Below are 115,343 nucleotides of genomic sequence, written 5' to 3'. Positions count from 1 at the left end.
CGGCCTGACCGGAGCGCACGCGCATGCTGATCCTCGAATGTCCCTGTTGCGGCGTGAAGGCCGAGGAGACCGAACTGAGCCCGGGTCATGAAGCGCATCTGAAGCGCTTCGGACCCGGCTCGTCGGACGAGGAGTTCGAATCCTACATGTTCGCCCGGAAGAACCCCAAGGGGGTCCATTTCGAGCGGTGGCGTCACAGCTACGGCTGCGGCAAGTGGTTCCTCGCCGCCCGCTGCACCGCGACGCTCGAGGTGTTCGGCACCTATCCCGCCCAGACCTCCGAGCCGCCCCCCGACATCGTGGCCCGAATCAAGGCCCGCCGCCCGGAATGGGAGGGCTGCAAATGAGCACGCGTCTGGCCCGGGGCGGGCGGCTGATCGACCGCAATCACCCTCTGGATTTCACCTTCAACGGCAAGCGGATGCGCGGCTTTGCCGGGGATACGCTTGCGGCGGCCCTGCTGGCCAACGACCAGATGCTGGTCGGGCGCAGCTTCAAGTATCACCGCCCGCGCGGCATCGTGGCGGCGGGCGCCGAAGAGCCGAACGCGCTTGTCCAGCTTGGCACCGGCGGCCGGTCGGAACCCAACCAGCGCACCACCACGACCGAGCTGTTCGCGGGCCTCTCGGCCGCGAGCCAGAACCACTGGCCGAGCCTCGAGTTCGACGTGGGCGCGGTCAATGCGGCCGCGTCGCGCTTCCTGCCCGCGGGCTTCTACTACAAGACCTTCCTTCAGCCCCGGCTGGCGTGGAAGCACCTGTTCGAGCCGGTGATCCGCCGCTCGGCGGGCCTCGGGCGGCCGCCGGAAGAGCCCGATGCCGACCGTTACGAGCAGGCCTACGCCTTCTGCGACCTCCTCGTGGTGGGCGGCGGCATAGCGGGCCTTCAGGCGGCACTGAGTGCCTCGGCCTCGGGGCAAATGGTGATGCTGCTCGAGCAGACGCCGCACTGGGGCGGGCGCGCCCCGGTCGATGACGTGCTGATCGAGGGCCGGCCGGCGGCGGACTGGGTGGCGGCCACGGTGGCTTCGCTCGAGGCTGCGCCGAACGTCACGCTGCGAACCCGCTGCATGGCGGCCGGGGTGCACGACCACGGCTATGTGCTGGCCGAAGAGCGGGTGGCCGATCATACGCCGGGCGACGGGCGGCCGAAGAAGCGGCTCTGGCGCATCCGCGCGGGCAAGGTGGTGACGGCGACGGGCGCCATCGAACGGCCGCTGCCCTTCGCGGGCAACGACATTCCGGGCGTGATGCTCGCCTCGGCGGTGCGCGACTATCTGGTGAACTGGGCCGTCTCGCCCGGTGACCGGGTGGTGATCGTGACGAACAACGACGACGCCTACCGCACCGCCATCGCCGTTCACCGCGCGGGACTTACGGTGCCGGCCGTGCTCGATGCGCGGGCCGAGGCCGACGGCGCGCTGCCCGAAGAGGTGCGCAGCCTCGGCATCCCGGTCCTGACCAACCGCGCGGTGGCGAAGATCAAGGGCGGCAAGCGCGTGACCGGCGTCGCCGTCTGCGCCCAGGCGGGCGAGGGGGCGGTGCTCGACGAGTTTGCCTGCGATGCGGTCGCCATGTCGGGCGGCTGGTCCCCGGTCGTCCATCTCTGGAGCCACTGCGGCGGCAAGCTGATCTGGGACGAGGCGCAATCCGCCTTCCGGCCCGACCCCGCCCGCCCGCCGATCACCCACGACGGCTCGGCGATGGTGGCGGCCGCGGGTTCGGCCAACGGTGAGCTGCTCTCGGCCGATGTGCTGGCCGACGCCATCCGCGCCGTGGGCGGCGAGGGCCCGGCCCCTCGGGCGCAGAGCCCCGAGGAGGCTCCGACCGAGCCGGTCTGGATCATGCCGCAGGGCGCCACGCCCGCGCTGCGCTCGAAGATGTGGCTCGACTACCAGAACGACGTGAAGGTGTCGGACGTGCAGCTTGCCGCCCGCGAGGGCTACGAGTCGGTCGAGCATACCAAGCGCTACACGACGCTCGGCATGGCCACCGATCAGGGCAAGCTCAGCAACATCAACGGGCTGGCCGTGCTGGCGGGATCGCTCAACGCGCCGATCCCGGCCGTTGGCACCACCACCTTCCGCCCGCCCTACACGCCCGTCACCTTCGGCGCGCTGGTGGGCGAGGCGCGGGGCGAGATCTTCCAGCCGCTGCGCCGCACGCCGATGCACGACTGGCACGAGGCCCACGGCGCCTACTGGGAGCCGGTGGGCCTCTGGCGCCGGCCCTACTGCTACAGCCGCCCGGGTGAGAGTCACGGCGACGCGGTGGCCCGCGAGGTCACCAACGCGCGCACGAAGCTCGGGCTGCTCGACGCCTCCACGCTGGGCAAGATCCTCGTGAAGGGGCCCGACGCGGGCCGCTTCCTCGACATGATCTACACCAACGTCATGTCGAGCCTGCCCGTGGGCCGCTGCCGCTACGGCCTCATGTGCAACGAGAACGGCTTCCTGATGGATGACGGCGTGGTGGTCCGGCTCTCCGAGGACAGCTGGCTCTGCCACACGACCTCGGGCGGGGCCGACCGGATCCACGCTCATATGGAGGATTGGCTCCAGTGCGAGTGGTGGGACTGGCAGGTCTATACCGCCAATCTCACCGAGCAGTTCGCGCAGGTGGCCATCGTCGGCCCGAACGCGCGCAAGCTGCTGGAAAAGCTCGGCGGCATGGATGTCTCGAAGGAGGCGCTGCCCTTCATGCACTGGGCGGACGGCACCATCGCGGGCGTTCCCGCGCGGGTGTTCCGCATCAGCTTCTCAGGCGAGCTGTCCTACGAGGTGGCCGTGCCCGCGGGGCAGGGGCTGGCCTTCTGGCAGGCCTGCCTTGAGGCGGGGACCGAGTTCGGCGTCCTGCCCTACGGTACCGAGGCGCTGCATGTGATGCGGGCCGAGAAGGGCTTCATCATGATCGGCGACGAGACCGACGGGACGGTGATCCCGCAGGACCTGAACCTCGGCTGGGCCATCTCGAAGAAGAAGGCCGACTTCATCGGCAAGCGCGGGATGGAGCGGACCTTCCTCGCCAGCCCCGACCGCTGGAAGCTCGTGGGGCTCGAGACGCTGGACGGGTCGGTGCTGCCGGATGGCGCCATCGCGCCCGCGCCCGGCTCGAACGCGAACGGCCAGCGCAACACGCAAGGCCGCGTGACCTCGACCTACTGGTCGCCGACGCTGAAGAAGGGGATCGCCATGGGCCTCGTTCATCGCGGCCCCGAACGGATGGGCGAGGTGATCGAGTTCCCGAAGATCTGGGGCGGCGTGGTGCAGGCGCGGATCGTGGATCCGGTGTTCTACGACAAGGCGGGAGAGAAGCAGGATGTCTGAGGCGGTGAGCGCGCTGGGGAACGCCAGCTTCGAGGGCTTTGCGACGATCCGGGAACTGGGCCCCGTGGGGATGATCACGCTCCGGGCGAAGCACGATCTGCCGGCGCTGCCGAAGGCGCTGAAGACGGTGCTGACGGCGGAACTGCCCGAGCGGCGCCGCATCATCTCGGCGGGCGAGGTGCGGGTGGGCTGGATGTCGCCCGACGAGCTTCTGATCCTGCTGCCCTATGCCGAGGTCGCGGACCGTGTGGTCGCGCTGACCGAGGCACTGGGGACGGCGCATGCGCTGGTGGCGGATGTCTCCGACGCCCGCTGCCTCTTTGCCATCGAGGGCGAGAAGGCCGCGCAGGTGCTGATGAAGCTCTGCCCGGTGGACATGGCGGCGCTGGAACGCGGCGAACTGCGCCGGACCCGGGCCGCGCAGGTGCCCGCGGCCTTCTGGGCCGAGGAGGGCGGCTTGCGCCTCGTCGCCTTCCGCTCGGTCGCGGCCTATGTGATGGGCATCCTGACCCACTCCGCCCGACCGGGAAGCGAGCTGTTCCCCGCCTGATACCGGCGATGGACGGAGGCCGAGAGGAAGGTCGCAGGTTCCCCTTGGGCCGCGGCCTCTTTCACTTCCTCTGTGCGCCCCCTCAGTTGGCCACCGTTGCCGCGATCACCGGAACCTGCCTCGCCAGCGGGAAATAGGTCCTGACCGCGTGACGGCTGCCGAAGTCGGTGAAATGTCCGGCATCGTAGAACAGCAGCTGCCCCTGCGTGCGGTAAGGGCAGGGCCCGTCGCCGCAAAGCGCCGCAATCGGATGGACAAAGCTCGCGCCGCCGCTTGCCGCCGCAAGCTCGTCGTTCAGATGAGGCTCGACGACCACAGGCCAGGCGGCTTCGGCCGCGCCGCGCGACTTGGCGTAGGAGATGATCGGCACATCCGTCACGAAAAGGGGCGACTGGCCGATGACATGCACTTCCATCCCCCGGTCGATCAGGTCCTGCACCGTTCCGGCCAGCGTCCCGATCCCGCGCGAGCGAAGGTCCATCCAGCGCGCCGACAGCACCACCGTGTCGATGTCGAGCGCCTCGATCAGCTCCAGCGCGTGGGCGTTGAAGGCCTGGCAGCTCGGCCGCGCGAAGGAATAGTAGGACAGGACGGGCGGGCAGCCGGCCTGGGTGTATTGCCAGATCCGGTGCGGGATGGCTTTGGCCTGCGCCTCCAGCCCCGGCGCATAATGGGCCGCGTAGGAATCGCCCCACAGCAACACCCGCTTGCCCTCGTTCCTCACGAGCTCGCAGGCCTCGGCGTCCCAGTTGCCGAACTGCCAGTCATGCTCGAAGAAGCAGGTGCCATTGTGCCACGAGTTGCGCGTCCCCTCGCGCGTCTCGGCCTGTGCCGTGGCGATCCAATCCGAATGCCGCGCCGGCAGGCCGCCGCTCTGAACGAGCGTCATGCCTGCGACGGCGAAGGCCGCAAGCCCGACGAGTGACGCTCCGAAGAGCGCAGGCCGCCCGGAGAGGGTGGCGCGGTTGCGGAACGGCTGCTCGACCCAGCGATAGGAGACGAGCGCGAGGGCGAAGCTCAGCGCCACGATCAGCACCACCTGCGCGGGACCGGGCTTCTGGAGCGTGGTGTAGAGCAGGAAGACGCAGATCGGCCAGTGGACGAGATAGAGCGAGTAGGAGATCTTGCCGATCCCCACCAGAGGCCGCAGCGACAGGACGCGCGCGACAAGCGTGGGCGAGGCCCGCCCGGTCCAGATCATCAGGGCTGTCCCGAGGCAGGGCGGAAGGGCAGCCACGCCGGGGAAGGGGGTCGACTCGGTGTAAAGCACCACCGGCACCAGCGTGAGCCCGAGGCCCGCGAGCGCCGCCGCCTCGTTCGCGACGCCCCGGAGCGCCATGCGGGCAGGCAGGATCGCCACCAGCGAGCCCAGCAGCAGCTCCCAGGCGCGGGTGGGCAGCAGGAAGAAGTTTGCGGTCGGCCCCCTCTCGGTCATGTAGACCGAGAGCGCGAAGGAGGCGATCAGCGCGATCAGGAGCACCGCCATCTCGGCCCGGTGCACGAAGCGCCAGACGGCCCAGATCGCCACCGGAACGATGAGGTAGAACTGCTCCTCGACCGCCAGGGACCAGGTGTGCAGGAGGGGGCGCAGATGCGCGCTGGCCTCGAAATAGCCGGAATTCTTCCAGAAGTAGAAGTTTGCGGTGAAGGTGGCTGTCCCGAACAGCGATTTGGCATAATCGATGAGCTGTGCGGGCAGGAACAGGATCAGCGCCGCCAGCGTCGTCAGAGCCAGCGTGAAGAAGAGCGCGGGCAGGATGCGGCGCGCGCGCCGCTCGTAGAAGGTCACGATCGAGAAGCGCCCGGCGGCGAGATCGTCGCGAATGATCGTCGTGATCAGAAAGCCCGAGATCACGAAGAAGATGTCGACCCCGACATATCCGCCCGAGAAGAGCGTCACACCCGCGTGAAAGAGCAGGATCGGAACGATCGCAAGCGAGCGGAGGCCATCCACATCGGGCCGGTAGCGCATGAAATGAAGTCCTGCAGAGAAGTGGTTCAAGAAAAGGCGCCGCGAGCGGCTGAAGCATGCATTCAGGATGGGGCGGGCGAAATGACCCGCTTCCTCTTCCTGATGATGTCGGGCGATTCGCGGTATTTCAAGCCCTGGCGTCAGGTTCTTTGCCGCGCGCCCTGAAGATGCCTCCCTGCGGCATCCCGTCGCCGCGGCCCCTTGACCTTGCCGTGACCTGCGCTCTTATTGACCGCGAACGCACGGATTGCGAAAGCAAAGGAGAGACCGATGGCCTTCACCCTTCCCGACCTTCCCTATGCCCACGACGCGCTGGCAGCCCTCGGCATGTCGAAGGAGACGATGGAGTATCACCACGACATCCACCACAAGGCCTATGTCGACAATGGCAACAAGCTGATCGCCGGCACCGAGTGGGAGGGCAAGTCGGTCGAGGAGATCGTCAAGGGCACCTACCAGCCCGGCGCCGTGGCGCAGAACGGCATCTTCAACAACGCCAGCCAGCACTGGAACCACTGCCAGTTCTGGGAGATGATGGGTCCGGCCGAGACGAAGATGCCGGGCGCACTCGAGAAGGCCCTGGTCGAGAGCTTCGGGTCGGTCGAGAAGTTCATGGAAGAGTTCTCGGCGGCGGGCGCGGGCCAGTTCGGCTCGGGCTGGGCCTGGCTCGTGAAGGACACCGACGGCAGCCTGAAGGTGACCAAGACCGAGAACGGCGTGAACCCGCTCTGCTTCGGCCAGACCGCGCTTCTGGGCTGCGACGTGTGGGAGCACAGCTACTACATCGACTTCCGCAACAAGCGCCCGGCCTACCTCTCCAACTTCCTCGAAAAGCTGGTGAACTGGGAGAACGTGGCATCCCGGATGTGACCCTCGCGGGTCACTCCCTTCATTCTGGCCCAAATATCCCGGGGGTGCGGGGGCAGCGCCCCCGCCTCACCGGCCGGCCATCACGACAGGGCGGTGCGCAGCCGGGCCACCAGCGTTTCCACGTCGCTCGCCGCAACATAATAGTCCCGCAGCGTCGCCTCGGCGAACCCGTGGCGGATGACATGATCCATCAGCCCGATCAGCGGCTGCCAGTAGCCCTCCGTATCGAGCAGGAAGATCGGCTTTTCATGCAGCCCGATCTGGCGCCAGGTCAGCACCTCGAAGAACTCGTCGAGCGATCCCGCGCCGCCCGGCAGCACCACGATCGCGTCGGAGTTCATGAACATGACCTTCTTGCGCTCGTGCATGTTCTCGGTGATCACCATCTGGCCCAGGTCCCGCCGCCCCTGTTCGCGGACGAGCAGATGGGTCGGGATCACGCCCATGGTGCGCCCGCCCTCGGCCAGCGCCGCCCGCGCGACTTCGCCCATCAGTCCGACGTCGCCCGCTCCATAGACGAGCCGCCAGCCGGCCGAAGCGATGGCCCGCCCGAGGTCGCGCGCGTCCCGTGCGAAGGCGGGCCGAAGCCCTGCGCGAGAGCCGCAGAAGACGCAGACGGAGCGAAGCTGGGACATGACCGACCTGTGGATAAGGGCTTGCGTCCGGCCTTGATATCCGCGTTCCTGTGAGGGACACAAGTCAGGCGCGGTCGACCGCGCCGGGAGTGGAAGGACGATGGCCCTGATTGGCAGGATGGGATCGGTTGCCTGGGCAGCCGTTGCGGCGGGAACCGCCGCCGCGGTGGGGGGGGCCGGTTACTATGGCTGGACCCTGCGTCCGATGCCCGCTCCGCCCGCGGCGCTCGTAGGGCCGGCCGAGCCGCAGCTGTCCGCAGTCTCTCCGCCACCTGCCCAGGGGTCCGGGACCCCGGCGGCCGCTCCGCCGGCAACTGCCGAGCCCGAAACCGCAGGGTCCGCGATGTCCGCGGCAGCGCCGGCCTCCGGTGCCGCCGCGCCCGAGGCGCAGGGCTCCGAAGCCCCGCCGCTCGTGGTGCAGCCCGCATTCGACGTGGTCCGCATCGAGAGCGACGGCTCGGCGCTGGTGGCCGGGCGCGCGCAACGCGGCGCCGAGGTCACTGTGCTGGTCGAGGGGGAAGAGGCCGCCTCGACCACCGCGGATGCGGCCAACCGCTTTGCCGTCATGTTCACCCTTCCGGCGGATGAGCAGCCCCGGCGGCTCTCTCTGCGCATGCTGCTCGAGGACGGCACCGAGCACCAGTCCCGGGGCAGCGTGATCGTCGCGCCCATCCTGGCACCGCGTGACAGGCTGGCCGGGGCCGATGATCCGGCCGCAACAGCCGCCCCCGTCGCCGAGCCGCGGGCTCCGGCGGCGCTCCTGCTCGGCGAGGGCGAGGTCAAGGTCCTGCAGTCCGCCGGCGAGTCGCTCGACGATCTGGCGGGCGTGTCTGTGGACACGATCTCCTACGCGTCGGACGGGGCGGTGCTCCTCTCGGGTCGTGGCGGCGTGGGCGACTTCGTGCGGCTCTATCTCGACAACCGCGAGGTCGCGACGGTCGCCATCGCACCTGATGGCACCTGGGCGGTCAGCCTCACCGGCATCGAGCCGGGCCGCTACCAGCTGCGGGCCGATCGCATCGGCGAGGACGGCGAGGTGGTGGCCCGGTTCGAGACCCCGTTCGCCCGAGAGACACACGAGACCGTGGCTGCCGCACTCGAGGCGCAGAACGGCCGCCCGCCCGCGGCCGCAGGCTCTGCGCCCGCCGCGCCCGACGGCGCCGGATCGGCCGACGGGTCCTCGCCTCCCATGCCGGGCGCCGATGCCACGACTCCCTCGACCGTGCCCGGCAGCCTCATTGCGGCCGGACCCGAGGCCGAACCTCCGACGGGGGCGCCCGTCACCGTGACAGTGCAGCCCGGCTTTTCGCTCTGGCGCATCGCGCAGGACAATTTCGGCGCGGGCATGCTCTATGTGAAGGTCTATGAGGCGAACCGCACCGCGATCCGCGACCCTGACCTCATCTATCCGGGGCAGGTCTTCACCCTGCCGGCCGCGACCGACTGATCCCGCCGCCTCGACCCTGCCGGAAGTGGGGCGGCTACCGATCCGCAGGGTTCTTCTGGCGGACATGCTTCCTGTTCCGCCTCTGGTGTTTCGATGGCCGCAGGCTTAGGTAGGGCTCTCCGAGGAGATCCCCGATGAGCGAAGCGAGACAGAGGCCGGGTCCGACACCCGCCGACCCGCCGGAATTGAGCGGCTGGGCCACGATGAAGCGCATGGCGCCCTACCTCTGGCCAAAGGGTCAGACCTGGGTGAAGCGCCGCGTGATCATCGCCATGGTCATGCTGGTGCTGGCCAAGGTGATCTCGGTCTCGACCCCCTTCTTCTACAAGGCGGCGGTGGACGCGCTGGCGGGCGATGCCCCGTCTCCGGCCTTCATGCTGGGCCTCGGCGCGGTCGGCATGACGGTGGCCTATGGGCTTGCGCGGCTGGGCGCGGTGGCCTTCGGCGAGCTTCGCGATGCGATCTTCGTCCGCGTGGGCCAGCGCGCCCTGCGCCAGCTTGCGCTCGAGACCTTCACCCACATCCACCGCCTCTCGCTGCGCTACCACATCAGCCGCAAGACCGGCGGGCTCAGCCGCATCATCGAGCGGGGGGTGAAGGGCGTCGATTTCCTGCTGCGCTTCATGCTCTTCTCGATCGGGCCGCTCATCCTCGAACTGACGCTGGTCGCGATCATCTTTGCGGTGGTGTTCGGCTTGTCCTACATGGCGGTGGTGGTGGCGACCATCGCGCTTTACGTGGCCTTCACCTTCAAGGTCACCGAATGGCGGGTGCAGATCCGCCGGCAGATGAATGAACAGGACACCGACGCCAATCAGAAGGCGATCGACTCGCTGCTGAACTTCGAGACGATGAAGTATTTCGGCGCCGAGCAGCGCGAGGCCGAGCGCTATGATGTGGCCATGGCGGGCTACGAGAAGGCCGCGGTCAAGACCGGCCAGTCGCTCGCGTTCCTGAACGCAGGCCAGAGCATTCTCATCACCGCGGGCCTTGTCGCGGTCATGGTCATGGCCGCCTATGGCGTGCAGGCGGGCCAGTTGACGGTGGGCGATTTCGTCATGGTCAACGCCTACATGATCCAGATCACCCTGCCGCTGGGGTTCCTCGGCACGGTCTATCGCGAGATCCGGCAGGCGCTGGTGGACATGGGCCAGATGTTCGGCCTTCTGGGCCAGCCGGCCGAGGTGACGGATGCGCCGGACGCGAAGCCGCTCGCCGTGGCGGGCGGTACGGTCGAGCTGGAGAACGTCCATTTCGGCTACGATCCCGGGCGGATCATCCTCAAGGGTATCTCGCTGCGGGTCGAGGCCGGCGAGACCGTGGCGCTGGTCGGGCCCTCGGGGTCGGGCAAGTCCACCATCGGGCGGCTTCTGTTCCGTTTCTACGACGTGAACGAGGGTGCGATCCGCATCGACGGGCAGGACCTGCGGTCGGTCACGCAGGATTCGCTGCACGCCCGCATCGGAGTGGTGCCGCAGGATACGGTGCTTTTCAACGACACGATCTTCTACAACATCGCCTACGGCCGTCCCGATGCCACCCCCGAGGAGGTCGAGGCGGCGGCGCGGGCGGCGAAGATTCATGACTTCATCCTGCGCCTGCCCGAAGGCTACCGGACCATGGTGGGCGAGCGGGGCCTCAAGCTCTCGGGCGGCGAGAAGCAGCGCGTGGGTATCGCCCGGACCCTGCTGAAAAACCCGCCGATCCTGCTGCTGGACGAGGCGACCTCGGCGCTCGACACGCAGACCGAGCGCGACATCCAGGACTCTTTGCGCGAGATGGGCGAGGGGCGGACGGTGATCACGATCGCGCACCGGCTCTCGACCATTGCCGATGCGGACCGGATCGTGGTGCTCGAAGAGGGCCGGATCATCGAGGAGGGGCGGCACGAGCAGCTGCTCGCGCGCGGGGGCCGCTACGCCGCCATGTGGTTGCGCCAGTCGGCCGAGGAGGAAGAGGCCGCCTGAGGCCTCTTCGCGCGTCACGAGGCAGACGCCGTCAGATGGCGGCGAAGGGCGGCGGGAAGGCTCCCGCCGCGTCCGTCATTCCCACTCGATCGTGCCCGGCGGCTTCGAGGTGATGTCGTAGGTCACCCGGTTGATGCCCTGCACCTCGTTGATGATCCGCGTTGCGGTCTCGCCGAGGAACTCGTGGGTGAAGGGGTAGTAGTCGGCCGTCATGCCGTCCACGCTCGTCACCGCGCGCAGCGCGCAGGCATAGTCGTAAGTCCGCCCGTCGCCCATCACGCCCACCGTGCGCACCGGCAGCAGCGCCACGAAGGCTTGCCAGATCTCGTCGTAAAGCCCGTGGCGGCGGATCTGGTCGATATAGACCGCATCCGCCTGCCGCAGGATCTCGAGCTTTTCGCGGGTGATCTCGCCGGGGCAGCGGATGGCGAGGCCGGGGCCGGGGAAGGGGTGACGGCCGATGAAGCTGTCGGGCAGGCCTAGTTCGCGGCCGAGCGCGCGGACCTCGTCCTTGAACAGCTCGCGCAGCGGCTCGACCAGCTTCAGGCCCATCTTCTCGGGCAGGCCGCCCACGTTGTGGTGCGACTTGATCGTGACCGAGGGACCGCCCGAGAAACTGACCGACTCGATCACATCCGGGTAAAGCGTGCCCTGCGCGAGGAAGGTGGCGCCGCCCACGTCGGCCGCGTGCTTCTGGAACACGTCGATGAAGAGCCGGCCGATGGTCTTGCGCTTCACCTCGGGGTCGCTGACGCCCTCGAGCGCGCCGAGGAACAGGTCGCTCTCGTCCGCGTGGATCAGCGGCATGTTGTAATGGTCGCGGAACATGGTGACCACCTGCTCGGCCTCGCCCAGCCGCAGAAGGCCGTGATCGACGAAGACGCAGGTCAGCTGGTCGCCGATGGCCTCGTGGATCAGCACCGCCGCCACCGAGGAATCGACCCCGCCCGACAGGCCGCAGATCACCTTTTGATCGCCCACTTGCGCGCGGATCTTCGCGATCGCCTCTTCGCGGTAGGCGCCCATGGTCCAGTCGCCATTGAAGCCCGCGAGCTTCACGAAATTCTCGTAGAGCTTCGCGCCCTTCGGCGTGTGGTGCACCTCGGGGTGGAACTGCACGGCGTAGAAGTGGCGCGCGGGGTCGGCGGTGATGGCGAAGGGCGCATTCGGCGAGGTGCCGAAGACCTGGAACCCCGGCGCGATCTGCGAGACATGGTCGCCGTGGCTCATCCAGACCTGCTCGCGCCCGTCCTCGAACCAGCCGTCGAGGATGGCGAGGCGGCCTTCCGCGGGCGTCACGAAGGCACGGCCGAACTCGGCGGTGCCGTGGCCGCGCTCCACCTTGCCGCCGAGGCAGTGCATCATCACCTGCTGGCCGTAGCAGATGCCGAGGATCGGCACCCCCATCTCGAAGACGCAGGCAGGCGGCATCGGCGCGCCCTCGGCAAAGACCGAGGAGGGGCCGCCCGAGAAGATCACGGCCTTGGGTGCGAAGCCCTTCAGGAAGGCTTCGGTCACGTTCTGATAGGGGTGGATCTCGCAATAGACGTTCAGCTCGCGCAGGCGGCGCGCGATGAGCTGGGTCACCTGCGACCCGAAGTCGATGATGAGAAGGCGGTCGTGCTGGGTCATGGCTTGCCATAGGCGGCAGAGGGTGACTCTGCAAGGGGGTGCGGCCGGTTTGGGGCGGGTGCGGGGCAGGGCGGCGGCGCTCGGACAGAGACTTTCGCATTTTTCGGCGCGGGGGCGCTTGACGCCGCCCGAGAGGCTGCGTAATACCCGCCTCACGTTCGGCGGCGACCGGACGGCGCACGCGGTTGTAGCTCAGTCGGTTAGAGTACCGGCCTGTCACGCCGGGGGTCGCGGGTTCGAGCCCCGTCAACCGCGCCACCGTCCGCCGCCGCCCGAACGTGAAAGAGATCGCGCGGTTGTAGCTCAGTCGGTTAGAGTACCGGCCTGTCACGCCGGGGGTCGCGGGTTCGAGCCCCGTCAACCGCGCCACTTCTTCCCACACACCAGTTCGCTTCCAAAGCACCTTGAAACGGCAGCGGCCGGTTCACTGTGCGGTCAGGCCGGCACTTGCCGAACCGACTGCGCCCGCGAGCCGAAGTCGTCCCGTGTCCTGGCCCGCGGCCTTGATGGCGCAGGTCCAAGGCGGGCGGGGGCCGGGGCGCCCCGCCTGCCGTGCCGCAGCTCAGAGCATCAGGCGGTAGCGCACATGGCCGTCGGTCGGGGTGAAGCTGTCATAGAGTTTGCGCGCCGTCGTGTTGCTCTCGTTGGTGTGCCAGTAGAGCCGGTGCCAGCCGCTCGCGCGTCCGATCCCGATCAGATCCTCGATCAGGGCGCGGCCGAGGCCAAGGCCCCGCGCCTCGGGCTCGAGATAGAGATCCTCGAGATAGCCGTCCGGGTGGATGCCCCAGGTCGAGATATGCGTGTGGTGCAGCGCGAAGCCGCGCACGCGCCCCTCGGTCACCGCAAGCCGCGCGGTCAGGGGCGAGGCGGGGTCCAGGATGCGCGCCCAGGTCGTGTTTATGACCTCGGGGGGGAGGGTCATCTGGTAGAAGGCCAGATAATCCCCCCAGAGGGCGCGGAAGGCGGCCTCGTCGGCCGCCGTGGCGGTGCGGATCGAGACGCTCACCCGGCGACCCGTGCGAGGACGCGGGCCCAGGAACGGATTCCCTTGTGGAAGCTCTCGAGGTCGTATTTCTCGTTCGGCGAGTGGATCTGGTCGTCGTCCTTGCCGAAACCGACCAGCATGGCGTCCATCCCGAGGATCGTCTGGAAATAGCCCGCGATCGGGATCGAGCCGCCGCAGCCGACGTAGGCGGCCGAGCGGCCCCATTCCTCGGTCAGGGCGGCGCGGGCCTGTTCGAAGGCGGGCGAGTCGGTGCGCATGTGGCCCGCGCGCGAATTGCCGTGGCCGTGGAACTCGACGCTGCAATCGGGCGGCAGCTTCGCGCGGACATGGGCGCGGAACGCCTCGCGGATCGCGTTGGGGTCCTGATCGCCCACAAGGCGGAAGCTGACCTTGGCATGGGCCTCGGCCGGCAGGACCGTCTTGAACCCCTCGCCGGTGTAGCCGCCCCAGATCCCGTTGATCTCGCAGGTCGGGCGCGACCAGATCATCTCGAGGGGCGTGCGGTCCTGCTCTCCGGCGGGTTGCGACAGGCCCACATCGCCGAGGAACCGCGCGTGGTCGAAGGCCAGGCCCTGCCACTGGGCGCGAATCGCCTCGGGCAACTCGGTCACGCCGTCGTAGAAGCCCGGCAGAGTCACGCGGCCGGTCTCGTCATGCAGGCCCGCAAGCACCTTCGTCAGCACCCGGATCGGGTTGATGGCGACGCCGCCATACATGCCGGAATGAAGGTCCTTCGAGGGCCCGCGCACCACCATCTCTTCGCCGAGCAGGCCCCTCAGCATGGTCACGATGGCGGGGGTGCGCGATTCGAACAGGCCCGTGTCGCAGATCAGCGCGAGGTCGGCCGTCAGCTCGTCCGCATTCTCCTTCATGAAGGGCACGAGAGAGGGAGAGCCCGATTCCTCCTCGCCCTCGAGGAAGATCGTCAACCGGCAGGGCAGGCGGCCGTGCTCGGCCTTCCAGGCGCGGCAGGCCTCGAGGAAGGTCATCAGCTGGCCCTTGTCGTCCGATGCGCCGCGGGCGCGGATGACCTGACCGGCCGGCGTCTCCTCGAGCGCCGGATCGAACGGGTCGCGATCCCAGAGCGACAGCGGATCGACGGGCTGCACGTCGTAGTGGCCGTAGAACAGCAGGTGCGGGCCGTCTCCAGGGGCGTGGGCCACCACCATCGGATGTCCGGGCGTCGCGCGCTTCGAGGCCTCGAACCCCAGCGAGGCGAGATCCGCCACCAGCCAGTCGGCCGCCGCGTCGCACTGGGCGGCATAGGCGGGATCCGTCGAGATCGAGGGAATCCGCAACAGCGCCATCAGCCGGTCCAGAGCCTCGGGGAGGCTGTTGTCGATCCGGGCGAGCACCGCGTCGAGCGTCATCTTGGGTCCTTCCTCATCGGGTTTGCCGCCCTCGGGCGGCCTTGCGGGCCTCATCGGGCCTTCCGGGCTGGCCCTGCCGGTGCGGCAGAGCGTCCCGCCCCCGTGTATGCGGCCGCACCGTCGGGGAAGTCAATTTCGAGGAAAGACCTCCGATCACAAGCTGCGGAGGCCCTGTGCAGCGGGGCCGGGGTGCGCTAAGAGGGCGGCCAACGATGAGGTGGCGGAGTCGAGGATGCGTCTGGCGATCATGGCAGCCCTCAGCCTTTCGGCGGCCGGGGCCGCCCTGGCCGAGCCGGTGACGGGCAGGCAGGCGGAGCGGATGCTCTTCGCGCCTCTCAAGGCCGAGGTCGAGATCCTGACCGTGGACTTCCTGTCCGCCAATGACGCAAGGCTGCTGCGGATGGTGGTGAGCGAACAGCCCTACTACGGCGCCGTCGCCCTGTCGCCCGAGGAGGGTCTCGCCTCCGAGGCGACCATCGCCGCCGCCAACCACCATTCGACCGAGGCTGCGGCCAAGGCGGCCCTCGCCGCCTGCGAGGAAAAACGCAAGGGGCGCCGGTCCTGCGAGATTGCGGCCTACATACGGCCCGCGGGCTGGAAGGCCCGCGCCCTCAGCCTATCCTCTGACGCAACCCGGGGGTTTGGGGCCGACTACGGGGCGCGCGGCCCGCGCGCCCTGGCGATCTCGCCCGCCACCGGCCGCTGGGGCCTCGGGCAGGGCGGGGCCGCGCAGCAGCAGGCGCTTCAGGCCTGCGCCAGCACCGGGGGCGCGCGGGACTGCGCGGTCGTGGTGGCCGATTGACGCAGGGACCAATGAACGGGTTTCAAATTGGCCGGTTCCAGACTTAGGATTTGATCCTCATCAAGGCCGCGGCGCGCCGAATTTTCATTATACACCCAGCTTGCCCGGCAGCCCGGGCGTCAGGGAGACGAAGATGGACTACAACCAGGCACTCGATACCGCTCTGAATCGGCTCCACACCGAGGGCCGGTACCGGACCTTCATCGACATCGAGCGGCGCAAGGGTGCCTTCCCGAAAGCCATGTGGCGCAAGCCCGACGGGAGCGAGAAGGAAATCACCGTCTGGTGCGGCAACGACTATCTCGGCATGGGCCAGCATCCGGTGGTGCTGGGCGCGATGCACGAAGCGCTCGAGAACACGGGCGCGGGCTCGGGCGGTACGCGCAACATCTCGGGCACGACGCTCTATCACAAGCGGCTCGAGGCCGAGCTGGCCGACCTGCACGGCAAGGAAGCCGCGCTGGTCTTCTCGTCGGCCTACATCGCCAACGACGCGACCCTCTCGACGCTTCCGCAGCTGATCCCGGGCCTCGTCATCGTCTCGGACAAGCTGAACCACGCCTCGATGATCGAGGGCATCCGCCGTTCGGGCACCGAGAAGCACATCTTCAAGCACAATGACCTCGACGACCTGCGCCGCATCCTCAGCTCGATCGGCAAGGGCCGGCCGATCCTCGTGGCCTTCGAGTCGGTCTATTCGATGGACGGCGACTTCGGCCAAATCAAGGAAATCTGCGACATCGCCGACGAGTTTGGCGCGCTGAAATACATCGACGAGGTGCACGCCGTCGGCATGTACGGCCCCCGCGGTGGCGGCGTGGCCGAGCGCGACGGGCTGATGGACCGGATCGACATCATCAACGGCACGCTGGGCAAGGCCTATGGCGTGTTCGGCGGCTATATCGCCGCTTCGGCGAAAATGTGTGACGCCGTGCGCTCTTACGCGCCGGGCTTCATCTTCTCGACCTCGCTGCCGCCGGTGGTGGCCGCCGGTGCGGCGGCTTCGGTGCGTCACCTCAAGGGCGACGTGGAGTTGCGCGAGAAGCACCAGACGGCTGCGAAGATCCTGAAGATGCGCCTGAAGGGCCTCGGCCTGCCGATCATCGACCACGGCTCGCACATCGTGCCGGTCCATGTCGGCGACCCGGTGCACTGCAAGATGATCTCGGACATGCTGCTCGAACATTTCGGCATCTACGTCCAGCCGATCAACTTCCCGACCGTGCCTCGCGGGACCGAGCGGCTGCGCTTCACGCCCTCGCCGGTGCATGATTCGGGGATGATCGATCACCTTGTGAAGGCCATGGATGTGCTCTGGCAGCACTGTGCGCTGAATCGCGCCGAGGTGGTTGCCTGACCGCTTCTGCGGATGCAAAGGTCTCTGCCCTGTGCTACTTCTGTCGGTACAGGATACCCTTGAGTCGGCGAGGAACCGGCCGGGGTGAAACGGGGCAGGGACGGGCAAACGCATGATCTGGCGGAGGAATCAACCTTCGACGGCCGAAGTCGACAAGCCGAAGGGTTTTGACGACTTCGAATTGCGGCTGGGCGATATCATGCGCGGTGAGCGCGCCACGCTCGGCAAGAGCCTGCTGGATGTTCAGCGCGAGCTCAAGATCAAGGCCACCTACATCGCCGCCATCGAGAACGCGGACATCTCGGCCTTCGAGACGCAGGGGTTCGTGGCCGGCTATGTGCGCTCCTACGCGCGCTATCTCGGGATGGACCCGGACGAGTCCTTCGCGCGCTTCTGCAAGGAAGCCAATTTCACCACCATGCACGGGATGGCGATCTCGGTGTCCGGCGCGCGCCGGGATGCGCAGTCGCGGACCCGCGCTGGTGGGGAGGTGCGCGATCCGCTGGCCGACCCGAACGCGCTCTTCGTGCCGCGGGGCGAGAGCGTCCTGGCGCGCATCGAGCCGGGCGCCGTGGGGTCGGTCTTCGTGCTGCTCGCGCTGATCGGCGGCATCGGCTATGGCGGCTGGTCCGTGCTGCAACAGGTGCAGCGCGTGCAGGTGGCCCCCGTTGATCATGCGCCGCAGGTCGTGGCCGAGGTCGATCCGCTGGGCAGCGTGAGCACGGTCGCGCCGCTGGTGCGGAGCGAGCCTGTGACGGATCTCGCCTCGGCCGATCCGGTGCAGCCCGACCTGATGGGCCGGCTCTATCGCCCGCAGGCGCAGGCGCTCGACGTGCCCGTGCTGGTGTCGCGGGATGGTCCGATCGCCGCGATCAATCCGCGGATGAGCGACAATGTGCAGCGGGCCTCGCTCGAGGTGGCGCCCGAGCCGGTTGCGGCCGCTCCGGTCGAGGAAGAGGTGCAGGTTGCCGAAGCGGCTCCGCCGACGGTGGAGCTTCTGGCCGTGCGGCCCTCCTGGGTGCGGGTGCAGGCCGCGGATGGCACCGTCCTGTTCGAGAAGATCCTCGACGCTGGCGAGCGGTTCGTCGTGCCGCAGATGGAGCAGCCGCCGGTCCTGCGGGCCGGAAACTCGGGCTCTCTCTACTTTGCCGTGAACGGCAAGACCTACGGTCCGTCGGCTCCGGGGGCGCAGGTCGTCAAGAATGTGGCGCTGTCGGCCGAGGCGCTGGTCGGCAAATATGCCATGGCCGACCTGACCGGGGACGCGGATCTGGCCCGTTACGCCACCGTCGCCCAGAACGAGACCCGCTGACGACCGGACCCGCTTGAACCGGCCGCCCTGTCTCGCCGCAGGTCGAGGCAGGGCATTTAAGCGCAGCCGGTTGTGCCGCTGCCTCGCCGGGTTTAAGTTGTCGGCGACCATCACCCGAGGTTTCCGCCCATGTCGCTGAATCATGTCCGCCCCTGGCGCAACATCCACCGCCGCAAGTCGCGGCAGATCATGGTGGGGAACGTTCCGGTGGGCGGCGATGCGCCGATCTCGGTGCAGACCATGACGAACACGATCACGGCCGACGCGCCGGCGACCATCGCGCAGGTGCTGCGCGCCGCCGAAGCCGGGGCCGACATCGTCCGCGTCTCGGTGCCCGACGAGGCCTCGACCCGCGCCCTCAAGGAGATCGTGGCGGCGAGCCCGGTCCCGATCGTGGCCGACATCCATTTCCACTACAAGCGTGCCATCGAGGCGGCCGAGGCGGGGGCGGCCTGTCTCAGGATCAACCCGGGCAACATCGGCGACGCCAGCCGGGTGCGCGAGGTCATCAAGGCCGCCCGTGACCACGGCTGCTCGATGCGGATCGGGGTGAACGCGGGCTCGCTCGAGAAGCATCTGCTCGACAAATACGGCGAGCCTTGCCCCGAGGCGATGGTCGAGTCGGGTCTCGACCATATCAAGATCCTCGAGGACAACGATTTCCACGAGTTCAAGATCTCGGTGAAGGCCTCCGATGTCTTCCTCGCCGCCGCGGCCTATCAGGCGCTGGCCGATGCGACGGACGCGCCGATCCATCTCGGGATCACCGAGGCAGGCGGGCTGACGGCGGGAACGGTGAAGTCGGCGGTGGGGCTCGGCAACCTCCTCTGGTCGGGGATCGGCGACACGCTGCGCGTCTCTCTCTCGGCCGATCCGGTCGAGGAGGTCAAGGTCGGCTACGAGATCCTCAAGTCGCTGGGCCTGCGCCACCGGGGCGTGACGATCATCTCCTGCCCCTCCTGCGCGCGGCAGGGGTTCGACGTGATCAAGACCGTGTCCGAACTCGAGGACCGCCTGGCGCATGTGACCACCTCGATGAGCCTCTCGATCATCGGCTGCGTGGTCAATGGTCCGGGCGAGGCGCTGATGACCGACATCGGCTTCACCGGCGGCGGCAATGGCTCGGGCATGGTCTATCTGGCCGGCAAGCAGAGCCACAAGCTCGGCAACGAGCGCATGATCGACGAGATCGTGAGCATGGTCGAGCGCCGGGCCGCCGAGATCGAGGCCGAGAAGAGCGCGGCGGCCGAGGCCGCCGAATAGGCGAGGCATTCACGCTTCGCGAAAAATGACCGGCATGAAAAAGGCGCCCTCTCAGGCGCCTTTCCTCATCGGGGCGGGGCTCAGCCCTTGCGCTGGCCCTCGACGATCTGGCGCATCCCGTCGAGCGGCACATAGCCGCGCACCATCGTCCGGTCGATGACAAAGGTCGGGGTCCCCGAGATCTCGAGCGTTTCGGCGAGCCGGTGGTTGGCCGCGATCACCGCCGTCACCTCCTCGTGATCCATCCGCTCGAGGATGGCGGCGCGGTCGAGCTTCATGTCGTCGGCGAGGCGGCCGAGCGCCTCCTTCGTCATGTCGCCGCGGAAGGAGATCAGCCGATCATGCGCCTGCTTGTAGGCCTCGTCGCCGGCGATCTGCCGCACCGCGATGGCGAACCGCGAGGCAAGCACGGATTCCTCGCCCAGGATCGGATATTCCTTCAGCACGAAGCGGATGTTGCCGTCGGACGTCACCAGCTCCTCGACCTCGGCGTTGGCCTTGCGGCAATAGCCGCAGCGGTAGTCGATGAACTCGACCACCGTCACATCGCCCTCGAGATTGCCGCCGGCCCAGCTGGCGGGATCGCGGTAGATCTCGTCCGAATGTTCCTCGAGGCGGGCGAGGTCGGCGTTGATCTGGTCAAGCTGCTGGCGCTGTTCGAGGGCGGCGAAGGCCTCCATCAGCACTTCGGGATTCTCGAGCAGATAGGCCCGGACCTCGGCGCGGAAGGCCTCGCGCTCGGCGGCGCTCATCTCGGCCTGTGCGGCAGGGGCAAGGGCGAGGGCGGCCGTCAGGGCAGCGGCACCGAGGGGGATCAGTCTCATCATGGGCTCCGGTTGGCGCGGGTCGCGGGGGCGGGTTGCGGATCAGGACAGGAACACCGATCCGGCCGCCTTGGCAACCGGATAAGCGCGAGGGTGGCGGCGGCCTGCCATTGACCTTCGCGCCCCGGTGTCTCAGGAACGGCAGGAAAAGTCTAAGAGGCGGAAGATGCGGGTTTCAAGGCGAGGGGCGGTCGATCCCTTTATCGTGATGGACGTGATGGAACAGGCCCGAACGCTGGAGGCCGCGGGCCGGTCGATCATCCACATGGAGGTGGGCCAGCCCGGAACGCCCGCGCCCGCGGGCGCGCGGGCGGCGCTGGCCCGGGCGATGGAAGCGGGGCCGCTCGGCTACACCGTGGCGCTTGGCCTGCCCGAACTGCGCAAGGGGATCGCGGACCTTTACCGCCGCTGGTACGGGGTGGAGCTGGACCCCAACCGCGTGGTGGTGACGGCGGGCTCGTCCTCGGCCTTCCTTCTGGCCTTCACCGCCCTCTTCGAGGCGGGCGACCGGGTGGCGCTCGGCGAGCCCGGCTATCCGAGCTACCGCCAGATCCTGCGCGCCCTGTCGCTGGAGCCGGTGGGCATCCCCACGCGGGACGAGAACCGCCTGCAGCCCGTGCCGGAGGATCTGGCAGGGGTGGCCGATCTTGCGGGGCTGATCGTGGCCTCGCCGGGCAACCCGTCGGGGACGATGCTCTCGCAGGAGGCGCTGGCGGCGCTGACGGGCCATTGCGCGGAACGCGCCATCGCCTTCATCTCGGACGAGATCTACCACGGGCTTGACTATGGCACGCGCGCGGTCTCGGCGCTCGAGATCACGGACGATGTCTATGTGATCAACTCCTTCTCCAAATATTTCTCGATGACCGGCTGGCGGCTGGGCTGGCTGGTGGTGCCCGAGGCGCATGTGCGCCCGATCGAGCGGCTGGCGCAGAACATGTTCATCTGTCCGCCCCACGCGAGCCAGATCGCGGCGCTGACGGCGCTGGACTGCATGGAGGAGCTTGAGGCCAACCGCATCGTCTATGCCGAGAACCGCCGCCTGATGCTGGAGGGGCTGCCGAAGGCCGGCTTCACCCGCTTCGCTCCGCCGGACGGGGCCTTCTATGTCTATGCCGACGTGTCGGACCTGACGGACGACAGCCTGGCCTTCGCGGCCGAGATCCTGCGCGAGGCGGGGGTGGCGGTGACGCCCGGCCTCGATTTCGACCCGGTGCGCGGGGCGCGGACGCTGCGCTTTTCCTACGCGCGGGCGACGGAGGACATCGTCGAGGGATTGCGGCGGCTCGAGGCCTTCATGGCGGCGCGCCGGGGCTGACCGTCGGAGCCTCCGGCGGGGATATTTGGACCAGCGTGAAAGGACGCGGATGGAGATCCTGAGACTGGTGCGCGGCCGGCTGGCGCTGCTCGTCGTGGTGCTGGCGACGTTGGTCGGGCCAACGGGTGCGGCGCAGGAGCTGACGGGGCTCGCCCGGCTCGATGCCGGCGCGTCGCGGATCGCCGGAAGCGGCTGGAGCGGCGTCTCGGTCGAGCTGCGGCTGAGCCAGCCGGTGCCGTGGCGCGTGCGGGTGATGGACGGGCCGCCGCGGCTGGTGATGGATTTCCGCGAGGTCGAGTTCGGCCCCGTCGAGGCACTGGCGAAGACCACGGATCGGGTCAGGGAGGTGCGGGCCGGCGCGTTCCGGCCCGGCTGGTCGCGACTGGTGATGGAGCTGGCGGGGCCGATGGTGGTGGAGACGGCCGGAATGCGCACGGGGGAGGGCGCGCGCATCGCGGTCACGCTGCGCAAGGCGGATGCGGCGGAGTTCGCGGCGCGGGCGGGCGCGGCCGAGCCGCCGGGCTGGGCGTTGCCGCGCGCGGCGGACCTGCCCCGGAGGGCGCAGGGGTCTGGCCCTCTGACGGTCGTCCTCGATCCCGGCCATGGTGGCATCGATCCCGGCGCCGAGCGCGGGGGCATCAGCGAGGCGAGCCTGATGCTGACGCTGGCGCGCGAGCTGAAGGAGGCGTTGCTGCGCGACGGCACGTTCCGCGTGGCGATGACGCGGGAGGAGGATGTGTTCGTGCCGCTCGAGGCGCGCATCACGCGGGCGCGGGCGGCGGGCGGGCAGGTGTTCGTCTCGCTTCATGCCGATGCGATTGCGGAGGGCGAGGCGGTGGGGGCCACGCTCTACACGCTGGCCGAGGAGGCTTCGGACGCGGCGGCCGCGGCGCTGGCCGAGCGGCACGACCGCGACGATCTGCTGGCGGGGATCGACCTGACCGGCCACGACGATCTGGTGGCGGGCGTGCTGATGGATCTGGCCCGCACCGAGACCGGGCCGCGCAACGAGCGGCTGGCGCTGGCGCTCGAGGCCGCCATCAAGGGTCAGGGCCTGGCCATGCACCGCCATCCCCGGCAGGCCGCCAGCTTCTCGGTGCTGAAGTCGCCGGACATGCCCTCGATCCTCGTCGAGACCGGCTTCATGTCGAGCGACGCCGATCTTGCACGGCTGCGCGATCCCGCCTGGAGGGCGCGGATGATCGCGGCGCTGGTGGACGGACTGAAAGGCTGGGCGCGCGAGGATGCCGCGCTGAAGGAGATGCTGCGGCGCTGATCGCGAAAACGCGAAGCGGCGGCCGAGGGCAGGTTTTGCCCTTCCGGTCGCCGGCGTGTATAAGGGCGCCAACCAGAGGGGGCACCGCCATTGTTCAGGTTCGTAGGCTCGGTCTTCGGGGCCATCTTCACCGCGATCACGCTGGGCCTGCTGGCGCTGGCGCTGACCCTGGGTGCGGTGTTCTGGATGTATTCCCGCGACCTGCCGAGCCATGAGAGTCTTGCGCAATACAGCCCTCCCACGATCAGCCGGATCTATTCGGGCGAAGGGCGGATCATCGACGAATTCGCGCAGGAGAGGCGGATCTTCGCGCCGATCGAGGAGATCCCGGATCTGGTCAAGAACGCCTTCATCTCGGCCGAGGACAAGAACTTCTACAGCCACCACGGCTATGACGCCCGCGGGATCGCCGTGGCCGCCTTCGAGGCGGTGCGCTCGCGCGGGCAGAACGTGCGCGGCGCCTCGACCATCACCCAGCAGGTGATGAAGAACTTCCTGCTGTCGGGAGACCGGACGGGCGAGCGCAAGATCAAGGAGATCATCCTCGCGACCCGGATCGAGGAGACGCTGCCCAAGGACAAGATCCTCGAACTCTATCTGAACGAGATCTTCCTCGGCCAGAACAGCTACGGGGTGGCGGCGGCGGCCCAGACCTATTTCAACAAGACGCTCTCGCAACTGACCCCGGCCGAGGCCGCGACACTGGCCTCGATGCCGCAGGCGCCCAGCCAGTATCATCCGGTGCGGGCGAAGGAGCGGCTGACCCAGCGGCGCAATTACGTCCTGCGCGAGATGTTCGAGAACGGCTACATCGACGAGGCGACGCTGACCTCGTCTCTGAACGAGCCGCTGCGCTCGGTGCAGAACGGCGATTATCCCGCCTTCCGCGAGGCGCTGCCCCCGCGCGACTATTTCACCGACGAGATCCGTCGGCAGCTCTCGTCCGAGTTCGGCGAGCAGGAGTTCTTTGGCGGTGGCCTGACGATCCGCGCCACCATTGACCGCGAGCTTCAGGAGCAGGCGGCGGCGGCGCTGCGCGAGGGCCTCGAGAAGTATGACCGCAGCCTCGGGATCTGGCGCGGCACCCGGCAGGTGATCCCGGCCGAGCGGCTCGGCTCGGAGGCCGACTGGCGCGCGGCGCTGGCCGAGACGCCTGTGCCGCGCGACGTGCCGGGCTGGCATCCGGCCGTGGTGCTCGAGGTGGGCGACAGCTCCGCCCGGATCGGCATCGAGGGCGTCGAGGAGGACGAGGACGGCCACTACATCCCCGCCGAGGACGTGACGTGGGCGCGCAAGCGGCAGGCGGATGGCCGGCTCGGCCGCAAGGCGCAGTCGGCGGGCGATCTGGTCGCGGTCGGGGATGTCGTTCTGGTGCGCGGGCTCAAGGCCGAGGACGGCAGCGTGCGCCGCTGGTCGCTGCGGCAGGTGCCCGAGGTTCAGGGCGCCTTCATGGCGATGGATGTGAACTCGGGCCGGGTGCTCGCGATGCAGGGCGGCTTCAGCTACCAGTATTCCGTCTTCAACCGCGCCACGCAGGCCACGCGCCAGCCGGGTTCGAGCTTCAAGCCCTTCGTCTATGCGACGGCGCTGGATTCAGGGTTCACCCCGGCCACCATCGTCATCGACGCCCCCATCGAGGTGCAGACCGCACAGGGTCTCTGGACGCCCAAGAACGCCTCGGGGAAATACTACGGGCCGACGCCGCTGCGCACGGGGGTCGAGCAGTCGCGGAACCTGATGACCGTCCGCATCGCTCAGGAGATCGGCATGGACACCGTGGCCTCCTATGCCGAGCGTTTCGGGGTCTATGACCGGATGGGGCAGTTCCTCGCCAACGCTCTCGGTGCGGAAGAGACGACGCTGTTCAAGATGGTGGCGGCCTACGCCATGTTCGCCAATGGCGGCGAGCGGGTGCAGCCCACCCTCGTGGACCGGGTGCAGGACCGCTTCGGGCGCACGATCTATCGCCATGACCAGCGGATCTGCGAGGATTGCGCCCAGCCGCTGCTGCCTGATGGCCGCGCGCCGCGCATCACCTCCAAGCGCGAGCGGGTGATGGATGCGATCACCGCCTATCAGCTCACCTCGATGATGGAAGGCGTGGTCAAGCGCGGCACGGGGCGGGGGATCAACCTGCCGGTGCCGGTGGCGGGCAAGACCGGCACCACGAACGACGCCAAGGATGTCTGGTTCATTGGCTACACCTCGAACATCGTGGCGGGCTGCTACATCGGCTACGACCAGCCGCGGTCGATGGGCTCGGCCTCGGGCGGTGGTTTCTGCGGCCCGGTGTTCCAGAGCTTCATGAGCAAGGCGGTGCAGAAATACGGCGGCTCCGAATTCCGCGTGCCGCCGGGCGGCTATTTCATCAAGATCGACCGCTTCACCGGGGCCCGGCTGCCCGACGACGCGACCGGCGACAACGTGGTGGCCGAGTATTTCCGCCAGGGCGAGGATCCGGTTTTCGGCATGGGCGCCTGGGTCGACGGCGGCTTTGCCATGGGATCGAACCTGCCGCTCTTCGCCTATGGTGAGGATGAAACCGAGCAGGGCTCGACCGTCACGACCGCCACGGGCGAGCGGAAGGTCATCCCCAGGAAAGCCGATTTCGGCACGCTCAGTTCGGGCGGTCTCTACTGACCCGGCCCCTCCTTGCAGGCGCGGCCCGGCCTTGCCCGGTCCGCGCCTTCGCGCTATCACCCCCGCCTGAACCGATCGAGGACATCCGCCCATGCGCACCGAGACCCAGAACCATGTCGAGGCCATCAAGCGCTCGCTCGAGCTTCTGGGCCAGCGCATGGATCTCGAGACCGCGCCGCATCGTCTGGAAGAGTTCGACGCGATGATCGAGGACGGCAACCTCTGGAACGACCCGGCACGGGCGCAGAAGCTGATGCGCGAGCGGCAGCAGCTGATGGACCAGCTCTCGACCTATCGGCTGATCGACACCGGCCTGCGCGACAATGTCGAGCTGATCGAACTGGGCGAGGCCGAGGGCGACACCGAGATCGTGACCGAGGCCGAGGCCGCGATCCGCACCCTGGTCGAGACCGCGCGCGCCAAGGAGCTTGAGGCGCTGCTCGACGGCGAGGCGGACGGCAACGACACGTTCCTCGAGATCAACGCGGGCGCGGGCGGCACCGAAAGCTGCGACTGGGCCTCGATGCTGGCGCGGATGTATGTCCGCTGGGCCGAGCGCAAGGGCTACAAGGTGGAGCTGCAGTCGGAATCGGCGGGCGAAGAGGCGGGGATCAAGTCGGCCGCCTACAAGATCTCGGGGCCGAACGCCTATGGCTGGCTGAAATCGGAAAGCGGGGTGCACCGGCTGGTGCGGATCTCGCCTTACGACTCGGCGGCGCGGCGGCACACCTCCTTCTCGTCCGTCTGGGTCTATCCGGTGGTGGACGACAACATCGAGATCGAGATCCCGGCGAACGAGATCCGCATCGACACCTATCGCTCGTCCGGCGCGGGCGGGCAGCACGTCAACACCACCGACTCGGCGGTGCGGATCACCCACCTGCCGACGAACATCGTCGTGACCTCGTCGATGAAGTCGCAGCACCAGAACCGCGAGGCCGCGATGAACGCGCTGAAGGCGCGGCTCTACCAGATGGAGCTGGACAAGCGGAACGCCGCGATCAACGCCCAGCACGAGGCCAAGGGCGAGGCGGGCTGGGGCAACCAGATCCGCTCCTATGTGCTGCAGCCCTACCAGATGGTGAAGGACCTGCGCACCGGCGTCGAAACCTCGGACACGCAGGGCGTGCTCGACGGCGACCTCGACCGCTTCATGCAGGCGACGCTGGCGCAGGACGTGGCCGGCAAGAGCCGCGCCGAGGCGAACGCCGAGGGCTGAGGCGGGGAATCTCCTGCCGCCAGCCGCGGACATCTTCTCATCATGTCATACGAAAAGCTGAGGTGCAGAATCATCTTGGCGCTGAACGGCACCTGAGCTTACGCTTCTCCCTACGAGATGGAGGAGCCTCGGAATGTCGCAAAGCTACTTGGAACCCGCTTCGGCGGTCCCGGAGGTGCGTGTGCTCACCCCCGAAGATCTGCGGACTGCGCTCTTTGCCGGGATGCGGGACTTCCGCCGCGCCCCGGCCTTTGGCCTGTTCTTCTCGGCCGTCTATGTGATCTGCGGCTGGATCATCCTCATCGCCCTCACGACGAGCGGCAACTTCTGGTGGATCCTGCCTGCGGCCGCGGGCTTTCCGATCCTTGGCCCGTTCATCGCCTGCGGCCTCTATGAGGTGAGCCGCCGGCTGGAACTTGACCTGCCGCTTCGGTGGGGGCAGGTGCTCGGCGTGGTCGTGGCGCAGAAGGACCGCCAGATCCCCTCGATGGCGGCCGTGGTGGTGATCTTCTTCCTGTTCTGGAACTTCCTGTCGCACATGGTCTTCGCGCTGTTCATGGGGATGCAGCCCATCGTGAACATCTCGAGTTCCCTCGACAGTTTCATGACCGCAAACGGGCTGACCCTGCTGGCGGTCGAGATGCTGATCGGGGCCGTCTTTGCCAGCATCCTGTTCTCGATCACGGTGGTCAGCCTACCCCTGCTGCTCGACCGGGAGATGGATTTCGTGACGGCCATGATCACGAGCGTTCAGGTGGTGCAGGCCAATCCGGTGCTGATGCTGTCCTGGGGTGTCACCATTGGCGGCATCCTGTTCTTCGCCATGCTGCCCGGGTTCCTGGGGCTTCTGGTGGCGCTACCGGTGCTGGGCCACGCCACCTGGCATCTCTATCGGCTGGCGCTCGACTGACAGGCACCCGGCCGCCCTGTCGGCGGCCGGGGCCGTTCATCCGGCAACGCAGGAACGCGGCGCAACCGGTTGAAACGAAGAAGGGCGCCGCGTGGGCGCCCTTGGTCTATAGGTCCGACGGCGAAGACGGATCAGTGGTCGGCGGGTTTCGCGGCCTGCGGAGCCGGAGCCGCCGCCGCCGGAGCGCCGGGCTTGCCGCTCTGGAGCGGGTCTTCCTGGCGCTGGACCGACCCTTCGAAATGGGCGCCGGATTCGATGGCGATGGTCTTGTGAATGATGTCGCCCTCGACGCGGGCGGTCGAGGTGAGGCGCACCTTCAGGCCGCGCACGCGGCCGATCACGCGGCCGTTCACCACGATGTCATCGGCCATGATCTCGCCGCGGATCGTGGCGCTTTCGCCCACGGTCAGAAGATGGGCGCGAATGTCACCCTCCACCGTGCCTTCCACCTGGATGTCGCCGGTGGTGCGGAGGTTTCCGACCACCGTCAGGTCCGAGGACAGGACCGAGGCGGAGGGCTTGGGCTTGGGCGCACCGGGCGCGAAGTCGGTCGAGGATTTCTGCACGGGAGCTTCCTGATTCTTCGGCCTGTCGGCCTCGCCCTGCTTGGGTCCGGGCTCGTTGATTCTGCTCTTAGAAAACATCTTTCGCCGCCTTGATGAAGGTCATCGGGTTGACGGGAGTCCCGTCCACGCGGACCTCATAGTGGAGATGGGTGCCGGTGGACCGGCCTGTAGAGCCCATATCACCGATCCGGTCCCCGCGCGATACCCTTTGTCCCTTGTCGACCCGGATTTGGGACAGGTGGCCATAGACGGTCTGGATGCCGAAGTCGTGGCGGATCTTGATCACCCGGCCGTAGCCGCTGGCCCAGCCGGCCTGAATCACCACGCCGTCGGCGGTCGCGTAGATCGGGCTGCCGCTGGCGCCGGCCATGTCGATCCCCTCGTGGCGGCGCTTGCCGCGCCCGAACGGGTCGTCGCGCCCGCCAAAGCCCGAGGTGTAGCGGAAGGCGGTCTTGACCGGCATCGCGAAGGGCGCCTTGGTGGCGGCCAGCCGGTAGAGGTTCATCCGGTCGAGGCCGTTCAGGATCTCGTTGGCCCGGCGCTCCTCGGGCGTGAGGTCGCCGCCCATCGTCGAGACGGTCAGCTTCGACAGCGGCCCGCCCTGACCCGAATAGCCGCGGCGGACCTGGTTCAGAAGCGACTCGGTCGAGAGGCCCGCGGCGCGGAACATCTTGTCCAGCGGCTCCATCGAGACGGTCACCGCCTCTTCGAGGCGGGCGAAGATCAGGTCGTTGCGCGCCTGCAGTTCGGCCTTCTGCTGAAGGACCTATTCGGTCTCTTCCTTGGCGAGCAGCACGGCATTGGCCATGTCGTCGCGCTGGCGGGCGAGGGCGGCGAGCGCCGACGACACCTGTTCGAGCGTCGCCTCGGCATCGGCCATCCGCGAGCCGTCGGTGCGCGCCGAGCCGGTCTGCTCGGCCAGCGCAAGCGTCATGCGCTCGGTCTGGGCGCGGGCCTCGTCGCGTTCGTCGATGGTGCGGATCAGCGTGTCCTGCAACACCTCGATCCCGGTCTCGAGTTCCTTGCGCCGATCCTCGGTGGCGAGGAGCGCGGTCTGCATCTTCGAGACCTCGGCCAGGGCGAGGTTGAACCGCTCCTGCGCGCGCACGGCCTCATCGGCGCGGCGGTCCCGGTCGGCGGACAGGGCATTGAGGCGGGATTCATAGAGCGCCTGCCGGCGCTGGGTCTGGTCGCGGGTGTTTCCGGCGGCGACCGAATCCATCAGCACGATGGAGGTGGCCAGAATCGTCCAGCTTACGAGGAGGGTGCCGCCCGCCAGCGCGGCGAGCTGGGTCACGGGTCGGAGGCGGATGAAGCGCGTATCGCTATCGGATTTCAGGAAGAGCCGCTTCTCCGGCAGGATACGCTCAAGGCTCGAATGGATCCGATAATGAAGTCGCGTCAGCACCGGTCAGTCCCGTTTGTTGTTTCGCGGTGACGAACCTTGGCCGGCTCTGGGGCCGGCTTCCTGTCCCCGCAGACTGACTAGCCAGCGGGGGGCAGGGGTGCAACCGATTTGACCAATAGGGGGATGCTGAAGGCGGAACCTTGCCTGAATGGGCGAAAACTCGCCGATAGCGGGAAAGTTCCGTCGCTTGTGGAAAAAGATCGGCGAAAGGCCGCGCATGGGCGGGTTGCGCCGGCGGCCTCCGGTGCGCCCGGCCGCGGCCGGGATGAAGGCTGCCCTGTGCGCGCTGCGAGGTCAGAGTTCGCGTGCGGCGGCCAGCACCTCGGCCGCATGGCCGCGGGCCGAGACCTTGCGCCAGACGCGGGCGATCCGGCCCTCGCCGTCGATCAGGAAGGTCGAACGCTCGATCCCCATGTAGGTCTTGCCGTACATGTTCTTCTCCTTCCACACGCCGTAGTCCTCGGCGGTGGAGGCGCCCTCGTCCGAGGCGAGGATGATTCCCAGCCCGTGCTTGGCGCAGAACCGGTCGTGCGACTTGACGCTGTCCTTCGAGATGCCGATCACGGTCGCGCCGATCTCGGCGAACTGGGCGGCGAGGGCGGTGAACTCCTGCGCCTCGAGCGTGCAGCCGGACGTGTCATCCTTGGGGTAGAAATAGACGACCGCCTTGCCCGGCTTCAGGGCCGAGAGAGAGACGGTGCTGCCGCCATCGCGCGGCAGGGTGAAATCGGGGGCGGGCTGGCCTGCGTCGATCATGGGCGGCTCCTTGCTGAGGGATGGGTCACGGCAGTTTTAGTTGTCCGACAGTGTCGGTAAAGGCAAGCCTGTGACAGGGAAATGGAACGGATGACCGTGGGCGGCGACCAGCAGGAGCCGGGGCGGAGCGGACGGTCGCGGCGCGGCCGGGTCTCGCTGTGGCTCCTGCTGAGCCTTGCGCTTCTGGCCGGGGTGGCAGGCTTTGCCACGCTCGCCCTGACGGGCCGCCCGCTGCCCCTGCCGGTCTGGGCCGTCAGCGAGGCCGAGGCGCGCATCAACAGGGCGCTGTCGCCGGCGCTGTCGGTCTCGGTCGGCGGGATCGTCCTGACGGTCGAGCCGAACTGGATCCCTCGGCTCCGGCTGGATGATGTGCGGCTCTTGCAGGCGGACGGGCGGGTGCTGGTCAGCCTGCCCGAGGCGCGCGTGGCCTTTGATCGCGGTGCGGCCCTGCGGGGGGCGCTTCATCCGAAGGTGATCACGCTGTCGGGCGCGCGGATCGCGCTGCGCCGGATGAGGGACGGGCGCTTCGACCTGGCGATGGGCGAGCAGGGCGGAGGCCTGCGCATCGCGAGCTACGCCGAGGCGCGGGAGGCGGTGGACCGGATGTTCGCGCTTCCGCTGCTGGCCGACCTTGCGCGGATCGAGGCCGAGGGCACGACGCTCACGCTGGACGATCGCCGCGCGGGGCGGACGTGGCAGGCGGGCGACGGGCGGCTTGCGCTGGTGAACAGGCCGGACCGGCGCGCGCTGGAGCTGGGGCTGTCGCTGCTCGATCCGGGCGGCGGTGCCCCGGCGCAGGCGGTGATGACCTTTGTCACCACGCCCGGCAGCCCCGAGGCGCGGATCTCGGCCACGGTCGATCAGGTGGCCGCGTCCGACATAGCCGCGCAGGCCGCGCCGGTGGCCTGGCTCGAGGTGCTGGACACGGCGCTTTCGGGCGGCTTCTCGGCCGCGCTCGACGGCGAGGGGCGGCTCACGCGGTTCGAGGCCACGCTCGACAGCGGCGAGGGCGCGCTGCAGCCGCGCCCCGAGACGAAGCCGATCGCCTTCGATCGGGCCGGGATGGCCTTTTCCTACGATCCCGCGCGCGAGCGGCTGAACCTCACGCGGCTCGAGGTTCAGGGGCGGTCGCTGCGGCTGTCGGCGCAGGGGCATGCCTATCTCCCGGGCGTGTCCGAGGGGTTGCCGCGCGAGATCCTGGCCCAGATCCGGTTCGAGGATGCCAGCGCCGATCCCGACGGCCTGTTCGAGACCCCGGTGCATTTTTCCGAAGGGGCCCTGGATCTGAGGATGCGGCTCGATCCGTTCCGGGTCGAGATCGGCCAGTTGGCGCTGGTCGAGCAGGGCCGGCGGCTGATCGGCCGCGGTCGCGCCTCGGCCGAGGAGGGCGGCTGGCGCGTGGCCTTCGATCTGGGGTTGAACGAAATCTCGCACAGCGACCTTCTCGCGCTCTGGCCGCTGGCGCTGGTGCCCAAGACACGGAGCTGGCTCGCCGAGAACGTGCAGGAGGGCCGGCTGTTCGAGGTCGAGGCCGGGCTGCGGACGAGTCCGGACGCAGAGACCCGGCTCTCGCTCGGCTACGAGTTCCGCGATGGCGACGTGCGGTATCTGAAGACCCTGCCACCCATCGAAAAGGGCTCGGGCTACGCGGTGATCGAGGATCGCCGATACCTGATGGTGCTGGAGGAGGGCCGTGTCACCCCGCCCACCGGCGGGCCCATCCGCGTCACGCGCTCGGTTTTCGAGGTGCCGGACGTAAGCCAGAGGCCCGCCCGCGCCCGCATCTCGCTCAACAGCGAGAGCGGGGTGACGGCCGCGCTCTCGCTGCTCGACCAGCCGCCGTTCCGCTTTCTGGAGAAGGCGGGGCGCTCGGTCGATCTGGGCGAGGGACGCGCGGTCATGGAGACCGTGCTGGACCTGCCGTTGAAGCAGAAGGTGAGGCCCGACGAGGTGGATTTCTCGGTCCGGGGCACGATCAGCGACTTCCGCTCGGAGACGCTCGTGCCGGGGCGGACGATCACCGCGCCGAGCCTTGCGCTCGAGGCCATGCCCGAGGGTCTTCGCGTCAGCGGCGCGGGCCGTTTCGGGCGCGTGCCGTTCGATGGGGCCTACCGGCTCGCCTTCGGGCCCGAGACGGGGGGGCGCGCCACGGTCGAGGGGACGGCCACCCTGACCCCCCCCGCCGCCGAGGAATTCAACCTGAACCTGCCGCCGGGCACGCTGGAGGGCGCCGCGCCCGGACGCTTCCGCATCGAGATGGCGAAGGGGGCCGAGCCCCGCCTCACGCTGTCGTCGGATCTGGACGGCTTGCGGATGGGGCTGGCCGCGATCGGCTGGTCCAAGCCCGCCGGGCGGAGCGGCCGGCTGGAACTGGCGGCCACGCTGGGCAAGCCCGTGACGGTGGAAAAGCTGGTTCTCGAAGGGGGCGGGCTCTCGGCCACGGGTCGGGTGACCCTGCGCGCCGACGGCGGCCTTGATGCGGTGCGGTTCGACAGGGTGCGGCTCAACGGCTGGCTCGACGCGCCGGTGACGCTGGCCGGGCGGGGGACGGGCCAGCCGATCGAGGTGCAGGTGCGGGGCGGGTCCGTGGATCTCACGAGGCTCGGTGCCGCGGGAGGTGGAGGGGCTGGCGGAAGCGGAGGGGGGACGCCGCTGCCCATCCTCGTGGCGCTCGACCGGTTGCAGGTGACCTCGGGCATCGCGCTGACGGATGTGGAGGGCCGCTTCGGCACGCGGGGCGGCTTCAACGGCGGCTTCCGCGGACGGGTGAACGGGCGCGCCGCCGTCGAGGGCACGGTGGTGCCGATGAACGGACGCAGCGCCGTCCGGCTGCGTTCGCGCGATGCGGGCGGGGTGATCGCCTCGGCCGGCATCTTCCCCGATGCCCGCGGCGGCGATCTCGATCTGCATCTGGTGCCCGAGGGGCGCGAGGGCTACCGCGGCCGGGCGGTCGTCTCGAACTTCCGCGTGACGAACGCGCCGGTCCTTGCGGCGCTTCTGAATGCGGTGTCGGTCGTGGGTCTTCTCGAGCAACTGAACGGCGACGGGCTGCTCTTTGCCGAGGGCGATGCCGAGTTTCGCATCCAGCCGGGCGCGGTCGAGATCTCGCAGGCCTCGGCCGTGGGGGCCTCGATGGGGGTCACGCTTGCGGGGCTCTACCGGGCCGGCGACCGCAGGCTCGACCTTCAGGGCGTGATCTCGCCCATCTATCTGCTGAACGGCATCGGCTCGCTTCTGACCCGGCGCGGCGAGGGGCTCTTCGGCTTCAACTATTCGGTGACGGGCTCGGCCGACCGGCCCGCGGTGACGGTCAACCCGCTCTCGATCCTCACCCCCGGCATGTTCCGCGAGATCTTTCGCCGCCCGGTGCCGGTCCTGCCCTGATCGCCCTTGCCTTCGGCGCCCTTTCGCCCCAAGTCCCCGGCCGGGGCCCGCCTCCTGCCGACCTCCTGCCACCGAGCGCCTGTTGCCTGCCATGAAACTGTCCGATTTCGATTTCGACCTGCCCGAGCGGCTGATCGCCACGCGCCCGGCGCGTCCGCGGACGGCCGCGCGCCTCCTGCTGGCCGAAGGGGACCGGATCGAGGACCGTCATGTGCGCGACCTCGTGGGCATCTTCCGCCCCGGAGACCGGCTGGTGCTGAACAACACGCGCGTGATCCCCGCGCGGCTTGTCGGCACGCGGACGCGGGGCGAGGCCTGCGCGAAGATCGAGATCACGCTGATGGAGCCCGCCGCGGCGGGTGGCTGGCGCGCTCTGGCCAAACCCCTGCGGAAGCTGAAGGAGGGCGAGACAATCCGCTTCTCCGACGCCCTGTCGGCCGAGGTGGCCGAGAAGGGCGAGACCGACCTGCGCCTCGTCTTCGACCGCGCGGGAGAGGATTTCGACGCCGCCCTCGCCGAGGCGGGCGCGATGCCGCTGCCGCCCTACATCGCCGCCCGCCGCGCGCCCGATGCGCAGGATCGCGAGGATTACCAGACGGTCTTTGCCCGCCACGCGGGCGCGGTGGCCGCCCCCACGGCCTCGCTGCACTTCGACCGCCCGCTGCTCGAGGCGCTGGCCGCGAACGGCGTGGCCTTCACCGAAGTCACGCTGCATGTGGGGGCGGGCACCTTTCTGCCCGTGAAGGTCGAGGATGTGACCACGCACCGGATGCATGCCGAATGGGGCGAGGTGACCGAGGCCGCGGCGGCCGAGATCGCGGCGACGAAGGCCGCGGGTGGGCGGGTGATCCCGGTGGGAACCACCGCGCTCCGGCTGATCGAGAGCGCCTCGGCCGCGGGCACGATCCGGCCCTGGCGGGGCGAGACGGACATCTTCATCTATCCGGGCTACAGGTTCCGGGTGACGGATGCTCTGATGACCAATTTCCACCTGCCGAAATCGACGCTTCTGATGCTGGTGTCGGCGCTGATGGGCGAGGCGCGGATCCGTGCGATCTATGACCATGCGGTGCGCCACGACTATCGCTTCTTCTCGTACGGCGACGCCTCCCTCCTGATCCCCGGCGGTTGAAACCGCTGTCGGATGTCGCCTTCCGGCGGTGCCCCCGGGCATCCCATGCCAGCCTGTCCGCCAAGTCACGGAGCTCCGAATGTTCAAGGTCCTTGCCGCCACCTGGCCGCTTCTGCTGGGCGTCATGCTGCTGATGGTCGGCAACGGGGTCCAGGCCTCGCTGCTGGGCATCCGCGGCGCGATCGAGGGATTCTCGACCACACAGCTGGCCGTCGTGACCTCGGCCTATTTCGCGGGATTCCTCGTGGGCTCGCAGGTCGTGCCCGACCTGATCCGCCGGGTGGGCCATGTGCGGGTCTTTGCGGCGCTCGGGTCGATGATCTCGGCGGTGCTGGTGGTCTATCCGGTGATGCCCGATTGGGCGGTCTGGACGCTGCTGCGGGTGCTGATCGGCTTCAGCTTCTCGGGCGTCTACATCACCGCCGAGAGCTGGCTGAACAACACCGCGACGAACGAGACGCGGGGACAGGCGATGTCGGCCTACATGATGGTGCAGATGGTGGGCATCATCACGAGTCAGGCGCTGCTGAACGCGGCCGATCCGTCGGGCTTCACCCTCTTCGTGATCCCCTCGGTGCTCGTGTCGCTGGCCTTCATGCCGATCCTTCTGACCGTGACGCCCACGCCGACCTTCGAGAGCACCCGGAGGCTCTCGGTGCGCGAGCTGTTTCGCGTGTCGCCGCTGGGCATCGTGGGGATGCTGATGACCGGCGGGATCTTCTCGGCCATGTTCGGCATGGCCTCGGTCTGGGGCACGCTCGAGGGACTCTCGGTGCAGGAGATCTCGATCTTCATCGGCTCGATCTATGTCGGAGGCCTTGTGCTGCAATATCCGATCGGCTGGGCCTCGGACCGGATGGACCGGCGTCAGCTGATCCTCGGGCTTGCCGTGGTGGCGGGGCTGCTGATGGGGGTGACCGTCCTGTTCCAGCCGCCCTTCTGGGGGCTGATCGCGGTCGCGCTGCTGCTCGGCGGGATCACCAACCCGGTCTATTCGCTGCTGATCGCCTATACCAACGATTTCCTCGGCAAGGAGGACATGGCGGCCGCCTCGGCGGGGCTCTTGTTCATGAACGGGCTGGGGGCGGTCTGCGGGCCGCTCGTGACCGGCTGGATCATGGAACAGGCGGGGCCGCGCGGCTTCTTTCTCTTCATCGGCCTGCTGTACGGGGCGATGGCGATCTATGCGGGCTGGCGGATGACGCGGCGTGCGGCGCCCGCGGTGGCCGACACGGGCTCCTTCGCATCCGTCGCGCCGACCGCCTCGTCGGTGGCCGTCGGCGCCGTCATGGAAGTGGTCACCGAGGCGCAGGAGGCGCAGCAGGCGGCCGAGTGAGGCCCCGACGGCCGGCGGAGGGCGGGGGCTTCGCGCCCCCGTCCGGCCCCTGGCCGGACTCCCCCGCGGGATATTTGGGCAGAGTGAAAGGGCGGGTTGCCGCTCCGGGCCCGACCTGTCAGGCTCGTGAGGCAGGCGCAGGAGGCAGGAATGGCGGACGATCCGGTGGCGGTGCTCGACTTCTGGTTGGGCGAGGTGGGCCCCGAGGGCTGGTATGCGGTCGATCCCGAGGTGGACGAGACGATCCGCGAGCGGTTCGGCGATCTGTGGCAGGCGGCGCGCGGCGGCGGTCTCGATCACTGGACCGAGGGCACCGTCGGCTGCCTTGCGTTCCTCATCCTGACCGACCAGTTCCCGCGCAACCTGTTCCGGGGCAGCGCCGAGGCGTTTGCGACCGATCCGATGGCGCGGGATTGCGCGCGCAAGGCCATCGCGGCCGACTGGGATCTCGGCGCCCCCGAGCCGGAGCGGCAGTTCTTCTACCTGCCGCTGGAACATTCGGAGGATGCGGCCGACCAGGCGGAAGCGGTACGGCTCTTTCAGGAGCGGATGCCCGAGACGGGCGCCGAGGGGCTGCTCCATGCCCATGCCCACGCGGCGATCATCGCGCGCTTTGGCCGGTTCCCCTTCCGCAACGCCGCCCTCGGGCGCGCATCGACGCCGGAGGAGGAGGAGTTTCTGGCCACGGGTGCCTATGCGGCCGAGGTGCGGCGTCTGCGGACGTGAGGCGCGGACCGCGAACCCCGCGCTGCGGCCGGAGGGTGGGCGCCGTTGCGCCTTGGCGGGAAATGGTTTAAGGCCAAACTACTTTTTTCAGGGAGGCGAGGATGGCCGCGAGAAGCTTCGACATGATCGTGATCGGCGCCGGCCCCGGCGGGTATGTCTGCGCGATCCGGGCGGCTCAGCTGGGCCTGAACGTCGCCATCGTCGAGCGCGAGAACCTCGGCGGGATCTGTCTGAACTGGGGCTGCATCCCGACCAAGGCGCTGCTGCGCTCGGCCGAGGTCTTTCACCTGATGCACCGCGCGAAGGAGTTCGGGCTGAAGGCCAACGGGATCGGCTATGACCTCGATGCCGTCGTGAAGCGTTCGCGGGGGGTGGCCAGGCAGCTTTCATCGGGCGTGGCGCATCTGATGAAGAAGAACAAGGTCACGGTCGTGATGGGTGAGGCGAAACTGGCCGGTCCGGGCCGCGTTTCGGTGACCTCCGATAAGGGGGCCGAAGAGCTTGAGGCCAGGGCCATCGTGGTGGCCACCGGTGCGCGGGCGCGCGAGTTGCCGGGGCTCGAGGCCGATGGCGATCTGGTCTGGACCTACCGCCACGCGCTGCAGCCCAGGCGGATGCCGAAGAAGCTGCTGGTGATCGGCTCGGGCGCCATCGGGATCGAATTTGCCAGCTTCTTCAACACGCTGGGCGCCGACACGACGGTGGTCGAGGTGATGGAGCGCATCCTGCCGGTCGAGGATGCCGAAGTGTCCGCCTTTGCGAAGAAGCAGTTCCTCAAGCAGGGGATGAAGATCCTCGAGCAAGCCACTGTGAAGAAACTGGATCGTGCGGGCGGCAAGGTCACGGCGCATGTCGAGACCGGCGGCAGGACCGAGACGATGGAGTTCGACACGGTGATCTCGGCCGTGGGGATCGTCGGCAATGTCGAGGGGCTGGGGCTGGAAGACGCGGGCGTGAAGATCGACCGCAGCCATGTGGTGACCGACGCGTTCTGCCGCACCGGCGTCGAGGGGCTTTTCGCCATCGGCGACGTCGCCGGGGCGCCCTGGCTGGCGCACAAGGCCAGCCACGAGGGGGTGATGGTGGCCGAGTTGATCGCCGGCGGCCATCCGCATCCGATCAAGCCGGGCTCGATCGCGGGCTGCACCTATTGCCAGCCGCAGGTGGCGAGCGTCGGGCTGACCGAGGCCAGGGCGAAGGAAAAGGGCTACGAGGTCAAGGTCGGCCGCTTCCCCTTCATCGGCAACGGCAAGGCCATCGCGCTCGGCGAGGCCGAGGGCTTCGTCAAGACCGTCTTCGACGCGAAGACCGGCGAGCTTCTGGGCGCTCACATGGTCGGTGCCGAGGTGACGGAACTCATCCAGGGCTATGTTGTCGGCCGCACGCTGGAGACGACCGAGGCGGAGCTGATGGAGACCGTCTTCCCGCATCCGACGCTGTCCGAGATGATGCACGAGTCGGTCCTCGACGCCTACGGCCGCGCCATCCACTTCTGACACCGGACCCCCTGAGCAGGCGGCCGTGACGGCGCTCGCCGATTGGGCGGGCACGCTCTGGCCTCGGCGCAGGCGGCGGAGTAGAAGGGCGCATGATCCGCTCGCCCATGGTTCAGGTCTTCGTGCTCTGGTTCGCCGGACTGGGCGCGGCCGCGCAATTTTCCAAGGTGGGCGTGATCTTCGGGCCGATCTCGGACCTCTATGGCGGGGCGTCGGAGGTCACGCTGGGGCTTGTCGTGTCGGTCGTGGGCTTTGCCGGTCTGATCTTCGGCACCACCGCCGGATTGCTTGTGGCCCGGCTCGGCTATCGGCGGGTGCTGGTGACGGCGCTGGTGGCGGGAGCGGTCCTGTCTCTGGCCGAGGCGATGCTGCCGGCCCTGCCCCAGATGCTGGTCCTGCGGGCGCTGGAAGGGGTGAGCCATCTCGCCATCGTGGTGGCCGCGCCCGTCCTCATCGCGCAGATCGCGCCGCCGTCGCGGCAGGGCTTTGCCATGACGCTCTGGTCTTCGTTCTTCGCGGTCGCCTTTGCCTTCACGGCATGGATCGGGCGGCCGCTGGTGGCGGCCTGGGGCATCCCGCCGCTGTTTCTGGTCCACGCGCTCTATATGGCGGGCTGCGCGATGCTGGTCCTGGCCGTGTTGCCCGCCGATCCGAAGGACCGTGGCGCCGCGCGGGCGCCGGCGCCGCTGTTGCGGCAGCATGTCGAGATCTATGCCTCGGCCCGTGTCGCGGCTCCGGCCATCGGCTTCTTCTGCTACACGCTGGTCTATGTCGCGCTGCTGACCCTGCTGCCGCCCGAGACGGACCATCCGGCGTTCCTCGCCTCGGCCATGCCGCTGGCTTCGATCCTGCTGTCGCTGACGCTGGGGGTCTGGATGCTCGGGCACCTGTCGGCCGTCACGATGGTGCAGGGCGGGTTCGGCCTGGCGATCCTCGCCGTCCTCGGCCTCTGGGCCGGGTGGGGGCAGGATCTGCCGATGCAGGCTGCGGCGCTGGCGCTGGCGGCGGCGCTCGGGCTGGTGCAGGGCGCCTCGTTCGCGGCCATCCCGCAGCTCAACCCGACGGGCGAGGATCGTGCCCGCGCGGCCGGGGCGGTGGCGCAGCTTGGCAACCTCGGCACCACGAGCGGAACGCCGCTTCTCGCCGCGCTGATGGCCGGGCAGGGCCCGCGGGGGCTGATCCTTTTCGTGCTGCTGCCATGCCTCGCCGGCATCCTGCTTCATCAGTGGCTTTCCGCCCGCCGCAGGGCGACCGCGTGAAATAATCCCTGCCATCGAGCAAAAGTTCATATTATGTTCACGACTGGCGGTTGGAGACTCGGGCTTCGTCCGCTATATCCGCCGTTCTGGACAGTCGGGGACCTGGGCGATGGCCGAACAGAAGTTCATCTCGGTGCGCGGTGCGCGCGAGCACAATCTCAAGGGCATCGACATCGACATCCCGCGGGATCAGCTGGTGGTGATCACCGGCCTCTCGGGTTCGGGCAAGTCGAGCCTCGCCTTCGACACGATCTACGCCGAGGGCCAGCGCCGCTATGTCGAGAGCCTCTCGGCCTATGCGCGGCAGTTCCTCGACATGATGGGCAAACCGGACGTGGACCATATCTCGGGCCTGTCGCCGGCGATCTCGATCGAGCAGAAGACCACGTCGAAGAACCCGCGCTCGACCGTGGGGACCGTGACCGAGATCTACGACTACATGCGCCTTCTCTGGGCGCGGGTCGGCACACCCTATTCGCCCGCCACCGGCCTGCCCATCGCGGCGCAGCAGGTGCAGGACATGGTGGATGCGGTGATGGCGATGCCCGAGGGCACGCGCGGCTACCTGCTCGCGCCCATCGTCCGGGACCGCAAGGGCGAGTACAAGAAGGAATTTCTCGAGCTTCGCAAGCAGGGCTTCCAGCGGGTGAAGGTGAACGGCACCTTCCACGAACTGGAAGAGCCGCCGGTGCTGGACAAGAAGTTCCGCCACGACATCGACGTGGTGGTGGACCGGATCGTGGTGCGCGAGGGGATCGAGACGCGGCTGGCCGACAGCTTCCGCACCGCGCTGAACCTCGCCGACGGGATCGCGATCTTCGAGAGCGCCCCCGCCGAGGGCGAGCCCGTGCGCACGACCTTTTCCGAGAAGTTCGCCTGCCCGGTCTCGGGCTTCACCATCCCCGAGATCGAGCCGCGGCTGTTTTCCTTCAACGCGCCCTTCGGCGCCTGCCCGGACTGCGACGGGCTGGGGGTGGAGCTGTTCTTCGACGAGCGCCTCGTGGTGCCCGATCAGGGGCTGACGCTGAAGCAGGGCGCCATTGCACCCTGGGCCAAGTCGAAGTCGCCCTATTACACCCAGACCGTCGAGGCGCTGGCGCGGCACTACGGCTTCGATCCGAAGAAGAAATGGAAGGACCTGCCCGACAAGGTGCGGGAGGTCTTCCTGCGCGGGTCGGGCGAGGAGGAGATCACCTTCCGCTATGACGAGGGCGGGCGGATCTATCAGGTCAGCCGCAGCTTCGAGGGCGTGATCCCCAACATGGAGCGACGCTACCGCGAGACCGACTCGGCCTGGGTGCGCGAAGAGTTCGAGCGCTACCAGAACAACCGCCCCTGCCATGCCTGCGGCGGCTACCGGCTGAAGCCCGAGGCGCTGGCGGTGAAGATCGGCGGCCTGCACATCGGGCAGGTGGTGCAGATGTCGATCAAGGAGGCCTTCGCCTGGGTCGAAACGGTGCCGGGCAGCCTGACCGCGCAGAAGAACGAGATCGCCCGCGCAATCCTGAAGGAAATCCGAGAACGTCTTGGTTTCCTTGTCAATGTCGGGCTCGACTATCTCTCGATGAGCCGGGCCGCGGGCACCCTGTCGGGCGGGGAAAGCCAGCGGATCCGGCTGGCGAGCCAGATCGGCTCGGGGCTGACCGGGGTGCTCTATGTGCTCGACGAACCCTCGATCGGGCTGCACCAGCGCGACAACGACCGGCTGCTGACCACGCTGAAGAACCTGCGCGATCAGGGCAATTCGGTGCTGGTGGTGGAGCATGACGAGGATGCGATCCGCGAGGCGGATTATGTCTTCGACATCGGCCCCGGCGCAGGCGTGCACGGTGGGCAGGTGGTGGCGCATGGCACGCCGGCCGAGATCGCTGCCGATCCGGCGAGCCTCACCGGCCAGTATCTGTCCGGCACGCGCGCGATCCCCGTTTCGGCCGAGCGGCGGAAGGGCAACGGCAAGACCCTCACCGTGGTCAAGGCCAGCGGCAACAACCTGCGCGACGTGACGGTGGACTTTCCGCTGGGCCGGTTCGTCTGCGTGACGGGCGTCTCGGGGGGCGGGAAATCGACGCTGACCATCGAGACGCTCTACAAGACCGCGGCGATGCGGCTGAACGGGGCGCGCGAGACGCCGGCGCCCTGCGAGACGATCAAGGGGTTCGAGCATCTCGACAAGGTGATCGACATCGACCAGCGGCCGATCGGACGGACGCCGCGCTCGAACCCGGCGACCTATACCGGCGCCTTCACCCCGATCCGCGACTGGTTCGCGGGCCTGCCCGAGTCCAAGGCGCGCGGCTACCAGCCGGGTCGGTTCAGCTTCAACGTCAAGGGGGGGCGCTGCGAGGCCTGTCAGGGCGACGGTGTCATCAAGATCGAGATGCACTTCCTGCCCGACGTCTATGTGACCTGCGAGACCTGCAAGGGCCACCGCTACAACCGCGAGACGCTGGAAATCCGCTTCAAGGGCAAGAGTATCGCCGACGTTCTTGAGATGACGGTCGAGGATGCGCAGGAGTTCTTCCAGGCGGTGCCCTCGATCCGCGAGAAGATGGACGCGCTGATGCGGGTAGGGCTGGGCTACATCAAGGTGGGCCAGCAGGCGACGACGCTCTCGGGCGGCGAGGCGCAGCGGGTGAAGCTGTCGAAGGAGCTGAGCCGCCGGGCCACGGGCCGCACGCTCTACATCCTCGACGAGCCGACGACCGGGCTGCATTTCGAGGATGTGAAGAAGCTGCTGGAGGTGCTGCACGAGCTGGTCGAGCAGGGCAACACGGTCGTGGTGATCGAGCATAATCTCGACGTGGTGAAGACCGCCGACTGGATCATCGACATCGGTCCCGAGGGCGGCGATGGCGGCGGGACGGTGGTGGCGGAAGGTACGCCGGAGGAGGTGGCGAAGGTCGAGGCCTCGCACACCGGGCGCTACCTGCGCGACATGCTGAAGCCGAAGCGGCTGGCGGCGGAATAGCGGCGGGGGAGCGGCGCTCGGGGGCATCGAGCCCCGCTCGCGCCGCGCTGCCGCGGATCGACCCTCGGCCGGTCTCGCCGGGATCCGCTGTGGTGGGGCGTTCCGCGAAGAAAGTGGCAGGCGCCACGGTCCGCCGCGGCGCCCGGAGGGCTCAGCTCCTGGCGGGGCAGGTGTTGATGCCGAGGATCGAGTAGAGCGGGCAGGTCGAGAAGAGGCCCGTCAGCAGCGGCACGATGCCGATGAGCAGGAACATGCGGTAGCCGGCCTCGGGCAGCAGGAAGAAGGCGGCGAGCAGCGCGAGGCCGACAAGGATGCGAAGGACGCGGTCGATGCCGCCGACATTGGTCTTGAACATGGGTCACCCTTTCCGATGGATCCACCCCGGTCTGCGGGGCATGGCGCCATCCTAGGCGAGGTGCGTGGCCCGGTCTGTGACCTGATCACCGAGCCTCAGCCCGCGCCATCCACGGCTGCGATCCGGCGCAGGGCCCCAGGATCGAGGAGCCGCACCCGTCCGCGGTCGGTCCGCACCCAGCCGCGCCGGGCGAACTGGTCGAGGCGCCGCGAGACGACCTCGCGGGCGGAGCCGATGCGGGTGGCCAGATCGGCCTGAGTCGCGGTGACCTCGTTCGCCTCGGCCATGGCGAGGAGCGTGCTGGCCAGCCGGCTTTCGACGCGCTGGAAGGCCACCCGTTCCAGCACATGCATCATGGTCTGCATCCGCGTGGCGAAGGCGGTGAACACGAAGCCGCGGAAGGCGGCGCTCTCGTCCATCAGGCGCAGGAACAGCGGGCGCGGGATCACCACCGCGCTCACCTCTGTCGCGGCCATCGCCTCGCCGGTGTAATCCTCGCCGCCCATCAGGCCGAGCGTGGTCTGAACGCAGCTTTGCCCCGGCTCGACCGCATAGAGCAGGATCTCGCGGCCGGTGGGGCCGGTCAGGAAGACCTCGACCCGCCCCTCGAGGACGACGACGAAGCCCTGCGCCGCATCGCCGGGCCGGAACATCAACGTGCCGCGGGGCAGGCGGACGGGGCGCAGGGCCTCGAGGCGGCTGCGGCAATCCTGCGGGAGACCGGAGAGATCGGGTGCCTGGTCGAGCCATGTCATCATCTTGTCCTTTCGGATCGTCGTGATGGTCAAGAAGACCGAAGCGGGAGCGAGGTCAAGCACGGCGTCACCCCAAGCCCGCGACTCGAACGTCCGCCGTGAGCTGTCCGGCTGGCGCGGCGGCGGCCGTCCGACCGTGGGGCCAGACCTGCAGAGGCCGCCCGATGCCGGACTGTGCGCGTCAGGATAGCAGATGGATGGGCCGGTGGTCTGCCGTGCTGCGTCCATTGGCAGAATGTGGCAGCAATGCGGTATGAAGTTGAAGGATTGCCGAAAAAGTGTTATAGATAAGTTAGTTATCATTCCGAGGTTTCAGATGTTCTTCCTACGATATTTCGCACGGGCGCTTCCCGCCGTTGCCGTGACAGCCTTCCTGGCCGGCGCGGGAAGCGTCTCGGCCGCGACGGTGGTCTCCTGCCCGGGAACGGCAATCACCACCGATCGGGATTTCACGGTCGGGACAGACAGCGGTTCAGCCAGCTGTCTGGCCTACGGTCCCGGCAACGTCAGCCTTCCGGGCGGGAACTTGTTGGACAAGACCGACGACAGGGACGCTCCGGGCAGCGTGATACTCTCGGTCAGCGGCCTTGGCGGAACCTCCGGTTTCTGGAGCATCCTCGTGCCGACGGGCTACACGCTGACGAATGCGATCCTCGCCTTCAAGACCGGCGTGGCGATGTACAATCCTGACTGGGCCGCGTTCTCGTTGACGGATGGCGCCTTGAGCGGTTCGTGGAGTGTCGACAAGAAGCACGGCCTGTCGCACGCCGACCTTTACGGCCGACTGGAGGTTTCCGAGGTTCCGCTGCCGGCTACGGGCCTTCTGCTTCTGGCCGGCCTCGGCGGCCTTGCCGTGTTAAGGCGCCGGCGCAAGCCGGCCTGAGGCGCCACCTGGTATCTCGAGGTTCGGCCCCCGCGGCCGGGCCTCTGACATGCGCGGCCCCTCGGCGACCGTGCACCGGCCGCTGGCAGCCTTCTCCATGGACCCGTCCGCAAGGCCGCGCCGCTTGCGTTCAGCCACGGCTTCCGGCACCAACGGGGCCTCTTCGGGAGGCATGGATGTTCCAGACCGTCACGATCCTGCTCGACTGGTTCGGCCTCGGCATCTTCGCCATGACCGGCGCCCTTGTCGCCTCGCGCAAGGAAATGGACATCACGGGCTTTGCGCTGCTCGGGTTCGTGACCGGGGTGGGCGGGGGCACGATCCGCGATCTGGTGCTGGGCCGCACCCCGGTCTTCTGGGTGCAGGAGCCGGCCTATGTGCTCGTCTGCCTCGGCGTTGCGGTGCTGACCTTCTTCTTCGCCCATATCCCGCAGTCGCGCTATCGCTTCCTTCTGTGGCTCGACGCGGTGGGACTGTCGCTCTTCGCCGTGACGGGGGCCGAGCGCGCGCTCGAAGCCGGGGCGGGGCCGGTGATCGCGGTGACGATGGGGGTGGCGACCGCGACCTTCGGCGGCATCCTGCGCGACCTGCTGGGCGGGGAAAGCCCGGTGATCCTGCGGCGCGAGATCTACATCACCGCGGCACTTCTGGGGGCTGCGACCTTCGTGGCGCTCGGCGCTCTTGGCACCCCGCGCGAGGTGGCGCTGGGGTCGGGGTTCGGCGCGGCGTTCCTGCTGCGCGCGGCGGGGCTCGTCTGGGGGCTCTCGCTGCCGCGCTACCGGGCGCGGCCGGGGCGGACGCCCGAGGGGCGGGACTGAGGGCGTGTGCCCGGCTGTGTGATCCGGTCACAGACGCGGCCGTCCCGGCCGTGCTCTCAAGAGCCTGCCTGCCCCGAAGTCGGAGCGGCGTGCCATTCCTGCGCAACACGGAGGTCCGCCCGATCCGCGGCGGGCCTCCAATCCCGAAGGTGGTGTCCCTGTGCGTTCGCTTCTTGCCCTTCTGATTGCTCTCGCCCTTCCGGGGGCGGCCGGGGCGCAGATCCTTTTCTCGCCCGAGCCGGTCGCGGCCTGCTTGGAGACCGCCCGCACCGCCGGGGACCGCGCCGCCTGCATCGGGCGTGCGGCCGAGGCTTGCCGGGCGGCGATCCGGGGCGCGACCGAAGTCGATGCCGCCACCTGCCTCAACGGCGAGACCGAATGGTGGCTGCTGCGGCTCGAGGAGGCCCATGCGCGGATGAAGACCCGCGCGGCGCTGCTGGACGTGGAACATGCCCGCTCGATCTCGCAGGGGGCGCCGAAGCTGACCGACGATCTGGCGCTGTTCCAGGCGGCCTGGAGGGACTGGTCCGAGCGGCGCTGCTTCTTCGAGGCTATGCTGCTGCGTGGCCGGCCCGACCGCATGGTCAAGGCCTCGGACTGCATGTTGCGGGTGACGGCGGAGCAGGCGCTTCTGCTTGACGAGGCGGCCGAGCGCCGCTGATCCTTGAAAGGTTTCCTGATGCGTATTGCGGTGGCCAGCCAGAACTTCCGTACCGTGACGCCGCACGCGGGCAAGACCCGCCGCTTCCTGATCTTCGAGGTGGCCACGGGGGCGCCGGCCCGTGAGGCGGGGCGCCTCGACCTGCCCAAGGAGCTGTCGATCCACGAGTTCCGGGGCGAGGGGCCGCATCCGCTCGACGAGGTGGAAGCGGTGATCGCCGGCAGCGCGGGCGCGGGCTTCGTGCGCCGCATGGCCGCGCGCGGTTCCGGGCGGTGGCGACCGCCGAGACCGATCCGGCCGAGGCGGCCGCGGCGCTGGCCGCGGGCCGGCTGCGCCCGGCGGCCCCGCATGATCATGACGACGAGGACGGCTGCTGCCACTGATCCGGCGGGAAGATCGGGGGCCGGCTCAGGCCGCACCGTCAGTACATGGTTCAGCAGGTCGGCGGCCACCAGGATCATGGTGACGCCCACCAGCAGGTCAAGCATGCGCGAGGCGAGTGGCGCGGGCCGGCGGTCGTCGTGTTCGCGCCGTACGGCGCGACCCAGATTGGTAGCGGGTAGGAGGCCGTCGCGAACACAGGCGCTGACCGCGCGCAGCCGCGTAAGCATCCGGGCAAGGCCGTGGCCCAGGCGGTAGCTCAGAGCGGCCTCCTGGCGGCTTTGTGTGTTTCGGCTTGCAAATCCGATGTGGTGGACCGCCCCTGTCCCCGGCCGCGGCCCTGTCGCACAAATCGGCTGATGGCCAAGGCTACACTCTTCCTGAACATACTTATCCCACGGCGTGCGTGATGGGGGTGGTTCCGGGTCTTCCAGGATGGGGTCGGTCTGCTCATGCGCCGGGTCCGGCTCCTTGCAGAGCTTCGAGACGGTGCTCTTCGAGATGCCGTTCAGGCCCAGAAGCTCGGACAGGTCCATGTTCATCGGCGTTTCCGTAAGGTCCGTGGTTAAAGTCGCCAAACTCCACCTCGATCCTGCAGCTCGATGGCCACCCGGCATCATGCCGCCGGCGGCGATGAAACTACACCAGCTCCTCGGAGGCTAGCCATCGTGAGACACGATCAGGGGCTCCCTTGGGGCATGTGCCTGATCTGCGTGCATTCGGTACGTGCGCTGCCAGAGTGTAAGGACAGTTCTTGGCAGGCGACAAGGCCGGACGACGTGTCAGGCTTCGTCCGAAAGGAGCGGCGAGGATCCGGCACGTGATGACCTTGATGCCGGATGCGGTTACCCTGCGAATCGAGTTTCGCGGGTTGGAAAGGAGCTGCCATGCGCCTTTGGCTTTCTCTCTCTTTGACAGTCGCGGCAACGTCCGCCGCAGCGCAAGCCAGTTTTGACTGCTCGCGCGCCGGCACGATGGTGGAACATGCCATCTGCAGCGATCCCGCTCTCGCCGCGCTCGACCGCGATGTCGCCGAGGCCTACGGGGCTGCGCGTGCCGGACAGCCCCCAGCCGTCCGCGATCAGTTCCTGGCCGAGCAGCGGGCTTGGCTCGCCGCCCGCGATGGCTGTGGCAGCGACCGCACCTGTCTGAGCGCCGCGATGCAGAACCGCCTTGCCGCCCTCCATGCGAGCGGCAAGGCGGCAGCGCCGCCGTCGGACGGCTTCACCGGCCTTTACTGCTCGGAGGGGGCGGTGATGGGCATGCAACTCGTGGGAAGCTCGCTGCGCTTCGATTTCATGGTCTTTTCCGGCATGCACTCCTGCGGAACGCCCATCCTGACCGGTCAGCGCATCGGAGCGGGCTGGACCGCCGTGGACGGGGCCTGCCGGCTTCATGTCACGGTCGAGGGCCCGGACATCGTCGTGCGCACCGACACGCCGGCCGCCTGCAAGGAAGCCTATTGCGGCGCCCGGGCAACCATCGACGAGTTCCACATGCCCTATTCAGCCCGGCGCCCGGTCGCCGATCCGTTTATCGGAGGTGCCGGCGAGCGGTCGTGCTGATCCTGCGTATGGCCAGAAGGGCGGTGCAGGCGGCGTGACACATCTCGCCCTGATCGCGGACCTGTTGCCGTCAGGCGGCAGGTCGGCAGGACGAGGCCCCGGCGTGCGGTCGGCGCCGGCAATGTGCAGCAGGACGGCGTGATGGAGGCAAGTCACGTCTTCTGCAGCGAGATCGGCTGGCCCTGACCGGGTGCCCATGGAAGCCGGCGGTCGGGTCTTGATCGCCCGATACGGTAGTGATCAGGCTTCAGCATCGACCGGGGGTAACCAGGGTTCCGGGCGATCTCGGGCAGGGCGAAGCTGTCGCGGCCGACAAGGAGAGCGAGATCGACAGGCTCCATGCCAGGATCGGCCAGCTTGTGGTGGAGCGGGATTTCCTGCGCAAAGCCACCGGACGAGTGACGCGTCGACCGGAGGCGGGACAGATCGATCCGCGACACGCCATGCTGTCGATCGGCCGACAGTGCCAGCTCGTCGGCATCGGCCGGTCGGCCCATTGTCGTCCGCGGAAGGGTGAGAGTGCGCTGAAGCTGATGCGGCTGATCGACGAGCAGTTCCTCGAGACGCCCTGGTACGGCAGCCGCCAGATGGCCCGCCATCTGCGCCGCCTGGGCCATGTCGTCGGCTGCAAGAGGATCCGGCGGCTGATGGCCAGGATGGGGCTGGCGGCGGTCTGCCAGCGCCCGAAAACGACGGTGCCCCACTCCGAGCACAAGATCTGGCCCTGCTTGCTCCGCGACCTGACCATCACCCGGCCGAACCACGTCGGGTGGGCCGACATCACCGTTCGTCGGGAAAACGGTCCATCGGACCCTTTTCTGATCCTCCTCACTCCGGATGAGAAAGGGCTTCCTCTGCCTCGTCGCGGTCATGGACTGGGCGATCCGAAGGGGCCTGGCCTGGCGCCTGTCGAACACCATGGAGGTCGACTATTGCATCGAGGCCCTCGAGGAGGCCATCGGACGGCAAGGCCGCCCGGAGATCTTCAACACCGACCAGGGCTGTCAGTTCACCAGCCCGCGCTTCACGGGGATGCTGATGGAGGCCGCCGTAAGGATCTCGGTGGACGGCCGCGGCCGCTGGATGGACAATGTCATCATCGAGCGCCTGTAGCGGTCGCTGAAATACGAGTGCATCCACCGGCACGCCTTCGAGACCGGGTGTCCGAGACCCGGGCCGGGATCGGCCGGCGGGTCACCTCCTGCAACACTGTCAACGCCGGCCCAAACCTGGCCCACTTGGTCGAAGCAAAGCTGACCCACCCGGGCGATGAGCAGGCCAGAGCGCGACCACAGCTTCTCGCATCTCGACATTCCTTTCCAGCAGGAGCGGCTGCTGAAGATGCGGGCGCCAGCCGTGGGACGCGCGCACGCCCTCGACATCCTCGCGCGGCCGCTCGAGACCGGGACTGAACCTCTTGTCGAGACGCTGGCCAGGCTTGTCGTCGATGAGATCTGCGCGCCCGATCGCCGGGGCGCAGCGGTAGCCGCGCAGGCGCCGCCCCATCCGCGAGGGAACGGGCAGAACTCGCCGGAGTGCCGGGGAGGCCCGGCGGATCAGATCCGGAAGACGGCGCCTGGATGCGGCGATCGCGTCCTGGAAGCGGCCGCGCTGCCTGGTGAGGCGCTGCAGGGCGTGGCTCTTGGGCACCGGGAGGGTGAGCGGATCGAGCTCTGGTCCCCCGAAGCCTGGAATGGCGGCCAGCGCATGCGCATCCGCGAGATCGGTCTAGGCGTGTTCGGAGAGATAGCGGCGCAACGCCCTGACGCGCTTGCCCTTGACGCGGGTTACCACAATGCCGCTATCGGCAAGCCTGTGCGCGACGGGGAACCAGCTCATCCCGGTGGGTTCCATGACGGCGAGGCCATGACGGCGAGGACGGTGTCGCCGGTTCGGAGCCCCGTGGTCGCCTGCGCCATGAAGGCATCAAGCGAGCCCGTGTCGTGGCGGAAGCGGATGGGGCGACCGACCGGTCGGCCGTCATCGTGGATCTGCGCGACATGATCACCCCGGATGGCGAGGTCGATGCCGATGGTTCTGTTGATCATGGTGAGGATCCTTGCTGGTGAAGAACCGCACGCCGCAGGCACAGTCAGGTATGTCATCCGTGGCCGTGCTTCCCGTGGGAAGCCACGCCGCAATCGTGTTACTCTTGCCCCGTCGACGCGGCCGGGTCGGGCAATGACGTCACGGTCACGAGACGATCCGCGGATCTCTCAGGGTCTTCGACCGGAACCGGCCTGGTTCGCGGCGACACCTTGACCCGGTTCCCGGCGCGCCGGGAACCGGGTCCGATCCGCGATCACCTCCGCGAAGCCGTGTGCTTCTGCGACGTCCCCGTCGCATCGGACCCGGCTCGCTATAGATATACCTGCGACTGGCCCAGGCCCGACGGGCCGAGGAACACCACGTTCTCCTTGCGGGCGACGAAGGCGAGCGCGACCGGCTGCTCGATCTGGCGCTTCGGCGCCGATGTGGCGAACTTGAAGTCGTAGCTTTCCAGCGTCTTCACCGCCGGGAAGCCCGCCATGCGCACCATCGTCGCGGCGACCGCGCCCGGCGGAAGTCCCGCTCCGCCTGGAGGACGGCCTCAAGGTAATCGGTAAAGCTCCGGCCTTGCTCTGCGGCCGCGGCGGCCAAGGCGGCGTAGCCATCGGCGACGCCGTGAAGCTTCAGGTCTTCGCAGAGCTGGACGAGACGATCATGGGCCAGGTCCATCATGCCAGCCTCCCGATGGCGTCATAGATCGTCAGGTCATGCTGGGCGACATGGATGTCGTGCAGGATCGCGGGCACCGTGGGTGCAATGCCGGTCCAGGCCGGACCGCGGGGCAGGAGCTGCGCCTTCTCCATGTCGAAGCGGTCGACCGGGCGTTCCTTCGTCTCGGCATGGATGCGCAGGTTGGCCACGTCGCGCAGCCACGCGCCGACACGCGCGTTGGCCGTCGCGGCGTCAAGGATCAGCCCTTGGCCCGTCAGCCTGCTCTCCAGCGGCCAGACAAAGCTCTCCTTGAGATAGCGGTTGAACCGCTCGACCTTGCCTTTCGTCTGCGCCCGATACGGGGCGCACATCCGCGGGCCGAAGCCGTGGTGCTTGGCGAAGTCCCGGAAACCTTCGTTGAACCGGTGCTGGCCGGGGCCATAGGCGTCGCGGTCGATCAGCACCGTCTTCATGTTGTCGTAGAGGATCGTGTGCGGCACCCCGCCGAGCGCGTCGAAGAACCGCTCGTGCGCCTCGATCAGCGTGTCGAACCTTTCGTTGTCGGCGAACCAGACGAACGACAGCCGACTGAAGCCCAGCGTGCCGACATGGGAGGCCGACAACTTGTTCCGGCCGCGCCGGATCGCCGTCCAGTCCGCCTGCGCCTGCCGCCCGGGCGGGGTCTCGAACTGCACGATCGGCGGCGCGGGAACGGCCGGATGCTGCTCCGCCAGCCAGTCCTTCAGGATCCGGATCCCGCCCTCATAGCCGCGTTCGCGAAGCTCGCGCAGATACACCGTCGCCGGCAGCCGCCGCGGGGCCGCCTCCGCAATCCGCATCTTCAGATAAGGCTTGAACGGGTCCAGCTTCGACTGGAGTGAACCCCGCGGGCTGGACCACGGGGGCTGTCCAAACTAAGCCGCCTTGCGGGCGAATAGGGTTTCGAATTCCTCGGGGGTTCGGTAGCGGAGGGCGGAGTGCAGTCGCTTCGAATTGTACAACTCGATCACACAACACCCACGGGACGGAGGAGCGGACGCTTCTCTATCCCTGGCATCCATGGGCAGGCTGTCGGGTCTATGTTCACGAGGCCGTCGAGAAGGCGGGCGAGGCGAGATTTCGCTGCAGTCTGACGGGTGTTGCCTCCGCTCGCGCTCTTGAGGTTCCGGCCTGGATGTTCGACCGGGCAGCCAGTCACCACTGGGTGCTGAAGACGGCCCCGATCGCATCGATCGGGGCTTTGGCGAGCTTGGCAGCTCTGCTGAACGATACGGCGGACGCGGGCGGCGGGCCATCTGGATCGCGGGATTCGGGCGCAGGATCGACCTCCTTGAATGCGATTCCGGGAGATGCCCATGCCGCGCCGAACGATACCGCAGCAACTCGACCTCTTCGATCCGCCCTGCGCCGCCGGATCGCTTCCATTGCCGGACTGGAGGAGCCTGCCCGACGAGACGCAGGCGACGCTGACCGGGCTGATGGTCCGCCTGATCCTCGACCATGCCGACGGCGCGGACGGGCAGCGGAAGGAGGCGGGACATGATGCATGAGAAGATCGGGCCGCATCACCTGGAGCGCAAGGCCATCCTCTATGTGCGGCAGTCCTCGGCCCATCAGGTTCTGCACAACCGCGAGAGCAGCACCCTGCAATATGCGATGCGCGACCGGCTGGTGGCGTTCGGCTGGAGTTCCATCGAGACCATCGACGAGGATCTCGGCCGCTCGGCCGCGGGCGGTGTCGCGCGGGCCGGCTTCGACCGGATGGTGGCCGAGGTCTGCTTGGGCAAGGTCGGTGCGGTCGCGGCGCGCGAGGTGTCGCGCTTCGCCCGCAACAGCCGCGACTGGCAGCAGCTGATCGAGATGTGCCGCGTGGTCGACACCGTGCTCGTCGACCAGGAGACGGTCTATGCTCCGCGCCAGGGCAACGACCGCCTGCTTCTCGGCCTGAAGGGCAGCCTCAACGAGTACGAACTCGATCTGCTGCGACAGCGCTCGCTCTCGGCGCGGTACGAGAAGGCCCGCCGCGGCGAGCTGATCGTCGCCGCCCCGGTCGGCTTCGTGAAGGCCGGCGACCGGCTGGAGAAGGATCCCGATCGTCGCGTGCAGGAGGCCATCAGCCTCGTCTTCGACAAAGTGGCGGAACTCGGCAGCGCCCGGCAGGCTCTGCTCTGGTTTCTCGAACATAGTCTGGAGTTGCCGGCCAGGCGCGCCAACGGCGACGTCTTCTGGCGCAGGCCGACCTACGCCTCCATCCACCGGATGATAGCTAACCCGGCCTACGGCGGCGCCTACGCCTATGGCAAAACCCGCGTGGCGCCGAGGCACGGTGCCGCCATCGCGCGCTCCGGCAGCCGCCGCAAGCCGCGCGGCGACTGGCTTGCGCTGAAGCCCGGTGCGCATGAAGGTTATGTCGGTTGGGAGCGGGCAGAGGCGATCCGCACGATGGTCAGCGACAACATCCCCGCAAGCCGTCACCATGGCGCGCCCAAGCACGGCGATGCCCTCCTCGCGGGCCTGTTGCGCTGCCGGCGCTGCGGTCGCAAGCTGACGATCCGCTACACCGGAGCCAGGCACGACATCCCGCGCTATTCCTGCTGGCGCGGGCTGCTCGACAACGGCGAGCCACGCTGCATCGCCTTCGGCGGCCTGCGAGTCGACGATGCCATCGAGGAAGCCCTGCTGCAGGTAGTCGAACCCGGCGCCATCGCTGCCGCCGCCGAGGCAGAGGCGCAGGCTGCCGACCGATGCGACCAGGTTCGCGAAGCTCTTCTGCGCGATCTCGAAGCGGCCCGCTATCATGCCGATCGGGCGTTCCGGCAGTACGATGCCGCCGATCCAGCGAACCGGCTGGTGGCGGCGGAACTGGAGACGCGCTGGAACCGCGCCCTGAAGCAGGCGGCCGACGTCGAGGCCAGAATCGCGATGCATGATGACACAGCGCCCGGACCTTCCTCGCTGGCGGTGCTCGACGCCACCAGGCTGGCCGGGAACCTTCGAGCGATATGGGCCGCCCCCACAACGGATGCACGGCTGAAGAAGCGTATCGTCCGTGCCGTCATTCATGAAGTGGTTGCCGACGTTGATAACGGCGCGTCCGAGATCGTCCTGCTGATCCATTGGATCGGCGGCGCGCACACGGAGCTTCGATTGCCGAAGCGGCGGCGGGGACAGCGCAACAGCACCGCCCCCGAGATCATCGTCGCGGTGCGCCACCTAGCGCTCATCGCCTCCGATGATCTGATTGCCAGCATCCTCAATCGAAACGGTCTGCTGACCGGCCATGGCAATCGCTGGACGCGTGAGCGCGTCACCGCATTGCGCTCGCATCACAGGATCCCGGTGTTCCGCCTGGCCCCTGACGGCATCGAGCCGTGGCTCAACCTGACCGACGCAGCGCGCTTGCTCGGTGTATCGCCGAAGACCCTGAGGATTGCGGCCGAAGCCGGAGTGGTAGAGGGGAACCACCCCCTGTCCGACGGCCCGTGGCTCTTCCGGCGGTCCGAACTCGCCACACCACAGGCACAGCAAGTCGCGGAGCAAGCCAAGCGGAAGGCAAAACACCCCGCAGGACCGCATCATGACCAGAAAAACCTATTCCCCTCAACGACATAGAGAGATGGGTGTTATGCAACAGCGTTGTAATGCTGGCGCCAGGACCCGATCACGATCCGGGCTTCGGCGAGGCTGTAGAAGATCTCTCCGTTCAAGAGCTCGTCTCGGAGCTTCGAGTTGAAGCTCTCGCAGTAGCCGTTCTCCCAGGGGCTGCCGGGCTCGATGAAGGCGCGTCGGGCGCCGACCGCGGCGATCCAGGTTCTGACCGCAGTCGCGATGAACTCCGGCCCGTTGTCGGACCGTATGTGGCCGGGCACACCGCGGAGGATGGCCGCGGCCAGCGCCACCTCACTCGCCATCGGCCTCGAACCGATGGCGCCGCGATGGCTCGTTCTTCGAACGCCAGGGCATGTTGTTCGGCGGCAGCATCTTCGTAAGAACCGCCGCCTTTCGTTCCGGTGAGTAAGCCAAACCCCTCGTCCTGTCCCGCCCGCCTCAGGATACACTTCCAGATCCAGAACCGGTCACAACTACCCTGACGGAGGGGGGTCCGGCTTTCGACGAAGTCGTAAGACCAGACGTGGTTGGGGCGCTCGGGCCGCAGGCGGATGCACGATCCGTCGTTGAGCCACAGGCGCCCCTTCTTCGGCTGCTTTTGCGGGACCTTCAGCCCTTCGCGCCGCCAGATCCGCTCGACCCGCTTCACGTTCACCTCCAGCCCGCTTCGCGAAGCAGGGCCGTGATCCGGCGATAGCCGTAGCGGCCGTACTGGCTGGCCAGCGCGACGATGTCGGCCGTCAGCGCCTCTTCGTCGGGCCGGCCCTGTGGCACCTTCCGCTGCGTCGAGCGATGCTGCCCCAGCACGCGGCAGGCGACCCGTTCGGACACGCCGAGCTTCTGGCGGACGTGATCGATGCAGGCCCGCCGGCGGGCGGGTGATGAGCGACAACCAAGTTGGCCGAAACCGTCAGGCAAGTTGGCCGCTGGGTTCAGCCGGAGGACGGGCGTAGCCCGTCCCGGAGGCTGAACCCAGCGGCTGGCCCTCGTTTCGGGGGAGAAGGGTAGGTGCTGGCCGCTGCGGGCCGGTAGGGTCGAGGTCTCTGCTACCAAACGGAGATCCGACCGTGCCGGGCAAACCCGTCACCGACCAGCAAGTGAGAGTCTACATGACCGACCGTCTCCAGCACAGCCAGCGTGTCGCCGCCGCCCGCGCCGGCTTCAGCGAACGCACCGCCCGCCGCATCGATGCCGATCCGCGCCTTCCATCGCAACGTCCGGCCCCCCGGGGCCGCACCGTGCCCGACCCGCTCGAGGCGGTGTGGGAACCGGTGCTGCTGCCGATCCTCGCGCGTGATCCAGCCGTTCAGGCCGTCACCCTGTTGCGGCACCTTCAGACGAGCGATCCGGAGGCCTTCCCCGACGACCGCGTGCGCCGGACGCTCGAGCGGCGCGTCCGCGACTGGCGTGCCCTGAACGGACCCGAGCGCGACGTGATCTTCCGCCAGACGCCGGAACCCGGCCGGATGGCGCTGTCGGACTTCACCGATGCGAACGAACTCTGCGTGACGATCGCGGGGCAGCCGCTTGAGCAGCGCCTCTACCACTTCGTCCTGGCCTACAGCGGCTGGGAACATGCCGCCGTGGTGCTGGGCGGCGAGAGCTTCCCGGCGCTGGCCGAGAACCTCCAGAACGCGCTCTGGACCCTTGGCGGAGTGCCTGGCGAGCATCGCACCGACAGCCTGTCCGCAGCTTATCGGAACCTCGATGCCGAGGCCGCGGCGGACGTCACCAAGCGCTATGACGCCTTCTGCGCCCACTACGGCATGCTCGCCAGCCGCAACAATCCGGGCGAGGCGCACGAGAATGGATCTGTCGAGGCCCACAACAACCACCTGAAGGTCGCCCTTGATCAGGCCCTGATCCTGCGCGGCTCCCGCGACTTCGCCGATCTCGCCAGCTGGCGCCGCTTCGTCGATGAACTGGTTGCTCGACGCAACCGCCGGCGCGAGTCCGCGGTGCGCATTGAGATGGCGGCGCTCAGGCCGCTGCCGGCCCGGCGCACCACCGACTTCACCGAGGTGGTCGCGCGGGTCACGAAGACCGGGGGCTTCCTGGTCCACCAGGTCTTCTACTCGGCGCCCTCCCAACTGATCGGCAAGCGGTCGAACCGGAGGTTCGCCTCCGGCGAAACGGGTCCATGTCTACGACGACCGGATCGAGGCCTTTCTCGGAGCGACCCCTGTCGTCACGCACCCCCGCCGTCGCGGCCGCGATGACGGCACCCGCGTCCACTGCGTCAACTATCGCCATGTCATCCACGCCCTGCGCCGCAAGCCGCAGGCGCTGGCCGGTTCCGTTTACCGCGACGGCCTGTTCCCGCGATCGGAATACGCCGAGGCCTGGGTCGCGTTGTCCGCCGCCTTGCCGCGTCGCGACGCCTGCCGTCGCATGGTCGATCTGCTGTGGCTCGCCCATGAGGAGGGCTGTGAGGCTGAACTGGCCGCGCTGATTGCCCAGACCCTCGGTCATGGCGAATTGCCCGAAGCCCATGCGCTAAGGAGTAAGCTGGAGCCGCGCCGGCGCGAGCTGCCCGACGACACGCCCGTCAACCTCACCGATCTCGCCCGCTTCGACGAACTGCTGGAGGCGCGCGCATGACCGCCGCTGCCCCGCGCCCCGTCGATGTGCATGCGTTGCCCGCCATGCTCACGGCTCTCCGCCTGCCCAGCATCCAGCGCCACTGGACGATGCTCGCAGACCGCGCCGACGCCGAGGGCTGGCCCGCGTCGCGCTTCCTCGCAGCTTTGGCCGAGGTCGAGCTCGCCGATCGCGATGCCCGCCGCATCCAGCGCCATCTGCAGCAGTCCGAACTCCCCGGCGGCAAGACGCTGGCAACGCTCGACTTCAAGGCACTGCCCGGCGTGACCCGGGCCCGCATCGAGGCGCTGGCCGCCGGGGATTGGGTTGAGACCGGCGCCAATCTCATCGCCATCGGCAACTCGGGCGCCGGCAAGAGCCACGTTCTCTGTGCCATCGGCCATGCTCTCGTCGAGGCCGGCAAGCGCGTCCTCTACACCCCCACCACCGACATCGTGCAGAGGCTGCAGGCCGCCCGCCGCGATCTGGTCCTCGAGGCCGCACTCGCGAAGCTCGACAAGTTCGACCTGATCATTCTCGACGACATCACCTACGCCCAGAAGGACCAGGCCGAGAGCTCGGTGCTCTTCGAGCTCATCGCCCGGCGCTACGAGACGCGAAGCCTCGCCATCGCCGCCAACCAGCCGTTCAGCGCCTGGAACCGCGTCTTCCCCGATCAGGCCATGACCGTCGCCGCCATCGACCGGCTGGTTCACCACGCCACCATCCTCGAGATGAACGGCGAGAGCTTCCGCCGCCGCGCCGCCGCACGACGCCGATCCTCCGAGCCTGTCGCTGCGCCGACAGCCTCCAGCGACAACATCGGCGTCGAAGCCACCGACAACATCAACGACAAGCTTAGGGAGATCAGCGCCGAGTAACACCAACGACCGCAGCGGTCAAAACCGGCCATCCTGGTTGTCGGTCACGGCCAAGAAGGTTGACGCTCTACAGGCGGGGCTCAATAGTTTCGCTGACGCGGACCTTCGGTTCCCGAGGCGGCCTCCTTCAGGATCAGCTTCTCGAGTGTCAGATCCGAAACAGCCTTCCGCAGCCGCTCGTTCTCCTTCTCCAGCTCCAGCCGCTTCACCTGATCAGTCTTCAGGCCGCCAAACTCCTTGCGCCAGCGGTAGTAGGTGAACTGGGTTACGCCGATCGACCGAACCGCCTCGGCCACCGAGCGGCCTTGCGACACCAACACGTCGACCTGCCGAAGCTTGGCGACGATCTCCTCCGGTCTATGCTTCTTCTGTCCCATTCCTGCGTCCTCCATCGGGCCCGAAAGCCTACCTCAGGGAGGACCACTTTTCTGGGGGCAGACCAGCCTTTGTGGCTACACCAGCCCAAGTCAGGAGGCAGCCTTTAGGAGCCCGCCCCGAGCCACCCTAACTCACCGTGTGCGGCACCGTGTGGCGGCACCGTGTGTGGGCAAGACTCTCCTGCCCGCCGTAAGTATCTGATTTGCTAGTACTACCTCGCGTGAGGTGGCGGAGCGAGAGGGATTCGAACCCTCGAGACGGTTCCCCGCCTACACACTTTCCAGGCGTGCGCCTTCGACCACTCGGCCACCGCTCCATCTGATTCTTCTTAGCTCGGCTGTTCTGCAAGGGCAAGTTGAACTGATACGTTGGATGCCCCAACCCGACAGCATCACGCATGCCATGATGTTGCATGGCAACAGCGAAGAGCGCTTACGTGACGAAAAAGACCAGCATGCTCGCTTTCGACTTGGCGAAGGGCGGCTTTTGGATCTGTACGCCTTGGCTGATCAACCCAGCGGAATCTGATGTGGCTGCCCGCTTGCCCGTGTTCATCGAGCAGGTCTACAATTCGAAGCGACTGCACTCCGCCCTCGGCTACCGAACCTCCGAGGAATTCGAAACACTATTCGCCCGCAAGGCAGCTTAGTTTGAACAGCCCCCGTGGTCCAGCCCGCGGGGTTCACTCCAAGGTCATTTCACAATTCGAGGTCTTCGCGGCGGGCGAGCTTGGCCGCCGCCGGACCTGGTTAGACGCGGAGAAGATCCGCATCGTCGAAGAGAGCTATCTCGGTCACCGGCAGGGCTCGGTGGTCGCACGCCGGCACGGGATCTCGCGCGCGCTGCTGACGCAATGGCGGCGCGCCTGGCACAAGGGGCTGCTGGACGGCGGACGCCCGGTTTTCACGCCGGTGGAGATCGGCCCAGATCTTCGTGACCGACAGCGGGAGGCACCGGCCATGCAAGGAGCGGATGCCCACGCGCGGATCGAAATCACGCTGGCGAACGGCCGACGCCCCGCCGTGTCGGCAGACATCGAGGCGGTGGCGCTGACGCGCCTCGTGCAGGTGCTCGAACGCGCATGATCGCCTTTCCAGCGGGAACGCGGGTCTGGATCGCAGGCGGGGTTGGGTAATCCTCCCGGTTTTAGCGGGATCCGGCCGTAGAATTCACGCGGCCATCTTCAGCTTCATGGCAGGTGTGACCCCGCCGATGCCCATGTTGGGGCGTTCGTTGTTGTAGTTCCAGAGCCATTCGGTGGCGATCTGCTGCACTTCCTCGATGGTTTCAAAGATGTAGAGGTCCAGCCATTCATGCCGGACCGTCCGGTTGTAGCGCTCGACGTAAGCGTTCTGCTGCGGCTTGCCGGGCTGGATGTAGGTCAGGGCGATGCCCTGCTTCGAAGCCCAGGTCATCAGCGTGGAACTGACGTATTCCGGGCCGTTGTCCACCCTGATCGCCAAGGGCTTGCCGCGCCACTCGATGATCTGGTTCAGCGACCGGACGACCCGCTCGGCGGGCAGCGAGAAGTCGACCTCGATACCCAGACCTTCGCGGTTGAAGTCGTCCAGCACGTTCAACAGCCGGAACTGCCGCCCATCCGCCAGCCGATCGGCCATGAAATCCATCGACCAGACCAGGTTCGGCGCCTCGGGCACGGCCAGTTCCTCGGGCTTCTCCCGCTTCAGCCGTCGCCGCGGCTTGATGCGCAGGTTCAGTTCCAGTTCGCAGTAGATCCGATGGACCCGCTTGTGGTTCCAGACGTGCCCTTTGACGTTCCGCAGGTGCAGGAAACACAGCCCGAACCCCCAGGTCTTGTGGACATTGGTCAGCCCGACCAGCAGGTCTGCGATCATCTCGTTCTCTTCGTCGCGCTTCGGGCTGTAGCGGAAACAGGTCTCGCTGACGCCAAACGCCCGGCAGGCCAGCGCGATGCTCACACCCTTCGTCGCCACCGCCTTCTCGGCCAGCTCGCGGCGCTGAGCTGGCCGCGTCACTTTTTTCCAAGGGCCTCGCGAAGCAGGTCGGCCTGCATACTCAGGTCGGCGAACATGCGCTTCAGCCGCCGGTTCTCGTCCTCGAGGGCCTTCATCTGGCTCATCATGGACGCGTCCATGCCGCCATACTTCGCCCGCCACTTGTAGAACGTCGCAGTGCTGATCCCATGCTCGCGGCACAGTTCGGCCACGGCCAAACCGCCCTCCGCCTGACGCAGCACGCCCATGATCTGGGCTTCGGTGAAACGGCTCTTCTTCATCGGAATCTCCTCGTCCATCCTGCCGAGAAAATTCTACTTCCGCATCCCTCTAACCTTGGGGAGGATTACCCAACAACGCCCATGCGACGGGCCGAAATTGCACGGTTCTGGGCCCAATTCTATGAAATCCTGCAGGCCATGGCGACTGAAACCTCGGGTTCTCCCTGCCAGTCAACCACTTCGAGGTTGTTCAGGCAGGGCCATCGCATTTGGATCAGGTCTCGGGCAACTGCTTGAGAAGGCTGAGAAGGAATTCGTCATCCCACCCCGCCCGCTTCAGCTTGATCGACAGCGAACTCTTGGACCCGTCTCGCCGGGCCACGTCCAGCGCGCGGCGTCGAAGGACGGCGATGTTGTCCGGCCCGTTATCCTTGCGGTTGCGCGCGGCGTCCTCGCGGAACGACACGTCCAGTTGCCAGTGCAGCGCGTTCTCGATGGCCCAGTGGGCGCGCACGGTGGCCAGCAGGACCTCGGGCGTGGGCAGCCACGAGAGGGCGAACCAGCGGGTATCGGACTGGATCTTGCCCTCGCTCTCGCGGGTGGCCTCGATCCGGCCGAACGCCTTCAGCCGAGGAAAATCATGATGCTCCGCCAATCCCTTGGCCGAGACCACCGTCGCCGTCCGCGTCTCGCGGCGGCCGTGCCCCGTCTCCTCCTGGCGGGCCACCGAATGGTCGGGCGCCAGCTTGCCGAAGCACGAGCGGGCGTCGGACAAAAGTGAGTCCTGGTTGGCCTTCAGCGAGAGGCACCAGTCGCCGCCCCGGGCGTTGATCGCTGCAACCGTGCGGCGATTGCAGTGCAGCGCATCGGCCGTCACCACCTTGCCCTTCAGCGCGATCAGTCCCAGCACCTCGAGCGCCGCCTCCAGTTCGCCGCCCTTCTCGGTCGGCACCGAGGCGAGCGTCAGGCGCAGCCGCGCGGCGTAGGCCGAGACCATCATCCGCGTCCGTCCGCCATCGCCCCGGTCGCGCGAGCCGCGCAGGACCTTTCCGTCGATGGCAATCACGTCGCCCTTGCCGAGGAGGCCCGCGATCTCGGCGAGCACCCGCCCGAAGGCCGCGTCGAGCGCCTTCGGGTCGATCACCCGAAACACGGCCGAGAATGTGTCGTGCGAGGGGATGGCGTGGCGGAGCTTCAGGAAATCCCTGAAAATACGCTCCTTTGCGCGGCCGAAGGCGGCCATCTCGGCGCAAGAGGTCGCTCCGCAGAGCACGGCTACAAAGGCCACCACGAGCAGCTCCGCAAGGTCGTGGCGGGCGTTGTCGGCGCGCGGATCAGGGATGTCGTCGAAGGCGGAGAGGAAGATCTGCATCGGGCGCGGGCCTCCGGAGCGGGTTGTCTCCGCCCGAGAATCCATATCACGCCCGAGCGCAAGCGCCTTCGATCAAGCCTCGGACAAACGCGATTCCCCTGGTTGTTCAGGCCGGACTCGTTCAGAAGAAATCTGCAATTCCGGAATCCACGTCGTCGTGTTCTATGTCTGTCAACGTCCCCAAAAGGCTGCGCTGTTGTACCACTTTTTTCGCGTCGCGGGTATCGATAACCTGATGTGCATCGACTCTGTCGGCTAACGCTGCTGCGTAAGCCCCTAAACCTGCCAAAGACTGTACAAGATCGTCCAGTTTCTGGAGGGTCTCTGCATCGCGGCCTAGCGCCCCTGCTCGCGCGATGTTGCGACCGACGGCGTCCTCGATCGCAAGGCTTACTGCCGCGAGGCGATCGAGTCGAGTTGCAAGACGCATGAGGACCTCCCGCAAGGCCATTTCGTCCTGGGCCGTCATAGCGCACCTACCACGGCCTGGATGGCTCTGCGCATCCCGTCTGTCGTGAACGGTTTCTTGATGAAATTGTTCATGCCGAGTGATTGACCTTTCTCGACGATGTCGCGACTTGCAGTCCCGCTGACCAGTATGAAGCCCATGCGCTGCGTCGTCTTGTTCTCCCGGATTCCCTTGAGGAGGCCGAGTCCGTCAAGTCCCGGCATGTTGAAGTCGGAGATTACCAGATGAACGGGATTGGCGGCCAGTTGTCGCAGGGCAGTGGCGCCGTCCTTGCAGAAATCGATTCTCTTGATGCCGATCTCCTCCAACGCCTGAATGATCAGACCCCTGCTTGTGGACATGTCGTCCACGACCATGATCCTGATACTGTCCCTGAGTGCCAAACGTAGTCTCCTATACTGTGCCGCTGGGCGATTGCGGTGCACGCAGGCGGAATGATGTCATGCCAATGGTTTCAAATTCGTGTCTGACCGAACGCGAAAGCCGCTCGGAGTGACCTATGAAGAGGTGACCGCCCGGCCTCAGTGTTGCAGCAAAACTTTTCCAGATGCGGTCTTGTGTGTCGCTGTCGAAATAGATCGCCACATTGCGGCAGAAAATCACGTCGAACGGCCCAGTCATCGGCCAGGGCCGGACGAGGTTCATAATCTTGAAAGAAACCAGCGCCCGAAGATCCGACGCCACTTGCCGTCCGCCCTCGGGATCCGGCTGGCCAAAGTGGGCCTTCAGGGTCGATTCCGGCAGGCATGCAAGGGAGGCCGCGGAGAAGTTGCCGGTCCGAGCCGTGGTGAGGACTTCGTGGTCAATATCGGTGGCGAGGATCTTGAGGTCGAGTGTCGGCGCCTCTGGACAGATGCTCAGGACCGTGATCGCGATGCTGAAAGGCTCTTCGCCGGAGGAGCAACCAGCCGACCAGAGGCGGACACGGGCGCCGCGACGGGCGGCCGCGATCAACGGAGCCAGCACACGATCCGCCAGGAGGTCGAAATGATGCTGTTCCCGGAAGAAGCGCGTCGTGTTCGTTGTCATGGCAGACACGAACAGAGCGCGCTCTTCTGCAGCTTCCGTGCACGTGAGAAGATCGACATAGGCGCCGAAGCTGGGCAGGGATAGCTCGCGCAAGCGCCTCACGAGCCGGGCATAGACCAGGGGCTCCTTCGCCCAAGGAACTGCAATCCCTGCCTCGGCATAGGCCAAGTCTGCTAAGCGCCGGAAGTCCTCGGGCGAGAGGTGCAGGTCACGTTCGACCGAAGACAGATGTCGCGGCGCGCCTGTCATGTCGCAGGTCTGGGAGAGGGACGCACGCCCGCAAGGTCCAGAAGCCGCAGCATTCGCGCGTCTATCATGATCACGCCCCGGACGAAGGCCTGCGTTGCCTCGGATGCAACCTGCGGTGTCGGCTGAACCGCGGATGGCGAAACCGTCAGGATGTCGGACACCGCATCGACCAGCAGGCCAATCAATTGATCGTCCACAACCGTGATGATGACAACATGCCGGGCGTCAGGTTCGGGGGCGCCAACCGCAAGCCGCGCTGCCAGATTGATGATCGGAACAACCAGTCCCCGGAGGTTGATCACCCCGATGACATAGGCGGGCGCATGAGGCAGAATCGTCGTCGGCGTCCAGCCGCGAATCTCCCGGACCGCCCGGATGTCGATGCAGAACTCCTGGCTTCCGATGCGGAAGGCCACAACTTCGCGAAGATCGGCTTCTGTCGCACTCGCCTGCATGTCAGAGCTCCGAGCCGGGACCATGGGGGGAGGCGCCGAGTTCAACGAGCCCCTCCGGGTCGATGATCAGGGCTATTCGCCCGTCTCCGAGGATCGTCGCCGCGGCGATGCCGGGAATGTCGCCGTAGCCGGTTTCCAACCCCTTGATGACCACCTGACGCTGATCGTGTATGGCGTCTACCACCAGAGCGCACAGTTTCTGGCGTCCGGTCTCGACCAGCAGAAGCACGCTTTTGTCGTAGGTGTGAACGGGATCGCGGTAGCCGAAGACGGCGCCGCAATCCACGATCGGGACAAAGCTGCCGCGTATCCCCACCACCTGACCTCCCGAACCGAGGCCATGCACGTCGGCCGGGCACGGCCGAAGGGTTTCGATGATCGTTGAGACGGGGATGACCATGGTCTGCCCGCTTACGTCCACCACCATCCCGTCCAGAACTGCAAGCGTAAGGGGCAGGCTGATCGAAAAGCGCGTACCGTGGCCGGGCACCGACGTGATACCGACGCGCCCGCCGAGCGACTCGATGGTGCTCCTGACCACGTCCATGCCGACGCCGCGACCGGACAGGTCAGAGAGGACCGATGCGGTCGAAAAGCCCGGCATGAAGAGAAGCTCGTCCGTCTCTTCGTCCGACAGAACCGCATTCTCGGGCACAAGGCCCTTGCTGCGAGCGATCTCCAGAACGCGCGGGCGGTTGATGCCACCGCCGTCATCCTGAACCTCGATCAGGACCCGCCCGGAACGATGAGCCGCCGAGAGCGTGATCATCCCCGTTTCAGATTTGCCAGCCGACGCCCGAAGCTCTGGCGTCTCGATCCCATGATCCACTGCGTTGCGAATCATGTGGGTCAGGGGATCGGCAAGACGCTCGATGACGGTCTTGTCCACTTCCGTGCCTTCGCCCTCGGTGACAAGCCGGACCTGCTTGCCCGCGCTTGTCGCCGCCTCCCGTGCAATGCGAGCCATTCGCTGGAACAATGGCTTGATGGCTTGCGCCCGGATTGCCATGACGCTGGCTTGTATCTCGCGCGCAAGACTGCGAAAATCGTCGAGCCGGCCGCGCATGGGCGACCGTTGAGGCACGCCTTCGTCCTGAACGCACTGCGACAGCATCGCCTGATTGATCACAAGCTCACCCACGATGTTGATGAGCCGGTCGACACGATCGAGGTCCACCCGGACGGTCGCCCTTGGTGCTGAGCCACGCCCCTCATCAGCCGGTTTCTTCAACGGCCCTGCTACCGTGGAAGCGGGTGGTTCGGGCGCATGTCCGACTTCTGTCTCCTCCAGCGTCATGTCCTCTGGAAGGGGACTCACCTCCAGGCGGCAGAGATCCTCGACGAACTCGAATATCTCGTCGATCTGATGCTCTGGTTCGTCCGTCTCAAGGATGATCTGCCAGTCGAGCCAACTCTCCTGCCAGTCCAGCGCATCAAAATCCGGCAGGCGTGAACGGTCGAGCCGCACCTCCATTCGGCCGAGATCCGACAGCACCCGCAAGAGGACGCTCGTGTCGTTACCACAGGCATACAAGGCACGGGTGGGGCTGAACGCGATGGCATAGCGTCCGCCGTTCGATCCGCTGGTCAGGTCGGACCCGCCAAGATCGAGATCAAGGCTCAGCGGAGAAAACCCGAAGTCCTCGGCATCTGAATCTCCGTTGTCCTCATCTTCCCCGGCGGCGGCGGCAAGTTCGTGCGTGAGGCACAAGAGATTCGGGCAAGCCGCGTCATTCCCGGCGCGAGCGACTTGCACAAGATCGGAAAGCTGGTCAGCCGACCGATGCAAGAGGCCCATCAGGGCCGGATCAGCGACGATCCTGCCCGCGCGAAGCGCATCAAGCGTGGTTTCGAACTGATGAGCAAATCGTACGAGCTGGTCCAACTTGAAGGCGCCGGCACCGCCCTTGATGGAGTGAACGGCCCGGAAGACAGTGTTGACCGTCTCGGCGTCCATGCCGATGCAGAGCGTGTACTCAATGCGGGCCAGGCCATCATGAAGCGCTTCCAGGAGGTCCTCGCATTCCGTGAAGAAGGTCTCGCGAATATCGGCGTGATCCATGACGCCCTCACGCAGCCGTAACACGTCGCAGTGCGGACACGAGCTTTGCCTCGTCGAACGGCTTGACGATCCAGGCCGTCGCTCCGGCCTCCCGAGCGCGGCTCTTGAGTTCGGCAGCGCTTTCCGTTGTGAGGACGATGATCGGAAGTGCGGACTGCTCGGGTTGCGCGCGTACGGCCCGAATGAACCCAAACCCATCCATTCGCGGCATATTGATGTCCGTTATGACGGCATTCGGCCTAACGGCGTCCAGCTTTTCAAGCCCGTCAACCCCGTCAATTGCGAGATGAACCTGAAAGCCCGCCCGCACCAACGCCTCCCGCAGGAGTTCGCGAATGGTTCGGGAATCATCAATGGCAAGAATAGTCAGCGGCATGACTGCCAATCTCCCGAAGCTCCTTGGGATCAACTCCCATCCGTGCAATATCATCGGTGAACGCCGGGGACATGGTTAAGCAGTCGAACCGAAACCCCCGGCTCCGCCACTGTGCTGCCGCCGACAAGAGCACCTGCAACGCGAGCCCCCCGACAAAGGTGACACCGCCTGCGTTGAGCGTCGTATCGCCGGGCGGCATGCCGAGGAGCGCAGCGTAAAGATGACGCGCTCCCTGATGATTGAGGCGTTCCGGAAGATCGAAGTGGTTGTTCATCGCATTTCCTTCCCGAATGCTGCTGGATCCGAGTTTGCGTCGCAATCAAAGTAAATTAGCTCGCCGGCACCGCGTTGAAGACGGACGCGAGGACTCTCCGGTGGCAATTGCTCGATATCTGTCAGAAACATCTGCTGCACCCGGCCTGACGTCGGATGAAACCTTATCTTGCGCGCCCTCGTCCCGCCGAGACTTCTTGCCACGCAGTTTATGCTTTCGTCCCGCAAGTACTGCTGTGCAAAAGCCGCATTGGCTGGCCCCACCGCGCCCAGTTGCAGCGTCATGCTGCCTCCTCCAAAAAGCTTCGCCTCCAGTCTGTGACGGTTTGCCCCGAGTTTGAGCAGAGAATTGATCAAGATTTCTATTGCATGGTAGCCGTAGCGAAGATTTTCGACCTTAGTGACGCCGGCATAGGGCAGAAGAAAGTGATTTATCCCTCCAACTCTCGCAATCGGATCGCACATGCATGTGCATACGCAGGAACCCAGGATTGTGGTGTAGACGATGTTTGGAGCGTCGGATGCAACATATGCTCCTTGCATTACATGAATTGTCTGCACGGCCACATCATCTCTCGATGTCTCCCGATCAAACATTCGCCGATCCTATTTTGTGACGAGTTCACGCCGCTCGGCTGAAACGGCTCATGCCGATCTAGAAATCTTCCCAGCCATTCTTCGCATCCATGGATCGCGCTAGCGCACCCGCTGCGCGGGGGGGCGGGCGGCGCGTTAGTGCCCCTGTCTGCACACTTGTTGTGTTTGATGTTTCAGTCGTGAACCGGCGCATGGCATCGAGGAGCAATACGGCACTGTGCGTCAGCGACTCGCTCGCTGCAGTCGCCTCCTCAAGCCGGGCCGCGTTTTGTTGTGTTGATTGGTCAAGATTGTTCACAGCCGAGTTTATCTCGGCCAGCGAGGCCGATTGGCGTCTGGAAGAAACGGCTATATCGGATACAAGATCTGATATTTCCGATACTGATGACACGATCTCTTGGAGAGCTTGTCCCGTTTTTCCGACGAGATCGACGCCCCGCTTCACTTGGCTGCCGCTCTTGAGAATGAGGTCAGTGATCTCGCGGGCAGCTTCGGAGGAACGCTGTGCGAGAGCCCGCACCTCTGAAGCGACCACGGCGAAACCGCGTCCAGCATCTCCCGCTCTTGCAGCTTCGACGCCGGCATTCAGAGCGAGAAGGTTCGTCTGGAAAGCGATGTCATCAATCACCTTGACGATGGACGTGATCTTGTCAGACGAGGTGGCAATGGCATCCATCGCAGCGACTGTCTCTATGACAACATGCCCACTCTGCTCCGCGTTGGCTTTTGCGTCAGAGACAACACGATCAGCTTCCGCGGCACCTTCCGCCGCGGCACGTACGGAAAGGGTCAGGCTGTCCAGCGCGGCGGCTGTCTGTTCCAGTGTCGCTGCCGTGCTTTCGGTCCGTTGCGCCAACGACTGGGCGGCCGAACTGATGTCGTGAGCCTCGTCTCGAATACTCTCTGCAGAGGAGACTGCATCATCAATCAAGGACGCCAACCCACCTATGGCTCCGTTCAGATAGGGGCGCAGCCTGTCGAGGGGCACTGGCAGGGGCTCCTTGAACCGGCAGGAAAGGTTCCCTTCCGCAAGCTGCGAAAATACCAATTGCAGGAACTCCACCAGGTTCGATAGATCAATTGGTCTGGCCTCTTTCACGAGGGTGATTGAATCTGCAAAAACAAGAAGACCGCCGTCCGGGATGCTGATCATGTTTAGAGTTATGTCCTTTGTGTCTCCATCGGTCATATCCTGTTCAAACTTGTGTCTCGTGGATTTCTCAAGATGCACCCGCTCGATCAAGTGCGAAGCGGTCACAGAGTCCCCGACAAGCGAGGCAATGCTTGAGGTCGATGACCCGAATAGCTGCTTGAAATCTGTGCTGGCATTTACGAGCATGTCATTGTCATCATACTCAGCACATGTCATGCTGGTTTTTATGGCTTTCAGGAGGTATTCGAGATGGGCGGAGCGGCTTTGATCGATAAGCACGACGATCTTGTAACCTGTGTCTGCAACCGATCTGAAGTGTGCAGCGGTAGGTCGACCTGAAATGTGCAGGAGAGTCGATTTGGATTTCTCACTGGCCGTAAGCTCCAGTAGCCTGGCATCAACAACAGAGAGCGTCTGGCCGACTAACGTTTCTGCGTCGCGCTCAGCCAGCTGACTGGCTGCGGCATTACATGCCGAAATTGTGTTTTCCTGGTCTGCAAGAAGCCATGGAACATCCAAGGCCTCAAACGCGGAAGCGTGAAGTTGCAAGGAAGCCATTCGCTCCCGGGTATTCTGGATGCTCGCTGAGAGCGCGAGGAGGTGCTCCCCTTGAAGGGGATGCTCTTGACCGAGGCGGCGGAGCATGGCCGGATCGTTTCCACTGGCGCAGGCCTGCTTCAGGAGATTTTCAAGAGCGACGTGCCTGGCCCTGAGCCGCTGCCAGACGAAAGTGAGGGTCCCGGTAAAGATAACGAGACTGCAGAGAAGAATGATAAGCGATGGATAAAAATCCCGCCAGTCTACGGAGGGAGGGAGAGAAAGGGCGATCACGCCGATTGGCGAGCCGTCGCCATCGCGTTGCGCCGGTATCGCAACGACTGATCCGTCAGTGATCATGCGCTGACTGGCCATCGCTTCTGTGGCAAGATCGTGCAAGACATCAGGTATCTCGCTCGACGAATGAACTATCGGGCGGCCTTCTGAATCCATGGCAATCCCGATCAGCCCCGGTTTGGCGATTGCATTGGCAGTGGTTTCGAACAGCATTGTCAGGCGACGCCCGTCGCGGAAGGCCAGGGCCGCTCGTCCTTCGTTGGCAACTACCTGGGCGATGGTTTCTGCATTTCGAGCAGAAAGGAGGGACACTTGCTTGTCGGCAAGGTGGAATGCGATAGCTCCTCCCATAGCCAGCGGCAACACCGCCCCCAGAAGCAGGACGACACTGGGGCTCATACGTTCGCGGTGGAGCATGTCAGTCGATTTCATGTTGGTGTCCTGTCAGTCTCAGCCCCAAGGCTGGCGCCTGTGCCTGCGCGTGTCTCCTTCACGAACCTATGGGGCGGGTCTTTCCGAATGATGAAGTTCAGCGGGACTAGAGCAGAAAATCGGACAGGTCGGCGGCGGCAGGACCCGACGACTTTCCCGGCTCTTCCTCTGCGACGGCAAGACCAAGGTCCCTGAGAAGCGTGTCATGGACCAGGCGTTCGGCAGCCATGGTGTAGGTCGACCGAATTCTCGCCAGCGCCTCGCTCTGCATTTCGTCCGGCGGACAGTTGGGGAAGAAGCGGGACCATCGATCGAGCGCAGGCACCATGCTATGCAGTTCGGCAAACGAGGCGAAATGGCCATCCAAGGCGCCGATTCCCGCCGCTATGTCACGTTCGGCGAGGCGACGCTCGCGATCGACGGCAGCTCCGGTTTCGGCAATTCCGGATTCGATCTTGGTCAGGAGCGAGAAGACGTTATCACCGGTCGACGTCAGTTCGTCGAGATCCTCATGAAAGCGCCCTTCGAGTTCCGCGGCGGTGGCGACAGCATCGGACCCCATGTCGGAGAGCCTTCGTGCCACATGACCCAGGCGCTCTGCCGATGCAGATGCAAGCTCGCGCAGCTGAAGCGAGATCTCGCGGAGTGCCAGCGCTTCCTGGCCAAGTTGGGCGCAAGCAATGACGGCATTCAGGCCGATCATGCTCATGCGTTCCTCGACGCCGGACATGCATTCCAGAAGGCGCAGAAGGCGATCCAGCCCGTCAGAAAGGTCTTGTGCAACCCGGACGAGTCGCGCCTGCGCCGCGCGGCACGCACCAAGGATGATCTGGAGCCGCTGAAGGTGGTGCTTCAGATTGTGCCGTGGCGACATGCCGACGCTGCCGCTGATACGCCCGATGTCGCTGGTGGCCTGGCCGGCGTCCCGCAGGGCGGCGCGTGCGGTGACGATTGCGGCCGCGTGACGCTCATGCGCGTCCCTAAGATGAGCCGCCGCCAGCGCGAGCGACAGACGCGCCAAACAGGGCGCGTCGGGTTGTCCGGCGGCATCCCTCAGGATGATGGCGACATGTTCCAGCCGCTGGCGTGTCGTGTCTCCGATCTGGAGCGAGAGAACCGCTGCCGTCACTGCGCGGCGGAACTCGTGGCCCTGTGTCATCAGGATGCTTCCGGCGGCGGTCGCACGCTCCAATTCCTTCTCGAAGGCGGCCATGTCCTGTCGCAGGCCCAGCAGGGCAGGACCGAGCTGGCGCCGGAGGAGATGGGAGAGGTTTGCGGCCTCGCCAGCTGCCTGCTCCAGCCTGCGGCCCATCTGCTCGACGGCTTCCGCAATCTGTTCGGTGATCTCGGCCGCTTCACTCACCTGACCCGTTGCGGCCGTGGTGAAGACCTCGAGTTCCGCCTTCTGGTCCGAGAGAGAAGCCACGGTGACGCGCGCGTTCAGTGCGACGATGGACATCGTGCGGATCAACTGGCGCATGGAGCCGAGGTCCGCGCCCAGGCTTTCGGCAGCGACAGAGAGCGAGGTGATGCGGTCCAGCAGCGGTTGGCTGATCTCGGCGAAGACGGTCGCGCGTTCCGAGAGCCATTCGGCGGCCATCGTGGCCTGAGAAAACTCGCCGGAGCCCGCCACCGCGGCAAGCCCCGACAGGGGCGCCGACAGACGATCGAAGCGTGAGATCGCCAGTTCGAGACTCGTGCCGGCCCGCAGGAACACCTGCTCGGTCGTACTCGCGAGGACCGTGACGCGGTGCGACGCCCGGTGGAGCGAACTCGCGGATGGAGCGCGGCGGATGCTGCTCGCATCGCGCTCCGTCAGGATTGGCCCCGGATTGACGGCCGACACAGGGGCGATACTGGCCGTGCCGTCTGCTGCCGAGGGCGGATCGGCCGGTTCGGGAAGCGGCTGGAGAACGGGCATTCGGTATCCTGTTCGCATGGGGGCACGGGACGTGCGGTTTCTTTGCGTCGGGAGGCGCTGGGGGAGGGCGGGTGCGGGTGGTCGGCAAGCGCCTCAGGCACATCGGGCCATGGGCTCTGCCGGATCGCGGGAGACGTCGCTGCTGTATCCACGGGCCGCTTCCATGTCGGGTGCGGCTGCATCAGACAGCGACCGGCCGCAGCGGGCTGCCTCTGTCGCAACGCCGGAACGTGAGTCATCCCGGTGGGTGTCGAAGAACGCGATCGCGGCCTGAAGCTGCACGGCTTGCTCGGCGAGGTGCCCTGCGGTGGCAGACAGCTGTTCGGAGGCCGAGCTGTTCACCTGCGTGACCTTGTCGAGCTGCTGGAGGGCAAGATTGACCTGTGCCACACCGGCTGATTGCTCTTGAGCCGAAGTCGAGATGCCGAGCACCAGACGCGCCGTCTCCTCGATGACCGGAATCAGGTGAGACAGCCGCGCCCCGGCGGCCTGTGCGACATCGACGGTGGAGGCCAAAAGCACGGAGATCTCGGCTGCCGCGGCCCGACTGCGTTCGGCGAACCTGCGCACCTCACCCGCCACCACGGCAAAGCCGCGCCCGTGTTCGCCAGCCCGCGCCGCTTCCACCGCCGCATTGAGGGCAAGCAGATCCGTCTGGCGCGAGATCTCCTGGACCACGGCAATCCTCTGCGAGATGACGCGAACGGCTTCGACGGCCTCAAGCACGCATGACCCGCTGTCGCGCGCTTCCTGCGCGGCCCTGCGAGCCATCGTCTCGGTATCCGCCGCATGGCGGGCTGACTGGCGGATGGTTGCGGCCATTTCTTCCATCGAGGAGGAGGCCTGCAGGGTCGATCCAGCCTGTTCGGACGCGGCTTGACTGAGCTGCCCCGCGGTGGAGGACATCTCTTCGGCCCCCTCGGCCACATGGCGCGAGGATATGGCCACATCGGCCACCACACCGCGCAACTTGTCCACCATCCGGTTGAGCGAACCGACCAGATCCGAGATTTCGTCATTGCCCCTCAGCGGCTCGGTGTGGCTGAGATCGCCGGCCGCCACCCGTTCGGACAGGTCGGTTGCGCGGCGCAGACCCCTTGAGAGGGCGACGAGGATCCAGCCTGCGCACAGGGCGACAAGACCGACATTCGCCGCGAGCGTGATGAGGATCGCGGCGCGACCTTCGTCCTGCTGGCGCCGCGCCTCGGCCGACGCAGCGGCAAGCTGGTTGGATTGCCGCACCAGCAGCTTGGCGAGCAGACTTTCTATCTTCAGCCAGTCATCGCGTCCTTCGGACATGACGAGCTTGAAGGCTTCGTAGCCAAGGCCCATCCGCGCCATGTCCATCGCCTTGCCCTCGATCTCGCGGAGCTGGATTTCGGCCGCCTGCAGCTCGGCCAGCCTGGCGGTTGTGGCGTCATCGGCGATGGCGGAAAGGCTGGCCAGCGCGTCCTTGATGCGTTCGGATGCCTGCGCCATTCGCGCCTCGATCGAGGTGCGCTCGTCCCGGGTGCGGGACAGAAGAAAGTTCCGGATCTCGCGCTGCACCTTCAGCTGGTTCTCGATGATCCGATGGGCAAGCTCGACCTGAGCCGCCTTCTGATGGACGATGTCGTCGAGCGACGCGCGCATTTGCGCGACGTCCCGCAGGGCGATCATCTGCCCGCCACCCGACACGAGCAGGACCGCGACAAAGGACGCGACGAGCTTCAGCTTGATGGAGAGTCTCATGAGTCACGTCCTGTGGGTGCGCCCTTGCCCCGGGAGGCGGAGGTCGATGCGGGCCGACCGCGCCCGGCGGCGGCTGTCGCGGGCGGGTTCAGGCGCCGGCGACCTTCTTCACGACGGCAAGAAGTTGCGCCTGATCGAAGGGCTTGATCATCCAGCCGATGGCGCCGGCCTCCTTGGCCTGCGCCCTCAGCGTGTCCTGCGACTCGGTCGAGAGGAACACGATCGGCACGCCCTTGCCTTCGGGGAGCGTGCGGAGCTTCCGGATGAAGCCGATCCCGTCGAGACGGGGCATGTTCTGGTCGGTCAGGATGGCGTCGAAGCGTTGGGAGCCGGCCTTTTCCAGCGCATCCTGCCCATCGACGGCCTCGACAACCGTGTAGCCCGCCCCGATGAGCGTGAGGCGCACCATCTGGCGAACCGAGGGTGAATCATCCACCGCGAGGATCGTCTTGCTCATGGCCGCGCCTCCGCGGCAGAGGCCGCTGTCCAGAGCCCGCTGTCGATGACGATGCCGCTGTCTTGCCCGAGCGCATGGAGCGCAAGCGCCTCAGCCACGGCCGATCCGGGTGCGGCCGACACTTCGAGCCGTGCACCCGCGGCGGCCGCCTGACGGTGAGCGGCCACGAGCACCTGCAGGATCGCAAGGCTCACGTCCTGCGCACCCTCCGTCGCGATCCTGACGGTGCGGGGCGGGGAGAGGCTGCGCAGAAGATCCGCCAGGAGCCCTCCGGCATCGGCGAGGCTGGCGCGCTCGGGAAGCGCAAGGACAACGGGGGAAGCGGGCATGGGAGGAAGCCTCAGGTCTAGGGGTCCGTTGTTCCCCTTCTGGCGCTCAACCCATAAGCAATTCCTAATGCGCGGCCTTGAATGTCTAAAATCCTCATCGGTCGCTCGGGCTCTCAACCGGAGAGGGAACCAAACCTCCATGCGCCTGTTGACCCCCCACACTGGACGAGAATGGGGATCAGGCGTGACGGACAGGGATGGCGAGGGCGGCCGCAAGCGGGCCGCCCGTGCCTTGCGCGCTCCGAGGGGACCGGAGGCCGAGGTCAAGCGGCCGACAGTGGCGGATGCAAAGGAACAGAGGCGCGCTCCGGTGCAGAGGGGCTCGGCTGCGCCGAGCCGTGCCGGCGCGGACGATCGGCTCATGCTGCTGGCAAATGCGCGCCTGGCCATTGAGGGCGTGAACCTCGAGATCGACGGCGGGCGTTTTCCGGCGAAGGTGGTGGCGGGTCGGCCGGTGGCGGTCGAGGCTGACATCTTCTGCGATGGCCATGACAGCATCGACGCGGCGGTCCTGCACCGGCGGCGCGGGGCCGACGACTGGGCCGAGGTGCCGATGGAGTTTCTCGCGAACGATCGCTGGCGCGCGCGCGTCACCTTTCCCGAGAATGACGCGCACGAGCTGACGTTCCTCGCCTGGCGCGACCTCTTCACGACCTGGCGGAAGGAGGTGGCCAAGAAGCTCGCCGCCGGTCAGAACATCGGGCTGGAGCTGGAGGAGGGGCGGCGGCTCTTGCAGGCGGTCGAGGAGGGAGAGCCGGATGATCGGGCGGTGATCGACCGGACCTTGGCCGAAGATGACGAGGCCGAGGAGCAGGGTCACCGCTTTGCCCGTCTGAACGCGCCGGAGGTGGCCGCGGCGGTGCGCCGCTCCGGCCCACGCACGAACCTGACCTGCTACAAGATCCTGCCGGTTTTTGCCGACCGCGAGGCTGCGGCCTTCTCGGCCTGGTACGAGATGATGCCGCGCTCGCAGTCCGGCGACCCCGAGCGGCACGGCACGTTCGATGACGTGATCCGCAAGCTCGCCTATGTGCGGGATCTGGGCTTCGACGTGCTCTATTTCACGCCAATCCATCCGATCGGGCGGGTCAATCGCAAGGGACGCAACAATTCCCTGACGCCCGAGCCCCACGATCCCGGCTCGCCCTACGCCATCGGGGCGGACGAGGGCGGGCATGATGCAATCCATCCCGAACTCGGCGATTTCGAGAGCTTTGCGCGGCTGGTCGAGGCGGCGCGCGCGCATGATCTCGAGATTGCGCTGGATTTCGCAATCCAGTGCGCGCCGGATCATCCCTGGATCCGGGAACATCCCGAGTGGTTCGACTGGCGACCCGACGGGACAATCAAGTTTGCCGAGAATCCGCCGAAGAAGTACGAGGACATCGTCAACGTCCACTTCTACCGCGGCGCCATCCCGGATCTCTGGCATGCGTTGCGCGACGTGGTTCTGTTCTGGGTGGGCAAGGGCGTCAAGATCTTCCGGGTGGACAATCCACACACCAAGCCCTTTCCGTTCTGGGAGTGGATGATCGAGGAGGTGCGCGCCGAGCATCCCGACGTCATCTTCCTCGCCGAGGCCTTCACGCGGCCGAAGGTGATGAAGCGGCTGGCCAAGGTCGGCTACTCGCAGAGCTACTCCTACTTCACCTGGCGCAACACCAAGGCGGAGCTGATCGAGTATCTGACCGAACTCACGACCGGGGAATGCCGGCACTACATGCGGCCGAACTTCTTCGCCAACACGCCGGACATCAATCCGGTCTATCTCCAGCATTCGGGGCGGCCGGGGTTCCGGGTGCGGCTGGCGCTCGCGGCGACGCTCGGCGGCAATTACGGCATCTACAACGGCTACGAGATCTGCGAGGCGACGCCGGTGCCGGGCAAGGAGGAATATTTCAATTCCGAGAAATACCAGCTTCGCGCGTGGGATTTCGATCAGCCGGGTCACATCCAGGATGACATCCGGCTGATGAACCATATCCGCCGGACCCATCCCGCGATGCGCGACTTCACGCGGCTGCGCTTCTACGATGCCCACAACGACGCGGTGCTCGCCTATGGCAAGAGCACCGAGGACCGATCGGACTTCCTGTTGTTCCACGTCAATCTCGATCCGCACCATGCGCAGACCTTCCAGTTCGAGGTCCCCCTGTGGGAGTTCGGGCTGCCCGATGACGCCTCGGTCGAGGTCGAGGATCTGCTGAACGGAAACCGCTTCACCTGGCACGGCAAGTGGCAGGGGCTGGAGCTTGACCCCCAGACGCGCCCCTACGCGATCTGGCGGCTCTACGCGCCGGGAATGCCCAGATGAACCAGAACGTTCCCCCCGCAACCGTCGCCGTGCGCCGGACCGACCGGATCGATCGCAGCCAGAGCGACTGGTACAAGGATGCGATCATCTATCAGTTGCACATCAAGGCCTTCCAGGACGCGAACGGCGACGGGATCGGCGATTTTGCCGGCCTGATGCAGCGGCTCGACTATGTGCAGGCGCTGGGCGTGACGGCGATCTGGCTCTTGCCCTTCTATCCCTCGCCGCTGCGCGATGACGGCTACGACATCTCGGACTACCGCTCGATCAACCCGTCCTACGGCACGATGCGGGACTTCAAGCTCTTCGTGCAGGAGGCGCACAAGCGCGGGCTGCGCGTCATCACCGAGCTGGTCATCAACCACACCTCGGACCAGCATCCCTGGTTCCAGCGGGCGCGCCGGGCGAAGAAGGGCTCGGCCGCGCGCGACTGGTATGTCTGGAGCGACACCGACCAGAAGTTCCCCGAGACGCGGATCATCTTCCTCGATACGGAAAAGTCCAACTGGACCTGGGACCCTGTGGCCGGGGCCTATTACTGGCACCGCTTCTACTCGCACCAGCCCGACCTGAACTTCGACAACCCGCGGGTCCTCGAGGAGGTTCTCAAGGTGATGCGGATGTGGCTCGACATGGGGGTGGACGGGCTCCGGCTCGACGCGATCCCCTATCTGGTCGAGCGCGAGGGCACCAACAACGAGAACCTCCCCGAGACGCACGATGTCCTGAAGAAGATCCGCGCCGATCTCGACGCCCATTTCCCCGACCGGATGCTGCTGGCCGAGGCGAACCAGTGGCCCGAGGACACGCGCCCCTATTTCGGCGACGGCGACGAATGCCACATGGGCTTCCACTTCCCGCTGATGCCGCGGATGTACATGGCGCTGGCGCAGGCCGACCGGCATCCGATCACCGACATCATCCGCCAGACGCCCGAGATCCCCGAAAGCTGCCAGTGGGGGATCTTCCTGCGCAACCATGACGAGCTGACGCTGGAGATGGTGACGGCGGAAGAGCGCGACTACATGTGGCGCTTCTACGCCGACGATGCGCGGGCCCGGATCAACCTCGGCATCCGGCGCAGGCTGGCGCCGCTGATGAAGAACGACCGGCGCAAGATCGAGCTGCTGAACCAGATGCTCATGTCGATGCCGGGGACGCCCATCGTCTATTATGGCGACGAGATCGGCATGGGCGACAACTACTACCTCGGAGACCGCGACGGGGTGCGCACGCCGATGCAATGGTCGGCCGACCGCAACGGCGGCTTTTCGCGCTCCAATCCGCAACAGCTTTACCTGCCGGTGATCCTCGACCCGATCTATGGCCATCAGGCGATCAACGTCGAGGCGCAGGCGGCGGACCCCTCGTCCCTGCTCAACTGGATGCGGCGGCTGATCGCCGTGCGCAAGCAGCATCCGGCCTTTGGACGCGGCACGATGAGCCTGCTCTATCCGCGCAACCGCAAGGTGCTGGCCTATGTGCGCAGCCACGAGGACACCCACATCCTGTGCGTGGCGAACCTGTCGGACACGGCGCAGGCGGTCGAGCTGGATCTGGGGCGCTTCCGGGGCACGGTGCCAGTGGAACTGACGGGCCGATCCGAATTTCCGCCGGTGGGCGATCTGCCCTACATGCTCACGCTGCCGCCCTACGGGTTCTACTGGTTCGTGCTCTCGGATCAGCAGACGCTGCCCAGCTGGCACCAGCCGATGCCCGAGATCCTGCCCGATTTCATCACGCTCACCACGCGCGACGGGCGGGCCGAGACGGCGCTCAACGGGCGCGAAAAGGGCCAGCTCGAGGCGGACGTCCTGCCGAACTGGCTGCCGCTCCAGCGGTGGTTCGGCGCCAAGGAGGAACGGATCGGCTTGGTCCGGCTTCGGGTTCTGGGGGCGCTGTCCGAGGCCCATGCGCTCGTGCGGCTCGATGCCGAGGTGGGCGGCGAGGCCCACCAGTATTTCCTGCCGGCCTCGACCCTCTGGGGCGAGGACCAGCTCCGCTCGGGCGCGCCGAAGCTGAGCTACACGCTCGCCAAGGTGCGGCGCGGCCCGCAGGTGGGCGCGCTGATCGACGGCGCCTATGACGAACGTCTGGCGCAGGCGATGCTCGATGCGCTGCGGCAGGCGCGGCGGCTGAAGGGGCCGGCGGGCGATGTCCTGTTCGAGCCGGGCTCGGGTCTGGCCGAGATCACCGATCCGGGCGAGCCGCGCTATCTGGGCGCCGAGCAGTCGAACATCTCGATCGCCTTTGGCGACCGGATCATCCTCAAGCTCTATCGCCGCTTGCGTGCGGGCGAGCAGCCGGATGTCGAGGTGGCGCGCTTCCTGACCGAAGTAGCGGGCTACGCGCACACGCCGCGGTTCCTGGGTGTGGTCAGCCTCCAGCCGCCGGAGGGCGAGGCCACGGTCGTGGCGGCGGCCTTCGCCTTCGTGGCCAACATGGGCGACGCCTGGCGCGGCCTTTTCGACGCCCTTGTGCGCGATCTGGGCGAGCATGGTGGCTGGGCCGCCTCCGAGGCGCCGCCGGCGGATGAGGACGGCTTCACCTTCCCGCTCACCATCGCGGGGTTGCTGGGCCAGCGGACGGCGGAACTGCACCGCGCCTTCGCCACCGAAACGGACGATCCCGCCTTCCGGCTGGAGCCGCTGACGGGCGAGCTGCTGTCGCGGTGGGCCGAAGGGGCGCGGGGCGAGGCCGAGGCCATGCTCACCGTGCTCGAGCGGCAGCGAATGACCCTGCCCGAGGAGGTGCAGCCGCTGGCCGAGACGCTGCTTGCGCGGCGCGAGGCGCTGCTGTCCCGTCTCGACCGGGTGAAGGGCTTCGAGGCCTCGGGCGCGCTCAGCCGGATCCACGGCGACTATCATCTGGGGCAGGTGCTGCTGGCGCAGGATGACGTGGCCATCATCGATTTCGAGGGCGAACCCCGCCGTTCGCTGGACGAGCGTCGGCAGAAGTCATCGCCGCTGCGCGACGTGGCCGGGATGCTGCGCTCGTTCGACTATGCGGCGGCCGCGGCCCTTGCGCGCCATGCCGAGGCCCTCGGCCCGGCGAACGATCAGGCGCTGGCGCGGGCCGAGGCCTGGCGGCAGCGCGCGGTGGCCGAGTTCCTCGCCGCCTATGAGGCCGCCGCCGAGGGCGTGGCAAGCCTGCCGGAGGATGCCGGCCTTCGCGGCGCGCTGCTCGACCTCTTCCTCGTGCAGAAGGCGGTCTATGAGACCTCCTACGAATTGGGCAGCCGACCGGCCTGGGTCGGGATCCCGCTGCGCGGCCTTCTGGAACTGCTGGACAGGGAGCCTGCATGAACGTGACACCGAAGCCCGAGGACCTCGTTCCTGAAAGCGACGTGGCCGCCATCATGCGCGGCACGCACGGCGACCCGTTCGGCGTGCTGGGGATGCATGGCGGAGGGGGGGCGCCCCTCTCGGTGCGGGTCTTTGCCCCGCAGGCGGCCGAGGTCCGTGTTCTGGACGGCGCGGGCCAGCCCGTCGCCACGCTCGACAGGATCGGCGCCGAGGGCTTCTTTGCCGGCATCGTGCCGGGGGACGAGCCCTTCGCCTATCGGCTCCGCTTCTGCTCGGGCCCGCACGAATGGGAGGCCGAGGATCCCTACCGCTTTCCGGCCGTGCTGGGCGAGCTGGACGAATATCTCATGGGCGAGGGGCGGCACTACCAGCTCTACACCCGGCTCGGCGCCCATCCCGTGACGCTGGAGGGGGTCGAGGGCGTGAGCTTTGCCGTCTGGGCCCCGAGCGCCCGGCGCGTGTCGGTCGTGGGGGCCTTCAACGCCTGGGACGGCCGCCGCCACCCGATGCGCAAGCGGATCGGCGTCGGCGTGTGGGAGCTGTTCATTCCCGGCCTGCAGGTCGGGGATCTCTACAAGTACGAGATCCTCGGGCCGTCGGGCGAGCGGCTGCCGCTCAAGTCCGACCCGCTCTCCTTCGCGCAGGAGGCGCCGCCCGCGACGGCCTCGCTGGTTCACGGCCTGCCCGAACCCGACTGGCACGACGCCGGCTGGATGCAGGAGCGCGCGAGCCGGCAGGACCGCAGCGCGCCGATCTCGATCTACGAGGTGCATGCGGGCTCGTGGAAGCTTGGCCTCGACTACGATGCGCTGGCCGAGGAGCTGGCAACTTATGTGCGCGAGATGGGCTTCACCCATGTCGAGTTCCTGCCGATCAGCGAACATCCCTTCACCGGCTCGTGGGGCTACCAGCCCATCGGCCTCTTTGCGCCCACCGCCCGCTTCGGCCCGCCAGAGGGCTTCGCGCGGCTGGTGGACCGGCTGCACCGCGAGGGGATCGGCGTCATCCTCGACTGGGTGCCGGCGCACTTCCCCTCGGACGCCCACGGGCTGGCCAATTTCGACGGCACGCACCTTTACGACCACGCCGACCCGCGGCAGGGCTTCCACCGCGACTGGAACACCCAGATCTACAATTTCGGCCGGCAGGAGGTGGCGAACTTCCTTCAGGCCTCGGCGCTCTTCTGGCTTGACCGCTACCATGTCGATGCGCTCCGGGTCGATGCGGTGGCCTCGATGCTCTACCTCGACTATTCGCGCAACGCGGGCGAATGGGTGCCCAACCGCCACGGCGGCCGCGAGAATCTCGAGGCGATCGACTTCCTGCGCGCCGTGAACGAGCGGGTGCGGATCGACCATCCGGGCTGCATCACCATCGCCGAGGAATCCACGGCCTTCCCGCAGGTCAGCCGCCCGGTGCAGGAGGGCGGGCTCGGCTTCGGCTTCAAGTGGAACATGGGCTGGATGCACGACACGCTGGGCTACTTCCGGCGCGACCCGATCCACCGCAGGCACCACCAGAACGACCTGACCTTCGGCATGGTCTATGCCTTCTCCGAGGATTTCGTGCTGCCTCTCAGTCACGACGAGGTGGTGCACGGGAAAGGCTCGCTCATCGGGCAGATGGCGGGCGACCGCTGGCAGAAGTTCGCCAACCTGCGCGCCTACTTCGGCTTCATGTGGGCCCATCCCGGCAAGAAGCTGCTGTTCATGGGCGGCGAGTTCGCGCAGGAGCGCGAGTGGAACCATGACGCCTCGCTGGACTGGCATCTGCTCGACGATCCGGCCCATTCGGGCATGAAGCGTCTGGTCGCCGACCTGAACCGGGAATACCGCCGGCTGCCGGCGCTGCACCGGATGGATTGCGACCCCGAGGGCTTCGAGTGGATCGACGCGGGCGACACCGAGAACAGCGTGCTCAGCTTCCTGCGCAAGGCGCCGGGGGAAAAGCCGGTTCTGGCGGTCTGCAACCTGACGCCCGTGGTGCGCTCCGACTACCGCATCGGGGTGCCGCAGGGCGGCGAGTGGCGCGAGATCCTCAATTCCGACGCGGCGATCTACGGCGGGTCGGACGTGGGCAACCCCGGCTCGCTGCAGGCCGAGGAGGTCTCGTGGCACGGGCGGCCGTTCTCGGTCCGCCTGACCCTGCCGCCGCTCGCCACCATCCTGGTCATGCCTGCATGAGCTTTGCGCTCCGCGAGGGCAGTCCGTTCCCGCTCGGGGCCACCTGGGACGGATCGGGCACCAATTTCGCGATCTTCTCGGCCAATGCGAGCAAGGTCGAGCTTTGCCTCTTCGACGCGCGCGGGCGCCGCGAGATCGCCCGCGTGGCCCTGCCGGAATATACGCACGAGGTCTGGCACGGCTACCTGCCCGAGGTGCGGCCGGGGCAGCTTTACGGCTACCGCGTGCATGGCCCCTACGAGCCGCACAACGGCCTGCGCTTCAACCCCAACAAGCTGCTGATCGACCCCTATGCGCTGATGCTGCAGGGCGAGATCGTCTGGCATGACGCGGTCTTCGGCTACCGGATGGGCAATGCCCGCGCCGACCTGTCGTTCGACCGGCGGGACTCGGCCTTCGTGATGCCGAAATGCGTGGTGGTCGATCCCGCGGTGACCTGGGGGCCGGACTATCCCCCGCGGACCCCTTGGGCCGAGACGATCATCTACGAGGCGCATGTGAAGGGGATGACGGCGCTCAACCCCGAGATCCCGGACCGGGTGCGCGGCAGCTTTGCCGCGCTCGCCGATCCGCGCGCCATCGACCATCTGGTGACGCTCGGGGTGACGGCGGTCGAGCTGATGCCCACACAGGCCTTCTTCGATGACCGCTACCTGATCGAGAAGGGGCTCACGAACTACTGGGGCTACAACACGATCGGCTTCTTCGCTCCCGCCACCCGCTACATCTCGCCCGGCGGCGGCGTGCATGAATTCAAGCTGATGGTGCGCCGGCTGCACGAGGCCGGGATCGAGGTGATCCTCGACGTGGTCTACAACCACACGGCCGAGGGCAACCATCTGGGCCCCACGCTCTCCTTCAAGGGCATCGACAACGCCAGCTACTACATGCTTGGCGACGATCCCCGCTATTACTACGACACGACCGGCTGCGGGAACACGGTGAACCTCGGGCACCAGCGGGTGCTGCAGATGGTGATGGACAGCTTGCGCTACTGGGTTGAGGCCTGCCACGTCGATGGCTTCCGCTTCGATCTGGCGACCTCGCTCGGGCGCGACCGTCAGGGGTTCAACGCGAACGCGGTCTTTCTCGATGCCGTGCGGCAGGACCCGGTGCTGGGCCGGGTCAAGCTGATCGCCGAGCCGTGGGACACGGGTCATGTCGGCTACCAGCTTGGCAATTTCCCCCCGGGCTGGGCCGAGTGGAACGACCAGTACCGCGACACCGTGCGCTCCTACTGGAAGGGCGACGAGGGCGAGTTGCCGGGGCTGGCCTCGCATCTGCTGGGCACGGCGGGCCTCTTCGACCGGCGGGGCAGGCGGCCCTGGGCCAGCATCAATTTCGTGACCGCGCATGACGGCTTCACCCTGTCCGACACGGTCTCCTACAACGACAAGCACAATGCGGCGAACCAGGAGGAGAACCGCGACGGCCATTCCGACAATCGCAGCTGGAACTGCGGCGAGGAGGGGCCCTCCGAGGACGAGGAGGTGCTCGATCTTCGCGACCGGATGCGCCGGGCGATGATGGGCACGCTCCTGATCTCGCAGGGCACGCCGATGATCCTGATGGGCGACGAGGTGGGCCGCAGCCAGGGCGGCAACAACAACGCCTATTGCCAGGACAACGGGATGAACTGGCTGAAGCTCGACGACCTGTCGGCGCGGGATGTGGCCTTTCTCGACTTCACCCGGCGGCTGATCGCGCTGCGGAAGGGCCGGCCGTTCTTCCGGCACCCGTCCTTCCTGCACAAGGCGGCCGTGGGGCAGCAGCCGGTCGAGGTCTGCTGGTTGCGCCCCGACGGCGAGGAGATGATGCCCGAGGACTGGCACAACCCGGCCGCGCGCACCTTGGGCCTGTTGATCCGGAACAAGCCGGCGGTGCTCGCGCTTTTCAACAGCCACTACGAAGAGGTGCCGTTCACGCTGCCGCACTGCGGCGGCTGGTGGCGGATGATCGTGGATACGGCGACCGGACGGGTGCCCGAGCGGCCGGTGCCCATCCGGTCGGCGGGCTTTGCCGTGCCGCCGCGGGGACTGATGGTGCTGGAGGAGCATGAATGAGCGATTGGACCTGGGGACCACTGCACGAGGATGGCACCGTCCGCTTCCGCCTGTGGGCTCCGTCCGAAGAGCGGCTCGGGCTGCGGCTGGACGGGCAGGATCATCCGATGGAGCGGCAGGAGGGTGGCTGGTTCGAGGTCCGGCTTCCGGCGCAGGCGGGCATGGACTATGGCTTCGTGCTCGCCAGCGGGCAGGTGGTGCCCGATCCCGCGGCGCGGGCGCAGGCGGGCGATGTCCATGGCCTCTCGCGGCTGGTCGCGGACAGCTACGACTGGAAGACCGACTGGACGGGCCGCCCCTGGGCCGAGACCGTCGTGATGGAGCTGCACATCGGCACCTTCACCCCGGAGGGCACCTTCCGCGCGGCCATTGAACGCCTGCCGCATCTGGCCGAGATCGGGATCACCATGATCGAGCTGATGCCGGTGGCGCAGTTCGCCGGCAACCGGGGCTGGGGCTATGACGGCGTCCTGCTCTATGCGCCGCATCCCGCCTACGGGACGTCCGAGGATCTGAAGGCGCTGGTCGATGCCGCGCACGGGCTGGGCATGAGCGTGGTCCTCGATGTGGTCTACAACCACTTCGGGCCCGAAGGGAATTACCTCGGCGCCTATGCGGCCGAGTTCTTCGACCCCGAGCGGCACACCCCCTGGGGCAGCGCCATCGCCTATCACCTTCCGGCCGTGCGGAGCTTCTTCATCGAGAACGCGCTCTACTGGCTGACCGAGTTCCGCTTCGACGGGCTCAGGATCGACGCGGCCGACCACATCCGCGACCCCGAATCCGATCCCGAGGTGCTGGTGGATCTGGCCCGCACCATCCGGCAGGCGATCCCGGACCGGCCCATCCATCTCACGACCGAGGACAACCGCAACATCACCCGCCTCCATGAACGGGGCCCGCAGGGCGAGGTGGTGCTGCATACCGCCGAATGGAACGACGACCTGCACAATGTAGCGCATGTTCTGCTGACGGGCGAGACTGAAGGCTATTACCGCGACTTCGTGAAGGATCACTGGCGGAAATACGCCCGCGCGCTGGCCGAGGGCTTCGTCTATCAGGGCGAGCAGTCCGAGCATGAAGGCGCGCCGCGCGGGATGCCTTCGGGCCATCTGCCGCCGCTGGCCTTCGTCGATTTCCTCCAGAACCACGACCAGGTCGGCAACCGCGCCTTCGGCGAGCGGCTGACGACGCTGGCACCCGAGGCACGGCTGCGCGCCATGATGGCGATCCTGCTGCTGTCGCCGCATGTGCCGCTCCTGTTCATGGGCGAGGAATGGGGCGAGACGCGCCCCTTCACCTTCTTCACCGACTTCACCGGCGAGTTGGGCGATGCGGTGCGCAACGGGCGGCGCAAGGAGTTCGAGCATTTCTCGGCCTTCCAGGGGCTCGACCTCGACAGGACCGTGCCCGACCCCAACGCCGAAGGCACCTTCCTCTCCTCCAGGCTCGACTGGGGGCACCGCAAGACCGCGCGCGGCCGGTCCTGGATGGAGTTCGTCCGCGCTCTGCTGGCCACCCGCGCACGCGAGATCGCCCCGCGCCTGGAGCGCGCGCCGGGGAACGGGGGTCGCGTGGTCGCCGTCTCGGACGATCTGGTGGCGGTGGACTGGCGGCTCGAGGGGGCGGTGCTGCGGCTGCGTGCCAACCTCGACGACCGGCCGCAGGACTTGCCCCACGCGGAGGGGCGTGTGATCCATGCCTCACCCGGCGCCGCGCCCGGCGCTCCGCTGCCGGCCTGTTCGGTGCTGGTCACGCTCGAGGAGCTTGCATGAGCAATACCATCGAAGAAAGGGCGGCAGAGTTCGCCATCCAGCCCAGCTACCACGCGCTCGGGGGAGAGTTCGTCCGCCCGCCGGTCGAGACCCTGCGCGCGCTGCTGGACGCCTTCGGCATCCCGCCGGAAGGTCCGCCGCCCGACCGCGCCCCGCCCGTGATGCGCGCGCCGGAGGGCGAGCCGTGCTTCTTGCCCGAGGGCGAGATGCGGCTCTGGGGGATCGCGGCACAGCTCTACCAGCTGCGCTCCGGGCGCAACTGGGGGATCGGCGACTTTGCCGATCTCTGCGCGCTGGCGCGGATCGCGGGCGCCGCGGGGGCGGACTTCATCGGGCTGAACCCGCTGCACGCGCTCTTTCTGGCCAATCCCGCCCACACAAGTCCCTTCTCGCCCTCGAACCGGCGTTTCCTGAACCCGCTCTACATCGCGGTGGACCGCGTGCCGGGCTACCGGGACGAGCTTGCGCCCGAGGGGCTCGATCGGCTGCGCGCGCCCGATCTGGTGGACTATCCGGCGGTGGCTGCGGCCAAGCTCGGCGCGCTGTGGCGCCTGTGGATGGAAGGGCCGGACGATCCGGTGGGCTTCATGCGCTTCTGCACCGAAGGGGGCGAGCTTCTGCGGCGGCACGCGCTGTTCGAGGCGATCTCGGCGAAGATGGTGGCGGACGAACACGGCGCAGGCTGGCGCGGCTGGCCGGTGGAGCTGCAGGATGCCAAGAGCCCCGCGGTGGCCGAGTTCGCCGAGGCCCATGCCGAGGACATCGGCTTTCATTACTGGCTGCAGTGGATCGCCGACCGGCAGCTTGGAGAGGCGCGCGACGCCTGCCGCGCGGCGGGCATGAAGATCGGGCTCTATCTCGACTTCGCCGTAGGCGAGGTGCCCGACGGATCGAGCACCTGGTCGGACCCGAGCCTTGCCGTGTCGGGCCTGCGCATCGGCGCCTCGCCCGACTGGTTCAACGCACAGGGACAGGACTGGGGCCTTGCACCGCTCTCGCCCGTCAAGCTCGCCGATCTTCATGCGGCCCCGTTCGGGGCGCTGATGCAGGATGCGACGCGGCGGGCGGGCGCGCTGCGGATCGACCATGCGATGGGGGTCTGGCAGCTTTTCCTCATCCCGGACGGAATGGGCGCGCCGCAGGGCACCTATGTCCGCTACCCGATCGAGGACATGCTGCGCGTGCTGGCCGAGGCCTCGCGCCGCAACCGCACGATCGTGATCGGCGAGGATCTGGGCAACGTGCCCGACGGGTTCCGCGAGTTGATGGCGCGGATGAACATCCTCTCCTACCGCATCCTGCTCTTCGAGCGGCACGACCACGGCTACATCGCCCCCGAGCATTATCCGCGCGAGGCGCTGGTCTGCCTCTCGACCCACGATCTGCCCACCTTCCGCGGCTGGTGGCGGGGCGACGACGTGGCGATCCGGCGCGAGTTCCACCTGATCTCGGAAGAGGCCGCGCGCCAGCAGGGCGAGTTCCGCTGGACCGAGCGGCGCCAGCTGCTCGAGGATCTGGCGCGGGCGGGCCTGATGGGCTGGGACGAGATTGACCGGATCGGTCCAGAGGATCCGCCCGAGGCGCTGTTGGTGGCGGTGCACCGTCACCTCGCGCGCACGCCCTCGCGTCTCCTCGCGGTGCGGATCGAGGACATGGCGGGCGAGGTCGCGCCGGTGAACGTGCCCTCGACCGTGGACGAACATCCCAACTGGCGGCGCAGGCTCGGCGTGCCGCTGGAAGCTCTCGCCGACACCGCGCTCTTCCGCGGCATCGCCGGGGCCGTCGCCGCCGAGCGACCCAGGGAGTCCCCATGAGCGTCCGCGCGACCTACCGCATCCAGTTCACCTCCGACTTCCGGTTTGCGGATGCGGCGCGGCTTGCGCCCTACCTCTCCCGGCTGGGGATCAGCCACCTCTACGCCTCGCCCATCCTTGCCGCGCGTGAAGGCTCGACCCACGGCTATGACGGGGTGCATTACAGCCTCATCAGCCCCGAGCTGGGCGGCGAGGACGAGTTCCGCGCCATGGCCGCGACCTTCCGTGAGCACGGGATGGGGGTGATCGTCGATTTCGTGCCGAACCACATGGGGGTAGGGGGCGCGGACAATGTCTTCTGGCTCTCGGTGCTGGAATGGGGACAGCAGAGCCCGGTCGCGGGCTGGTTCGACATCGACTGGGAGAGCCCGACGCCGGGCCTTGCCGGCAAGGTGCTGATGCCGTTCCTTGGCGACCAGTATGGCGAGGTGCTGGCGCGGGGCGAGCTGGAGCTGCGCTACGACGCCGACCGCGGTGCCTTTGCGGTCTGGGCCCACGACACGCACAAGCTGCCGATCTGCCCGCAGACCTACGCGATGATCCTGCGCGCGGCGCCCGGCTACGAGGAACTGGCCGCTGACTTCGAGGCGGCGGGCGAGGCCGGGCCTGCCGATCCCGTCTGGGCCGACCTGCGCCGGCGCCTGCGCAAGACCGACCCGACGCCCGCCCTGGCCGCCTTCCGTGGCACGCCCGGCGATCTCGAAAGCTGGGCCGCGCTCGACCGGCTGGCCGAGGCGCAGAACTGGCGCGCGGCCAAGTTCTCGATGGACAGCGACGCGATCAACTACCGGCGCTTCTTCACCATGAGCGATCTGGCCGGCGTGCGGGTCGAGAAGGCCGAGGTCTTCGCGGGTGTGCACCGGCTGATCCTGCGGCTGATGGAGGAAGGTGTCGTCGAGGGCATCCGCATCGACCATATCGACGGGCTGGTCGATCCCAAGGGCTATTGCCTGCGCCTGCGCGGCTCGCTCGACCGGCCGTTCCCGCTCTATGTCGAGAAGATCCTCGCCCCGGACGAGATCCTGCCCGAAAGCTGGCAGGCGGACGGGACCACGGGCTACGAGTTTGCCAATCTGGCCGTCGGGCTGCTGGCCGATCCTGCGGGATGCGAGGCGCTCACACAGGTTCACGCCGACTTCACCGGCCAGACGGCCGCGCCCGAGGATCTGGTCCATCAGGCCAAGCTCGAGATCATGGCCCAGCCGATGGCGGCGGAACTCGAGAGCCTGTCGGACCGGCTTCTGGCGCTGGTGGCCGACGATCCGAGGCGGCGCGACTTCGGCCGGGCGGCGGTGCGGTCGGGCCTGTCGCAGGTGGTGGCCGCGCTCGACGTCTATCGCACCTATGCCGACCGCGACGGCCTCTCGCCGCCCGACCGGGCCCGCATCGAGGGGGCCGTGGAACGGGCGCGGGCGCGCGCGCCCGAGGTCGATCCGGGCATCTACGACTTCATCGCCGATGTGATGACGCTCGAACTGGCGGGGGAACAGCCCGACAAGCGCGACGAGATCCTGGCCCTCGTCCTGCGCCTTCAGCAGTTCACGGGGCCGGTGATGGCCAAGGGGCTCGAGGACCGGGCGCTCTACCGCTACGCGCGCTTCATCGCGCTCAACGAGGTCGGCAGCGAGCCCGGCCATTTCGGCGTGAGCCTCGAGACCTTTCACCGCGCCAACCGCGACCGGCTGGAGCGTGAACCGGGCGCGATGCTCACCACCTCGACGCACGACACCAAACGCGGTGAGGATGCGCGGATGCGGATCGCCGCCATCAGCGGTCATGTCGGGGAGTGGGCAAGGAAGGTCGATGAATGGCACGGCCTTCTGGCCTCCGAAGACGCGCCCGTGGACCGCAACGAGGAATATTTCTTCTACCAGCTTCTTCTGGGGGTCTGGCCGATGGACTGGACCGGGCCGCCGCCGGCCGAGGATCTGGCCGCCCTGCGCGAGCGGGTCGAGGCGGGGATGCTCAAGTCGATCCGCGAGGCGGCGGTCAACAGCCGCTGGGTCTTTGGCAACGAGGAGTATGAAGCGGCCTTCTGCGCCTTCATCGGCCGCGCGCTGGGCGCGCCCGACAGCGCCTTCCTGCGCTCGTTCCTGGAGTTTCACGCGCGGATCCGGCCCGAGGCCGAGGCCAACATCCTCGCCCAGACCGTGCTGAAGCTGACGGTTCCGGGGATGCCGGACATCTATCAGGGCGCCGAACTCTGGGAGCAGAGTCTGGTCGATCCCGACAACCGCCGGCCTGTGGATTTCGCGCTTCGTGAACGGCTGCTGGCCGAACTGGTGGACAAGCCGCCAGCCGAGGCCCCGTCGGAGGGCGGGGCGTTGAAGATGGCGCTGACCGCGCGGCTCCTGCGGCTGCGCGCCGAGGCGCCCGCGCTCTTGGCCCGCGGCAGCTACGAACCGCTGGAGATGCCGGAAGGAATCTGCGCCTTCCTGCGCGAGGCGGAGGGCCGCCGGATGCTGGTGGCCTGCCGGCTGAACCGTGCGCAGGGGGCCGATGCAAAAGCCGTCTTGCCAGCAGGCCGCTGGCGCGATCTGGTATCGGGTGAGACCCTGTCGGGCGAGCTGAACCTCGGCCGGCTTCCCGTGGCGGTTCTCGTGGACGGCGCCGAGTGACCGGACGGGCGACGCGCTGGACATGGACCTTGGCAGTGGCTAGAACGCCGTTAGCGCTAACAGACAGCAGGGCGGTCGATGGTTTCGAGAGTTATTCCCGTGGATATCTTCGATCTGGTCATCTTTGGCGGCACAGGCGACCTCGCCCGGCGCAAGATCCTTCCCGGCCTCTACCGGCGCTTCCTCGCCGGGCAGATGCCGCTCGAAAGCCGGATCATCGCCGCGGCGCGCTCGGAGATGGAGGATGAGGCGTTCCGGGCGCAGGTCCGCGCCGCGCTCGAGGAATTCGTGGCGCCGGCCCGACGGGACGACCAGGCGATCGAGGGCTTTCTTGAACGGATCCACTATGTCGCCATCGACGCGACCGGCACCTCGGGCTGGGCGCGGCTGAAGGAGATGATGCGCCCCGACGTCGTGCGGGCCTTCTATTTCTCGGTGGCGCCCTCCCTGTTCGGCGCGCTGGCCGAACGGCTGCACGAGAACGACATCGCGGGCGCACAGAGCCGCATCGTCGTCGAGAAGCCCTTCGGCCGCGACCTCGAATCCGCCCGCGCGCTCAACCGCGTTCTGGCGCTGCATTTTGCCGAAGAGCAGATCTACCGGATCGATCACTATCTCGGCAAGGAGACGGTCCAGAACCTGATGGCGGTGCGTTTCGCCAACATCCTGTTCGAGCCGCTGTGGAAGGCGCAATATATTGATCATGTGCAGATCACGGTGGCCGAAACCGTGGGCGTGGGCGGGCGAGGGGCCTATTACGACACCTCGGGCGCCATGCGGGACATGGTGCAGAACCACCTGATGCAGCTCCTCTGCCTGATCGCGATGGAGCCTCCGTATCATTTCGATCCGAACGCGGTCCGCGACGAAAAGCTCAAGGTGATCCGTGCGCTCGACCCGGTGCCCCCCGAGGACATCGTGCGGGGCCAGTATCTCGCCGGCGGCGGGCAGGAGGGCTATCTCGACCATGCCGGCAACCCCCGCAGCCGGACCGAGAGCTACATCGCCATGAAGGTGCATATCTCCAACTGGCGCTGGAAGGGCACGCCCTTCTACCTGCGCACCGGCAAGCGGCTGCGCGGCCGCGCCTCCGAGATCGCCATCACCTTCCGCGAACCGCCGCACTCGATCTTCGACGACGCCGAGGACTGGCGCGAGAACGTCCTCGTGATCCGGTTGCAGCCGGACGAGGGCATCAATCTCAAGGTGATGATCAAGGAGCCGGGGCCGGGGGGGATGCGTCTCACGCAGGTTCCGCTCGACATGTCCTTTGCCGAGGCGCTCGGGCCCGACGGCGAGGACATCCCCGACGCCTACGAGCGGCTGATCATGGATGTGATCCGCGGCAACCAGACCCTCTTCATGCGCGGCGACGAGGTCGAGGCCGCCTGGGCCTGGGTCGATCCGATCATCGCCGCCTGGGAGCGCCGCGGCGACCGGCCAAAGAGCTACGAGCCGGGAACCTCCGGCCCCGAGGATGCGCTGATGCTCATGCACCGCGACGGCCGGCGCTGGCGCGAGATCCGCTGACGGCCGCAAGGCCCTGCGTCCGAGGAGAATGACCATGCAATTCGTCGAATATCCCGATCGCGAGTTCCTGATGCTGTCGCTCGCGAACAGGATCGCGGGCGAACTGGCCGACTTCCTGCGCCGCGAGGATCACGCAAGCCTCTGCGTTCCCGGCGGCACCACGCCGGGGCCCGTGTTCGACACCTTGTCGGGCGTGGACATCGACTGGCCGCGGATCACGGTCTTTCTCAACGACGAACGCTGGGTGCCCGAGACGAGCCCGCGCTCGAACACGCGGCTTCTGCGCGAACGGCTGCTGACGGGTCGCGCCGCGGCCGCCGGGTTCCTCCCGCTGCGGGCCGACACCGACACGCCCGAGGAGGCGCTCGAGGGCCTCGCCGCCGCGATCGAGCCGCATCTGCCGATCTCGGTGCTGCTCTTGGGCATGGGCGAGGACATGCACACCGCCTCGCTCTTTCCGGGCGCCGACCGGCTCGACGACGCACTGTCCGACAGCGCGCCCCTGCTCATGGCGCTCCGGGCCGAGGCGGCGGGCGAGCCGCGCATCACGCTCACCGCGCCCGCCCTCAAGGGGGCGCTGGCGATCCATGTCCTCATCACCGGCGCGGCGAAGCGCGCGGCGCTCGAACGGGCCCAGGGGTTGACGCCCCGGGAGGCTCCGATCAAGGCTTTGCTGGCAAACGCAACCGTGCATTGGGCGGAATAGGCAGCATTGGAATGAAGCAGATCTGGCAGGCGCTGAAGGCGCATCAACAGGCGGTCGAACATCGCCCGATCCTCGACCTTTTCGCGGACCCGCGGCGGGCAGAGAGCTTTTCGACACGCCTGGACGACATGCTGTTCGACTGGTCGAAGACCAACATCGACCATACGGCGCGCGACCTCCTGATCGATCTCGCCGGCGCGGCGGGCGTCTCCCAGAAACGCGACGCGATGTTCGCGGGCCGGAAGATCAACGAGACCGAGGGGCGCGCGGTGCTCCACACCGCGCTGCGCAACATGGACCGTCCGGTTCTGGTCGAAGGGCAGGACGTGACGGCGGGCTTGCGTGAGACGCACGCCCGGATGCAGGCTTTCGCGCACGACCTGCGCGAGGGGCGCTTCACGGGGCAGGGCGGGCGCATCACCGACGTGGTCAATATCGGCATCGGCGGCTCGGACCTTGGTCCTGCGATGGCCTGTCTTGCGCTGGCGCCCTACGCCGACGGGCCGCGCTGCCATTTCGTCTCGAACGTCGATGGCGCCCACATCCACGACACGCTGAAGGATCTCGACCCCGCCACGACGCTGGTGATCGTCGCCTCCAAGACCTTCACCACCATCGAGACCATGACCAACGCCGAGACCGCCCGGCGCTGGATGGAGGGACGCGTCGCCCATCCCGCGGCGCAGTTCGCCGCCGTCTCGACCGCGGCCGACCGGACGGCGGCGTTCGGGATCGATGCCTCGCGCGTTTTCGGATTCGAGGACTGGGTGGGCGGGCGCTATTCGATGTGGGGGCCCATCGGTCTCTCGTTGATGATCGCGATCGGCCCCGAGGATTTCGATGCCTTCCTCTCGGGTGGCGCCGCCATGGACCGCCACTTCCGCGAGGCGCCCTTCGCCGAGAACCTGCCGGTGCTGCTCGCGCTGGTGGGCATCTGGCACAACCAGATCTGCGGACACGCCACCCGCGCCGTGCTGCCCTACGACCAGAGGCTCGCCCGCCTGCCCGCCTATCTCCAGCAGCTCGAGATGGAATCGAACGGCAAGCGCGTGGCCATGGACGGGCACGAACTTGCGCTCCACTCCGGTCCGATCGTCTGGGGCGAGCCCGGAACGAACGGCCAGCACGCCTTCTACCAGCTCATCCACCAGGGCACGCGGGTGGTGCCGTGCGAGTTCCTTGTGGCGCGCGACGGCCACGAGCCGGATCTGGCCCACCAGCACCTGCTTCTCGTCTCGAACTGCCTTGCCCAGTCCGAGGCTCTCCTGCGCGGCCGCTCGCTCGACGAGGCGCGCGCGATCCTGGCGAAGAAGGGCCTGACCGGCACCGAGCTCGAGCGGCAGGCGCGCCACCGGGTCTTCCCCGGCAACCGTCCCTCGACGACGCTCGCCTATCCGAAGCTCACGCCCGCGATGCTCGGCCGCATCATTGCGCTCTACGAACATCGGGTCTTTGTCGAGGGCGTGATCCTCGGCATCAACTCCTACGACCAGTGGGGCGTGGAACTCGGCAAGGAGCTGGCGCTCGCGCTGCAGCCGATGCTCGAGGGCCGCGCCGGCACCGAGGGCAAGGACGGCTCCACCCGCCAGCTCATCGACTTCCTGCGCAGATGAGGCGAGGGCCTGCCTTCCTTCACTCTGGTCCAAATATCCCGGGGGTCCGGGGGGCAGAGCCCCCGGCCTTCGTCTGAGATCGCCGCTGGAAGTCAGATCACCGCGGTGACGATGACCTCGACCCTGTAGCCGGGCGCTGCAAGCTTCGCCTCGCCGGTCGCACGGGCCGGGCAGTGCCCCTGCGGCACCCATTCGTCCCAGACCGCGTTCATCTCGGCGAAATCGGCCATGTCGGCCAGCCAGATCTGCGCCGAGACGATGCGGGTCTTGTCGCTGCCGGCCAGCGCGAGCAGACGGTCCACTTCGGCGAGGCAGGTGCGGGTCTGCTCGGCCACGGACTCGCCCGGATGGCCGACCTGACCCGCAAGCCAGACCATGCCATTGGCCCTGACGGCCTGGCTCATGCGTGCGCCGGTTTCGTATCGGGTGATCTCGGTCATGAAAGCCTCCTTGGATGATACCCCCTGTTAGCCGAGCGGCACCCCGCGGGAAAGCCGCCCCGCGCGGGAGCGTCACCCGCGACGCGTGAATGGGCCCGTAGGTCGCGCCTCCGGTCCGGCCGCAGGATAAGCATGTCCGTTCCGCCCTGCGTGCTCCGCCGGAACACCTGTCCGCCCTTCGGCCTCTATCGGGAAAAATCGTCCCGGACGTCGCCACATGCGCGGAAATCGTGACGGCTGCGGCGGCTTCGGGGGCGGGCGGGACGGACCATCCTCCCTTGATTTTCCCCGTCCGACGCTCGATCTGAAGCGCACTCCAAATCTGAGGACATGTGACGCCATGCGACTGATTCCGCTCGCCACCGCGGCTCTGATGGTCATCTCCGCGCCGGCCTTCGCCCAGCAGACCTTCGGCCCGCTTCTGACCCCCGAGCAGGCCGCCGAAGCGCAGGCATCGGGCGAGGCGCTCTTCATCGACATCCGCGCCGGTGAGGAGGGCAAGCCCCAGCCCTACGCCGAGGGTCACATCGCGGGCGCCGTCTCCGCTCCCTACGGCCTGTTCCGCGGTCCGGCCGACAATCCCGGCAAGGTTCCCGAGGCCGACCGGCTGACCGAGATCCTGCAGGGCCTCGGCGTCACGGCGGATCGTCCGACCGTCATCGTCCACGAGGGCAAGGACGCCACCGACTTCGGCGCCGCCGCCCGGGTTTACTGGACCCTGAAATCCAGCGGCGTGAGCCAACTCGCCATCATCAACGGGGGCATGCGCGGCTGGCAGGAGGCGGGTCTTCCGCTGAGCACCGAAGCCGCGACCCCCAGCCCCAGCGACTTCACCGTCGCCTTCTCGGACGCCTGGCTGGCCACCGAGCAGGACGTGCGGGAGGTTGTCGAGGGCGAAGGGCAGGCGACGCTGATCGACGCGCGCCCGCAGGAGTTCTGGGAAGGCAAGAAGGCCGCGCCGGCCGCCGCCCGTCCCGGCACGCTGCCGCAGTCGGAATATTTCACGCATGACCGCTGGTTCGGCTCGAACCCCGCGGTCATGGATGCGGACCGCGCCCGGACCCTTGCGGCCGAGGCGGGCTACACCGGCGTCGAAGAGCTGATCTCCTTCTGCAACACCGGCCACTGGGCGGCGACCAACTGGTTCGCGCTGAGCGAGCTGGCGGGCGTCGAGAATGTCAAGCTCTACCCCGAATCGATGGTGGGCTGGTCGAACGCCGGCCTGCCGATGGAGAATGTTCCGGGGCCGCTCCAGAACCTCTGGAACCAGATCAGCGGCGTCTTCTGAGGATCGGACGATGACGGACAGGATGGCGACCGCCGGGCCGGTCCCGGCGGGCCTCGGGGGCCGAAGCCTCCTCATGGCGGCGGGCCTCTTTGCGGTGCTGGCCGTGGCCACGCTGGTGGGCGGACGCTACGGCCTGCTGCTCGCGATCGGCCTCGGCTTCGGGATCACGCTGGAAGGCTTGCGCTTCGGCTTTGCAGGGCCGTGGCGCGCGATGATCCTGCGGAGAGAGCCCGCGGGCCTTCTGGCGCAACTGCTGGCCATCGCGCTGGTCGCGGTGGTGGCGATTCCCCTCATCGGGGCCAATCCCTCGGAACTGATCGGCGCCCACGCGCCGGTCGGCTGGGCCATGGTGGGCGGAGCCTTCGTCTTCGGCATCTGCATGCAGCTGGTGCTTGGCTGCGGCTCTGGCACGCTTGTGAATGCCGGCAGCGGCAATGCGGTGGCGGCGCTGGCCTTGCCCTTCTTCGCCGTGGGCAGCTTCCTCGGCGCCTATCACATCGACTGGTGGAACGGGCTCGGTCTCGCGCCGGTGATGGTGCTGGACGGCCTCTCGGGGCTGGGCGTGACGCTGGCGGCCCTCGCCGCCGTGGCGCTGGCGGCGATCTGGCTCGGCGTGCCGGGCGGGGCGCGGCTGCCGCGCCGGCTCTGGCTGGCGGCGGCGGCGCTGGCGGTGCTTGCGCTGCTCAACCTCGTGGTGGCGGGTCAGCCTTGGGGCGTGGTCTATGGCCTCGGGCTCTGGGCGGCCAAGGGGGCCGTCGCGATGGGGGCGGACCTCTCGGCCTCCGCCTTCTGGAGCGCCCCCGCGCAGGTCGAACGGCTGCGTGAGAGCGTGCTGACCGACGTGACCTCGCTCACCAACATCGGGATGATCGCGGGTGCGGTGGGGGTGAGCCTCTGGCGGGGGGGCCTCGGCACCGCGGTTCCGGGCCTGCCGGCCAAGGCCTGGGTTGCGGCCGTGATCTCGGGGCTGCTTCTGGGCTATTCCTCGCGGCTGGCCTTCGGCTGCAACGTGGGCGCCTTCTTCAGCGGCATCTCGACCGGCAGCCTGCACGGCTGGGTCTGGTTCGTCGCGGCCTTCGTCGGTTCCTGGGTCGGCATCCGCCTACGGCCCGGCCTGGGGCTGGAGGGGCCGCGATGACCAGGAAACCCGTGGCTCTCCTCGTCCTGCTGGCGGTGGCGGGGGTGCTCGCCCTCGATGCGGCGGTGAGCGAGCCGCCCAATCCCTACCAGGCGCCGCCGATCCTCGCCCTCGGATCGGGGCTCGCGCCGGGCGGAGCGCACTGCTCGGCCGCCGGTTCCTGACACGCGGCGCCCTTCGGGGCGCCGTTTTCCGTATCGGCTGCCGGACGGTCCGCGGCGGGGGCCTGCAAGGATCCTGCGCGCGGGACGGCGCAGGGCGGAACGCTTCAGGATTTTCGTTGACAGAACCGTGAACTGGTCAGCTATTCTGACCGCGCGGCGCCGTTGGGAGGCGGGCCGCTTCTGCACGACAGACCGGACCCTTGCCGCGGCGCCTCTGGCCCGCGGCCTGTCCGGCGTGACGGTTCAACACGGGAGGAAGACATGAAGCGACTGACAGCGTCCCTCGCGGCACTTTCCCTGACCGCGGGTCTTGCCCATGCGCAGGGTGCCGACGTGCCCGACAACCTCGAGAAGCTCTCGAATTTCCAGAGCACGGGCAAGAGTGACTTCACCTTCATCGAGCAGGGCGGGGACTTCGCCGAAGGCATCAAGCGCACGCTCGAGCGGATCACGCTGCCGCCGGGCTTCCGCATCGGCCTTTACGCGGTCGTGCCCGACGCGCGCCACATGGCGGTGGGGCCGCAGGGCATCGTGACCTTCGTCGGCACCCGCAAGGACAAGGTCTGGGCCGTCACCGACCGCAACAAGGACCGGGTCGCCGACGAGGTGAAGGACTTCGCCCCCTCGCTGCGCTTCACCATCCCGAACGGTCCCTGCTTCTCGAGGGACGGCTTTCTCTACATCGCCGAGCAGAACCGGGTGCTCCTGTTCCCCGCGGCCGAGTTCTTCTACGAGTCGGGCGACGTGGCGGCCTTCAACCTCGTCAAGCAGGGCGAGCTGATCCCGGTCGAGGAGGAAAGCTTCAACCACACGGCGCGGGTCTGCGACATCGGGCCGGACGGGATGATCTACATCGCACTCGGCCAGCCCTTCAACGTGCCGGCGCCCGAAAAGCGCGAGCTTTACGACAAGTGGGGCATCGGCGGCATCATCCGCATGAAGACGGACGGCAGCGGCCGCGAGGTCTTTGCCCGCGGCATCCGCAACTCGGTGGGCATGGACATCCACCCCGAGACGGGCGAGGTCTGGTTCACCGACAATCAGGTGGACGGGATGGGCGACGACATCCCTCCGGGTGAGTTGAACCGCGCGACCGGGCCGGGGCAGAACTTCGGCTTTCCCTGGTATGGCGGCGGCAGCGTCCGCACTGTCGAATACAAGGATGACGAGCCGCCTGCGGATGCGGTGATGCCCGTGGTCGAGATGGATGCCCATGCCGCCGATCTCGGTATGATGTTCTACACCGGCTCGATGTTCCCCGAGGAATATCGCGGGGCCATCTTCTCGGCGCAGCACGGCTCGTGGAACCGGACGACGCCGGTCGGCGCGCGCGTCATGGTCACCACCCTCGCCGAGGATGGCAGCGCCACGACGAAGCCCTTTGCCGAAGGCTGGATCGACGAGAACGGCGAATATCTCGGCCGGCCCGTGGATGTGGCGCAGATGCGCGATGGCTCCATCCTCGTGTCGGACGATCTCGTGGGGGCGATCTACCGCATCTGGTATCAGCCGGAATGAGACGGCTTGCGCTTGTGGCCGGTCTGGGCGGGGTTGTCCTCGCCCAGTCGGTGCCGGCCGAGGAGCCGGTCGGCAATCCCGCCGAGGGCAAGGTGGCGGCCGGGCTCTGCCGCACCTGCCACGGGCTGAACGGGTTCGCCCGCATCCCCATCGCCCCCCATATCGGGGGCGAGCATCCTTCCTACATCCGCCATCAGCTCGAGGCCTTCCGCTCGGGCGCGCGCGAGCATGAGATCATGTCGGTGGTGGCCGCTGCGCTGACGGACGCGCAGATCGCCGACCTCGCCGCCTGGTTCGCGATCCAGCGCATCCGGGCGGAACTGAAGCCGGGGGTCGATCCCCATGCCGCGCCCGAGGCCTGTGCGCTCTGTCACGGGGCCGACGGGCTGGCCGTGCTGGAGGATGCGCCGAACCTGGCCGGCGAGAATGCGATCTATATCGAGACCCAGCTCAAGGCCTTCCGGACCGGCCGGCGGGTGCATGAGATCATGTCACCCATCGCCTCGGACCTGACCGACGACGAGATCCGTGCCGCCGCCGACTGGTATGCGGCGGTCGAGATCGAGATCGAGCCGCCGCCCTGACGCGGCGATCAGGCCGCTGCCATCTGCCGCCGCGCGGCCTGATCCTCGAGCGCCACGCGCTCGGACGTCTTCTGCAGTCCGTGGACGAGGAAGACGCCCATGAAGAAATGGTAGAGGACCGTCATCGGCAGCAGGTGAAAGAGGTAGATCCAGCCGCCCCAGATCGTGGCCAGCGCCACCACCACGAGCGAGCCGACGAACGAGACCACGAAGGTGATCAGGATCGCCGCGCCGTTGACGCCCGTATAGCGTCCGACGATGGCGCGGCGTTCGATCTCGGTCGCGCCGAAGAGAAGGGCCAGCGAGGCGGCCAGCGAGAGGGTGATGAAGAGGAACACTCGCATATCCTTTCGTTCTGCCCGCACGGGACGCGCCGGTCGCGCCCCGGTGCAGGACCCTCGTAGCGTCGGAACCGTCACCGCACAATGAGGCGAGATGACCGCCCCCGCCGAACCATCGCGAGATGTCTGGTGGGTGGTGAGGGGCTCGAACCCCCGACATCCTCGGTGTAAACGAGACGCTCTACCAACTGAGCTAACCACCCGCGGATCGCCCTCTACTCCGGACCGGGGCGGTTCCGCAAGTCCGCAAACCGCGCGGTGCATCATCCCGACCCGCCGGCGCGGCACGGCGGCCGTCTCGGGCGGGCATTCCGGCAACGGTGCGGGCTGTCGAAGCCACTCGCGTAGGGCGGGTGCAGGAAAACGGTTGTATCCCGGAAGGCGCTGGGGAAAGCTGACGGGGCGGATCCGAAGCCGAACCGTCGCGGCCTGCTCTCCATCCGGTACGATGGCGGCCGCGAAGGGCCGGACCGGGGAAGGGGTCCGGGCAGCGGCCGCGCCTCCCGGCCCGGAACAGGAGGTTGCGGCGGTGCGTTTCATCGTGCAATGCCGGGCACTTCGGCCGGATCGCGCAGGTGAGAGGCGAGTCGGAGCGGGGCTGACAGGACATTGGGCGCAACAGGATCAACCCCGTCCGCGGCACAGATCAGCGGACGGCTGACCATCGAGACTCTGGCCCGGACGCGGCACAACCTCGCGTCCGCCGAGCGGGAAGGGCGGCTCGACATGGGGGCCGTCGAGGCGCTCGACACGGCCGGCGCCTGGGCCATTCTCAGCGCGCAGAAGCGCGCCGAGGCCGGTGGGCGTCCGTTCGAGATCGTGAACCTGAGCGAGGCCCACCGCCACCTGCTGGCCACGGTCGCCAACGCCATGCCCGAGCCCGAGCCGCGGCGTCGGACGATCCCGGGCCGGCCGGGGGACGGGCTGGCGCAGCTCGGGCAGGAGGTGGCCGGAGGGCTGCGGGGCAGCCTCGATTCCATGGCCTTCTTCGGCCAGGTCGTGGCCCATCTGGGGGGCCTTCTGATTCATCCGCGGCGGCTGCGCCTTACGCCGCTCGTGCATCACATGCAGGAGGCGGGCTGGAACGCCGTGCCGATCGTCACGCTGATGGGCTTCCTGATCGGCATCGTCCTGGCCTTCCAGGGCTCGACCCAGCTCAAGGCCTTCGGAGCCGAGGTCTATGTCGTGGATCTCGTGGCCATCTCGATCCTGCGCGAGCTGGGCATCCTGCTGACGGCGATCATCGTGGCCGGCCGGTCGGGCTCGGCCTTCACCGCCGCCATCGGCTCGATGAAGATGCGCGAGGAGATCGACGCGATGCGCGTGCTCGGGCTCGATCCGATCGACCGGCTGGTGCTGCCGAGGCTGATCGCGCTGGTGATCCTGCTGCCCGTGCTCGGCTTCATCGCCTCGATGGCCGGGCTGGTGGGGGGCGCGCTGATGGCCTGGATCGACCTCGGCATCACGCCGGGGATGTTCCGCACGCAGCTTCTGGCCGACACGGACGTGAACCATGCGATCATCGGCCTCGTCAAGGCGCCTTTCTTCGCCGTGATCATCGCCGTGATCGGCTGCCATCAGGGAATGCAGGTCTCGGGCAACGCCGAGTCGCTGGGCAGCCACACCTCGCGTTCGGTGGTGCAGGCGATCTTCCTCGTGATCGTGGTGGACGCGCTCTTCTCGGTCTTTTTCGCGGTCTGGGGGCTCTGATGGCACGGGAGGTCGTGATCGAGGTGCGCGGGTTGAAGAACCAGTTCGGCCCGAACGTGATCCACGAGGATCTGGATCTCGACATCTACCGGGGAGAGGTGCTGGGCATCGTCGGCGGCTCGGGCACGGGCAAGTCGGTGCTGCTGCGCTCGATCGTGGGCCTGCAGGCGCCGCGCGCGGGCAGCGTCCGGGTCTTTGGCGTGGATGTGCGCCAGGCGCCGAGGGCCGAGATGGCCAGGGTCGAGAACCGCTGGGGCGTGATGTTCCAGGACGGGGCTCTCTTCTCCTCGCTCACGGTGCGCGAGAATGTCGAGGCGCCCATGCGCGAGCGGACGGACCTCGATCCCGAGACCCGCCGCGCGCTGGCCGACCTGAAGATCGCCATGGTCGGGCTGCCGCCCAAGGCACGCACGCTCTTTCCGTCGGAGCTGTCGGGGGGGATGCGCAAGCGGGCCGGGCTGGCGCGGGCGCTCGCGCTCGATCCCGAGATCCTCTTTCTCGACGAGCCGACGGCCGGCCTCGATCCGATCGGCGCCTCGGAGTTCGACGCGCTGATCCGCAACCTGCAGACATCCCTTGGACTGACCGTGTTTCTCGTGACGCACGATCTCGATACGCTGCATGCAACCTGCGACCGCATCGCGGTTCTGGCAGAAAGGGAAGTTCTGGTGACGGGAACCATCCGCGAGCTGATGGAGGTGGACCACCCCTGGGTGCGCGACTATTTCCACGGGCCGCGCGCCCATGCGGCGCTGCTGGCGGCGGAGGGCTGAGCGATGGAGACGCGCGCGCGCTATGTGCTGATCGGGATCTTCACGCTGCTGAGCATTCTCGCCACGCTTGGCTTTCTTCTGTGGCTCGCCAAGGTGGAACTGGACCGCACCTACGCGGAATATGACATCCTCTTCACCAGCGTGGAGGGACTGGGGCGGGCCAGCCCGGTGCGCTACAACGGCGTGGATGTGGGCGAGGTGCTGACGATCGAGGTGGACGAGGAGGATTCGTCGCTGGTGCGGGTGCGGATCCAGCTCGCAGCCACCACCCCGGTGCGGACCGACACGCGGGCGCAGGTGGCCTCGCAGGGGGTGACGGGCGTCTCTTATGTCGCGCTCTCGGGCGGCGCGGCCCCGGAGCCGCTTCAGGCCGAAGAGGGCCAGTGGCCCCCGGTGATCCCCTCGGAACGCTCGGCCGTGCAGGCCCTGACCGCCGATGCCCCCACGCTGCTGGCCGAGGCGATCGCGCTTCTGAAGGACATCCAGACCTTCACCGGCCCCGAGAACCGGGCCGCTGTCGAAAGCATCCTGACCAACGCCGACGCCTCGGTGCAGAACATCGCGGCCATCACGCGGGACGCGTCCGAGGCCACCGCGCGGCTGAACGACTTCACCGCCCGGCTCGACACGATGGCGGATCGCGCCGAAGAGGCGCTTGCCACGCTCGAGACCGCGCTCGAGGAAGGGCAAGGGGCGGCCTCGGCGGCCCGTGACACGTTCGAATCGGTCAACCGGGTGGTGGATCAGGATGTGCCGCCGATGCTTGCCCAGATCCGCAGCGCGGTCGCCGGGATCGAGCAATCCGTTGCGGGCATCCGCAACTTCGCCGACAACGGGCTGCCGCAATACGCCAGCCTCGCCGCCGAGACCCGCCGGACGGTCACGAACTTCAACTCGCTGATCGCCCAGATCTCGCGCGATCCGGCACGGTTCTTCCTCGGCAACCAGACCCCGTCCTACAGGAGATGACGATGCGTGCCCTGACCCGTTCCACACTCCTCGTTGCGACCCTGATGCTGGCGGGCTGCGGTGCCGTCACGTCGCTCTCGCGCGCCTCCGAGCAGCTCGACACCTACACCCTGTCGCCCCTGCCCGGACCGGGAGGCGGCGGCGCGCGTCATGTCGTGGTCGAGCCGGTGACGGCCGGCGGGGCCCTGTCCACGGACCGGATCCTGATCAAGCCCTCGCGCGTGCAGGCGCAGTATCTGCCCGATGCGCGCTGGTCGGACCCGGCTCCGGCGCTGGTGCAGACGCTGCTGGTGGGCTCTCTCCAGAATGCCGGCGGCTTCCGGCTTGTGGCGCGCGAGGCCGCGGGACTGATCCCCGACTACACGCTGATGACCGAACTGCGCGACTTCCAGGCCGAGGCCCCTCCCGGCGCGACTCCGGTTGTCCGGGTCGCCATGGTCCTGACGCTGATCCGCGAGTCCGACCGGAGCGTGGCCTCCAGCCGGCGCGTCGAGGCCGTGGCGCAGGCCGCCTCCGACACGACGGGCGATGTCGTCGTGGCCTTCGAGGCGGCGGTGACGCAGGCGCTGGGGCAGGCGATCGGCTGGGCGCGGGCGCAGGCGCGCTGAGCCGGGCCGGGCGCATGTCGTTTTCTGGCGGCAAGCGCCGGAATCGTTGCCGGGCGCGGCCTCGAAAAGCGTCATAAGGACGCAAAAGGGCAGCCGGCTTTTGGAGGATGGGCGATGAACGAGGTCACGGCACGCAGGGCGCGGGGTGGCGGCGGATCGGCGCGGCGGGCGGAGAGGACGGCGGTCAGCCTCGAGACGGCCCGATTCATCACCCGCAACATCCCGAACTTCGAAATCCTGAACGAGGAGGCGCTCCAGATCATCGAGTGGAACGCCGAGACGGTCCTCGAGGAGATCGGCGTCAACTTCCTCGAGAATCCGGCGGCTTTGCAACGGTGGCGCGACGCTGGCGCCGATGTGCGCGGCGAGCGGGTGCATATTCCCCGAGGGCTGGCGCGCAAGCTCTGCGCGACGGCGCCGTCGAGCTTCACCCAGCACGCCCGCAACCCCGCCCGCAATGTCGAGATCGGCGGGCGCAGCCTCGTCCTCGCCCCCGTCTATGGCCCGCCCTTCGTGCGCGACCACGAGGGCGGGCGGCGCTACGCCACGATGGAGGACTTCCGAAACTTCGTGAAGCTTGGCTACATGTCGAAGTGGCTGCACCATTCCGGCGGCACGGTCTGCGAGCCGACCGACGTGCCGGTGAACAAGCGTCACCTCGACATGCTCCATGCCCACATGACGCTCTCGGACAAGCCCTTCATGGGCTCCGTCACCGAACCGTCGCGGGCCGAGGATTCGGTCGAGATGGCCAAGCTCCTGTTCGGCGCGGAGTTCGTCGATCAGAACACGGTCATGACCTCGCTCGTGAACATCAACTCGCCGCTCACCTTCGACGCGACCATGATGGGCGCGCTTGAGGTCTATGCGGCGGCCAATCAGGCGGCCATCGTCTCGCCCTTCATCGTGGGCGGTGCCATGGCCCCGGTGACGGTGGCGGGGACGCTGACCCAGGTGCTGGCCGAGGTGCTGGCCGGCGTGGCCTACAGCCAGCTCATCCGCCCCGGTGCCCCGGTGATCTTCGGCGCCTTCGTGACCTCGATCGACATGAACTCGGGCGCCCCCACCTTCGGCACGCCCGAGGCCGCCCACATCACCTACGGAGCCGGCCAGCTCGCCCGTCGGCTGGGTCTGCCCTACCGCTCGGGCGGCTCGTTCTGCGGCTCGAAGTTGCCGGATGCGCAGGCCGCCTATGAGACGGCCAACTCGCTCAACGTGGCGCTCATGTCGGGCGTGAACTTCATGCTCCACGCCTGCGGGTGGCTCGAGGGCGGGCTCGTCTCCTCCTACGAAAAGTTCATAATGGATGCCGACCAGCTGGGCACGCTGCATCATCTGGCGCAGGGCGTGGCGGTGGATGCGAACGGGCAGGGGATGGATGCGATCCGCGAAGTGGGTCCCGGCGGCCATTATCTCGGCTGTGCCCACACGCAGGCCAACTTCAAGTCGGCCTTCTGGCGCTCGGACCTGTTCGACTACAAGCCCTTCGAGACGTGGGAGGAAGAAGGCGCGCGCGACACCGAAGTGCTTGCGGCCGCCCGGGTGAAGAAGCTTCTGGCCGACTACCAGAGGCCCGCACTCGACGAGGCGGTGGCCGAATCCCTCTCCGCCTATGTGGCGCGCAAGAAGGAGGCGGCTCCCGACGCCTTCATCTGACCAACGCCGAGGGCTCTGTCCCGCCTCATGGCCCGGGTCAGAGCCCGTCCGGCCCGCGGGTGCGGAACTGTTTTTCGAACCGCCGGGAGTCCTGCGGCGGACCCTGAGGCTTTCTGGGCACAACCGCCCGTCGGATGAGCGTGCGGTTGACCGCTCTTGCGCCAGGGAGATGGCGCATGAACGCAAGAACCGGCTGACCATGCCTCAGGCTGACGGCGCGAAAGCTCCGGGAAGCGGCGCGTCGTCGGCATCGCATCCGGGCAAGATGGAACCAGTGTCAGAGCTGGCGTCCACATGCAGACCTGTCAGGAAACCTCGGGATGGTCTTCGAAACGTCAAGACGTTTCCCGATGTCGAGCGGCGGCGCCTGTGCGGCGCCTGCCCTTCGATTTACTGGAGCGGGCGATGAGATTCGAACTCACGACCCTTACCTTGGCAAGGTAATGCTCTACCCCTGAGCTACGCCCGCGCTCCGTGGGGCAGGTATTAGCGGAGCGGCATGGCGGCTGCAAGGGGTTTTTCCTGTGTCTGCAGCGCGCCTTGCGAGGAAATCCCGGACGATCTGGACAGAGCGTCCGAATCAGGATGAGGACGCCCATGGCCCTTCCAGCGATCGGCGAGCCACGCCACGCAGAACTGGATCGAGAGCCCGGCCGACAGAAGGAACGTGTCGAGAAGGAAGCGGTTGCCCGCCACATCCTTCACCCCCTGCAGCACGAAGCAGAGGATCGTGCCGGTGGCGAACACCTGCAAGGCGTGGCGGCCCAGGAGTGCGAACGGCTCGGCCCAGCTGGACGCCGAGACCCGCCGCACCCAGACCAGCGTGCTCACGAGGTAGGCCAGCGCAAGGACATGCAGCAGGCGCGGAAGGCTGGCGAAGGTCTTGTCGAACGCCGTGATGTAGAAGGGCAGGCCGACCTGCCGGTTCAGGATCCACATGAAGTGGTTCATCGTCTCCTTGATGAGCGGCACCTTCAGCCAGAGCAGCGCAAGGATCAGATACCCCGCCGCCAGCGCCTGCAGCCACGGAAGGATCGGGACGAAGCGGCGGCCCTGCTTCATGGCAACCCCGGTCAGAAGGCCGAAGACGAAGATCACCTGCCAGGCCAGCGGATTGAAGAACCAGCCGCCGGGGTTGGGAAAGTTCGGAAGGTTCAGCCGGAACTGCCCCGTTACGATCCAGAAGAGAATCGAGCCCGCCAGCAGGATCCGCGGCCAGCGCAGCGCGCCGATTATGAGAAGCGGCGTGGCCAGCAGCAGCACCGCATAGAGCGGCAGGATGTTGGTGTAGCCGAGCTGGTGCGTCAGCGCCGGCACGCCGATCAGGAAGCCCAGAGGCTTCTGAAACAGCACCCAGACCTGATTCTCATGCAGAAGCTGCGGAGCGGCAAACCAGAGGGCAAAGGCCGCCGATATGGCGATCGCCCAGGCGGTCGTCAGCAGGTGAACGAGGTAGAGGGTCCAGCTCCGCCGCCAGATCCTGCGCGCCCCGGCCCAGTTGGCCCGGTGCAGCCCCTTGGAATAGGCAAGCCCCGCCGCAATGCCCGACATCAGGACGAAGCCCTCGGCCGCGTCCGAGAAGCCGAAGTTCCGGTTGGTGAATTTCTCCCACACCGTTCCCGGCACATGGTTGATGAAGATCATCACCAGTGCGAGGCCGCGGAACATGTCGAGCCGCTTGTCCCGTCCCGGAGCGACATGTGGCTGGTCAGGCATGGATCACCGCCATCGAGGACGAGGCTTCCGGCGCCGGCTCCTGCTCCCAGTCGGCGAAGATCGTCTGGTGTGCCAGAAGCACCGGCGTCGGAGCCAACTCGAGCGGCATGGTGAACAGCGCCGAGCGGCTGCGTTTGGAGGTGACCGAGATCACCAGCGGAGACAGGATCATGGGAATGGCGACCGGAAGCAGCCAGGGCACGAGGCCCGGCGCGAAGTAATAGGTGGCTCCAAGCCCGGCGACGCCCCAGGTCACGATCCAGTGGCTTGCCATCCAGGCCTGTCCGAACGAGAGGCTGCCGTCGCCCCGGTTGTTCGTGGGCCAGCCGCCGTCGCGGCCAAGCAGAACCTGAAGCACCGAGCGGGTCTGGAAGGCCATGAGGATCGGCGCGATGACGCTGGAAAAGACCAGTTCGGCCAGGGTCGAGACCAGTACCCGGACGGGTCCCCCGAAGCCGGCCGCGCGGCCCGAGGCGATCGCCTCGATGGCGATCATCAGCTTGGGCAGCAACAGAAGGCCGAAGATGCCGACGGCCAGACCGATCGCCTTCCAGGTCTCATCCGACGGAAAGACCGGGAACGGCCAGTAGGGCACGGGGAAGTAGTCGAGCGGAGGAGCGAAGAACGGCGCGGCGATCGAGGCCGCGATGAACCCCAGCCAGAAGAGGGGGGCGATGTAGGACATGATGCCCTGCACGAAGACGAAGCGGTTCCACGCCCGCAGGCCCGGCGCGAGCAGGATGCGCCCGTGCTGCAAATTGCCCTGGCACCAGCGACGGTCCCGTTTGGCGTGATCGACCAGGTTCTCCGGCCCTTCCTCGTAGGATCCCCGGATGTCGTCGTCGAACCGGACGATCCAGCCGGCCCGCGCCAGAAGCGCCGCCTCGACGTAATCGTGGCTCATGACAGGGCCACCGAAGGGCGGCGGGCCCGACAGTTCGGGCAGGCCGCAGCTTTCGGCAAAGGCGCGCACGCGGACGATGGCGTTGTGGCCCCAGAACGGCCCGGTCTCGCCCTGCATCATGGCCAGGCCGCGGGCGAAGACCGGCGCGTGGAGCGCGGCCGAGAACTGCATCGACCGGCCGAAACGGGCCCGGGCCCTGGTCACGACGGGCAGCGTCTGCAAGAGGCCCAGCCGCGGTTCGGCCTCCATCCGGCGGACCATCTCCACCAGCGTCTCGCCTTCCATCAGGCTGTCCGCGTCGAGGATAACGGCGAAGTCATAGGCGGCGCCGGACTTCTGGAAGAAATCCTCGATGTTGCCCGCCTTGCGACCGCGGTTCACCGCGCGGCGGCGGTAGAAGATGCGCCCCTCGGCGTCGCGCTCGCGCAGGAGGCGCAGGAACCAGAACCTCTCGCGGGCGGCGATGCCCTCGTCGCGCGTGTCCGAGAGGATGGCAAAGTCGAACATCCCGTGCCAGGGCGTGGCCGCCAGCGAGGCGTCCATTGCCGCGATCCGCGAGAAGGTTGCGACAGGATCCTCGTTATAGACCGGGACGAGGATGACCGTCCGGCCCGAGATCGGGGCGTCGGGATCCACATTGGCCGGACGGCGGGGGCGCGTGAACAGGCCGAGCACAGCATGGGCGGCGCCCCAGCCGAGCCAGGAGGTCGAGACGAGGATCAGCACGCTCCGCGTGATGTCCATCGCGTCGAGCCCGTCCGACGATCCGAACTGCAGGAAAAGAAAGAAGGCCCCGGCTGCCGCGGTGAGGCTGATTGCCGCCGCAACGAGACGCGAGGCCAACGTGACGGCGCGCAGGCGCCGTTGCGCGGACATGGCTCAGAGCCCCGGCCTCGGGGCGCGGACCCCGAACAGCCGCAGCACCGACAGGAGGCCAGCGACCGCCGGTTCGAGCTGCTGCTTGGGCATGGCACAGGGCGCGGCCGGAGGCGCGCCGAGCCGTTCGACAAGAGCCCCGGTATCCGGGAGCGGCGCAGCCTCAAGGGGCTCGGTCCGCAGGGAGTCGGCAGAGTGCAGCATCAGGCTTTGTTCCACTGGTAGAGCCAAGTTTCCGAGAGTTTGCGTCCATAACCGGCGATGTGACTGGCCAGTTCCACCGTGGCCCCCTCGGCTGCGGCCACGTCCAGGACGAGACGCCATATGTCCATCCCGTCGAGTCGTTCAAGGGTCTGCGTGACGATTTCGCCATGCTGCACCGACGTGATGGCTTCCACCTTGGCGTTGCGCGGCAGGTTGCCCAGAAGTCCGCCCTTGAAATCAACGACGAACTTGCGCGTTCCCGCGGTATTTTCCACCCCTGAGACGCCGCCGTGACCCGCCCGCGTCTCCCACACATGGGCCAGGTCCGCCGGTGTCTCGATGGGCAGGGCGCCCCACCGGAGCCGGTAGGCGAATTCGCGCGCATCTCCGGCGGCGATCTTCCCCTCGGGCACCCAGAAGGCCACGATGTTGTCGTTCGTCTCGTAGCGCGTCGGGATCTCGACCAGACGGACGACACCCTTGCCCCAGTCGCCGACCGGCTCGACATCGACCGATGGACGCAGTTCGTAATGCGCCTCGGCGTCCTGGTAATCCTCGAACGCCCGCTTGCGCTGGTGAAGCCCGAAGGACTGCGGGTTCTCTTCGCCGAAATAGCTGCTCGCCAGCCGGGGCGGATTGTTGAGCGGGCGCCACAGCAGGTCGCCCTCGCGCCGGCGGATGGCCAGGCCGTCGCTGTCGTGCACGTTCGGACGGAAGTCGTCGTAGCTGGCGCGGTTCTTCTCGCCATAGAGGAACATCGAGGTCAGCGGCGCCACGCCAAGCTGGGTGACGGCGTTGCGGAAGAAGAGCCGCGCGGTGACATCCATCACCGTCTCGATGCCCGGCGTGATGACGAAGCGATAGGCGCCCGTGACGCTCGGGCTCTCCATCGCGGCATAGAGAACGGTCGAGAGGCCCCCGGCCTGCGGACGCTCGAGGTAGAAGCGCGAGAAGCGCGGAAATTCCTCGGGCGAGGAGGTCGCGGTGTTGATGGCCAGTCCGCGCGCCGAGATCCCGTAGGCGTTGCCGCGGCCGAGGGCGCGGAAGTAGCTCGCCCCGAGGAAGGCCACCAGCTCGTCGTGGATGTCGGGCCGGTTGAGCGGGAAATTCAGCCGGAAGCCCGCCACGCCGGGCAGATCCACATGGGCCGCCACCCGCGTCGCAAGCTCGTTGCGGTATTCGAAGTCGTCGGTCGAGAACTGGACCTCGTGGATGAAGCCATCCGTCACGTCAAAGAGCCGCACGGGCGCGCCGAACAGCCAGCCCAGATGGAAGGCCTGGATGCGGAACATGCTGTCCGTGTCCGCCCAGCGGGAGCGGTCGTTGCGGAAGTTGATCAGGCGGTAGTCGTCATAGTGCAGATCGCCGAGGAAGCCGGTCAGGTTCGCCGGCTCGACATGCGGCTGGGTGGCGGCGACGCGCATCTCTTCCGTCAGCCAGTCGAAGCTGAACTGCTGCGGCGCAGCACTCGGCACGGAGGCCGGCGGCTCTTCCGCAGGCGCCTCCTGGGCCCGCAGGGGAAGCCCGACGAGCCCCGTGGCGGCAAGGGCAAGGGTCGAACTTGCCGCCGAAAGCAGCAGCCGGCGGTTCAGGCGGGCAGAGGGAGCGGAATGTGCGTGCATAAGGGAGAGACGACGTCCGTTTTTCAATGGCTTGTGGGGTGCAAATGCAGGATTCGCACCGTCCAGCAATATGGTCGGGCCAAGCGGACTTGCAAGATCGGTCGATGCCGCAGGTGGCGGTCTGAGCGCGGTTTCGCCGAACTTGTGTGCAGAACAACGCACTCTCCCGCGCAGTGGCGGCGCGGTTCCTCATGCCTGCCTTCCTGCGGGCAAATCGGGTGCGATGCTGCGGTGCAGACAGGCACCCGGCGAAGGGTGGCATGGCGGGAAACGGGCAGTGTTCGACGGCGCGTCAGGCCGGTGCGGATCGCACCGGGCCCGCGCGCGCCCCGGGCAGGTCAGTCGCGCTTCTCGGGGTAGGGGCGGCGGAGATAGACCAGCGGATCCGGTCGCCGCTCGTCATCGGCGGCGGGCTTCACCGCAGGAGCGACGCGCTCTGCGGCTTGCGCCAGCGCCTCCTCCACTTCGGTCAGGCCGTGACGTTCCGCATAGCCGATCAGCGAGATCAGGTGCGCCACCAGCCACGTGTGATCGCTCTTCGGCTCGCGCGGAGCGCGGCGGCGGGAAAGCTCCGTCACGTTGGTCCTTCTCGGGTCCGGTTGCGCCATACTCATCCCTCCGGTGCGGCGGGCGGCCCGTACGGGTCGCCCGTCCGAACTGCCTGCAAGATGCTTGCCCTGCAAGCGGAAGAATGCCCTGAGCGGCGAATATCCGCCGGTTTTCAGGCCATTACAGTCTGCGGTTGCGTCACGTCATGGTAAATCCCGGCAAAGTCGCGAATCCGGTTCACGCGGTCCTCCGAGCAATCCATCAGGGCGGCGAGCGCCGTCACCTTGCCCATCGGCTTCGGCGTGCCGAGGTACCCGTGCGGGGCATTGCCCGACCGCTTCAGCACACGGTCCATGACCGGGTCGATGACGGCCACCGCGTCGCTGACCCCCGAGGCCATGGCGAACTCGAACGCGCCGATCATCACCTCGCTCGTGACATAGGAGATCGAGTTCCGGGCCCGGCCGCTGACCAGCCGCTCGGTATCCACGCAGAATCGCGTCGCTTCCCAGCAGGTGGCGCTGCGCAGCGGGGGTTCGCCGTCCAGGATCGAGCTGAACACGTCCGACAGCATGTGCGGTCCGGTCGTCTGCAGCAGCCTCATGCAGCCAACCACGCGCCCCTCGTCATCGACGCTGATGACATGGGCCGGATCCAGTTCGTCGAAGCGGTCGCGCTCCATCCCCTGCGAGACCTGAACGTCCCAGCCCAGGCGGTCGGCAAATACCCGCTTGCGCAACCGAAACATGTCCTTCACGATGTCCGAATGCTCGTGTAGGTTGAGGGAGTCGATGATGAAGATCATTCTTCAGTCCTTAAGGTTGCGTACTATACGGCTATAGTTGCGCACATCGACCCGTTTCGGCTATCGGGGGAATCCCGTAGCCGACCACCTTGGCTTGTAAATTTTTGATGTGAATCCGCTGGCCTGCGGGCGGCGTTGTTTCCCCGGCGTCACGCGCTCAGCGGGAAGAACCTGTCATCTTGGATAGACAAGCCCGAGCCCGATCGCGCGACCGACCGCCTGCACGGTCGAGAGCGTGCCCAGCTTTTCCCGCGCCGAACGCAGGTGCACCTCGACGGTGCGGTGCGAGATCCCGAGGATGTCGCCGATATCCATCTGCGACTTGCCGGCCGCCACCCACTGCAGCACCTCGATCTCGCGTGTGGACAGGCGCGGCTGGCGCAGCGCGCGCGAGATCACGTCCGACCGCATGACGGCATCATGAAGATGGACCGCGGCGACCTGAAGATCGCCGATCGCCGCCCGCTTGAGCTTGTCCCAGTCGCTGCGGGGGCATCTCCGCGTCACCGACAGGAGGCCACGGTCGCCGTAGGGCCCCCGCACCGGCACTGTCAGGCCCTGGGGCGTGATGCCGAAATCCTCGGCCGCGAAGAAGACCGCCCGGAAACGTTCGTCCCGCTCGAAACGGGCCCAGTCCACGGGCGCGATGCTCAGCGCGGACTTGTGGATGGTGGGATCCACGCGGTGCAGGTTGCGCCGCATGTAGTGCATCTTCCAGCTGTCGGGGTAGTTCGCATAGCCCTGAACGGCCCCGGTCATCGGGCTCGTCGTGGCGTAGGAGGCAAAGTCGAACCCCAGCCTGGCGCAGAGCTGGTCGAGATATTCCAGAAAGTTCGCATCGTCCGAAGCGACCACGCTGAGGTCGATGATATCCATGAGCCGGCTCCCCCCGGCCGTCCCCGCAGCCGTCCCTACTATCTAGCACGTTCCTTCAGCCTTTGGGAGGTGCGCTTGACGTTGCGTAATTAACCCGGCGGATGGTTCACAGGATCCCCCGGCTCGCGGCCACCGAGGCGGCCTGCGCCGCCGTCTTGGCGTTCATCCGCTGCGCCGCGCCCTTCAGACGGGCCTTGACCGCGCTCTCCGAGATGCCGAGCGCGTAGGCCATCTGCTTGTAGCGCATCCCCGTCGAGAGCATGCGGAGCACCTCGACCTGGCTCTCGGTCAGGGTCTGCGGCTCATTCACATGCAGCGCGGTCAGAAGCTCGCGCAGGTCGATGATCTCGGCATCGGTGAACTCGCGATCGGCCCGTGCGAAGATGCCGAAGCTCTTCTTGGGCACGGCGCCCCGGCCGACGAGGCACATGGTGGCGCCGTAGCGCATTCCATACTGCCTGTAGCGGGCCATCACGCCCAGCGGGTCGGGCAGGTCGATCGCGCTCCAGCGCAGGGCGCCGTGGTTGGTGAAGGTCCAGCGCATCAGCGGATCCTGAAGGGCGAGGCCGCGCGCGGTGTAGAGTTCGACAAATTGGTCGGGAAAGGTGTTCAGCTCGTCCTCGGGAGAGTAGAATCCCAATCTGAGTGCGACATAGAATCCCGCTTGTGCGATCTGCAGGAACGCTCCCTTCATATCCGACAGATGCATAAGCTTGTGCTGTTCCATTGTAATCCGACAGACCGTAAAGTAGCAGTCGCGCGGCATGATGCCGTGCCTCTTTCTGATACACAACCTGCAGGCCGATACAAAGCATGGTGAACGTTCATCGCGTGCGCGATCTTCTGAATGATGTGGCCGCTCACTCCGATTGGCACTTTGCCATCGGGGTCAGGATACGATTTGCGAATCCGACGCTCCTCTACCAGACCTACCCGCGCGAGTGGATCAACCTCTACGCGGACAAGGCCTTGATCTTCGTGGATCCCACCGTGCGGTGGGGCCTCGAACATCCCGGCATCTGTCGCTGGAGCGATCTGGCCGACACGGATGAGGCTGGAGTCATGGGGAAAGCGGCCGAATTCGGCCTGCGTTACGGTCTCGTCGTTTCGGTGGGCGAGGCGTCCGCCCGCACGCTCGGCTTCTTCTGCCGCGAGGATCGCGAGCTGGACGAGGACGAGGCGAAGTTCGCCCTGGCGCAGGTGCAGAATCTGCATGACCTTACGGAAGGTATTGGCCGCACGACCGAGGGGCAGTTGGCGGAACTTCGCAACTTGAACGCGAACCTGCGGCGCCAGAACTAACGCATGGCGCGCGTGCGTCAATAGGACGCACGACGCCGCGGCGCTGCAGAGGCGATTCTCTCGATGAGATACGGCCGCGGAAACGCCGGCCGGGACGCATCCGGCGGCCCGTTCCAGCCGTTCGACATCCGCATGCGCGGCCGCCGGGAACCGGCGCCCCGGCGGGCGGCTTCCATCGCCATGACTAGAAGAAGACAACCTGCGGCGCGCGCACCCTTCCTCCGGTTCGGCGCCTGGATCGAGCGGCGAACGGTCACCCTGCTGCTGGCGGTGTTCGCGCTCGGATGGGCCTTTGCCGAGATCGCCGACCTCGCTTCGGGTGGGGGGGCTCATGCCTTCGACGAGACGCTCCTCCTGCTCATGCGCAATCCGGCCGATCCGGGCGATCCGCTGGGCCCTGCGTGGTTCGAGGAGCTGGCGCGTGACGTGACCGCCCTTGGGGGTGTGGGAATCCTCGGGTTCGTCACGCTTGCCGTCGCGGGCTTCCTGGGTCTGGGCGGGCGGTGGCGGACCATGTGGTTCGTCCTGATCGCCACGGGCAGCGGCCAACTGCTGAGCTTTGCCGCCAAGCGCCTGTTCGACCGCCCGCGTCCCGACCTCGTGCCGCACGAGACGGTCATCTACACGGCCAGCTTCCCGTCCGGGCACGCGATGATGGCCGCCGTCACCTACCTCACGCTGGCGGCCGTGCTCGCCCGCACGCAGCCGCTCGTCCGGGTCAAGGCCCATATCCTCGGCGTGGCGATCCTCCTCACGGTGATGATCGGACTGAGCCGGGTCTATCTGGGCGTCCACTGGCCGACCGACGTGCTGGCGGGCTGGACAGGCGGCGCGGCCTGGGCGCTCGGTTGCCTGACGGTGGCGCGCTGGCTCCGGCGGCGGCGGATGATCGAGCCGGGCGAGCCGGGGAACGATCCATCTTCGACGCGCGTTTCCCCGCCCGAGCCGTAATGGCACCGCACGGCAGGGCGTGGCGGCGACGGCGCCGGGGAAGCGGGATGCGTCGGGGACAAAGGGCGGCCGTCGGCCTTCTGATCCTGTCGGGAGCGGGCGGATGTCATGGGCCCCAGTCGGTGTTTTCGGCCGGCGGGGCCGACGCGATCGAGCTGAACCGGCTTTTCGCCGTCATGCTGGTGGGCGCCGTGATCCTA

Annotated in this window: 93 protein-coding genes, 5 tRNA genes and 5 pseudogenes (1 of these 103 only partly in view); 58 read left to right on the top strand and 45 right to left on the bottom strand. The window is 67.4% G+C overall.

Annotated features, from left to right (window positions below):
* Window positions 1-23 precede the first annotated feature (23 nt).
* Genes LV780_RS08265 through LV780_RS08255 form a run of 3 tightly spaced genes read left to right on the top strand, consistent with a single transcriptional unit; the run spans window position 24 to window position 3,875 of the window.
* Complete coding sequence (locus tag LV780_RS08265) at window positions 24-347, top strand: sarcosine oxidase subunit delta (RefSeq protein ID WP_101340993.1); 324 nt, start codon at window positions 24-26, stop codon at window positions 345-347.
* Entirely contained in the window at window positions 344-3,325 is a 2,982-nt protein-coding gene (locus tag LV780_RS08260) for a sarcosine oxidase subunit alpha family protein (RefSeq protein WP_108220557.1), read from the top strand. Before LV780_RS08265 ends, LV780_RS08260 begins: the two co-directional genes overlap by 4 nt.
* Window positions 3,318-3,875, top strand: coding sequence for a sarcosine oxidase subunit gamma (locus LV780_RS08255; RefSeq protein ID WP_108220558.1), 558 nt, complete (start codon window positions 3,318-3,320; stop codon window positions 3,873-3,875). The genes LV780_RS08260 and LV780_RS08255 overlap by 8 nt, the downstream gene beginning before the upstream one ends.
* Before the next feature lie 82 nt (window positions 3,876-3,957).
* Here the strand turns inward: LV780_RS08255 and LV780_RS08250 are convergent, their stop codons facing one another.
* Window positions 3,958-5,847, bottom strand: a complete 1,890-nt coding sequence (locus LV780_RS08250; protein ID WP_108220559.1) for an acyltransferase family protein — start codon at window positions 5,845-5,847, stop codon at window positions 3,958-3,960.
* Between the two features lie 270 nt (window positions 5,848-6,117).
* Between LV780_RS08250 and LV780_RS08245 the strand changes: the two genes are divergently transcribed.
* Window positions 6,118-6,717 carry a superoxide dismutase gene (locus LV780_RS08245; RefSeq protein WP_011908884.1) on the top strand — a complete coding sequence of 200 codons (600 nt, stop codon included), beginning with the start codon at window positions 6,118-6,120 and terminating at the stop codon, window positions 6,715-6,717.
* Window positions 6,718-6,797: 80 nt separating this feature from the next.
* Here the strand turns inward: LV780_RS08245 and LV780_RS08240 are convergent, their stop codons facing one another.
* Window positions 6,798-7,352: an LOG family protein gene (locus tag LV780_RS08240; RefSeq protein WP_108220560.1), complete on the bottom strand. Its 555-nt coding sequence runs from the start codon at window positions 7,350-7,352 to the stop codon at window positions 6,798-6,800.
* Between the two features lie 100 nt (window positions 7,353-7,452).
* Between LV780_RS08240 and LV780_RS08235 the strand changes: the two genes are divergently transcribed.
* Together LV780_RS08235 and LV780_RS08230 are read left to right on the top strand one after the other, a co-directional pair.
* Entirely contained in the window at window positions 7,453-8,799 is a 1,347-nt protein-coding gene (locus LV780_RS08235; protein ID WP_108220561.1) for a LysM peptidoglycan-binding domain-containing protein, read from the top strand.
* Between the two features lie 134 nt (window positions 8,800-8,933).
* Window positions 8,934-10,766 carry an ABCB family ABC transporter ATP-binding protein/permease gene (locus LV780_RS08230; protein ID WP_117344988.1) on the top strand — a complete coding sequence of 611 codons (1,833 nt, stop codon included), beginning with the start codon at window positions 8,934-8,936 and terminating at the stop codon, window positions 10,764-10,766.
* A gap of 75 nt (window positions 10,767-10,841) precedes the next feature.
* On the opposite strand, the gene guaA is transcribed toward LV780_RS08230, so the two are convergent.
* Window positions 10,842-12,398: a glutamine-hydrolyzing GMP synthase gene (guaA, locus tag LV780_RS08225; protein WP_108220563.1), complete on the bottom strand. Its 1,557-nt coding sequence runs from the start codon at window positions 12,396-12,398 to the stop codon at window positions 10,842-10,844.
* Between the two features lie 181 nt (window positions 12,399-12,579).
* On the opposite strand from guaA, the gene LV780_RS08220 reads away from it, so the two are divergent.
* Both LV780_RS08220 and LV780_RS08215 read left to right on the top strand, forming a co-directional pair.
* Window positions 12,580-12,656: transfer RNA gene (locus LV780_RS08220), tRNA-Asp, on the top strand.
* A gap of 34 nt (window positions 12,657-12,690) precedes the next feature.
* Window positions 12,691-12,767: transfer RNA gene (locus tag LV780_RS08215), tRNA-Asp, on the top strand.
* Between the two features lie 193 nt (window positions 12,768-12,960).
* On the opposite strand, the gene LV780_RS08210 is transcribed toward LV780_RS08215, so the two are convergent.
* On the bottom strand, window positions 12,961-13,404 hold the full coding sequence (locus LV780_RS08210; RefSeq protein WP_101341001.1) for a GNAT family N-acetyltransferase: 444 nt from the start codon (window positions 13,402-13,404) through the stop codon (window positions 12,961-12,963).
* Window positions 13,401-14,774, bottom strand: coding sequence for a M20/M25/M40 family metallo-hydrolase (locus LV780_RS08205; RefSeq protein WP_108220564.1), 1,374 nt, complete (start codon window positions 14,772-14,774; stop codon window positions 13,401-13,403). Before LV780_RS08205 ends, LV780_RS08210 begins: the two co-directional genes overlap by 4 nt.
* A 232-nt stretch (window positions 14,775-15,006) precedes the next feature.
* On the opposite strand from LV780_RS08205, the gene LV780_RS08200 reads away from it, so the two are divergent.
* From LV780_RS08200 to ispG, 4 genes are all read left to right on the top strand, one after another.
* Window positions 15,007-15,576: a 5-aminolevulic acid synthase gene (locus LV780_RS08200; RefSeq protein ID WP_108220565.1), complete on the top strand. Its 570-nt coding sequence runs from the start codon at window positions 15,007-15,009 to the stop codon at window positions 15,574-15,576.
* A gap of 133 nt (window positions 15,577-15,709) precedes the next feature.
* Window positions 15,710-16,933, top strand: coding sequence for a 5-aminolevulinate synthase (gene hemA, locus LV780_RS08195; protein ID WP_011908876.1), 1,224 nt, complete (start codon window positions 15,710-15,712; stop codon window positions 16,931-16,933).
* A gap of 112 nt (window positions 16,934-17,045) precedes the next feature.
* Window positions 17,046-18,245: a helix-turn-helix domain-containing protein gene (locus LV780_RS08190; RefSeq protein ID WP_011908875.1), complete on the top strand. Its 1,200-nt coding sequence runs from the start codon at window positions 17,046-17,048 to the stop codon at window positions 18,243-18,245.
* 129 nt (window positions 18,246-18,374) lie between these two features.
* On the top strand, window positions 18,375-19,508 hold the full coding sequence (gene ispG / locus LV780_RS08185; protein WP_011908874.1) for a flavodoxin-dependent (E)-4-hydroxy-3-methylbut-2-enyl-diphosphate synthase: 1,134 nt from the start codon (window positions 18,375-18,377) through the stop codon (window positions 19,506-19,508).
* 80 nt (window positions 19,509-19,588) lie between these two features.
* On the opposite strand, the gene LV780_RS08180 is transcribed toward ispG, so the two are convergent.
* Window positions 19,589-20,332, bottom strand: a complete 744-nt coding sequence (locus tag LV780_RS08180; protein ID WP_011908873.1) for a DsbA family protein — start codon at window positions 20,330-20,332, stop codon at window positions 19,589-19,591.
* 166 nt (window positions 20,333-20,498) lie between these two features.
* On the opposite strand from LV780_RS08180, the gene LV780_RS08175 reads away from it, so the two are divergent.
* The 5 genes from LV780_RS08175 to LV780_RS08155 all read left to right on the top strand — a co-directional run bounded on the left by LV780_RS08175 (window position 20,499) and on the right by LV780_RS08155 (window position 27,695).
* Window positions 20,499-21,650: a pyridoxal phosphate-dependent aminotransferase gene (locus LV780_RS08175; protein ID WP_108220566.1), complete on the top strand. Its 1,152-nt coding sequence runs from the start codon at window positions 20,499-20,501 to the stop codon at window positions 21,648-21,650.
* Window positions 21,651-21,699: 49 nt separating this feature from the next.
* Entirely contained in the window at window positions 21,700-22,926 is a 1,227-nt protein-coding gene (locus LV780_RS08170; RefSeq protein ID WP_108220567.1) for an N-acetylmuramoyl-L-alanine amidase, read from the top strand.
* 90 nt (window positions 22,927-23,016) lie between these two features.
* Window positions 23,017-25,566: a penicillin-binding protein 1A gene (locus LV780_RS08165; protein ID WP_108220568.1), complete on the top strand. Its 2,550-nt coding sequence runs from the start codon at window positions 23,017-23,019 to the stop codon at window positions 25,564-25,566.
* A 91-nt stretch (window positions 25,567-25,657) separates the two neighbouring features.
* A complete protein-coding gene (gene prfB, locus LV780_RS08160; RefSeq protein ID WP_011908869.1) occupies window positions 25,658-26,785 on the top strand; it encodes a peptide chain release factor 2 in 1,128 nt (375 codons plus the stop codon).
* Between the two features lie 133 nt (window positions 26,786-26,918).
* On the top strand, window positions 26,919-27,695 hold the full coding sequence (locus LV780_RS08155) for a DUF2189 domain-containing protein (RefSeq protein ID WP_011908868.1): 777 nt from the start codon (window positions 26,919-26,921) through the stop codon (window positions 27,693-27,695).
* A gap of 131 nt (window positions 27,696-27,826) precedes the next feature.
* Here LV780_RS08155 and LV780_RS08150 read toward each other — a convergent pair whose 3' ends face one another.
* From LV780_RS08150 to LV780_RS08135, 3 genes and pseudogenes are all read right to left on the bottom strand, one after another.
* Window positions 27,827-28,339 (bottom strand): bactofilin family protein, encoded by a 513-nt coding sequence (locus tag LV780_RS08150; protein ID WP_108220569.1) that lies wholly within the window; start codon window positions 28,337-28,339, stop codon window positions 27,827-27,829.
* Window positions 28,329-29,669: pseudogene (locus LV780_RS08140) on the bottom strand (DUF5930 domain-containing protein). Before LV780_RS08140 ends, LV780_RS08150 begins: the two are co-directional and overlap by 11 nt.
* 294 nt (window positions 29,670-29,963) lie before the next feature.
* Entirely contained in the window at window positions 29,964-30,425 is a 462-nt protein-coding gene (locus LV780_RS08135; protein ID WP_101341010.1) for a peroxiredoxin, read from the bottom strand.
* 90 nt (window positions 30,426-30,515) lie between these two features.
* On the opposite strand from LV780_RS08135, the gene LV780_RS08130 reads away from it, so the two are divergent.
* The 7 genes from LV780_RS08130 to uvrA all read left to right on the top strand — a co-directional run bounded on the left by LV780_RS08130 (window position 30,516) and on the right by uvrA (window position 42,726).
* Window positions 30,516-33,809 carry an AsmA-like C-terminal region-containing protein gene (locus LV780_RS08130; RefSeq protein WP_108220586.1) on the top strand — a complete coding sequence of 1,098 codons (3,294 nt, stop codon included), beginning with the start codon at window positions 30,516-30,518 and terminating at the stop codon, window positions 33,807-33,809.
* 91 nt (window positions 33,810-33,900) lie between these two features.
* The gene (gene queA, locus LV780_RS08125; RefSeq protein ID WP_108220571.1) at window positions 33,901-34,941 is read left to right on the top strand and encodes a tRNA preQ1(34) S-adenosylmethionine ribosyltransferase-isomerase QueA; all 1,041 of its coding nucleotides are present in this window, start codon (window positions 33,901-33,903) and stop codon (window positions 34,939-34,941) included.
* Between the two features lie 79 nt (window positions 34,942-35,020).
* Window positions 35,021-36,277 carry an MFS transporter gene (locus LV780_RS08120; protein WP_011908862.1) on the top strand — a complete coding sequence of 419 codons (1,257 nt, stop codon included), beginning with the start codon at window positions 35,021-35,023 and terminating at the stop codon, window positions 36,275-36,277.
* A gap of 150 nt (window positions 36,278-36,427) precedes the next feature.
* The gene (locus tag LV780_RS08115; RefSeq protein WP_101341012.1) at window positions 36,428-37,003 is read left to right on the top strand and encodes a DUF924 family protein; all 576 of its coding nucleotides are present in this window, start codon (window positions 36,428-36,430) and stop codon (window positions 37,001-37,003) included.
* Window positions 37,004-37,104: 101 nt separating this feature from the next.
* Window positions 37,105-38,499, top strand: a complete 1,395-nt coding sequence (lpdA, locus tag LV780_RS08110) for a dihydrolipoyl dehydrogenase (protein ID WP_108220572.1) — start codon at window positions 37,105-37,107, stop codon at window positions 38,497-38,499.
* Between the two features lie 92 nt (window positions 38,500-38,591).
* Window positions 38,592-39,758 (top strand): MFS transporter, encoded by a 1,167-nt coding sequence (locus LV780_RS08105; protein ID WP_108220573.1) that lies wholly within the window; start codon window positions 38,592-38,594, stop codon window positions 39,756-39,758.
* A gap of 109 nt (window positions 39,759-39,867) precedes the next feature.
* Window positions 39,868-42,726, top strand: coding sequence for an excinuclease ABC subunit UvrA (uvrA, locus tag LV780_RS08100; protein ID WP_011908858.1), 2,859 nt, complete (start codon window positions 39,868-39,870; stop codon window positions 42,724-42,726).
* 151 nt (window positions 42,727-42,877) lie between these two features.
* Here the strand turns inward: uvrA and LV780_RS08095 are convergent, their stop codons facing one another.
* A complete protein-coding gene (locus LV780_RS08095; protein WP_108220574.1) occupies window positions 42,878-43,081 on the bottom strand; it encodes a YgaP family membrane protein in 204 nt (67 codons plus the stop codon).
* Between the two features lie 95 nt (window positions 43,082-43,176).
* Window positions 43,177-43,836 carry a Crp/Fnr family transcriptional regulator gene (locus LV780_RS08090; RefSeq protein ID WP_101341025.1) on the bottom strand — a complete coding sequence of 220 codons (660 nt, stop codon included), beginning with the start codon at window positions 43,834-43,836 and terminating at the stop codon, window positions 43,177-43,179.
* Between the two features lie 193 nt (window positions 43,837-44,029).
* Here LV780_RS08090 and LV780_RS08085 point away from each other — a divergent pair, with 193 nt between their 5' ends.
* From LV780_RS08085 to LV780_RS08060, 5 genes and pseudogenes are all read left to right on the top strand, one after another.
* A complete protein-coding gene (locus LV780_RS08085; RefSeq protein WP_233863760.1) occupies window positions 44,030-44,719 on the top strand; it encodes a VPLPA-CTERM sorting domain-containing protein in 690 nt (229 codons plus the stop codon).
* A 176-nt stretch (window positions 44,720-44,895) separates the two neighbouring features.
* On the top strand, window positions 44,896-45,537 hold the full coding sequence (locus LV780_RS08080) for a trimeric intracellular cation channel family protein (protein ID WP_011908855.1): 642 nt from the start codon (window positions 44,896-44,898) through the stop codon (window positions 45,535-45,537).
* A gap of 160 nt (window positions 45,538-45,697) precedes the next feature.
* Window positions 45,698-46,198 carry a lysozyme inhibitor LprI family protein gene (locus tag LV780_RS08075; RefSeq protein ID WP_108220575.1) on the top strand — a complete coding sequence of 167 codons (501 nt, stop codon included), beginning with the start codon at window positions 45,698-45,700 and terminating at the stop codon, window positions 46,196-46,198.
* A 1,355-nt stretch (window positions 46,199-47,553) separates the two neighbouring features.
* Window positions 47,554-48,144: a lysozyme inhibitor LprI family protein gene (locus tag LV780_RS08065; RefSeq protein ID WP_233863755.1), complete on the top strand. Its 591-nt coding sequence runs from the start codon at window positions 47,554-47,556 to the stop codon at window positions 48,142-48,144.
* Between the two features lie 287 nt (window positions 48,145-48,431).
* Window positions 48,432-49,352: pseudogene (locus LV780_RS08060) on the top strand (IS3 family transposase); the annotation flags it as partial.
* A 627-nt stretch (window positions 49,353-49,979) separates the two neighbouring features.
* Here LV780_RS08060 and LV780_RS08055 read toward each other — a convergent pair.
* From LV780_RS08055 to istA (LV780_RS08040), 4 genes are all read right to left on the bottom strand, one after another.
* Entirely contained in the window at window positions 49,980-50,192 is a 213-nt protein-coding gene (locus LV780_RS08055) for a hypothetical protein (protein ID WP_117344987.1), read from the bottom strand.
* Between the two features lie 311 nt (window positions 50,193-50,503).
* The gene (locus LV780_RS08050; RefSeq protein WP_233863753.1) at window positions 50,504-50,674 is read right to left on the bottom strand and encodes an ATP-binding protein; all 171 of its coding nucleotides are present in this window, start codon (window positions 50,672-50,674) and stop codon (window positions 50,504-50,506) included.
* Window positions 50,653-50,865: a P-loop NTPase family protein gene (locus tag LV780_RS08045; RefSeq protein WP_108222817.1), complete on the bottom strand. Its 213-nt coding sequence runs from the start codon at window positions 50,863-50,865 to the stop codon at window positions 50,653-50,655. The genes LV780_RS08050 and LV780_RS08045 overlap by 22 nt, the downstream gene beginning before the upstream one ends.
* Window positions 50,862-51,683 carry an IS21 family transposase gene (istA, locus tag LV780_RS08040; protein ID WP_117344985.1) on the bottom strand — a complete coding sequence of 274 codons (822 nt, stop codon included), beginning with the start codon at window positions 51,681-51,683 and terminating at the stop codon, window positions 50,862-50,864. The genes LV780_RS08045 and istA (LV780_RS08040) overlap by 4 nt, the downstream gene beginning before the upstream one ends.
* 516 nt (window positions 51,684-52,199) lie before the next feature.
* Between istA (LV780_RS08040) and LV780_RS08035 the strand changes: the two genes are divergently transcribed.
* Window positions 52,200-52,394 carry a hypothetical protein gene (locus LV780_RS08035; protein WP_146172366.1) on the top strand — a complete coding sequence of 65 codons (195 nt, stop codon included), beginning with the start codon at window positions 52,200-52,202 and terminating at the stop codon, window positions 52,392-52,394.
* Window positions 52,384-54,456, top strand: coding sequence for a recombinase family protein (locus LV780_RS08030; protein ID WP_108222794.1), 2,073 nt, complete (start codon window positions 52,384-52,386; stop codon window positions 54,454-54,456). Before LV780_RS08035 ends, LV780_RS08030 begins: the two co-directional genes overlap by 11 nt.
* Window positions 54,457-54,467: 11 nt before the next feature.
* Here LV780_RS08030 and LV780_RS22080 read toward each other — a convergent pair.
* Window positions 54,468-55,335 (bottom strand): annotated as a pseudogene (locus LV780_RS22080) (integrase core domain-containing protein); the annotation flags it as partial.
* A gap of 185 nt (window positions 55,336-55,520) precedes the next feature.
* Here LV780_RS22080 and istA (LV780_RS08015) point away from each other — a divergent pair.
* A pseudogene (istA, locus tag LV780_RS08015) lies at window positions 55,521-57,054 on the top strand (IS21 family transposase).
* Entirely contained in the window at window positions 57,051-57,914 is an 864-nt protein-coding gene (gene istB, locus LV780_RS08010) for an IS21-like element helper ATPase IstB (protein ID WP_101339570.1), read from the top strand. Before istA (LV780_RS08015) ends, istB begins: the two are co-directional and overlap by 4 nt.
* Window positions 57,915-58,024: 110 nt before the next feature.
* Here istB and LV780_RS08005 read toward each other — a convergent pair.
* Both LV780_RS08005 and LV780_RS08000 read right to left on the bottom strand, forming a co-directional pair.
* A pseudogene (locus tag LV780_RS08005) lies at window positions 58,025-58,291 on the bottom strand (transposase); the annotation flags it as partial.
* Between the two features lie 227 nt (window positions 58,292-58,518).
* Window positions 58,519-58,608 (bottom strand) — tRNA-Ser (locus LV780_RS08000).
* Window positions 58,609-58,704: 96 nt separating this feature from the next.
* Here LV780_RS08000 and LV780_RS07995 point away from each other — a divergent pair.
* Both LV780_RS07995 and tnpA read left to right on the top strand, forming a co-directional pair.
* The gene (locus LV780_RS07995) at window positions 58,705-58,941 is read left to right on the top strand and encodes a transposase (protein ID WP_147326420.1); all 237 of its coding nucleotides are present in this window, start codon (window positions 58,705-58,707) and stop codon (window positions 58,939-58,941) included.
* A 1-nt stretch (window position 58,942) separates the two neighbouring features.
* Window positions 58,943-59,377, top strand: a complete 435-nt coding sequence (tnpA, locus tag LV780_RS07990) for an IS66-like element accessory protein TnpA (protein WP_117344984.1) — start codon at window positions 58,943-58,945, stop codon at window positions 59,375-59,377.
* A gap of 84 nt (window positions 59,378-59,461) precedes the next feature.
* Here the strand turns inward: tnpA and LV780_RS07985 are convergent.
* The 15 genes from LV780_RS07985 to LV780_RS07915 form a co-directional block, all read right to left on the bottom strand.
* A protein-coding gene (locus LV780_RS07985; RefSeq protein WP_117345046.1) for an IS3 family transposase occupies window positions 59,462-60,549 on the bottom strand; the annotation gives its coding sequence in 2 pieces (ribosomal slippage) (window positions 59,462-60,288 and window positions 60,288-60,549; 1,089 coding nt in all).
* Window positions 60,550-60,763: 214 nt separating this feature from the next.
* Entirely contained in the window at window positions 60,764-61,861 is a 1,098-nt protein-coding gene (locus tag LV780_RS07980) for an ISAs1 family transposase (protein ID WP_117344983.1), read from the bottom strand.
* 121 nt (window positions 61,862-61,982) lie between these two features.
* Window positions 61,983-62,291 carry a hypothetical protein gene (locus LV780_RS07975; RefSeq protein WP_181318455.1) on the bottom strand — a complete coding sequence of 103 codons (309 nt, stop codon included), beginning with the start codon at window positions 62,289-62,291 and terminating at the stop codon, window positions 61,983-61,985.
* 35 nt (window positions 62,292-62,326) lie between these two features.
* On the bottom strand, window positions 62,327-62,713 hold the full coding sequence (locus tag LV780_RS07970) for a response regulator (RefSeq protein ID WP_011908819.1): 387 nt from the start codon (window positions 62,711-62,713) through the stop codon (window positions 62,327-62,329).
* Between the two features lie 10 nt (window positions 62,714-62,723).
* On the bottom strand, window positions 62,724-63,608 hold the full coding sequence (locus LV780_RS07965) for a protein-glutamate O-methyltransferase (protein ID WP_108220288.1): 885 nt from the start codon (window positions 63,606-63,608) through the stop codon (window positions 62,724-62,726).
* Window positions 63,605-64,063 carry a chemotaxis protein CheW gene (locus LV780_RS07960; protein ID WP_101341646.1) on the bottom strand — a complete coding sequence of 153 codons (459 nt, stop codon included), beginning with the start codon at window positions 64,061-64,063 and terminating at the stop codon, window positions 63,605-63,607. Before LV780_RS07960 ends, LV780_RS07965 begins: the two co-directional genes overlap by 4 nt.
* Window position 64,064: 1 nt before the next feature.
* Complete coding sequence (locus tag LV780_RS07955) at window positions 64,065-66,125, bottom strand: chemotaxis protein CheA (protein WP_108220287.1); 2,061 nt, start codon at window positions 66,123-66,125, stop codon at window positions 64,065-64,067.
* A 7-nt stretch (window positions 66,126-66,132) separates the two neighbouring features.
* Window positions 66,133-66,501, bottom strand: a complete 369-nt coding sequence (locus tag LV780_RS07950) for a response regulator (RefSeq protein WP_011908815.1) — start codon at window positions 66,499-66,501, stop codon at window positions 66,133-66,135.
* On the bottom strand, window positions 66,476-66,775 hold the full coding sequence (locus LV780_RS07945) for an STAS domain-containing protein (protein WP_011908814.1): 300 nt from the start codon (window positions 66,773-66,775) through the stop codon (window positions 66,476-66,478). The genes LV780_RS07950 and LV780_RS07945 overlap by 26 nt, the downstream gene beginning before the upstream one ends.
* Window positions 66,772-67,371 (bottom strand): chemotaxis protein CheD, encoded by a 600-nt coding sequence (locus tag LV780_RS07940; protein WP_101341648.1) that lies wholly within the window; start codon window positions 67,369-67,371, stop codon window positions 66,772-66,774. The genes LV780_RS07945 and LV780_RS07940 overlap by 4 nt, the downstream gene beginning before the upstream one ends.
* Before the next feature lie 58 nt (window positions 67,372-67,429).
* Window positions 67,430-69,790: a methyl-accepting chemotaxis protein gene (locus tag LV780_RS07935; RefSeq protein WP_233863751.1), complete on the bottom strand. Its 2,361-nt coding sequence runs from the start codon at window positions 69,788-69,790 to the stop codon at window positions 67,430-67,432.
* 106 nt (window positions 69,791-69,896) lie between these two features.
* A complete protein-coding gene (locus LV780_RS07930) occupies window positions 69,897-71,711 on the bottom strand; it encodes a chemotaxis protein (protein WP_181318454.1) in 1,815 nt (604 codons plus the stop codon).
* Between the two features lie 93 nt (window positions 71,712-71,804).
* Complete coding sequence (locus tag LV780_RS07925) at window positions 71,805-73,442, bottom strand: methyl-accepting chemotaxis protein (RefSeq protein WP_108220286.1); 1,638 nt, start codon at window positions 73,440-73,442, stop codon at window positions 71,805-71,807.
* Between the two features lie 88 nt (window positions 73,443-73,530).
* Window positions 73,531-73,899: a response regulator gene (locus tag LV780_RS07920; protein WP_011908809.1), complete on the bottom strand. Its 369-nt coding sequence runs from the start codon at window positions 73,897-73,899 to the stop codon at window positions 73,531-73,533.
* Window positions 73,896-74,228, bottom strand: coding sequence for an STAS domain-containing protein (locus LV780_RS07915; protein WP_108220285.1), 333 nt, complete (start codon window positions 74,226-74,228; stop codon window positions 73,896-73,898). Before LV780_RS07915 ends, LV780_RS07920 begins: the two co-directional genes overlap by 4 nt.
* A gap of 139 nt (window positions 74,229-74,367) precedes the next feature.
* Between LV780_RS07915 and LV780_RS07910 the strand changes: the two genes are divergently transcribed.
* The 10 genes from LV780_RS07910 to pgi all read left to right on the top strand — a co-directional run bounded on the left by LV780_RS07910 (window position 74,368) and on the right by pgi (window position 94,149).
* On the top strand, window positions 74,368-76,542 hold the full coding sequence (locus LV780_RS07910) for an alpha-1,4-glucan--maltose-1-phosphate maltosyltransferase (RefSeq protein ID WP_407647888.1): 2,175 nt from the start codon (window positions 74,368-74,370) through the stop codon (window positions 76,540-76,542).
* Window positions 76,539-79,847, top strand: a complete 3,309-nt coding sequence (gene treS, locus LV780_RS07905) for a maltose alpha-D-glucosyltransferase (RefSeq protein WP_108220284.1) — start codon at window positions 76,539-76,541, stop codon at window positions 79,845-79,847. The genes LV780_RS07910 and treS overlap by 4 nt, the downstream gene beginning before the upstream one ends.
* Complete coding sequence (gene glgB / locus LV780_RS07900) at window positions 79,844-82,030, top strand: 1,4-alpha-glucan branching protein GlgB (protein ID WP_117344982.1); 2,187 nt, start codon at window positions 79,844-79,846, stop codon at window positions 82,028-82,030. Before treS ends, glgB begins: the two co-directional genes overlap by 4 nt.
* Entirely contained in the window at window positions 82,027-84,093 is a 2,067-nt protein-coding gene (gene glgX / locus LV780_RS07895) for a glycogen debranching protein GlgX (protein ID WP_108220282.1), read from the top strand. The genes glgB and glgX overlap by 4 nt, the downstream gene beginning before the upstream one ends.
* A complete protein-coding gene (gene treZ / locus LV780_RS07890; protein ID WP_108220281.1) occupies window positions 84,090-85,868 on the top strand; it encodes a malto-oligosyltrehalose trehalohydrolase in 1,779 nt (592 codons plus the stop codon). The genes glgX and treZ overlap by 4 nt, the downstream gene beginning before the upstream one ends.
* Entirely contained in the window at window positions 85,865-87,682 is a 1,818-nt protein-coding gene (malQ, locus tag LV780_RS07885) for a 4-alpha-glucanotransferase (RefSeq protein WP_108220280.1), read from the top strand. Before treZ ends, malQ begins: the two co-directional genes overlap by 4 nt.
* Entirely contained in the window at window positions 87,679-90,300 is a 2,622-nt protein-coding gene (locus LV780_RS07880) for a malto-oligosyltrehalose synthase (protein ID WP_108220279.1), read from the top strand. Before malQ ends, LV780_RS07880 begins: the two co-directional genes overlap by 4 nt.
* Window positions 90,301-90,378: 78 nt before the next feature.
* Complete coding sequence (zwf, locus tag LV780_RS07875) at window positions 90,379-91,830, top strand: glucose-6-phosphate dehydrogenase (protein WP_011908800.1); 1,452 nt, start codon at window positions 90,379-90,381, stop codon at window positions 91,828-91,830.
* 34 nt (window positions 91,831-91,864) lie between these two features.
* The gene (gene pgl / locus LV780_RS07870; protein ID WP_011908799.1) at window positions 91,865-92,536 is read left to right on the top strand and encodes a 6-phosphogluconolactonase; all 672 of its coding nucleotides are present in this window, start codon (window positions 91,865-91,867) and stop codon (window positions 92,534-92,536) included.
* An 11-nt stretch (window positions 92,537-92,547) separates the two neighbouring features.
* Window positions 92,548-94,149, top strand: coding sequence for a glucose-6-phosphate isomerase (gene pgi, locus LV780_RS07865; protein WP_108220278.1), 1,602 nt, complete (start codon window positions 92,548-92,550; stop codon window positions 94,147-94,149).
* 92 nt (window positions 94,150-94,241) lie between these two features.
* On the opposite strand, the gene LV780_RS07860 is transcribed toward pgi, so the two are convergent.
* A complete protein-coding gene (locus LV780_RS07860) occupies window positions 94,242-94,589 on the bottom strand; it encodes a RidA family protein (protein ID WP_011908797.1) in 348 nt (115 codons plus the stop codon).
* Between the two features lie 340 nt (window positions 94,590-94,929).
* On the opposite strand from LV780_RS07860, the gene LV780_RS07855 reads away from it, so the two are divergent.
* The 5 genes from LV780_RS07855 (at window position 94,930) to LV780_RS07835 (ending at window position 99,281) form a co-directional block, all read left to right on the top strand.
* On the top strand, window positions 94,930-95,877 hold the full coding sequence (locus tag LV780_RS07855; protein ID WP_108220277.1) for a sulfurtransferase: 948 nt from the start codon (window positions 94,930-94,932) through the stop codon (window positions 95,875-95,877).
* Window positions 95,878-95,887: 10 nt separating this feature from the next.
* Window positions 95,888-97,015 (top strand): YeeE/YedE thiosulfate transporter family protein, encoded by a 1,128-nt coding sequence (locus LV780_RS07850; RefSeq protein ID WP_011908795.1) that lies wholly within the window; start codon window positions 95,888-95,890, stop codon window positions 97,013-97,015.
* A complete protein-coding gene (locus LV780_RS07845) occupies window positions 97,012-97,179 on the top strand; it encodes a hypothetical protein (RefSeq protein ID WP_011908794.1) in 168 nt (55 codons plus the stop codon). Before LV780_RS07850 ends, LV780_RS07845 begins: the two co-directional genes overlap by 4 nt.
* A gap of 261 nt (window positions 97,180-97,440) precedes the next feature.
* Complete coding sequence (locus LV780_RS07840) at window positions 97,441-98,697, top strand: PQQ-dependent sugar dehydrogenase (protein ID WP_108220276.1); 1,257 nt, start codon at window positions 97,441-97,443, stop codon at window positions 98,695-98,697.
* On the top strand, window positions 98,694-99,281 hold the full coding sequence (locus tag LV780_RS07835; protein WP_108220275.1) for a c-type cytochrome: 588 nt from the start codon (window positions 98,694-98,696) through the stop codon (window positions 99,279-99,281). Before LV780_RS07840 ends, LV780_RS07835 begins: the two co-directional genes overlap by 4 nt.
* Window positions 99,282-99,289: 8 nt before the next feature.
* Here the strand turns inward: LV780_RS07835 and LV780_RS07830 are convergent, their stop codons facing one another.
* Together LV780_RS07830 and LV780_RS07825 are read right to left on the bottom strand one after the other, a co-directional pair.
* The gene (locus tag LV780_RS07830; protein ID WP_044248121.1) at window positions 99,290-99,619 is read right to left on the bottom strand and encodes a hypothetical protein; all 330 of its coding nucleotides are present in this window, start codon (window positions 99,617-99,619) and stop codon (window positions 99,290-99,292) included.
* A gap of 130 nt (window positions 99,620-99,749) precedes the next feature.
* A tRNA-Val gene (locus tag LV780_RS07825) sits at window positions 99,750-99,825 on the bottom strand.
* 406 nt (window positions 99,826-100,231) lie between these two features.
* Between LV780_RS07825 and LV780_RS07820 the strand changes: the two genes are divergently transcribed.
* The 5 genes from LV780_RS07820 (at window position 100,232) to LV780_RS07800 (ending at window position 105,338) form a co-directional block, all read left to right on the top strand.
* Window positions 100,232-101,332 carry an ABC transporter permease gene (locus tag LV780_RS07820; RefSeq protein ID WP_181318453.1) on the top strand — a complete coding sequence of 367 codons (1,101 nt, stop codon included), beginning with the start codon at window positions 100,232-100,234 and terminating at the stop codon, window positions 101,330-101,332.
* The gene (locus LV780_RS07815) at window positions 101,332-102,105 is read left to right on the top strand and encodes an ABC transporter ATP-binding protein (protein ID WP_117344981.1); all 774 of its coding nucleotides are present in this window, start codon (window positions 101,332-101,334) and stop codon (window positions 102,103-102,105) included. The genes LV780_RS07820 and LV780_RS07815 overlap by 1 nt, the downstream gene beginning before the upstream one ends.
* Window positions 102,106-102,108: 3 nt before the next feature.
* Window positions 102,109-103,074 carry an MlaD family protein gene (locus LV780_RS07810; protein WP_011908740.1) on the top strand — a complete coding sequence of 322 codons (966 nt, stop codon included), beginning with the start codon at window positions 102,109-102,111 and terminating at the stop codon, window positions 103,072-103,074.
* A 2-nt stretch (window positions 103,075-103,076) separates the two neighbouring features.
* On the top strand, window positions 103,077-103,682 hold the full coding sequence (locus tag LV780_RS07805; protein WP_101341666.1) for an ABC-type transport auxiliary lipoprotein family protein: 606 nt from the start codon (window positions 103,077-103,079) through the stop codon (window positions 103,680-103,682).
* Between the two features lie 114 nt (window positions 103,683-103,796).
* On the top strand, window positions 103,797-105,338 hold the full coding sequence (locus LV780_RS07800) for a trimethylamine methyltransferase family protein (RefSeq protein WP_108220274.1): 1,542 nt from the start codon (window positions 103,797-103,799) through the stop codon (window positions 105,336-105,338).
* 394 nt (window positions 105,339-105,732) lie between these two features.
* Here LV780_RS07800 and LV780_RS07795 read toward each other — a convergent pair.
* From LV780_RS07795 to LV780_RS07755, 9 genes are all read right to left on the bottom strand, one after another.
* A tRNA-Gly gene (locus LV780_RS07795) sits at window positions 105,733-105,807 on the bottom strand.
* 17 nt (window positions 105,808-105,824) lie between these two features.
* A complete protein-coding gene (locus LV780_RS07790) occupies window positions 105,825-107,054 on the bottom strand; it encodes an OpgC family protein (RefSeq protein ID WP_108220273.1) in 1,230 nt (409 codons plus the stop codon).
* On the bottom strand, window positions 107,047-108,834 hold the full coding sequence (gene mdoH / locus LV780_RS07785; RefSeq protein WP_117344980.1) for a glucans biosynthesis glucosyltransferase MdoH: 1,788 nt from the start codon (window positions 108,832-108,834) through the stop codon (window positions 107,047-107,049). The genes LV780_RS07790 and mdoH overlap by 8 nt, the downstream gene beginning before the upstream one ends.
* 3 nt (window positions 108,835-108,837) lie before the next feature.
* Entirely contained in the window at window positions 108,838-109,038 is a 201-nt protein-coding gene (locus LV780_RS07780) for a hypothetical protein (protein WP_117344979.1), read from the bottom strand.
* A complete protein-coding gene (locus LV780_RS07775) occupies window positions 109,038-110,660 on the bottom strand; it encodes a glucan biosynthesis protein (RefSeq protein ID WP_011908734.1) in 1,623 nt (540 codons plus the stop codon). The genes LV780_RS07780 and LV780_RS07775 overlap by 1 nt, the downstream gene beginning before the upstream one ends.
* Before the next feature lie 338 nt (window positions 110,661-110,998).
* A complete protein-coding gene (locus tag LV780_RS07770) occupies window positions 110,999-111,238 on the bottom strand; it encodes a hypothetical protein (RefSeq protein WP_233863750.1) in 240 nt (79 codons plus the stop codon).
* 143 nt (window positions 111,239-111,381) lie between these two features.
* Window positions 111,382-112,014, bottom strand: a complete 633-nt coding sequence (locus tag LV780_RS07765) for an acyl-homoserine-lactone synthase (RefSeq protein ID WP_108220271.1) — start codon at window positions 112,012-112,014, stop codon at window positions 111,382-111,384.
* Between the two features lie 174 nt (window positions 112,015-112,188).
* Window positions 112,189-112,890 carry an autoinducer binding domain-containing protein gene (locus LV780_RS07760; RefSeq protein WP_011908731.1) on the bottom strand — a complete coding sequence of 234 codons (702 nt, stop codon included), beginning with the start codon at window positions 112,888-112,890 and terminating at the stop codon, window positions 112,189-112,191.
* 106 nt (window positions 112,891-112,996) lie between these two features.
* Complete coding sequence (locus LV780_RS07755; protein WP_011908730.1) at window positions 112,997-113,656, bottom strand: helix-turn-helix transcriptional regulator; 660 nt, start codon at window positions 113,654-113,656, stop codon at window positions 112,997-112,999.
* A gap of 65 nt (window positions 113,657-113,721) precedes the next feature.
* On the opposite strand from LV780_RS07755, the gene LV780_RS07750 reads away from it, so the two are divergent.
* The 3 genes from LV780_RS07750 to LV780_RS07740 form a co-directional block, all read left to right on the top strand.
* The gene (locus LV780_RS07750; RefSeq protein WP_233863749.1) at window positions 113,722-114,192 is read left to right on the top strand and encodes an autoinducer binding domain-containing protein; all 471 of its coding nucleotides are present in this window, start codon (window positions 113,722-113,724) and stop codon (window positions 114,190-114,192) included.
* A gap of 180 nt (window positions 114,193-114,372) precedes the next feature.
* On the top strand, window positions 114,373-115,143 hold the full coding sequence (locus LV780_RS07745) for a phosphatase PAP2 family protein (RefSeq protein WP_108220300.1): 771 nt from the start codon (window positions 114,373-114,375) through the stop codon (window positions 115,141-115,143).
* A 47-nt stretch (window positions 115,144-115,190) separates the two neighbouring features.
* Window positions 115,191-115,343, top strand: the 5' portion of a protein-coding gene (locus LV780_RS07740; RefSeq protein WP_108220270.1) for a cytochrome c oxidase subunit II. 822 nt of this gene lie beyond the right edge of the window; the window shows 153 of its 975 coding nt (coding positions 1-153); the start codon lies at window positions 115,191-115,193; its stop codon lies beyond the right edge, outside the window.

The organism is Cereibacter azotoformans (genome assembly GCF_021391315.1).
Lineage (GTDB): Bacteria > Pseudomonadota > Alphaproteobacteria > Rhodobacterales > Rhodobacteraceae > Cereibacter_A > Cereibacter_A azotoformans.
Note: the sequence above shows the minus strand (reverse complement) of the source record. Positions and strands in the feature narration are given on the sequence as shown.

Coding starts and splice junctions, on each gene's coding strand:
- LV780_RS08265 (WP_101340993.1), top strand. CDS start 24: ATGCTGATCCTCGAATGTCCCTGTTGCGGCGTGAAGGCCGAGGAGACC.
- LV780_RS08260 (WP_108220557.1), top strand. CDS start 344: ATGAGCACGCGTCTGGCCCGGGGCGGGCGGCTGATCGACCGCAATCAC.
- LV780_RS08255 (WP_108220558.1), top strand. CDS start 3,318: ATGTCTGAGGCGGTGAGCGCGCTGGGGAACGCCAGCTTCGAGGGCTTT.
- LV780_RS08250 (WP_108220559.1), bottom strand. CDS start 5,847: ATGCGCTACCGGCCCGATGTGGATGGCCTCCGCTCGCTTGCGATCGTT.
- LV780_RS08245 (WP_011908884.1), top strand. CDS start 6,118: ATGGCCTTCACCCTTCCCGACCTTCCCTATGCCCACGACGCGCTGGCA.
- LV780_RS08240 (WP_108220560.1), bottom strand. CDS start 7,352: ATGTCCCAGCTTCGCTCCGTCTGCGTCTTCTGCGGCTCTCGCGCAGGG.
- LV780_RS08235 (WP_108220561.1), top strand. CDS start 7,453: ATGGCCCTGATTGGCAGGATGGGATCGGTTGCCTGGGCAGCCGTTGCG.
- LV780_RS08230 (WP_117344988.1), top strand. CDS start 8,934: ATGAGCGAAGCGAGACAGAGGCCGGGTCCGACACCCGCCGACCCGCCG.
- guaA (WP_108220563.1), bottom strand. CDS start 12,398: ATGACCCAGCACGACCGCCTTCTCATCATCGACTTCGGGTCGCAGGTG.
- LV780_RS08205 (WP_108220564.1), bottom strand. CDS start 14,774: ATGACGCTCGACGCGGTGCTCGCCCGGATCGACAACAGCCTCCCCGAG.
- LV780_RS08200 (WP_108220565.1), top strand. CDS start 15,007: ATGCGTCTGGCGATCATGGCAGCCCTCAGCCTTTCGGCGGCCGGGGCC.
- hemA (WP_011908876.1), top strand. CDS start 15,710: ATGGACTACAACCAGGCACTCGATACCGCTCTGAATCGGCTCCACACC.
- LV780_RS08190 (WP_011908875.1), top strand. CDS start 17,046: ATGATCTGGCGGAGGAATCAACCTTCGACGGCCGAAGTCGACAAGCCG.
- ispG (WP_011908874.1), top strand. CDS start 18,375: ATGTCGCTGAATCATGTCCGCCCCTGGCGCAACATCCACCGCCGCAAG.
- LV780_RS08180 (WP_011908873.1), bottom strand. CDS start 20,332: ATGAGACTGATCCCCCTCGGTGCCGCTGCCCTGACGGCCGCCCTCGCC.
- LV780_RS08175 (WP_108220566.1), top strand. CDS start 20,499: ATGCGGGTTTCAAGGCGAGGGGCGGTCGATCCCTTTATCGTGATGGAC.
- LV780_RS08170 (WP_108220567.1), top strand. CDS start 21,700: ATGGAGATCCTGAGACTGGTGCGCGGCCGGCTGGCGCTGCTCGTCGTG.
- prfB (WP_011908869.1), top strand. CDS start 25,658: ATGCGCACCGAGACCCAGAACCATGTCGAGGCCATCAAGCGCTCGCTC.
- LV780_RS08155 (WP_011908868.1), top strand. CDS start 26,919: ATGTCGCAAAGCTACTTGGAACCCGCTTCGGCGGTCCCGGAGGTGCGT.
- LV780_RS08150 (WP_108220569.1), bottom strand. CDS start 28,339: ATGTTTTCTAAGAGCAGAATCAACGAGCCCGGACCCAAGCAGGGCGAG.
- LV780_RS08135 (WP_101341010.1), bottom strand. CDS start 30,425: ATGATCGACGCAGGCCAGCCCGCCCCCGATTTCACCCTGCCGCGCGAT.
- LV780_RS08130 (WP_108220586.1), top strand. CDS start 30,516: ATGACCGTGGGCGGCGACCAGCAGGAGCCGGGGCGGAGCGGACGGTCG.
- queA (WP_108220571.1), top strand. CDS start 33,901: ATGAAACTGTCCGATTTCGATTTCGACCTGCCCGAGCGGCTGATCGCC.
- LV780_RS08120 (WP_011908862.1), top strand. CDS start 35,021: ATGTTCAAGGTCCTTGCCGCCACCTGGCCGCTTCTGCTGGGCGTCATG.
- LV780_RS08115 (WP_101341012.1), top strand. CDS start 36,428: ATGGCGGACGATCCGGTGGCGGTGCTCGACTTCTGGTTGGGCGAGGTG.
- lpdA (WP_108220572.1), top strand. CDS start 37,105: ATGGCCGCGAGAAGCTTCGACATGATCGTGATCGGCGCCGGCCCCGGC.
- LV780_RS08105 (WP_108220573.1), top strand. CDS start 38,592: ATGATCCGCTCGCCCATGGTTCAGGTCTTCGTGCTCTGGTTCGCCGGA.
- uvrA (WP_011908858.1), top strand. CDS start 39,868: ATGGCCGAACAGAAGTTCATCTCGGTGCGCGGTGCGCGCGAGCACAAT.
- LV780_RS08095 (WP_108220574.1), bottom strand. CDS start 43,081: ATGTTCAAGACCAATGTCGGCGGCATCGACCGCGTCCTTCGCATCCTT.
- LV780_RS08090 (WP_101341025.1), bottom strand. CDS start 43,836: ATGACATGGCTCGACCAGGCACCCGATCTCTCCGGTCTCCCGCAGGAT.
- LV780_RS08085 (WP_233863760.1), top strand. CDS start 44,030: ATGGATGGGCCGGTGGTCTGCCGTGCTGCGTCCATTGGCAGAATGTGG.
- LV780_RS08080 (WP_011908855.1), top strand. CDS start 44,896: ATGTTCCAGACCGTCACGATCCTGCTCGACTGGTTCGGCCTCGGCATC.
- LV780_RS08065 (WP_233863755.1), top strand. CDS start 47,554: ATGGTGGAACATGCCATCTGCAGCGATCCCGCTCTCGCCGCGCTCGAC.
- LV780_RS08055 (WP_117344987.1), bottom strand. CDS start 50,192: ATGATCAACAGAACCATCGGCATCGACCTCGCCATCCGGGGTGATCAT.
- LV780_RS08050 (WP_233863753.1), bottom strand. CDS start 50,674: ATGGCGGGCTTCCCGGCGGTGAAGACGCTGGAAAGCTACGACTTCAAG.
- LV780_RS08045 (WP_108222817.1), bottom strand. CDS start 50,865: ATGATGGACCTGGCCCATGATCGTCTCGTCCAGCTCTGCGAAGACCTG.
- istA (WP_117344985.1), bottom strand. CDS start 51,683: ATGCGGATTGCGGAGGCGGCCCCGCGGCGGCTGCCGGCGACGGTGTAT.
- LV780_RS08035 (WP_146172366.1), top strand. CDS start 52,200: ATGCCGCGCCGAACGATACCGCAGCAACTCGACCTCTTCGATCCGCCC.
- LV780_RS08030 (WP_108222794.1), top strand. CDS start 52,384: ATGATGCATGAGAAGATCGGGCCGCATCACCTGGAGCGCAAGGCCATC.
- istB (WP_101339570.1), top strand. CDS start 57,051: ATGACCGCCGCTGCCCCGCGCCCCGTCGATGTGCATGCGTTGCCCGCC.
- LV780_RS07995 (WP_147326420.1), top strand. CDS start 58,705: ATGGCAACAGCGAAGAGCGCTTACGTGACGAAAAAGACCAGCATGCTC.
- LV780_RS07980 (WP_117344983.1), bottom strand. CDS start 61,861: ATGCAGATCTTCCTCTCCGCCTTCGACGACATCCCTGATCCGCGCGCC.
- LV780_RS07975 (WP_181318455.1), bottom strand. CDS start 62,291: ATGCGTCTTGCAACTCGACTCGATCGCCTCGCGGCAGTAAGCCTTGCG.
- LV780_RS07965 (WP_108220288.1), bottom strand. CDS start 63,608: ATGACAGGCGCGCCGCGACATCTGTCTTCGGTCGAACGTGACCTGCAC.
- LV780_RS07960 (WP_101341646.1), bottom strand. CDS start 64,063: ATGCAGGCGAGTGCGACAGAAGCCGATCTTCGCGAAGTTGTGGCCTTC.
- LV780_RS07955 (WP_108220287.1), bottom strand. CDS start 66,125: ATGGATCACGCCGATATTCGCGAGACCTTCTTCACGGAATGCGAGGAC.
- LV780_RS07950 (WP_011908815.1), bottom strand. CDS start 66,501: ATGCCGCTGACTATTCTTGCCATTGATGATTCCCGAACCATTCGCGAA.
- LV780_RS07945 (WP_011908814.1), bottom strand. CDS start 66,775: ATGAACAACCACTTCGATCTTCCGGAACGCCTCAATCATCAGGGAGCG.
- LV780_RS07940 (WP_101341648.1), bottom strand. CDS start 67,371: ATGTTTGATCGGGAGACATCGAGAGATGATGTGGCCGTGCAGACAATT.
- LV780_RS07935 (WP_233863751.1), bottom strand. CDS start 69,790: ATGAAATCGACTGACATGCTCCACCGCGAACGTATGAGCCCCAGTGTC.
- LV780_RS07930 (WP_181318454.1), bottom strand. CDS start 71,711: ATGCCCGTTCTCCAGCCGCTTCCCGAACCGGCCGATCCGCCCTCGGCA.
- LV780_RS07925 (WP_108220286.1), bottom strand. CDS start 73,442: ATGAGACTCTCCATCAAGCTGAAGCTCGTCGCGTCCTTTGTCGCGGTC.
- LV780_RS07920 (WP_011908809.1), bottom strand. CDS start 73,899: ATGAGCAAGACGATCCTCGCGGTGGATGATTCACCCTCGGTTCGCCAG.
- LV780_RS07915 (WP_108220285.1), bottom strand. CDS start 74,228: ATGCCCGCTTCCCCCGTTGTCCTTGCGCTTCCCGAGCGCGCCAGCCTC.
- LV780_RS07910 (WP_407647888.1), top strand. CDS start 74,368: ATGCGCCTGTTGACCCCCCACACTGGACGAGAATGGGGATCAGGCGTG.
- treS (WP_108220284.1), top strand. CDS start 76,539: ATGAACCAGAACGTTCCCCCCGCAACCGTCGCCGTGCGCCGGACCGAC.
- glgB (WP_117344982.1), top strand. CDS start 79,844: ATGAACGTGACACCGAAGCCCGAGGACCTCGTTCCTGAAAGCGACGTG.
- glgX (WP_108220282.1), top strand. CDS start 82,027: ATGAGCTTTGCGCTCCGCGAGGGCAGTCCGTTCCCGCTCGGGGCCACC.
- treZ (WP_108220281.1), top strand. CDS start 84,090: ATGAGCGATTGGACCTGGGGACCACTGCACGAGGATGGCACCGTCCGC.
- malQ (WP_108220280.1), top strand. CDS start 85,865: ATGAGCAATACCATCGAAGAAAGGGCGGCAGAGTTCGCCATCCAGCCC.
- LV780_RS07880 (WP_108220279.1), top strand. CDS start 87,679: ATGAGCGTCCGCGCGACCTACCGCATCCAGTTCACCTCCGACTTCCGG.
- zwf (WP_011908800.1), top strand. CDS start 90,379: ATGGTTTCGAGAGTTATTCCCGTGGATATCTTCGATCTGGTCATCTTT.
- pgl (WP_011908799.1), top strand. CDS start 91,865: ATGCAATTCGTCGAATATCCCGATCGCGAGTTCCTGATGCTGTCGCTC.
- pgi (WP_108220278.1), top strand. CDS start 92,548: ATGAAGCAGATCTGGCAGGCGCTGAAGGCGCATCAACAGGCGGTCGAA.
- LV780_RS07860 (WP_011908797.1), bottom strand. CDS start 94,589: ATGACCGAGATCACCCGATACGAAACCGGCGCACGCATGAGCCAGGCC.
- LV780_RS07855 (WP_108220277.1), top strand. CDS start 94,930: ATGCGACTGATTCCGCTCGCCACCGCGGCTCTGATGGTCATCTCCGCG.
- LV780_RS07850 (WP_011908795.1), top strand. CDS start 95,888: ATGACGGACAGGATGGCGACCGCCGGGCCGGTCCCGGCGGGCCTCGGG.
- LV780_RS07845 (WP_011908794.1), top strand. CDS start 97,012: ATGACCAGGAAACCCGTGGCTCTCCTCGTCCTGCTGGCGGTGGCGGGG.
- LV780_RS07840 (WP_108220276.1), top strand. CDS start 97,441: ATGAAGCGACTGACAGCGTCCCTCGCGGCACTTTCCCTGACCGCGGGT.
- LV780_RS07835 (WP_108220275.1), top strand. CDS start 98,694: ATGAGACGGCTTGCGCTTGTGGCCGGTCTGGGCGGGGTTGTCCTCGCC.
- LV780_RS07815 (WP_117344981.1), top strand. CDS start 101,332: ATGGCACGGGAGGTCGTGATCGAGGTGCGCGGGTTGAAGAACCAGTTC.
- LV780_RS07810 (WP_011908740.1), top strand. CDS start 102,109: ATGGAGACGCGCGCGCGCTATGTGCTGATCGGGATCTTCACGCTGCTG.
- LV780_RS07805 (WP_101341666.1), top strand. CDS start 103,077: ATGCGTGCCCTGACCCGTTCCACACTCCTCGTTGCGACCCTGATGCTG.
- LV780_RS07800 (WP_108220274.1), top strand. CDS start 103,797: ATGAACGAGGTCACGGCACGCAGGGCGCGGGGTGGCGGCGGATCGGCG.
- LV780_RS07790 (WP_108220273.1), bottom strand. CDS start 107,054: ATGCCTGACCAGCCACATGTCGCTCCGGGACGGGACAAGCGGCTCGAC.
- mdoH (WP_117344980.1), bottom strand. CDS start 108,834: ATGTCCGCGCAACGGCGCCTGCGCGCCGTCACGTTGGCCTCGCGTCTC.
- LV780_RS07780 (WP_117344979.1), bottom strand. CDS start 109,038: ATGCTGCACTCTGCCGACTCCCTGCGGACCGAGCCCCTTGAGGCTGCG.
- LV780_RS07775 (WP_011908734.1), bottom strand. CDS start 110,660: ATGCACGCACATTCCGCTCCCTCTGCCCGCCTGAACCGCCGGCTGCTG.
- LV780_RS07765 (WP_108220271.1), bottom strand. CDS start 112,014: ATGATCTTCATCATCGACTCCCTCAACCTACACGAGCATTCGGACATC.
- LV780_RS07760 (WP_011908731.1), bottom strand. CDS start 112,890: ATGGATATCATCGACCTCAGCGTGGTCGCTTCGGACGATGCGAACTTT.
- LV780_RS07755 (WP_011908730.1), bottom strand. CDS start 113,656: ATGCCGCGCGACTGCTACTTTACGGTCTGTCGGATTACAATGGAACAG.
- LV780_RS07745 (WP_108220300.1), top strand. CDS start 114,373: ATGACTAGAAGAAGACAACCTGCGGCGCGCGCACCCTTCCTCCGGTTC.